The sequence below is a fragment of the Tenacibaculum bernardetii genome (assembly GCF_029125915.1).
In the GTDB taxonomy this organism is placed as follows: Bacteria; Bacteroidota; Bacteroidia; order Flavobacteriales; family Flavobacteriaceae; genus Polaribacter; species Polaribacter bernardetii.
Map to the genome: position 1 here is coordinate 115,343 of NZ_JAQJCU010000005.1, position 94,647 is coordinate 209,989.

83 protein-coding genes (1 of these 83 running past the window's edge) are annotated in these 94,647 nt (G+C 30.4%); 50 read left to right on the forward strand and 33 right to left on the reverse strand.

The annotated features are described in order from the left end of the window. The 5 genes from P2G10_RS05810 to P2G10_RS05830 form a co-directional block, all read left to right on the forward strand. On the forward strand, positions 1–265 hold the 3' portion of the coding sequence (locus P2G10_RS05810) for a DUF1272 domain-containing protein (RefSeq protein WP_275315616.1). The gene continues 26 nt to the left of window position 1, outside the view; the window shows 265 of its 291 coding nt (coding positions 27–291); its start codon lies beyond the left edge, outside the window; it ends in the stop codon at positions 263–265. A 3-nt stretch (positions 266–268) separates the two neighbouring features. Further along, a complete protein-coding gene (locus P2G10_RS05815) occupies positions 269–784 on the forward strand; it encodes a GNAT family N-acetyltransferase (protein ID WP_275315617.1) in 516 nt (171 codons plus the stop codon). Further along, positions 741–1,445, forward strand: coding sequence for a pyridoxamine 5'-phosphate oxidase family protein (locus P2G10_RS05820; RefSeq protein WP_275315618.1), 705 nt, complete (start codon positions 741–743; stop codon positions 1,443–1,445). Before P2G10_RS05815 ends, P2G10_RS05820 begins: the two co-directional genes overlap by 44 nt. Before the next feature lie 167 nt (positions 1,446–1,612). Next, positions 1,613–1,954 (forward strand): CAP domain-containing protein, encoded by a 342-nt coding sequence (locus tag P2G10_RS05825; RefSeq protein WP_275315699.1) that lies wholly within the window; start codon positions 1,613–1,615, stop codon positions 1,952–1,954. 77 nt (positions 1,955–2,031) lie between these two features. Next, positions 2,032–2,943, forward strand: a complete 912-nt coding sequence (locus P2G10_RS05830; protein ID WP_275315619.1) for an ATP-grasp domain-containing protein — start codon at positions 2,032–2,034, stop codon at positions 2,941–2,943. A 282-nt stretch (positions 2,944–3,225) separates the two neighbouring features. Here P2G10_RS05830 and P2G10_RS05835 read toward each other — a convergent pair whose 3' ends face one another. Next, positions 3,226–4,134 carry an outer membrane beta-barrel protein gene (locus tag P2G10_RS05835; protein WP_275315621.1) on the reverse strand — a complete coding sequence of 303 codons (909 nt, stop codon included), beginning with the start codon at positions 4,132–4,134 and terminating at the stop codon, positions 3,226–3,228. A gap of 112 nt (positions 4,135–4,246) precedes the next feature. Between P2G10_RS05835 and P2G10_RS05840 the strand changes: the two genes are divergently transcribed. From P2G10_RS05840 to P2G10_RS05865, 6 genes are all read left to right on the forward strand, one after another. Then, on the forward strand, positions 4,247–5,428 hold the full coding sequence (locus P2G10_RS05840; RefSeq protein ID WP_275315622.1) for a THUMP-like domain-containing protein: 1,182 nt from the start codon (positions 4,247–4,249) through the stop codon (positions 5,426–5,428). A gap of 135 nt (positions 5,429–5,563) precedes the next feature. After that, entirely contained in the window at positions 5,564–6,364 is an 801-nt protein-coding gene (fdhD, locus tag P2G10_RS05845; RefSeq protein ID WP_275315623.1) for a formate dehydrogenase accessory sulfurtransferase FdhD, read from the forward strand. Next, complete coding sequence (locus P2G10_RS05850; RefSeq protein WP_275315625.1) at positions 6,357–8,651, forward strand: FdhF/YdeP family oxidoreductase; 2,295 nt, start codon at positions 6,357–6,359, stop codon at positions 8,649–8,651. The genes fdhD and P2G10_RS05850 overlap by 8 nt, the downstream gene beginning before the upstream one ends. Before the next feature lie 51 nt (positions 8,652–8,702). Next, a complete protein-coding gene (locus P2G10_RS05855; RefSeq protein WP_218772472.1) occupies positions 8,703–9,323 on the forward strand; it encodes an SPOR domain-containing protein in 621 nt (206 codons plus the stop codon). A 13-nt stretch (positions 9,324–9,336) separates the two neighbouring features. Then, a complete protein-coding gene (locus P2G10_RS05860) occupies positions 9,337–10,854 on the forward strand; it encodes a hypothetical protein (protein ID WP_275315627.1) in 1,518 nt (505 codons plus the stop codon). A 169-nt stretch (positions 10,855–11,023) separates the two neighbouring features. Further along, complete coding sequence (locus P2G10_RS05865; protein WP_338056307.1) at positions 11,024–12,565, forward strand: RluA family pseudouridine synthase; 1,542 nt, start codon at positions 11,024–11,026, stop codon at positions 12,563–12,565. 149 nt (positions 12,566–12,714) lie between these two features. Here P2G10_RS05865 and lon read toward each other — a convergent pair whose 3' ends face one another. Further along, the gene (lon, locus tag P2G10_RS05870) at positions 12,715–15,189 is read right to left on the reverse strand and encodes an endopeptidase La (protein ID WP_275315629.1); all 2,475 of its coding nucleotides are present in this window, start codon (positions 15,187–15,189) and stop codon (positions 12,715–12,717) included. Between the two features lie 203 nt (positions 15,190–15,392). Here lon and P2G10_RS05875 point away from each other — a divergent pair, with 203 nt between their 5' ends. The 3 genes from P2G10_RS05875 (at position 15,393) to P2G10_RS05885 (ending at position 17,228) form a co-directional block, all read left to right on the forward strand. Beyond that, positions 15,393–16,070 (forward strand): tetratricopeptide repeat protein, encoded by a 678-nt coding sequence (locus tag P2G10_RS05875; RefSeq protein ID WP_275315630.1) that lies wholly within the window; start codon positions 15,393–15,395, stop codon positions 16,068–16,070. Beyond that, positions 16,030–16,602, forward strand: coding sequence for a YfiT family bacillithiol transferase (locus tag P2G10_RS05880; protein WP_275315701.1), 573 nt, complete (start codon positions 16,030–16,032; stop codon positions 16,600–16,602). Before P2G10_RS05875 ends, P2G10_RS05880 begins: the two co-directional genes overlap by 41 nt. A gap of 74 nt (positions 16,603–16,676) precedes the next feature. Continuing rightward, positions 16,677–17,228 carry an HNH endonuclease gene (locus P2G10_RS05885; RefSeq protein WP_275315632.1) on the forward strand — a complete coding sequence of 184 codons (552 nt, stop codon included), beginning with the start codon at positions 16,677–16,679 and terminating at the stop codon, positions 17,226–17,228. Position 17,229: 1 nt separating this feature from the next. Here the strand turns inward: P2G10_RS05885 and P2G10_RS05890 are convergent, their stop codons facing one another. The 3 genes from P2G10_RS05890 to pheT all read right to left on the reverse strand — a co-directional run bounded on the left by P2G10_RS05890 (position 17,230) and on the right by pheT (position 21,493). After that, positions 17,230–17,844 carry a LysE family translocator gene (locus tag P2G10_RS05890; RefSeq protein WP_275315633.1) on the reverse strand — a complete coding sequence of 205 codons (615 nt, stop codon included), beginning with the start codon at positions 17,842–17,844 and terminating at the stop codon, positions 17,230–17,232. Positions 17,845–17,895: 51 nt separating this feature from the next. Beyond that, positions 17,896–18,945, reverse strand: a complete 1,050-nt coding sequence (locus P2G10_RS05895) for a quinone-dependent dihydroorotate dehydrogenase (RefSeq protein ID WP_275315634.1) — start codon at positions 18,943–18,945, stop codon at positions 17,896–17,898. Positions 18,946–19,066: 121 nt separating this feature from the next. Further along, positions 19,067–21,493 (reverse strand): phenylalanine--tRNA ligase subunit beta, encoded by a 2,427-nt coding sequence (gene pheT / locus P2G10_RS05900; RefSeq protein WP_275315635.1) that lies wholly within the window; start codon positions 21,491–21,493, stop codon positions 19,067–19,069. Positions 21,494–21,658: 165 nt separating this feature from the next. On the opposite strand from pheT, the gene P2G10_RS05905 reads away from it, so the two are divergent. After that, complete coding sequence (locus P2G10_RS05905) at positions 21,659–24,229, forward strand: endonuclease (RefSeq protein WP_275315636.1); 2,571 nt, start codon at positions 21,659–21,661, stop codon at positions 24,227–24,229. Positions 24,230–24,296: 67 nt separating this feature from the next. Here P2G10_RS05905 and P2G10_RS05910 read toward each other — a convergent pair whose 3' ends face one another. After that, complete coding sequence (locus P2G10_RS05910; RefSeq protein WP_218772464.1) at positions 24,297–24,590, reverse strand: hypothetical protein; 294 nt, start codon at positions 24,588–24,590, stop codon at positions 24,297–24,299. A 103-nt stretch (positions 24,591–24,693) separates the two neighbouring features. Between P2G10_RS05910 and P2G10_RS05915 the strand changes: the two genes are divergently transcribed. Genes P2G10_RS05915 through P2G10_RS05925 form a run of 3 tightly spaced genes read left to right on the forward strand, consistent with a single transcriptional unit; the run spans position 24,694 to position 27,315 of the window. Beyond that, complete coding sequence (locus P2G10_RS05915) at positions 24,694–25,323, forward strand: NUDIX hydrolase (RefSeq protein WP_275315638.1); 630 nt, start codon at positions 24,694–24,696, stop codon at positions 25,321–25,323. Positions 25,324–25,375: 52 nt separating this feature from the next. After that, positions 25,376–26,206, forward strand: coding sequence for a lysophospholipid acyltransferase family protein (locus P2G10_RS05920; RefSeq protein ID WP_218772462.1), 831 nt, complete (start codon positions 25,376–25,378; stop codon positions 26,204–26,206). A 17-nt stretch (positions 26,207–26,223) separates the two neighbouring features. Further along, positions 26,224–27,315, forward strand: coding sequence for a M42 family metallopeptidase (locus P2G10_RS05925; protein WP_275315639.1), 1,092 nt, complete (start codon positions 26,224–26,226; stop codon positions 27,313–27,315). A 153-nt stretch (positions 27,316–27,468) separates the two neighbouring features. Here the strand turns inward: P2G10_RS05925 and P2G10_RS05930 are convergent, their stop codons facing one another. The 3 genes from P2G10_RS05930 to P2G10_RS05940 form a co-directional block, all read right to left on the reverse strand. Continuing rightward, complete coding sequence (locus P2G10_RS05930) at positions 27,469–29,988, reverse strand: PIG-L family deacetylase (RefSeq protein WP_275315640.1); 2,520 nt, start codon at positions 29,986–29,988, stop codon at positions 27,469–27,471. Between the two features lie 85 nt (positions 29,989–30,073). Next, positions 30,074–30,574 carry an energy transducer TonB gene (locus P2G10_RS05935; RefSeq protein ID WP_275315642.1) on the reverse strand — a complete coding sequence of 167 codons (501 nt, stop codon included), beginning with the start codon at positions 30,572–30,574 and terminating at the stop codon, positions 30,074–30,076. Positions 30,575–30,997: 423 nt separating this feature from the next. After that, positions 30,998–32,425: an ATP-dependent DNA helicase gene (locus tag P2G10_RS05940; RefSeq protein ID WP_275315643.1), complete on the reverse strand. Its 1,428-nt coding sequence runs from the start codon at positions 32,423–32,425 to the stop codon at positions 30,998–31,000. A gap of 101 nt (positions 32,426–32,526) precedes the next feature. Between P2G10_RS05940 and P2G10_RS05945 the strand changes: the two genes are divergently transcribed. Genes P2G10_RS05945 through P2G10_RS05955 form a run of 3 tightly spaced genes read left to right on the forward strand, consistent with a single transcriptional unit; the run spans position 32,527 to position 34,614 of the window. Then, positions 32,527–33,261 (forward strand): hypothetical protein, encoded by a 735-nt coding sequence (locus P2G10_RS05945; protein ID WP_275315645.1) that lies wholly within the window; start codon positions 32,527–32,529, stop codon positions 33,259–33,261. Beyond that, positions 33,236–34,066, forward strand: a complete 831-nt coding sequence (locus P2G10_RS05950) for a DUF3822 family protein (RefSeq protein WP_275315646.1) — start codon at positions 33,236–33,238, stop codon at positions 34,064–34,066. The genes P2G10_RS05945 and P2G10_RS05950 overlap by 26 nt, the downstream gene beginning before the upstream one ends. Further along, positions 34,066–34,614 (forward strand): RsmD family RNA methyltransferase, encoded by a 549-nt coding sequence (locus tag P2G10_RS05955; RefSeq protein ID WP_218772455.1) that lies wholly within the window; start codon positions 34,066–34,068, stop codon positions 34,612–34,614. The genes P2G10_RS05950 and P2G10_RS05955 overlap by 1 nt, the downstream gene beginning before the upstream one ends. A gap of 57 nt (positions 34,615–34,671) precedes the next feature. Here P2G10_RS05955 and P2G10_RS05960 read toward each other — a convergent pair whose 3' ends face one another. Continuing rightward, entirely contained in the window at positions 34,672–36,291 is a 1,620-nt protein-coding gene (locus P2G10_RS05960; RefSeq protein WP_218772454.1) for an ABC-F family ATP-binding cassette domain-containing protein, read from the reverse strand. A gap of 180 nt (positions 36,292–36,471) precedes the next feature. On the opposite strand from P2G10_RS05960, the gene P2G10_RS05965 reads away from it, so the two are divergent. Further along, entirely contained in the window at positions 36,472–37,827 is a 1,356-nt protein-coding gene (locus tag P2G10_RS05965) for a hypothetical protein (protein ID WP_275315647.1), read from the forward strand. A gap of 172 nt (positions 37,828–37,999) precedes the next feature. After that, positions 38,000–39,853: a DEAD/DEAH box helicase gene (locus tag P2G10_RS05970; protein WP_275315650.1), complete on the forward strand. Its 1,854-nt coding sequence runs from the start codon at positions 38,000–38,002 to the stop codon at positions 39,851–39,853. A gap of 72 nt (positions 39,854–39,925) precedes the next feature. Here P2G10_RS05970 and P2G10_RS05975 read toward each other — a convergent pair whose 3' ends face one another. The 7 genes from P2G10_RS05975 to P2G10_RS06005 form a co-directional block, all read right to left on the reverse strand. Continuing rightward, positions 39,926–40,762 carry a prohibitin family protein gene (locus tag P2G10_RS05975; RefSeq protein ID WP_275315651.1) on the reverse strand — a complete coding sequence of 279 codons (837 nt, stop codon included), beginning with the start codon at positions 40,760–40,762 and terminating at the stop codon, positions 39,926–39,928. Positions 40,763–40,869: 107 nt separating this feature from the next. Further along, a complete protein-coding gene (locus P2G10_RS05980) occupies positions 40,870–41,946 on the reverse strand; it encodes a TonB-dependent receptor plug domain-containing protein (protein ID WP_338056309.1) in 1,077 nt (358 codons plus the stop codon). A gap of 27 nt (positions 41,947–41,973) precedes the next feature. Beyond that, on the reverse strand, positions 41,974–43,023 hold the full coding sequence (locus tag P2G10_RS05985) for a TonB-dependent receptor (protein ID WP_275315652.1): 1,050 nt from the start codon (positions 43,021–43,023) through the stop codon (positions 41,974–41,976). A gap of 103 nt (positions 43,024–43,126) precedes the next feature. Further along, entirely contained in the window at positions 43,127–43,429 is a 303-nt protein-coding gene (locus tag P2G10_RS05990) for a hypothetical protein (RefSeq protein ID WP_275315653.1), read from the reverse strand. Positions 43,430–43,519: 90 nt separating this feature from the next. After that, entirely contained in the window at positions 43,520–43,906 is a 387-nt protein-coding gene (locus tag P2G10_RS05995; protein ID WP_218772449.1) for an acyl-CoA thioesterase, read from the reverse strand. Positions 43,907–43,909: 3 nt separating this feature from the next. Then, entirely contained in the window at positions 43,910–44,092 is a 183-nt protein-coding gene (locus tag P2G10_RS06000) for a CPXCG motif-containing cysteine-rich protein (RefSeq protein WP_218772448.1), read from the reverse strand. Between the two features lie 127 nt (positions 44,093–44,219). Beyond that, positions 44,220–46,238: a VWA domain-containing protein gene (locus tag P2G10_RS06005; RefSeq protein ID WP_275315654.1), complete on the reverse strand. Its 2,019-nt coding sequence runs from the start codon at positions 46,236–46,238 to the stop codon at positions 44,220–44,222. A gap of 131 nt (positions 46,239–46,369) precedes the next feature. On the opposite strand from P2G10_RS06005, the gene P2G10_RS06010 reads away from it, so the two are divergent. Next, positions 46,370–46,708 (forward strand): hypothetical protein, encoded by a 339-nt coding sequence (locus P2G10_RS06010; protein ID WP_275315655.1) that lies wholly within the window; start codon positions 46,370–46,372, stop codon positions 46,706–46,708. Here the strand turns inward: P2G10_RS06010 and P2G10_RS06015 are convergent. Next, positions 46,698–47,096: a group III truncated hemoglobin gene (locus P2G10_RS06015; protein ID WP_275315657.1), complete on the reverse strand. Its 399-nt coding sequence runs from the start codon at positions 47,094–47,096 to the stop codon at positions 46,698–46,700. The two genes, P2G10_RS06010 and P2G10_RS06015, sit on opposite strands and share 11 nt — an antisense overlap. A 68-nt stretch (positions 47,097–47,164) precedes the next feature. On the opposite strand from P2G10_RS06015, the gene P2G10_RS06020 reads away from it, so the two are divergent. From P2G10_RS06020 to P2G10_RS06050, 7 genes are all read left to right on the forward strand, one after another. Beyond that, positions 47,165–47,761 (forward strand): Crp/Fnr family transcriptional regulator, encoded by a 597-nt coding sequence (locus P2G10_RS06020; protein ID WP_275315658.1) that lies wholly within the window; start codon positions 47,165–47,167, stop codon positions 47,759–47,761. Positions 47,762–47,830: 69 nt separating this feature from the next. Then, a complete protein-coding gene (gene purB / locus P2G10_RS06025) occupies positions 47,831–49,174 on the forward strand; it encodes an adenylosuccinate lyase (RefSeq protein ID WP_275315659.1) in 1,344 nt (447 codons plus the stop codon). Further along, on the forward strand, positions 49,174–49,539 hold the full coding sequence (locus tag P2G10_RS06030) for a hypothetical protein (RefSeq protein ID WP_218772443.1): 366 nt from the start codon (positions 49,174–49,176) through the stop codon (positions 49,537–49,539). Before purB ends, P2G10_RS06030 begins: the two co-directional genes overlap by 1 nt. A 5-nt stretch (positions 49,540–49,544) precedes the next feature. After that, positions 49,545–50,324, forward strand: coding sequence for a TerC family protein (locus tag P2G10_RS06035; protein ID WP_218772442.1), 780 nt, complete (start codon positions 49,545–49,547; stop codon positions 50,322–50,324). A gap of 79 nt (positions 50,325–50,403) precedes the next feature. Further along, positions 50,404–50,724 (forward strand): hypothetical protein, encoded by a 321-nt coding sequence (locus P2G10_RS06040; RefSeq protein ID WP_275315661.1) that lies wholly within the window; start codon positions 50,404–50,406, stop codon positions 50,722–50,724. Between the two features lie 42 nt (positions 50,725–50,766). Continuing rightward, positions 50,767–53,166 carry a TonB-dependent receptor gene (locus tag P2G10_RS06045; RefSeq protein WP_275315662.1) on the forward strand — a complete coding sequence of 800 codons (2,400 nt, stop codon included), beginning with the start codon at positions 50,767–50,769 and terminating at the stop codon, positions 53,164–53,166. 11 nt (positions 53,167–53,177) lie between these two features. Continuing rightward, positions 53,178–53,735: a type 1 periplasmic binding fold superfamily protein gene (locus P2G10_RS06050; protein WP_275315663.1), complete on the forward strand. Its 558-nt coding sequence runs from the start codon at positions 53,178–53,180 to the stop codon at positions 53,733–53,735. Between the two features lie 142 nt (positions 53,736–53,877). Here P2G10_RS06050 and msrA read toward each other — a convergent pair whose 3' ends face one another. Next, on the reverse strand, positions 53,878–54,519 hold the full coding sequence (msrA, locus tag P2G10_RS06055) for a peptide-methionine (S)-S-oxide reductase MsrA (protein ID WP_420833281.1): 642 nt from the start codon (positions 54,517–54,519) through the stop codon (positions 53,878–53,880). A gap of 132 nt (positions 54,520–54,651) precedes the next feature. On the opposite strand from msrA, the gene dnaX reads away from it, so the two are divergent. Beyond that, positions 54,652–56,349 (forward strand): DNA polymerase III subunit gamma/tau, encoded by a 1,698-nt coding sequence (gene dnaX / locus P2G10_RS06060; protein ID WP_275315665.1) that lies wholly within the window; start codon positions 54,652–54,654, stop codon positions 56,347–56,349. Here the strand turns inward: dnaX and P2G10_RS06065 are convergent. Further along, positions 56,338–58,161, reverse strand: coding sequence for a cation:proton antiporter (locus tag P2G10_RS06065; protein WP_218772436.1), 1,824 nt, complete (start codon positions 58,159–58,161; stop codon positions 56,338–56,340). The two genes, dnaX and P2G10_RS06065, sit on opposite strands and share 12 nt — an antisense overlap. Before the next feature lie 81 nt (positions 58,162–58,242). Here P2G10_RS06065 and P2G10_RS06070 point away from each other — a divergent pair, with 81 nt between their 5' ends. Together P2G10_RS06070 and P2G10_RS06075 are read left to right on the forward strand one after the other, a co-directional pair. Next, positions 58,243–59,070 carry a universal stress protein gene (locus P2G10_RS06070; RefSeq protein WP_275315667.1) on the forward strand — a complete coding sequence of 276 codons (828 nt, stop codon included), beginning with the start codon at positions 58,243–58,245 and terminating at the stop codon, positions 59,068–59,070. A 7-nt stretch (positions 59,071–59,077) separates the two neighbouring features. Beyond that, entirely contained in the window at positions 59,078–61,297 is a 2,220-nt protein-coding gene (locus P2G10_RS06075) for a SulP family inorganic anion transporter (protein WP_275315668.1), read from the forward strand. 88 nt (positions 61,298–61,385) lie between these two features. Here P2G10_RS06075 and pbpC read toward each other — a convergent pair whose 3' ends face one another. Continuing rightward, positions 61,386–63,734, reverse strand: coding sequence for a penicillin-binding protein 1C (gene pbpC / locus P2G10_RS06080; protein WP_275315670.1), 2,349 nt, complete (start codon positions 63,732–63,734; stop codon positions 61,386–61,388). Positions 63,735–63,819: 85 nt separating this feature from the next. On the opposite strand from pbpC, the gene P2G10_RS06085 reads away from it, so the two are divergent. Further along, complete coding sequence (locus tag P2G10_RS06085; RefSeq protein WP_275315671.1) at positions 63,820–64,767, forward strand: tRNA dihydrouridine synthase; 948 nt, start codon at positions 63,820–63,822, stop codon at positions 64,765–64,767. 52 nt (positions 64,768–64,819) lie between these two features. On the opposite strand, the gene P2G10_RS06090 is transcribed toward P2G10_RS06085, so the two are convergent. The 5 genes from P2G10_RS06090 to P2G10_RS06110 form a co-directional block, all read right to left on the reverse strand. After that, the gene (locus tag P2G10_RS06090; RefSeq protein ID WP_275315672.1) at positions 64,820–66,133 is read right to left on the reverse strand and encodes a DEAD/DEAH box helicase; all 1,314 of its coding nucleotides are present in this window, start codon (positions 66,131–66,133) and stop codon (positions 64,820–64,822) included. A gap of 155 nt (positions 66,134–66,288) precedes the next feature. After that, positions 66,289–66,924 (reverse strand): response regulator transcription factor, encoded by a 636-nt coding sequence (locus P2G10_RS06095; RefSeq protein ID WP_218772431.1) that lies wholly within the window; start codon positions 66,922–66,924, stop codon positions 66,289–66,291. Continuing rightward, positions 66,925–67,701 carry a sensor histidine kinase gene (locus tag P2G10_RS06100; protein WP_275315673.1) on the reverse strand — a complete coding sequence of 259 codons (777 nt, stop codon included), beginning with the start codon at positions 67,699–67,701 and terminating at the stop codon, positions 66,925–66,927. Next, entirely contained in the window at positions 67,680–68,312 is a 633-nt protein-coding gene (locus P2G10_RS06105; protein ID WP_218772429.1) for a hypothetical protein, read from the reverse strand. The genes P2G10_RS06100 and P2G10_RS06105 overlap by 22 nt, the downstream gene beginning before the upstream one ends. A 24-nt stretch (positions 68,313–68,336) precedes the next feature. Continuing rightward, complete coding sequence (locus P2G10_RS06110; RefSeq protein WP_218772428.1) at positions 68,337–69,008, reverse strand: hypothetical protein; 672 nt, start codon at positions 69,006–69,008, stop codon at positions 68,337–68,339. 237 nt (positions 69,009–69,245) lie between these two features. On the opposite strand from P2G10_RS06110, the gene P2G10_RS06115 reads away from it, so the two are divergent. The 11 genes from P2G10_RS06115 to P2G10_RS06165 all read left to right on the forward strand — a co-directional run bounded on the left by P2G10_RS06115 (position 69,246) and on the right by P2G10_RS06165 (position 80,224). Further along, the gene (locus P2G10_RS06115; RefSeq protein WP_218772427.1) at positions 69,246–70,304 is read left to right on the forward strand and encodes a hypothetical protein; all 1,059 of its coding nucleotides are present in this window, start codon (positions 69,246–69,248) and stop codon (positions 70,302–70,304) included. 3 nt (positions 70,305–70,307) lie between these two features. Next, entirely contained in the window at positions 70,308–70,853 is a 546-nt protein-coding gene (locus P2G10_RS06120; protein WP_275315674.1) for a hypothetical protein, read from the forward strand. Positions 70,854–70,872: 19 nt separating this feature from the next. Next, positions 70,873–72,651, forward strand: a complete 1,779-nt coding sequence (locus P2G10_RS06125; RefSeq protein ID WP_218772425.1) for an OmpA family protein — start codon at positions 70,873–70,875, stop codon at positions 72,649–72,651. A gap of 5 nt (positions 72,652–72,656) precedes the next feature. Continuing rightward, on the forward strand, positions 72,657–73,193 hold the full coding sequence (locus P2G10_RS06130; RefSeq protein ID WP_275315677.1) for a hypothetical protein: 537 nt from the start codon (positions 72,657–72,659) through the stop codon (positions 73,191–73,193). A gap of 11 nt (positions 73,194–73,204) precedes the next feature. Next, positions 73,205–74,146 carry a hypothetical protein gene (locus tag P2G10_RS06135; protein WP_218772423.1) on the forward strand — a complete coding sequence of 314 codons (942 nt, stop codon included), beginning with the start codon at positions 73,205–73,207 and terminating at the stop codon, positions 74,144–74,146. Positions 74,147–74,163: 17 nt separating this feature from the next. Next, entirely contained in the window at positions 74,164–74,643 is a 480-nt protein-coding gene (locus P2G10_RS06140; protein WP_218772422.1) for a hypothetical protein, read from the forward strand. Positions 74,644–74,657: 14 nt separating this feature from the next. After that, positions 74,658–76,061, forward strand: a complete 1,404-nt coding sequence (locus tag P2G10_RS06145) for a hypothetical protein (protein ID WP_218772421.1) — start codon at positions 74,658–74,660, stop codon at positions 76,059–76,061. Positions 76,062–76,073: 12 nt separating this feature from the next. Beyond that, positions 76,074–76,781: a hypothetical protein gene (locus P2G10_RS06150; RefSeq protein WP_218772420.1), complete on the forward strand. Its 708-nt coding sequence runs from the start codon at positions 76,074–76,076 to the stop codon at positions 76,779–76,781. 2 nt (positions 76,782–76,783) lie between these two features. Further along, the gene (locus tag P2G10_RS06155) at positions 76,784–78,529 is read left to right on the forward strand and encodes a PASTA domain-containing protein (RefSeq protein WP_275315680.1); all 1,746 of its coding nucleotides are present in this window, start codon (positions 76,784–76,786) and stop codon (positions 78,527–78,529) included. Positions 78,530–78,533: 4 nt separating this feature from the next. Continuing rightward, positions 78,534–79,205: a hypothetical protein gene (locus tag P2G10_RS06160; RefSeq protein ID WP_275315681.1), complete on the forward strand. Its 672-nt coding sequence runs from the start codon at positions 78,534–78,536 to the stop codon at positions 79,203–79,205. Between the two features lie 236 nt (positions 79,206–79,441). Continuing rightward, positions 79,442–80,224, forward strand: coding sequence for an alpha/beta fold hydrolase (locus tag P2G10_RS06165; RefSeq protein WP_275315682.1), 783 nt, complete (start codon positions 79,442–79,444; stop codon positions 80,222–80,224). Positions 80,225–80,283: 59 nt separating this feature from the next. Here P2G10_RS06165 and P2G10_RS06170 read toward each other — a convergent pair whose 3' ends face one another. From P2G10_RS06170 to P2G10_RS06185, 4 genes are all read right to left on the reverse strand, one after another. Further along, complete coding sequence (locus P2G10_RS06170; protein WP_275315683.1) at positions 80,284–80,508, reverse strand: hypothetical protein; 225 nt, start codon at positions 80,506–80,508, stop codon at positions 80,284–80,286. Between the two features lie 125 nt (positions 80,509–80,633). Next, entirely contained in the window at positions 80,634–82,085 is a 1,452-nt protein-coding gene (locus P2G10_RS06175) for an FAD-dependent monooxygenase (RefSeq protein ID WP_275315684.1), read from the reverse strand. After that, positions 82,086–82,301, reverse strand: a complete 216-nt coding sequence (locus P2G10_RS06180; protein ID WP_275315685.1) for an FUSC family protein — start codon at positions 82,299–82,301, stop codon at positions 82,086–82,088. It lies immediately after the preceding gene. Between the two features lie 83 nt (positions 82,302–82,384). Continuing rightward, on the reverse strand, positions 82,385–87,880 hold the full coding sequence (locus P2G10_RS06185; RefSeq protein WP_275315686.1) for an alpha-2-macroglobulin family protein: 5,496 nt from the start codon (positions 87,878–87,880) through the stop codon (positions 82,385–82,387). A 175-nt stretch (positions 87,881–88,055) separates the two neighbouring features. On the opposite strand from P2G10_RS06185, the gene P2G10_RS06190 reads away from it, so the two are divergent. From P2G10_RS06190 to P2G10_RS06205, 4 genes are all read left to right on the forward strand, one after another. Next, positions 88,056–88,637: a MiaE family protein gene (locus P2G10_RS06190; protein WP_275315687.1), complete on the forward strand. Its 582-nt coding sequence runs from the start codon at positions 88,056–88,058 to the stop codon at positions 88,635–88,637. Beyond that, positions 88,637–89,074, forward strand: a complete 438-nt coding sequence (locus P2G10_RS06195; protein WP_275315689.1) for a DUF4268 domain-containing protein — start codon at positions 88,637–88,639, stop codon at positions 89,072–89,074. Before P2G10_RS06190 ends, P2G10_RS06195 begins: the two co-directional genes overlap by 1 nt. Before the next feature lie 108 nt (positions 89,075–89,182). Beyond that, complete coding sequence (locus P2G10_RS06200; RefSeq protein WP_275315690.1) at positions 89,183–89,677, forward strand: CAP domain-containing protein; 495 nt, start codon at positions 89,183–89,185, stop codon at positions 89,675–89,677. Between the two features lie 457 nt (positions 89,678–90,134). Beyond that, positions 90,135–90,629, forward strand: coding sequence for a CAP domain-containing protein (locus P2G10_RS06205; RefSeq protein WP_275315692.1), 495 nt, complete (start codon positions 90,135–90,137; stop codon positions 90,627–90,629). Positions 90,630–90,691: 62 nt separating this feature from the next. On the opposite strand, the gene P2G10_RS06210 is transcribed toward P2G10_RS06205, so the two are convergent. From P2G10_RS06210 to P2G10_RS06220, 3 genes are all read right to left on the reverse strand, one after another. Beyond that, entirely contained in the window at positions 90,692–92,575 is a 1,884-nt protein-coding gene (locus P2G10_RS06210) for an OmpA family protein (RefSeq protein ID WP_275315694.1), read from the reverse strand. Between the two features lie 11 nt (positions 92,576–92,586). After that, on the reverse strand, positions 92,587–93,525 hold the full coding sequence (locus P2G10_RS06215) for a PorP/SprF family type IX secretion system membrane protein (protein WP_275315696.1): 939 nt from the start codon (positions 93,523–93,525) through the stop codon (positions 92,587–92,589). Positions 93,526–93,534: 9 nt separating this feature from the next. Then, positions 93,535–94,647 (reverse strand): T9SS type B sorting domain-containing protein (locus P2G10_RS06220; protein WP_275315697.1); only part of this gene is annotated, 1,113 nt, incomplete at its 5' end.

Here is a 94,647-nt window from a genome sequence, read left to right on the forward strand (position 1 = left end):
GCACTGCAACAAAGATTTACCTAGCAATTCTAGTGAAGCCATGATTTGCTCTTTCGAGTGTACTTATTGCAAAACATGCGCTATAGAGATATTCGAAAATGTGTGCCCTAGTTGTGCTGGTAATTTTGTAGAGCGTCCTATAAGAACATCAGAAATGATAGCAAAGTATCCTATTTCAACAAAAAGAATATATGATCCAAAAGATTTAGAAAAAGCGAAATTTAATGCTGATAAATTTAGAGAGATAAAACCTGAAAATAGATAATTGATGATTACGTTTAAATTAGCAACAACTTCAGATACTGAAGTTATAGCCTTATTAGGTAGAATTACTTATACAGAGTCTCATGGTCACTTTATAGACGATAAAAATGATTTATTAGCTTATTGTGCGAATGCTTTTTCTATCAAAAAAATAATAGAAGAATTAGAAGACAAAAATAATCTGTTTCATATCGCTTATGTAGATGATTTACCTGTCGGTTTTTCTAAAGTGGTATTAAATTATCCGTTTGAAGACAAAACAGCTAATAGTAGCGTAAGATTAGAAAGAATTTATATTTTAAATCAGTTTTTACCCTTAAAAATTGGGCAACCTTTTTTAGATTTTATTATTGATAAAATCAAAGAAAAAAATGCCACTGCAATATGGCTTTCTGTATATATTAAAAACGAAAGAGGTATTCGTTTTTACCATAGAAATGAGTTTAAAAAAATTGGTGAGTTAAATTTTATTGTTAATGGGAAAGAATACGAAAACTACGTTTTATCAAAAGAAATTTAAAATGGAATACGAACAATCAAAATTAAATAGAGTAAAGCGAGGAGCAAACAGAGCAACCTATGATGTAGATAAAATTAATGCTATTTTAGATGCAGGTTTTTTATGTTATGTTGGCTATATTTATGATGGTAATCCTATTACAATTCCGATGGCATACACCAGAAGAGATGATAAGATTTATATTCATGGTTCAACTGCGAACAGAATGTTATTATCGATATTAGAAAGTGGAAAAACCTCGATAACCGTTATGCATCTAGATGGACTGGTTTTAGCGCGTTCTGGCTTACATCATTCTGTAAATTATCGTTCCGTAACCCTTTTCGGAAGCTTAAATAAAGTTGAAAAAGATACTGAAAAAACGGAAATTTTAAAATGTATTGTAGATCAAATGGTTCCTAACCAATGGGGTTCTTTAAGGCCTATGCATCAAAAAGAATTAGATAGAACTTTAGTGTTAGAATTTACTATCGAAACCGCCTCAGCAAAAGTTAGAGATACTGGTGTAGTTGATGAACCTGAAGATTACGACTTACCAATTTGGGCGGGTATTGTACCTATAAAACAAGTTGCTGAATTTCCTATTTCTGACGATAAATTAAAAGAAGGTGTTGAAATTCCTAAACATGTGTTAGATTATTATCAACAAAATAAACAATAAGTTTGCTCTTTAATTTTCTAAAACCTTAATCCCCCAAAACATGTATTCAAAAAATATACTTTTTAATTTTATTTTCTTCCCTAATATTTATTTCATGTAGCGAAAGCTCTATAAATGATATTGATAGTACCGAGAACAACACAATTACTCAAGAAGTTCATAAATTAATAAATGAACACAGAAGTAGCATTGGTAAAAACACACTTATTTTTAATGATCAAATAGCAGACATAGCCTTAGAGCATACGCAATATATGATTGATAAAAACAAGATAAGTCACGATAACTTTGACACAAGGTTCATTGAAGTAAGAAATCTTGTGAATGCTATTGCCTTCGGAGAAAATGTTGCTTCGCGTCAAAGAAATGCTCAAGAAGTTGTTACAGGTTGGTTAAACAGTCCTGGTCATAGAGAAAATATTGAAGGAAATTATACTCATACAGGTATCGGAATTAAAAAAGATTCTAAGAATAATTATTATTTCACACAATTATTTTACACTAAATAAAGCACACAACACACATTACTACCTTTTTAATAATATCTATAATAAAATAACATCATAAATTATTGTAAATTTCCTACATGAAAATTTATGATGTTATAATTCTTACAGAAACTAGGTATTTAAATCCTACAAAAGTTGATTCTTACAGTAAAAATGTATTAAATGAGGACAACTATGTAAAAGTTGCTTTAGAAAAAATAGGCTTAAAAGTTGGTCGTCTTTCTTGGGATGACGCTACTTTTAATTGGTCTACAACTAAATATATTTTATTTAGAACTACCTGGGATTATTTTGATCGATATGATGAGTTTTCTAAATGGTTAAATAACGTTTCTAAACAAACCATTTTACTAAATTCAGAAGCTATAATTCGTTGGAATATTGATAAACACTATTTACAAGATTTACAAAAAAAAGAGGTCCTTATTTGTGAATCTTATTTTATAGAAACTACGGAAAAAAGAAGTTTACAAGAATTAGCCACAAAACATCAGCTTAAAGAGTTTGTACTAAAACCTTGTATTTCTGGTGGCGGAAGACATACTTACCGAATAAATCCTCAAAATATTCCTGACCATGAAGCTATTTTTAAGCAGTTAATAACTAAAGAAGCTTTAATACTACAGCCTTTTCAGCATAACATCGTTAAAAAAGGTGAAATTTCATTAATACTTATAAACGGTAAATTTACACATGCTGTTTTAAAAATTGCTAAAAAAGGAGATTTTAGAGTTCAAGATGATTTTGGAGGTTCTGTACACAACTACACTCCTACGCAACCAGAAATTAACTTTGCAGAAAAAGCCATAAAAGCATGTGATGAGCTTCCTATTTACGCCAGGGTTGATGTTTTTACAGACAACAATAACAACTTAGCACTTGCAGAATTAGAGCTGATAGAACCCGAATTATGGTTTAGAAACAATCCGAAAGCTGCCGATGAATTAGCGAAAGGAATTCAAAAATTAATCAATCAAAAAGCAGTGTAATTATAGTATCAAAAAATTATCTTAGAAAAAATAAATTCTTAAAATTATAATTTACCAATTTTAAGGAGAAATTATATTCATAAATGTAAAACTGATTTGTTTTTAAGAAAATGAACGGATTAACTACTAATTAACAAGATTGAATTACAAAAAAAAGAAACCTTCTTAGTTACATAGCGTTCAGTAGAAAAAAAAGGGAGTTTAAAAATAGAAACAAATAGTTATTATAAGCAAAAAAGAGTGACTTTTCAGTCACTCTTTTTTTTAAAGAAATACATTTTCTTATTTTCTTTTTCCGAAAATATATGTGATACCAATGTTTAATCCCCAAGAAGAATATGGCGCATTTTCTGCCAATTGCTTTCTTGCTAAAGGATTTGTTTGAGCATCTGCATACTCCGCTAAAGTTAACGAATCTTCGTAAGAAATTTTATCATTAATTAATGGAAGAAGAGTTCCAAAACTTTGTAATAAAGCAGGGTTTCCTCCTACTGTTTGTAATAACTGTGCTCTTGTAGCAGGTTGTCCTGCTATAGTAGCAGTAAAATCTCCAATCTCAGAAACATCTCTAGTTACACTAATACCTAAGTATTCAACTTCTCCAAACAACTCTAAATTTTTTGTTATTGCATGCTTATAACCTATAGCTCCAATAAACCCGATAGGAAATTTACCTTTAAAATCTCTAGTAAAATCCATATTTAAAGGTACAGTTGCTCCTGCAGGGGCAGCCGGGTTTAAGATAGCAGCAGGCAATTCTGCTCTAACTTTTCCAACTAGTTCTGTTTTACCACCAACCTTTGTTAAAATACCAGCTCTACCATAAAAGTTTTCAGTGATATTGTAAACAGTAGAAACAGATAATCCAAAAGCTCTACCTCTAGCTTTTACATCTACAAACGGCTGATTAGGAACATCAACAAGTAACATAGATTGGTCTGCTCCATTCAAATAACCTCCAGCAACTTCAATACCCCAGCTCTTATTAAAAAAATAACCTGTTCTTAATTGAAAATGTGAACCTTCACCATAACTACCATAAGTATTCTCTACACCACTAGTAGTTGTTTTAGTTCCAAATTGTACTCCTGCAGCCTCAAAAGAGTAACCATTACTTGCAGATACATAAAACTGTGCATTAACAGCAAGTGACGTTAAAAAAACGATCACAGATAAAATAATTCTATTCATATTTATTTCTATTTTAGATTATAAAAGTAAAAATAAAAATGGATACTAGGCTGTATTTACCTTATAAAATCGATAAAAATATCATAATTTTGTTATTCAAAAAACAAAGCTATTGAATACCAATATTTTAGATAAAAAGGTCCAAGAATTTATTAATATAAACTTGAATTCTGATATCACAAAGCTGATTTTGAAAGGAAGTCCGTTTGAGAATATATCAATACAGGAATTATCAAATCAAATTATTGGTAAACAAAAATCTAAGAACAAATTACCACATTGGTTTGCTACAAAGAACATCTATTATCCAGTAAAAATTAGTATTGAACAAACATCTTCTGAAGTAAGTGCTAAATATAAAGCGAGCTTAGTTTCTGGTAAAAACTTAATTGACATAACAGGAGGTTTTGGAGTTGATGCTTTTTATTTTTCTAAAATATTTGATAAAGTTACACACGCAGAAATCAATGAAGAATTATCAGAAATTGTAACTTATAACTACAATCAATTATCGATTAAAAACGTTCAAACAGTTGCTGATAACGGATTAGATTTCCTAAAAAAAACAACCGAAAAATTCGATTGTATTTATATTGATCCTTCTCGTAGAAGCGACATAAAAGGAAAGGTGTTTTTATTAAAAGATTGCTTACCTAATGTACCTGAAAATATTGATTTTCTATTTACAAAATCAGATACTATCTTAATTAAAAACTCACCAATGTTAGATATAACAGCAACATTAAATGAGTTAAAATTTGTAAAAGAAATTCATATTGTTGCTGTAAATAATGAAGTAAAAGAATTACTTTTCCTACTAAAAAAAGATACTAAAGCTAAAATAGAGATAAAAACACATAACGCACTGAAAAACAGTGTTCAGTGCTTTGATTTTAAATTCGCAAAAGAACACAAAACAACATACTCTTTACCAGCTAATTATCTATACGAACCTAATGCTGCAATTTTAAAGTCAGGCGGATTTAATGAAGTAGCAAATCAATATGATGTTAAAAAACTACATCAACATTCACATTTATATACATCCGAAGAATTAATACTTAATTTCCCTGGAAGGACATTTAAAATAGAAGAGGTTTATCCTTACAATAAAAAGAAATTGAAAAAAAAATTAACTATTTTAAAAGCAAATATCACCACACGAAACTTCCCTAAAACCGTGGCACAAATAAGAGTCGAAACAAAGCTTAAAGATGGTGGAGATTCTTATCTATTTTTCACAACAAATAGTAACAATGAGTTAATTGTAGTCAATTGCACTAAAACTTCGTAAAATAAAGCCTCTCTCCTTAAATATTCGTTTTTATTAGATGGCTTTTATCTTATAGTATTGAAGAATATCTTTAAAATTTTTGCTATTCACTAAGGCTTTTCAGTTCATTTACTTTTAAGTACTTTTGTTTATAACATGAAACAAGCAAGCACATATCAATCTATAAAATTATCAGAAAACTCCTCTTTAAAGGTGGATGATAATTTGGTGATTGAAGCACCACTTCAGATCAACATAAACAATGAGTCTTATACTGTAGTTATGAGAACTCCAGGAGACGATAACGAGCTTATAAGAGGACTTTTGTACGCAGAAGACATTTATAAAAGCAATGATGAATTAAAGATAGATATTATTGAAATAAATAATGATTTTTCGGCCATCTTAAATGTTAGTATTCCAAAGGAAAAATTAAGAAAAGGCTACCTTAATAAACGAACACTTTTATCAGTTTCATCTTGTGGAATTTGCGGAAAAAAAGAGTTAAAAGATCTAAAAACAAGTGATGAGCCTCTTAATAATAAACATAATGAATCAATTGATGTAACATTTGATATGTTTTTAAAAATGAATGATTTACAGTTTTTATTTAAAAACACAGGAGGAAGTCATGCTTGTGCTTTATTCGATAAAAAAAAGGAACTCTTAACTATCAAAGAAGATATTGGTCGTCATAACGCAGTTGATAAATGTATTGGCGATTTAATTAATAAAAATAAAATAAAAGAAGTAAGCTATATGCTAGTAAGCGGTCGCGTTTCGTACGAGATTGTTTCGAAGGCTTTTTTTGCTAAAATCCCTATTATTATAGCTGTTTCTGCCTGCTCTTCTTTAGCCGTTGATTTTGCGAAAGAATTTGGCATTTGCCTAATAGGTTTTAGTAGAAATAACAGAATGACGGTTTACGCTAATCCTCAATATATAAATTATGAGTGATAAAAAAATACAAGAACAACCTCCTGAGAAATTAACTGGTATTGAACTTATAGATATTCCTAAAAAGGCAGTAGGTACAAAAGCTATACAATCAGCTTTAAGTCATGTTTTTTCAGAAACAGGTGTAGTAAAAGGAATTAGCCTTCTTAAAAACATCAATCAAATTAATGGTTTTGATTGTCCGGGTTGTGCCTGGCCAGATCCAGATCAGAAAAGAGCTTTTTTAGCGGAATATTGCGAAAACGGTGCAAAAGCAGTTGCTGAAGAAGCTACAACGAATAGAGTATCTCCTTTATTTTTCGCAACACATTCTGTGCAAGAAATGTCTGAATGGTCTGATTACGAAATTGGTAAAAGTGGACGAATCACTCATCCAATGATTTTGAAAGAAGGCGCTGATAATTATGAAGAAATTTCTTGGCAAGCGGCTTTTAATCTTATTGGGAGTGAGTTAAACAACTTAAATTCTCCTGATGAAGCCATCTTTTACACTTCAGGAAGAACAAGTAATGAAGCTGCTTTTTTATATCAGCTATTTGTACGTCAGTTTGGTACCAATAACTTACCAGATTGCTCTAATATGTGTCACGAAAGTAGCGGTAGCGGACTTTCAGAAACACTAGGAATTGGTAAAGGCTCTGTTACTTTAGATGACTTTAATCATGCTGATTTAGTGATTGTTATAGGTCAGAATCCAGGAACAAATCACCCTAGAATGCTAACCGCATTAAAAGATACTAAAAAGAATGGCGGAAAAATAATGACTATAAATCCGTTGCCTGAAGTTGGATTAATGAATTATGTAGATCCGCAAAATCCTTTAAAATGGTTTGGAGCTGGTGATAAGTTAACTGACTTGTTTTTACAAGTAAAAATTAACGGAGATGTTGCCTTGTTAAAAATCATCTTAAAGATGATGAAAACTGAGGAGGAAAAATCGGGAGATGTTTTTAACCATCAATTTATAAAGGAAAAAACACACGGCTTAGAAGAATTTTTAGTTGATTTAGATAAGTATTCAATAGACGAATTATTACCCCAAACAGGCCTACCTTTAGAAGTAATTAAAGAGGCTGCAGATATGATTATCAGTAATGATAAAATTATTATTTGTTGGGCAATGGGGTTAACACAACATAAAAATGCAGTAGATAATATTCGTGAAGTTGTTAATTTACTATTATTAAAAGGAAGCATCGGTAAAAAAGGTGCTGGTACTTGCCCTGTAAGAGGTCACTCGAATGTGCAAGGCGACCGAACCATGGGGATATGGGAAAAGCCTAAAGATGATTTTTTAGATAATTTAGAAAAAGAATTTCAGTTTAACGCACCACGTAAACATGGATATGATGTTGTGGCAGCGATTGAGGCCATGCATCAGAAAAAAGCAAGTGTTTTTATAGGAATGGGAGGTAATTTTATCTCTGCAACTCCAGATACAGTATATACTGCTGAAGCTTTAAAAAACTGTGATTTAACAGTACAAATATCAACAAAATTAAATCGTAGTCACTTAATTCATGGTAAACAAGCATTAATTCTTCCTTGTTTAGGTCGTTCCGAAAAGGATAATCAAAAAAGCGGAGAACAGTTTATTACTGTAGAAAATTCGATGGGCGTTGTACATCAGTCAAACGGACATTTAACGCCTGCTTCTAAACATTTATTAAGTGAGCCCGCTATTGTTGCAGGCATTGCTAACGCTACATTGAAGAATAATAAGGTTCAATGGAGTAAATTAATTACCAATTACGATTTAATTCGCACTAAAATAGAAGCCACCATAGACGGTTTTGATAGCTACAATGAAAGAGTTCGTGTAAAAGGAGGTTTTTACTTACCCAATAATGCACGCGAAAACAACTTCTCTCCTACTTTAACTGGAAAAGCAAATTTTTCTACAAATTCACCTTCGGATATTGCTCTAGATGAAAATCAATTTATGATGATGACCATTCGTACACACGATCAATACAATACTACTATTTATGGTTTGAATGATCGTTACCGCGGAATTTTAAATGAACGAAGAGTTATTTTTATGAATCCTGATGATATGAAAAATCAAGGTCTAAAAAAATTAGACAAAGTAGATTTAACTAGTCATTTTAAAGGAGAAGAAAGAAAGGCAAACGGATTTTTAGTAATTCCGTACAGCATACCTAAACAATGTACTGCAACTTATTTTCCTGAAGCAAACGTATTAGTTCCTCTAAAAAGTAAAGCGAGAATTAGCCATACACCGGCATCAAAAACTGTGATTATAACCGTTAAAAAACAAGACTAAAAAAAGATTTGTACTTTAGTAAAATATTTTAACAAAAATCAACCTACAATTATGCCTTTTATAGAAGAAGATAAGTTTCAATTAATGCAAGAAGACTTAGATAATGCTAAGCTTAAAAGAGAAGAAGCAGAAAGCGAATTAGAAGAAACAAAAGAAGCACTTACTTCCGCTAAAAAAGGATCTATGATATTGCCTATTATATTAGGTCTAATGCTTGGAGCTGCCTTAGGAGCTACTTATTATTTTTACACCAATAATGGCGGAGTTTCTTATACTTCATCTGAAGATGAAACTGCTATAAGAAAAAGTGAAAATATAAGAGTGTTAGACAGTATTGTTAGAGCAAATGCTAGAGCCGCGAGAAACAACAGTTCTACTACTGATGAAAATAATTTAAATGAAACTATCGATTCTGTTATAGATAATACAAGCGACAAAACAATTTATTCTGTTCAAATTGGTGTTTTCTCTAAAAAGAAGCACGCTTTAATTTCTACTTCAACAATACCTTCAACCGTTACTATAAATGATGGATACTTTAAATATTCTATAGGTTTATTTGATTCTTTAAGCGAAGCTAAATCGTTAAGAAAAGAATTAATAAAAATAGGCTTCAAAGATGCTTTTGTTGCTTCATATATTAATGGAGAACGCCAAAAAATACACCCTTAAAAACAATATATAAATGCTATTTAAAATTAGTAAAAAAGCACTCATGGTATGTTTTACCTTGAGTGTTTACTTTTTATACGCTCAAACTGAAATTCCTCAGCAAGAAACTCAAATTGGCTTCGGACAACTAGATTTTTTATCTATTAAAATGCCCGATAATGAGAAAAATATGGATTTCACAGGAGTTCATTATAATTTAAAACCCAATAAGTGGAGTTATGTTGGTGTAGGTATTTATGGTGCTGTTGGCGGAATTCGTGGTGGTTTTTTTACTTTAGGAATCAATGCTGGTATTCAACATAAAATAACCGATAAACTATTTATAGATGCCGGATTTCATTTTGGCGGCGGTGGCGGAGCTGCAGCTCCTGACGGTGGTGGTGCTTTTATTTTACCTCATTTTAACTTAGGATATGATTTTAAACATTTCTCTACAACTGCAGGTTATAGTTATGTCGATTTTTTTGATGGAGGAACCATTAATAGCAGTCAATTTAATGTAGCTATTCAAATTCCTTTATCTTTTAAAACAACAAGTTTTAAAGAGCGTGAAAATTCTTTCACATATGACTTGTTAAAAAGTAGCTCTTGGGATACTCCTGCTAACAAAATTTCTTTACTCGTACATTTAAATAATTTATCTGTAACAAAAGGTTCTTATAAAGGTAAAACAATACGTTTAGCTGGTTTTGAATTAAACTCATATCTTAATAAAAACATCTTCTTTTTTGTAAAAGCTGACGGTGCCTACCACGGAATTAGAGCTGGATATATGGATGTTCTTTTAGGAGGTGGATATCATTTATCAATGAATAAAAACCGTACAAACATCTTAGCTAAGTTTGGTGTTGGTGCTGGCGGTGGCGGTGGTGTTGATACTAAAGGTGGATTTTTAATTTATCCTGATATTTCTATCGAACAAAAATTATTTGATAATATTTATGCTTCAATTAACAAAGGATATTTAATGTCGCCTGATTCACATTTTAAAGCATCTACTTTAGGCTTTGGTTTAAAATATTATATAGATAAAGATGGTGTTTCTGGAAATGACAAATATAAAAGTGGAAAATTTAAAGGTTTAGAAACAATTATAAAACAAGATTTGTATTTAAGTGCTGCAAGAGATAATAATGGTGGATTTACTCAGAACATGCATCAAATTTCTTTGCAAATAAACTTTTTCTTTAATAAGTATATTTATGGAGCCGGACAAACATCATTCGCTAATTTTGGTGATGCTGGTGCTTATGCTGAAGGTATTGTTGGTTTAGGAGTACAATCAAATACTTTTTTTAACAATACAACTTCAATCTTTGGCCAACTTTTAGGTGGAGCTGCCGGTGGTGGTGGAATTAGTACAGGACAGGGTTTAATTGTAAAACCAAGTATGGGACTAAATTACAAACTAACAAATAAATTAAATGTACGTGGTGGATTAGGATATGTTAAAGCACGAGGTGGTAAATTAAGTAGTACTTATTTAAACTTTGGTATTAGTTATAACTTTTCTTTTTTAAGCGTTAAATAATTACACCAAAACCTAACTATTACTTTTACCTATTTTGCAAACATATTTTCAATATTTTTCGACTTCTATAACCGAAATAAAGCTTCCTAAAAAGTTTACTTTTCCGTTTTATTACGAACCTCATTCGTTGTGCAAGTTAGCTTCAAAAGAAGTGCAAAATTATTTGAGTGTGCAAACAGATTTCGAACATAATTTCGGGTTAGACAACTCCAAAAAAGGAGCTATTTCAGGAAAAATGTTTGGAGTTTTAGTCGTACAAAATCAACAAAATGAAATCGGCTACATAACTGCTGTTTCTGGTAAGTTAGGCGAAAAAAACAAGCACAAAAAGTTCGTTCCACCTGTTTACGATATGCTTACTAAAGATTCGTTTTTCTTAAAAGAAAAAGAAACTTTAAGGAATATAAGTATTGAATTAGATCGTTTAGAGAATACTGCTGAGTATTTAAAATTACGTACTCTTTACGAACAAGAAACTAACAAGGCGGCTGATGATATTACAGAAAAAAAAGAAGCTTTAAAAAAAGCTAAAATTGCTCGTAAATTAAAAAGAGAAAAAGCATTTACCGAGTTATCAACAGAAGATTATGAAACTTTAATAAATATTTTAAGTAAAGAGAGTTTAGATGCCAAACATTACCTAAATAATGTAACTCGCTTTTGGGAACATACTTTGAAACCTATTAAAGAAAAACTATTGATTTTTACCAATCAAATAACGTTACTAAAAGAAAAACGTAAAACTAAATCCACAGCTTTACAGATTTATATATCAAAACAATATCAATTTTTAAATTCAAAAAAAGAGGTTAAAAATTTAGGGGAGTTATTTACGAATGTTTCTATACAAAATATTCCAGCAGGAACTGGTGAATGCGCTGCTCCAAAATTATTACAATATGCTTTTTTACACGACTTAAAACCTATTGCAATGGCAGAATTTTGGTGGGGGAAACCGCCAAATAAAGAAGTAAGGAAACACCAACAATTTTATCCGGCTTGCCAAGGAAAATGCAAACCTATTTTAACACATATGCTAGACGGAATTGAAATGGATACGAATCCGTTATTAGAAAATCCTGCTGTTGGAAAGAAACTAGAAATTGTTTTTGAAGATGATGAGTTAATCATTATTTATAAGCCTAATGACTTTTTATCGGTTCCTGGAATTCATATTCAAGATTCGGTTTATTCTCGCATTAAACAACAGATTAAAGGTGTTTCGGGTCCCATTATTGTACATCGTTTAGATATGGCTACTTCGGGTTTATTAGTTTTAGCTAAGAACAAAAATGCTCATAAAATTATACAAAGTCAGTTTATTAATAAAACGGTTAAAAAAAGATACACGGCTTTATTAGATGGAATTATTACCGAAAATAAAGGGATAATTAATTTACCACTTCGTGTAGATTTAGATGACAGACCAAGACAATTGGTATGTTATGAACATGGAAAACCTGCTGAAACTAAATGGGAAGTTATTGAAAGGAAAAACGGAAAAACAAAGGTGCACTTCTACCCTATTTCTGGTCGAACACATCAATTACGAATGCATGCTTCTCATAGTTTAGGACTAAACACACCAATTATAGGTGATGACTTGTATGGAAAAAAATCTGACCGTTTGTATTTACATTCAGATACTTTAGAGTTTGCACATCCTATTACTAAGGAGAAAATGAAATTTCATAAAAAAGCGGATTTTTAAGCTTTCACTAAAACTTTATAAAATAGTTTAGCCCAGATTGTAGCATTTGTTTGAGCTCCTCGCAGAGAGCGAGTGCGGAAAGCTGGAATTAGCTTCTGACAGAATTAAGAATAAAAAAAGCCTCTCGATTTACTGAGAGGCTTTTGAATTTACACTAATTTCTTAGCGTCTTTTACTTTTTGCTTGGTAAGCGCAATATCGATTACCTCGCTCATTTCGTTTACGTAATGGAATGTTAATCCTTTTAAGTAACTTTCTTTTATTTCTTCGATGTCTCTTTTATTCTCGACACACAAAATAAGCTCTTTAATATTGGCGCGTTTTGCTGCTAATATTTTTTCTTTAATTCCACCTACTGGCAACACTTTTCCACGTAGTGTAATTTCACCTGTCATGGCTAGTTTATTTTTCACTTTACGCTGTGTATATACCGACATTAATGAAGTTAACATAGTAATACCTGCACTTGGCCCATCTTTTGGTGTTGCACCTTCTGGCACGTGAATATGTACATCGTACTTTTCTAAAATTTCTTGTTTAATTCCGAATTTTTCAGCATTTGCTTTGATGTATTTCATCGCAATTGTAGCAGACTCCTTCATTACTTTACCTAAATTACCTGTAATAGAAAGGTTTCCTTTACCTTTAGATAAAATAGATTCTATAAATAAAATATCACCACCAACACTTGTCCACGCTAAACCAGTAACTACACCTGCAACATCATTATTTTCGTACTTACCTCTTTCTAGACGAGCAGGACCTAAAATAGTTTCGATATCTAAGTCTGATAAAGCAATGCTATACTCCTCTTCCATCGCTATTGATTTCGCCGCAAAACGAACTATTTTAGCAACTTGTTTTTCTAAACCACGCACACCTGATTCACGTGTATAACCTGCAACAATCTTTTCTAATTGTTTTTTTCCAGCCGTTAAATGTTCCGGTGTTAACCCATGCTCTTTTAACTGTTTTGGAAGTAAATATTTTTTAGCAATTTCAATTTTTTCTTCAATCGTATAACCCGTAACATTGATAATCTCCATACGATCACGTAATGCCCATGGAATTTGACCTAAGTTATTAGCCGTTGCAATAAATAGCACTTTAGAAAGATCGTAACCTACTTCTAGATAATTATCATAAAACTCGGTGTTTTGCTCAGGGTCTAAAACTTCTAACATAGCAGAAGAAGGGTCTCCTTGACTACTTTGACTTAATTTATCTATTTCATCTAAAACAAATACAGGGTTTGATGTTCCAGATTTTTTAATATTCTGAATTAAACGTCCTGGCATGGCTCCAATATATGTTTTACGGTGCCCGCGAATCTCTGCTTCATCACGTAAACCACCTAAAGACATACGCACGTATTTTCTACCTAAGGCTTCCGCTACCGATTTACCTAAAGATGTTTTACCTACTCCAGGAGGACCGTACAAACAAATAATAGGAGACTTCATATCTCCACGTAATTTTAAAACAGCTAAATGTTCTATAATACGTTCTTTTACTTTTTCTAAACCAAAATGATCTCGATCTAATATTTTTTGCCCTCTTTTTAAATCAAATTTATCTTTAGAATATTCTCCCCAAGGTAAATCTAACATCAACTCTAAATAATTACGTTGAACTCCGTATTCCGCCATTTGAGGATTCATTCGCTTTAAGCGATTCAATTCCTTTTCAAATGTCTCAGCAACCTCTTTATTCCATTTTTTTGTTTTAGCCTTTATTCTCATTTGATCTAATTCCTGATCATGAGAAACACCACCTAATTCATCTTGAATGGTTTTTAACTGCTGATGTAAATAATATTCACGCTGTTGCTGATCTAAATCAGAACGTGTTTTAGACTGAATATCATTACGCAATTGTAATTTCTGAAGTTCTTTGTCTAAATTTTTTAAAGTTAATAAAGCGCGTTCTTTTAAGTTATCTTTTTCAAGTAATACTTGTTTCTTAGCAACACTTAAATCCATGTTTGATGAAATAAAGTTCACCAAAAACGAGTTAGATTTTATGTTTTTAATAGCAAAAGAAGCTTCAGAAGGTAACATTGGGTTTTCTTTAATAACCTCTAATGCTAATTCTTTTATAGATTCTATAATTGCCTCAAACTCTTTTTCGTCATCAACTTCTTTATCATCTACTGCTTCCTTAACTCTTGCTTTTAAGTATGGTTCTTCTTGCGTAATTTCATCAATCTCAAAACGTTTTTTTCCTTGAATGATAACTGTTGTGTTACCATCAGGCATTTTAAGAACACGTAAAATCTGTGCTACAACTCCGGTTTTATGAATATCATTTAAACCAGGGTTTTCTACATCGCCATCTTTCTGAGCAACAACACCAATTACTTTATCTCCTTTGTTTGCATCTTTTATTAACTGAATAGATTTATCTCTACCCGCTGTAATAGGAATTACAACACCAGGAAATAACACCGTATTTCTTAACGGTAAAATTGGCAGTTCTTCAGGTACTTTTTCTTTATTTATTATTTCTTCATCTTCAGGAGTTAATAAAGGAATCAATTCTGAATCTTCATTAAAAGCTTCTTGAAGCGACAAATTGTCTAAATGTATAATTTTTGATTTACTCATATCTTGTATATATGTCATAGTGACATTTATATATTGTTAGCAACAATACCAAACGCACTTTTTAACTTTTAATTATTTGATAAACAGCACACTATAAACATATGCACTATTTCGCTCGATTATATAAGTCAATTGTTATGCCAAGTAAAACTTATATTACTTGTAACTAATTACAAGCTGAGTCGTCATATTAATATATTTTTACAAAAACTAACCAAAAAATGAAAACTAAACTAATTTTTATTGCTTTTATTTTACTAATAACAAGCTGTACAACGAATAAAAACTCAGATAAATTTATTAAAAATGCTACGGGCCGTTATTTTTTTAATGCTGATGAAATTATAGAGGTTAACTTTAAAGAAGGTGAATTACTTTTAACATGGCGTAATCAGCAATTGGTTCCTTTAAAAATTAACGATAGTACTTTTTATGCAAGCGAATTAAATGAAAAATTAATTTTTCATACAGATAAAGATAATATTGAATTAGCGAAAAAACGAGAACATAATGATAATGTATATGTTTTTAACAAATTAAATGATGGTGAAAAAACACCTAAAGAACATTTTGCACAAGGAGATTATAACGCTGCATTAGTTGGTTATAAAAAAATTAAAGAAAAAGACAGTTTAAATCCTATAATTAGAGAACATACTTTTAATAATTTAGGCTATCAATATTTAAGAGAAGATAAATATGAGCAAGCAATTGAAATTTTTAAAATTAACATTGCTTTATACCCTACTAGTTCTAATACTTACGACAGTACAGGTGATGCTTATTTAAAAAAATCAGATACTATTAAAGCAATTGAGTTTTATAAAAAAGCGTTGGATATAAACCCTGAAAATGGCAATGCAAAAAGGGCGTATAAAAAACTTACTAAAACTAACTAATTTGGAAAGACTAAAATATCCGATCGGAAAACCTGATATTCCACCTGAAATTTCTTCAGAAAAAATTAACGAATGGATTATTATTTTAGAAGAATTTCCTGCAAAATTAGAGCTTCTTGTTAAGAATTTATCCGAAGAACAATTAAATACTTTATACAGAGATGGTGGTTGGTCTGTTAGGCAAGTTATTCATCATTGTGCAGACAGTCATCATAATTCATACACTCGTTTTAAATGGGCGTTAACAGAAGAAGAACCTGTTATTAAAACGTATTATGAAGCGCGTTGGGCAGAATTATTCGATTCTAAAACTGCCCCTATTCAGTTATCTTTAAATTCATTAAAAGCTTTACACGCTAAATGGGTGTATCTTTTAAAAGGATTAACTGATGATGATTTAAATAAGTGTTTCATTCATCCTGATGGAAATGAAAAAGTAAGTTTAAAAGAAAATATAGGTATTTATGCATGGCATTGCAACCATCATTACCAACACATAAATCAGTTATTACTTATAAAAAAGTGGTTGTAAAACAAATTATGTATTTTTACACAAAATAATAAAGTGCTATTTATTATTTAAGTTCAGATAAAATATTAAAAAATATGATACGAAGCTACAGAAATGAAAGGTGGAAAGAAATAGTATTTGATAATAAAATCTCTGAAAAAGAAAAATTTAAAATCTCTAATTACGGTAGAATTATCAACTGTAAAAAAGAAGAAGAGTTCCTTGTAAACGAATATTTTATAAACGGTTACCAGAACTTACCATTAAAACAACGAGTAAATGGAAAAAACACCAGTAGGTATGTTCATAAACTCGTAGCAGAATGTTTTTTACCTCGTAAAGAGGATGAATTGTATGTGATTCATTTAAATTATGATAAAAAAGATAATAGGATTGAAAACCTTAAATGGGCTACAAAAAGGGAAAAAGAGGTACATCAATATACCAATCCCGAATATGTAAATAAAGTTCATAAACCCAGAACTGCAAAACTTACTGAAACTAGAGTTAAATTACTTAAACGTAAGCTAAACGACCCAAACAGAAAGACTCGTTTAAAAATGATTGCGAAACAATTTGGCGTTTCAGAAATGCAATTACATAGAATTAAAACTGGTGAAAATTGGGGATACGTTACTGAAGATTAACTTATAATAAAATTAAGATAGCAATAGTTATAAAAACTACAATTTGCGCCCATTTTAGGAACACTCCTATTTGGGCGTTCTTTTTTATTGATGTTGATATTGTTCCTGCCAAAATAGCAATTGTAGAAAATATTACAAAAGAAGTAAGTATAAATAAGCCGCCTAAGACATAAAACTGAATTACCGTAGAAATCGTTTTTGAAAACAAAAACTGAGGAAAAAATGCCAAAAAGAAAATAGTAACTTTCGGGTTTAAAACATTCATCCAAAAACCCTTTTTAAACAATTCGAAAGTAGATTTCTTAACTACATTATCTGTTGAAAACGCAATTTTAGCATCACTTTTATAAACTTGATATGCAATATACAGCAAATACAAGGCTCCGAATAATTTGATAATAAAAAACAAATTCGGATTTTGCTTTATAACTTCCGAAACCCCAAAAGCAACCAAAGTTGTATGAATAATACAACCCGTCATTAAACCAACAACTGTTGCTAAACCATATTTTTTACCATGCACAATACTTTGTGTTAGTACAAAAATATTATCTGGCCCTGGTGAAAAAGCTAAAGTAGCCGTAGCTAAAACAAACGAAATAAGAGTTTCAATCATTAATTAAATAAATATAAAAAACTACTGAAATTAATTCAGTAAAAAGTTAATTTAAGATTGATCTAAAATAGCTTTATTGATTCGCTTTACCAAACTCGGTCCTTCATAGATAAACCCAGTATAGATTTGTACTAAATCTGCACCAGCATTTATTTTATCTAAAGCATCTTTTTCAGAATGAATACCTCCTACCCCGATTATAGGAAATGCTTTGTTAGATTTATCTGCTAGGTATTTAATTACTTTCGTACTTCTTTCTTTAACCGGTTGACCGCTAACACCACCATTACCAATTTCTAATAATCGTTCTTTAGAAACTTTTAAATTATCTCTATTTACTGATGTGTTTGAGGCAATAACTCCATTTATTTTAGTTTTAGCAACCAATTCAATTATTTCATCTAATTGTTGGTTATTTAAATCTGGAGCTATTTTTAAAAGAATAGGTCTCGACTTCGCTCGACCTGACACTGAAAGCTCCTTATTTAATTTCTGAACCTCAGTAATTAACTCATATAAGTATTCAACATCATCTAGTTTTGCATGACTCCCAACATTAGGGCAACTTACATTCAACACAAAATAATCTACATACGGATGCAGTCCTTTAAAACACTCTAAGTAATCTGTTGTATAATTTTCAGGAGCAGTATCGGTGTTTTTACCGATGTTACCTCCAATGATAATTTTACCTTTATTCTTTTTTAATTGTTCGATCGCAATGATTAATCCTTCATTATTAAATCCCATTCGGTTGATAATTCCTTGATCATCTTTTAAACGGAATAATCTTTTCTTCGGATTTCCAGCTTGCCGTTTTGGTGTTACGGTTCCTATTTCTACAAAACCAAATCCGAAGTTTGCTAATTCATTATACAAAACCGCATTTTTATCAAAACCAGCAGCTAAACCAACAGGATTTTTAAAAGTTAATCCGAATAAATTACGTTCTAATTTTTTATCATTCACCTGATATAAACTTCTGAATATTGAAGCTACAAAAGGAATTTTTGTCATGAATTTCACCAATGAAAAAGTAAAATAATGAATCTTTTCTGGATCAAAAAGAAAGAAAATCGGACGGATGATTAATTTGTACATACTTCTTATCAGGTCGAGCGCAGTCGAGACCTTAATTATAGTTTAAAAAATGACCTCTCGACTGCGCTCGAGGAGACATTTAAATTAAAAAAAAGCCCCAATAAAAATTGGAGCTTTTGAATTATCTTAATACAGCTTCTAAATTCTTTTCGAATGTTAGCTGTAATTTTTGCATTATTTTATCAATCTGTTTATCTGCCAATGTTTTGTTTTCATCTTGTAAAACAAAACTAACAGCGTATGATTTTTTACCTTCAGGTAATTTATCACCTTCATAAACATCAAATAAATCTACTTCTTTTAATAATTTCTTTTCTGATTGAAAAGCAAGGTTGTAAATTTCTTTAAACTCTATTTTATCATCTAATAATAACGCTAAATCACGCTTTACTGATGGAAACTTAGCTAAATCAGATACTTTAATTTTCTTATTACCAGCTAAGCTTAAAATGTTTTCCCAATTAAAATCAGCAAATAAAACTTCTTGTTTAATAGAAAATTCTTTTAAAACAGCTCTTTTTATAACTCCGAATTCAACTAGCTTAGTTTTTCCTAAACTTAATACTACACCTTCAGAAAACACATCTGTTTTAATAGGTGATGTTTTTAAATTATCAAGCCCTAATCTACTTAATAAGTTCGTTACAATTCCTTTTAAATAAAAGAAATCAGAAGCTTCTGTTGCTATTTTCCAACTATCTTTCGTTCTGTTACCGGTAACAAACAACGTTAAATGTTTGTCTTCCTGATAACCACTTTCGTATTTATGATATGTTTTACCAAACTCATAAAATTTTAATGCGTTATTTTTTCTGTTGATATTATAAGAAACCGATTCTAAACCACTAAACAATAATGATTGTCGCATTACCTTTAAGTCGTTACTTAACGGATTTAACATTTCTACATTATGTTCTTCCTTTAAATTCTCAGACAAAGCAATATAATCTGCTTTTGTTAAAGAATTTGCCATCGTTTCGTTAAATCCTAATGAACTTAACTGATTTGCAACAATGTTTTCTACCTTAACTTCTTTATCGTTATCAAATGAAATAGAAGTATTTAATTTATGAGAAAACTCGATGTTATTGTAACCGTAAACTCTTAAAATTTCTTCAATAATATCAGCTTCACGCTGAACATCTACTCGGTAAGAAGGTATTGTTAAACCTAAACCTCCTTCAGTTACACTGTTTATTTTAATTTCTAAAGAAGCTAAAATATTTTTAATCGTTTCTTTAGGAATTTCTTGACCTATTAATTTATACGTGTTTTCGAAAGATAAAAACACTTCGAAATCTTCTATTTTCTCTGGATAAAAATCTAAAACATCCGAAGACATTTTTCCACCAGCGTACTCTTCAATTAATAAAGCAGCACGCTTTAAAGCGTATTTTGTTGAATTGATATCGATTCCTCTTTCAAAACGGAAAGAAGCATCTGTATTTAATGCGTGACGTTTTGCTGTTTTACGTACAGAAACCGGATTAAAATAAGCGCTTTCTAAGAAAATTGCTGTAGTATGTTCTGTTACTCCAGATTTTAAACCACCGAAAACACCACCTAAACATAATGGATTATCATCTGCATCACAAATCATAATATCATCAGCATCTAACGTTCTTTCTACTTCATCTAACGTCTTAAACTTCGTTCCTGCAGCTAAGGTTTTAACAATAACTTTATTCCCTCTAATTTTATTAGCATCAAAAGCATGTAAAGGTTGCCCTAACTCATGTAAAACATAATTTGTAATATCTACAATATTGTTTTTAGGCACAATACCAATAGCTTTTAATCTATTCTGAATCCATTCTGGAGATTCTTTAACCTCAATATCGGTAATTGTAATTCCGCAATAACGAGGTACTAAATTTTTATCTTCAATTTCGATATCAATCTTGTGTGTACGTTCATCTACACGAAAATCTGATACAGAAGGTGAAATTAGCTCTAAATTTGTTCCTTGATGCATTAAACCTGCACGTAAATCACGAGCAACACCAAAGTGGCTCATTGCGTCTGCACGGTTTGGCGTTAAGCCTATTTCGAAAACATAATCTGTTTCGATATTAAAAACTTCTGAACAAGGTGTTCCTGAAGCTAAAGCGGCATCTAAAACCATAATTCCTTCATGACTGTTACCTAAACCTAACTCGTCTTCGGCACAGATCATTCCGTGGCTTTCTTCTCCTCTTATTTTACCTTTTTTTATTTTAAAGCCTTCGCCTTTTTCATCATACAAGGTTGTTCCTACCGTAGCAACAGGCACTTTCTGACCAGCAGCTACATTTGGAGCACCACAAACTATTTGTACAGGATTGCCGTCACCTAAATCTACCGTAGTAATTTTTAGTTTATCTGCGTTGGGATGCTTAACACATGTTTTTACTTGACCAACAACGATGCCCTTTAAGCTACCTTTAATACTCTCTACTTTTTCTATTCCTTCTACCTCTAGACCTAAATCTGTTAATAGTTCTCCTGTTTTTTCAGCTTTCCAGTCGGTTTGTAAAAATTGTCTTAACCAATTGTATGATATCTTCATAATCAATCTCTAATTTGAGCAGGCAAATTTAAGGAAAATAAAAGGAAAAATAACAGTCCTTCTTAACACTATTTACACCGCTGATTGTTAACTATTTGATAACATTTATTTCTCAGAATAATTGTTTTTTTGCACTCCCCCATAACTTAACACAACTCAATTTACATGAAAAAATTACTACCCTTCTTTTTACTGATTGTATCTCTTTCAGTATTTTCTCAAGTACCTAGTTATTATAACGATGTTAACTTGAACCAAAGTAGCACAGCTTTAAAAGATGCTTTAGCTACAAAAATTATTAGCACACATGCTGTTAATTTATCCTATTCACCAGGTGTTTGGGACGCTTTAAAACAATCTGATTTAGACGCTGCAAACAACAGTAATGTTGTTTTAATTTATGGTTATAATGACTCTGACGGAAACTATGTCACAGACAGAACTCGTAGCAAAGATGCTAACGGTGGTTCTGCTGGAACGCAATGGAACAGAGAGCACGTATATCCGAAATCATTAGGGAATCCTAATTTAGGAACTTCAGGGGCTGGAGCAGATGTACACCATTTAAGACCTGCGGATATTTCTTTTAACTCACAAAGAAGTAGTAAAAAATTTGCAGCAGGATCTGGTAATGCAGGTGATTCTAACGGTGGTTGGTACCCTGGTGATGAGTGGAAAGGAGATGTTGCTCGTATGATGCTGTATATGTACGTACGTTACGGAAACCAATGTTTACCTAGTAACGTTGCTATTGGTTCTGCAAGTTCTTCTGACAATAATATGATTCAATTATTATTACAATGGAATGCTGAAGACCCTGTATCTAGTTTTGAAACACAAAGAAACCCTATATTACAAGGAATACAAGGAAATAGAAATCCGTTTATCGATAATCCTGCTTTTGCAACTCAAATTTGGGGAGGTCCACAAGCAGAAGATAAATTTGGTAACGGTGGCGGTTCTTCTGACACACAAGCACCAACAACTCCTACTAACTTAACTGCTTCAAATATTACGGAAACATCAACAGATTTATCTTGGTCTATTGCTACCGACAATGTTGCTGTTACTGGTTATGACATTTATAAAGGAACTACTAAAATAGCTACAAGCACTGCTAATTCGTACAATGTAACAGGTTTAAATGCTACTACTAACTATAGTTTTTCTGTAAAAGCAAGAGATGCAGCTAGTAATGTTTCAGCATCTAGTTCTACTGTAAATATTACTACAAGTGCTGGGAACACTTCTGGAGGCTCTGCTTCTGATTTATTAATTTCTGAATACGTTGAAGGTTCTTCTAACAACAAAGCCTTAGAAATTGCGAATTTCACCGGTACAACTATTAATTTAGCTGGCTATTCTCTAAAGAAAGCTTCTAACGGTGGCGGATGGACAAACACTGTAACCTTAAGCGGACAATTAGAAAACGGAAATGTATATGTAATTGCAAACAACAATGCTTCTACAACTATTAAAAACAAAGCACAATTAACAGAAACTAGTGTTAGTTCTTTTAACGGAAACGATGCTATTGGTTTATTTAAAGGAAGCTCACTTATCGATTTAATAGGAAACCCTAATAGCTCATCAACATTTGCACAAGACAAAACATTACAGAGAAAATCAACAGTTTCTTCTCCTAATGCAAGCTATACTACATCTGAGTGGAATATCCTTTCGAAAGATACTTTTAATGGCTTAGGAAATCATACAATTGATGGAGGAACTCCACATGTTGACACTGCTGCTCCTTCTACTCCTAGTAACTTAACGGCTAGTAACATAACAGAAACCTTTGTAAACTTAAATTGGAATGCTGCTACAGACAATACTGCTGTGACAGGTTATGATGTTTATAAAGGCTCAGCTAAAATAGCTACAGTAACAACTACAAATTATTCAGTTAGTGGTTTAACAGCTGCTACGAATTACACTTTTTATGTAAAAGCTAAAGATGCTGCTGGTAATATTTCTACATCAAGTAATACTGTTGGTGTAACCACTAAAAGTGTTGTGGTTAATTACTGCGCTTCTAAAGGTAATAATTCAAGCTATGAATATATTGATAATGTTGCTATAGGCGGAATTTCAAACGCTTCTTCTTCTAATAATGGTTATGGTGATTTTACATCTCAAACAGGTAATTTACCTTACGGAAACAATACTATAATTATTAGTGCAGGTTTTTCAGGCTCTTCTTATACTGAGTTTTGGAAAGTATGGATTGATTTTAACAAAAACGGTATATTTGAAAGCAATGAAGAGGTAGTTAGTGGATCATCTTCTAGCTCAGCTAATTTATCTGCAAGTTTTACAGTACCTACTTCAGCTTTAACAGGAAAAACAAGAATGCGTGTTGCCATGAAATGGGATGCTGCTCCTACTGATTGTGAAACTTTTGGTTATGGAGAAGTTGAAGACTACTCTGTAAATATTGGAGTAAGTGCAAAAGGTGGATACAATACGAATGTAATTGCTGAAGCAAAATTAGGTAATGAAACTGCTGTTTTTAATGCTATTCTTTCTCCAAATCCAACTACTAATTATTTAAAAATTGGAATGGCAGATAATAGAGATGCTAATTATACAATTGTTAATGTTATTGGTCAAAAAGTTTTAAACGGAAAAGTAAATCATTCAACTATTAATGTTTCTAATTTAGAAAACGGAATGTATATTCTTGAAATTAATGACGGACAAAGAGCTTTTACTAAAAAGTTTATTAAAAAATAACGATATCAAATTATAAGAAAAAGGGAAGCTAAATGCTTCCCTTTTTTATGCTTAAAAAATACAGGTTCTAAATATCGATTGTACTTTTAGATTTATCAGAAGCAAATACATATGTAAACAACCACATAAGTGTAAAAGTTGGTATCACATCTAAACCTGGCATTGCTTCTTCTACCAGAGTAACACCTGCTGCAATTTTACCTTTACCTCCTTTATACATTTTAGTCATTAAATACGCAGCAATCGGCGCCCATACTACATCTAGTAATTCACCTACACCAGGTATTATATATGATACAAGTCCTATTGCATCAAACAATAAACTTAACCCTAAGTTTTTATATTTATTTTTTTTATCCATTTATAAAAAATTAATTCTGTTTGTAACAAATCAAAATTCAAGCCAAAATTTTTGATTTTTAACTCTGTAAATTAATATGTTTGCTCTAAAATACTAAAAACGAATGATTTTCTCTGATTTCATAAGTCAATTAGAAGAATTTAAGAACAAACCTTTAGGAGGCTTGGCTTCTCAACTTAAACTTGCTCCAAAGTTAAGAACACAATTTCCTCAAGAATTAATAGACAGTAAAAAGCCAAAAAGAGCTGCTGTTTTGGCATTGTTTTATCCTGATAAAAATAATGAAACACGGTTTTTATTAACACAAAGAGCAAAATATAAAGGAAAACATTCGGCTCAAATAAGTTTTCCGGGTGGTAAAACAGATAAAGATGACATCAACTTTAAAGCAACTGCTTTAAGGGAGACATTCGAAGAAGTAGGTGTTATTTCTGATGATATAAAAATTGTAAAGCAACTTTCTGATTCTTACATACCTCCTAGTAATTTTCTAGTTGCTCCGTTTATTGGCATAACCAAAAAACAACCACTTTTTACACCTAACTACGAGGTTGAAGGTATTATTGAAGTTTTAATGAGCGATTTATTAGATGAAAATAATTTAAGCTCTATTGAAATGGAAACTTCATATATGAAAAACATAGACGTACCGTGCTTTAAATTAAATAGTTATATCGTTTGGGGAGCTACAGCAATGATGCTTTCAGAAATTAAAGATTTATTTAAACAGTAATGTTTTCTATTTCTTTTGTAATTTAGCTCTTACACTAAAAAAATAATCACAAATGCCTTTATTTAAAAGGAATCCATTCGGACATATTTTATTCATAAAACGCTTTCTAATACAAGTTTTAGGCGTTATTTCTCATGGTCGTTATCGTAAATTTAATAATTTACAAATTGAGGGTATGGATATTCTTCGGAATCTTCCTGACAAAAATGTATTATTCATTTCTAACCATCAAACTTACTTTGCGGATGTAGCTTCTATGTTTCATGTATTTAATGCTGCTTTAAAAGGGCGTGATGATAATATTAGAAACGTAGGTTATTTATGGAACCCTAAATTAAACTTATATTATGTTGCTGCAGGTGAAACTATGAGATCAGGTATACTTCCTAAAATATTTGCATATGTAGGTTCAGTTTCTGTAGAAAGAACCTGGAGAAGTGAAGGGAAAGATGTTAAGAGACAGGTAAAAATGTCTGATATTTCAAACATAGGTAAAGCCTTAGACGATGGTTGGGTTATTACTTTTCCGCAAGGAACAACAACGCCTTTTAAACCTATTAGACGCGGTACAGCTCATATTATAAAAACGTACAACCCAATTGTTGTTCCTATTGTAATAGATGGTTTTAGACGTTCTTTTGATAAAAAAGGATTGTTAATTAAAAAACGAAATGTTTTACAATCAATGGTTATAAAAGAGCCTTTAAAGTTTGATCATGAAACTGAAGATGTAGCTAGTATTGTTGAAAAAATAGAATATGCTATAGAACAGCATCCATCATTTTTAAAAGTACTAACTCCAGAACAAATTAAACAAGAGCAAGAATACCGTGAAAAACGACGTTTTTGGGGAGCTGACTCTTACAAAGAAGAAGAGGAATAATTATAACATTACAATTTATGACTAAAAATAAATCAATCTTAAATGAGAAGTCAATCGATTTCTTAACTAAATATTTAAATAATGCTGCTCCAACTGGATATGAATGGGAAGGACAGAAAATTTGGATGGATTACCTTAAGCCTTATGTTGATGAATTTATTACAGATACTTACGGGTCGGCTGTTGGAGTAATTAATCCAGATGCTAAATACAAAGTAGTTATTGAAGGACATGCTGATGAAATCTCATGGTATGTAAACTATATTTCTGATGACGGATTAATTTACGTGATTCGTAACGGTGGTTCAGATCATCAAATAGCACCAAGTAAAATTGTTAATATTCATACTAAAAACGGCATCGTAAAAGGTGTTTTTGGATGGCCAGCAATTCATACTCGTAATAAAGCAAATGAAGAAGCTCCAAAGCCTGACAATATTTTTATAGATACAGGTTGTGCTACTAAAAAAGAAGTTGAAAAATTAGGAGTGCATGTTGGTTGTGTAATTACGTATCCAGATGAATTTCATATTTTAAATGGAGACAAATTTGTGTGTCGTGCTTTAGATAACAGAATGGGTGGATTCATGATTGCTGAAGTTGCTCGTTTATTAAAAGAAAACAAAAAGGAATTACCTTTCGGATTATACATTACAAACTCTGTACAAGAAGAAATAGGTTTACGTGGTGCTGAAATGATTGCTCAAACAATCAAGCCAAATGTAGCAATCGTTACTGATGTTACCCACGATACGACTACACCTATGATCGAGGAAAAGAAAGCGGGACTTTTAGAAATAGGAAAAGGACCGGTAATTGCTTATGCTCCTGCTGTGCAACAAAAGTTACGTGATTTGATTATTGATGCTGCTGAGGCTAACAATATTCCTTTTCAACGTTCTGCATTATCAAGAGCTACCGGCACAGATACCGATGCTTTTGCATACAGTAACGGTGGTGTCGCTTCTGCGTTAATTTCTTTACCATTACGTTATATGCATACAACGGTTGAAATGGTTCATAGAGATGATGTTGAAAATGTAATTAAAATGATTTACGAAAGTTTATTAAAAATTGAAGACGGAGAAGATTTTTCATATTTTAAATAAGCTATAAGTTTTATTGCGAACGTAGCGAAGCAATCTCTACTTCAAAAAAGAGACTCCTTCTTCATACTTCATCGGAATGACATCTTTATATCAAAAAAAACCTCGAAAACAATATGTTTTCGAGGTTTTTTATAGTTGTATAACTATACTATTTTACAGCTTCATTTCTTTTTGTTTTACGTCATTCTCTTTGCCTACAGATAACATATTTGCAAATAATTTATACGCTCCTGAAACTCCTACAGGTAATTCTCTAAAGAAACTTAAGCCGGTGTATATATAATTTCCTTTTCCGTATTTAGCAATTAATAAACTACCTTCTTTAGCTGTTTCCCCTTTATCATTCATTAATAATATCGGAGTGTACTCTTTACTCCATTGATTCGGAAAATACAATCCACGTTCTTGAACCCAACCTTTAAAATCAGCTTCAGTAACTTTATTCGGGTAATTTAAAATAGAATGTTCTTTGGCTAATAAAGTAACTTTTGCATTTTCATCTGTTACCCTATCTCTCGATAATTTCAACTCAAAAGGTGCCTTTACATCTACCCTTCTATTCGTGTTATACTGTACAATCATATTTCCTCCGTTCTTTACAAATTCTAGCAAATATTTTTGCTTAAACTGTAATTCTGGCAAGGTATTATATGCACGAATTCCTACAACAATAGCATCAAAATCTTGTAAATTTTTATCATTTATATCTTTAGGATTTATTTCTGTTACCTCATACCCTATTTGACGTAAACTCTCTGGAATTGCATCTCCTGAGCCTTGAATATAGCCTATTTTATCTCCTCTTTTTTTAATGTTTAAACGAACAAGCTTTGCTTGTGATGGTAATAAAATAGATTGTTTAGGAATGTGATCGTAATTAATTTCGGTTAACTCTTTACTATATGTTTCGTTACCAATTGTTGCTATTGCCTTTAAAACTCCTTCTGATTGATTTTTTGGTGGCGTAACTTTAAAATCTACTATTTGTTTATCTCCTTTTTGTTCGATATTAAAATTAGCCATTTTAGGAGAAACCTGCCACCCATTAGGAACCTGTAAAGAAACACTTCCTATTACATTTTTATCTCCAGAACGAACCTCTAAAGACACTTTTTGAGAAACATCATCAGAAAAAATAATAACCTTACTTTTTAATTTAGTCGTTACTTTAGGCAACACCTCAAAAGGTTCATAAATTTCGCCTTTATCGCTTTTAGAATACCTGTAAACAACCGGAATTTTAAATGATATCGGTTCATTTTCAATAATCAAATTATAAACGATGTTAATAGGTCTTTCGCTTTCCGGATTTCCTATTAGTTTTTTGTTATCAACAGTATACATTCCTAAATCCCATGGTTTTGTTAACCAATAAGGAGATGAATAACCAATGTTTTTAATCGCAATATTTTCTTTAAAATTTTGCTTTACATTGGGTGCTAATGCTAAATTTTTAGCAATTATATTTTCGTTAGGTAATGTTTTAATAGATACTAATTCTATTGAATTAACACTTCTATTTAACGCTTCAAAATTAACTTCAAAATTACTATTTGATGTGGTGCTAGATTTGTTTGCAGAAGCTTCTAAATACAAACCTGCACTAGCTTTAATTACCTCTTGTAATTCTGTTGTTTTTATGTTTTTCCAATGTGCATCTTTTAAGTTCTGAACCAACTTATAAGCTTTCATTAATTCAGGTAAATGCTTTGAAGGATTTACAAAATCGAAATTCTTTTCAATTTCATATAAAATATCACCAATTTCGCCTCCGCCTTCTACTCTGTTCCACGTAGTATTTATACCAGAAAAAATATCTTTTTTATCCTTTGGAAAATCACCTTTTAAAAATTCAACATATTCGGTTTGACTTCCACGAGTTGTTAAACGGCCAAAACCTTGACATAAGTGTTGGCTACTAGCCATAGATGCCAATTCGTTGTTTGACAAGCCTTTTAACGGATAATAAGCACCAATATCAAAACTTAGCATCTTGCTTTTATCTGCTTTATCGAACTTTTCTTGACTACCATAAAACCACCAAGAAGTGTTAAAAAATAAGCGTTGTGGTTGCCAAATACTGGTATTTTTAAGCTGACTAGCATATTTTGTTTTATCATTTGCTAAATCAAAAGCTTCCATACTTAACATTGCCGATGAAGTATGATGACCATGTGTGGTACCTGGAGTTCTGTGATTAAAACGATTTATAATTACATCTGGCTTAAAAGTTCTGATAGCCCAAACTACATCTGCTAAGACTTCCTCTTTATTCCAAATTTTTAAAGTTTCATCTGGATGTTTAGAATACCCAAAATCGTTTGCTCTTGAAAAACGCTGTTCTCCACCATCTACTCTTCTAGCTGCTAATAATTCTTGCGTACGAATTACTCCTAATAATTCTCTCATTTCTGAGCCAATTAAATTCTGACCTCCATCACCACGAGTTAATGATAAATAAGCTGTTCTTGCTTTTTCATGGTTTGATAAATAAGCGATTAAACGGGTATTTTCATCATCTGGATGCGCTGCAATATATAATGCAGAACCTAAAAAGTTTAATTTTTGAATTTTCTCAAAAATCTGATTAGAATTTAATTTTTGAGGTTTTTGAGCATTTATTGTCGTTGAAATACAAAAAATACCAATAATAGAAAGTGCTCTTTTAAACATTATAAAGATTTAATTGAACAACAAATGTACTTTTTTTAGTACTAAAAAAATTTATAATATGTTAATTGTATGCAAAAATTATAATTTAATAGTCCATTGAAAAAAGTATAGGAAATCCATAAGAAACATTCACTTTTTTACCATTATGTTTTCCTGGAATAAACTTTGGAAGGGTTTTTATGATCCTGATAGCTTCTTTTTCTAAAATATTATTATTTATTTCATTACTTGAAGCTTTAATGTTTATTACTTCTCCGCTAGTATTAATTACAAAATTAACTAGAACAGAGCCTTCAATATTATTTACTAATGCTTGTTCTGGGTATTTTAATTGAACTTTAATATGTTCAGCCATTCTTTGATTAAAAGAAATATTATTATTTGGCATTGAAAATGAAGGCACATTTGATACTTCCGCAAAAGAAACTGTTCTTATAAAATTAGTTAAGTTAATACCTTCTTTAACTTTCAATTCTGATTGAATTAACTCGTTATTAACTTTATTCGCAACTAAAGCTATACTTTTCACACTGTTTCTAATTAACTTTTCTTTATTAGAAATAACTTTAGGCTCATTAATTAGCATTGCAAGATTTTCTATTTCACTTTTAGCTACCTTAAGTATTGTTTTATTTAATGGATTTTTTACCCTATTACTAGATCTTCTTTTCTTTAAATATCTTTTGCTAAATGTTTTTGATGTTGTTTCTGAGTTTTGAATAACAGCTCTAGATGATTTGTTTTCACATTTTTTTACAGATATACTATTTAAATCTACGTAGTTCGACTCAACTTCATCTTCACAAACTTACTGAGCGACAACTACTTGAGTAAGAAACATTAATAATGCTAATGTTATATTTTTCATGTTAAAAAATTTACATTCATATATTATAAATGTATCAATAACATAAGCATCTTCAGTTTGTTTTTCGATAAACGACCTTATATGTATAGATGAAACCCTTTTTAAGTGATTTAAAGCGTATTTTATTAAAAGAATAACTATTTACTCTAAAAAGCAATCATCTTTAAAGCCTATTAAATATAATTTATCTTGCGCTCTGGTAACTGCAGTATATAACCAACGTAAATACTCAACACTTGGTCCGTCAGGCAAATAAGGCTGCTCAATAAAAACGGTATTCCATTGTCCACCTTGTGATTTATGACAAGTCATCGCGTAAGAAAATTTTACCTGAAGTGCATTAAAGTATTTATTATTTTTTACGCCCATAAACTGCTTATATTTCGATTTTTCATCAGCAAAATCTTCTTTTACAGCTTGATATAACTTATTTGATTCTTCATAGCTTAAAGAAGGACTTTCACTAGAAAGCGTATCTAAAAGCAATACTGTTTCAAAAGGACTCATATCAGGATAATCAATCATACGAACCTCTACTTCAGCAAATTTAAATCCGTATAATTCTTTTATATCAGTAATTCGCATCACTTCACAGATATCACCATTTGCTATAAAACCTGCGGAAGAAGAGTCTTTTAACCAAAAGTAATTGTTCTTAACAATCATTACATAATCTCCTGTAGAAATCTCATTTTCTTGACCACGGATTTTAGTTCTAATTTGGTCGTTGTATTGATTAGCTCTTTTATTTGATCGTACAATAAAAGCGGTATCTTCTACCCCAATATCACCATCGTACGCCTGTGTAATAGCATCCTGTATGTCGTAACTGTCTTCTAGCCTGATGATATCTAGATAATTTATATCAAACTTAAAGTCGGTAACATTATTTTGTATTAATAAGCGTAAATCAGTTGCATTAGCTAAAATACCTGAATTTTGTTGCTGACGCACTACTTCATCTAACTCAATTTCGGTAACATCTTTATTAAAATCAAAAGAAAGTTTATCTGCCTCTAAAGCAGGACTCATTGTTAATTTAACCGGTGGCAACTGTGCTGTATCTCCTATAAAAACAATTTTACAGTTTTTACCCGAGTACACAAAAGATATTAAATCATCTAATAAAGAGCCGTTTTCAAACAGTTTAGAGTTTTGACGAGCATCTGATATCATTGAAGCTTCATCAACTATAAAAACCGTGTTAATATGCTTATTAGGTTGCATCACAAAGCTAACACCCCCATTACCTTCTTTTTTAGGAAAGTAAATTTTTTTGTGTATTGTAAAGGCTTGCTTTTTAGAATAACCAGAAATTACTTTTGCTGCCCTACCTGTAGGTGCTAAAAGAACAGCCTTTTTACCGGCTTTCCATAAATTATTAACTACGGTACTAATTATCGTTGTTTTACCCGTACCGGCATATCCTTTTAATAAAAACAAAGCGTTGCTATTAGTGTCAAACAAAAAGTCTGTTAACTTATCTAATAACTCATTTTGCTTCTGAGTGGGTTGGTACGGAAATTTCTCGAGAATTTCTTTATAAAACTTAGGTGCTGATTCTATCATATTTTAAATAATAGCCAAAGATAAATGTATTTATAGATAAAAATTTTCATGATTGAAAAAAAATTGTAGATTTGCGTATATCATATATTAAAACAAAAAAAATGAATTTATTATTAATGATTTTAGCAGCTGTTGTAGTTGCAATTCTTTTAGCTGTAATTATAGTTAAGTTTGTGCCATTGAAAATGAGATGGTTAGTCTCTATTTTATTATTAGCAGCTACTGTTCTCTTAGTGGTTAAAATTTATGGAGGTATCATAGAACCTATTCATTTTGCTAAAGAAAAAGAAGTACGTTTTGCTAAGGTTATTAAGAATTTAAAATTAATTCGTGATGCTGAAGTTAAATATAAAGAGGTTTATAGAACTTATACTAACAGTAAAGATTCTTTAATTAACTTTATTGAAAACGGTCAATTAGCTTTAATTGAAACTAAAAACATCGAAGAGAAAGTTGATAGAGGTGGTGGTATTTTTATTACTGTTTCTAAAAAACAAGTTGATACTATAGGGTACGAACCTGTAGCAAAATATTTTGAAGGTGAAGACTATAAAGGTATGTTTAATGTTCCTGGAACAGACAAGCAGTTTGAAATAGCTACTGGTGAAGTTGAAAAAGTTGCCGGATTATTAGTTCCTGTTTTTGAAGTTAAAGCAGATAAAACAGCTATCTTAAAAGGTATGAGTACTTCTTTAGTGAAACAAGAATTAGAAGCTTTAGAAACGGATCAAATTAAAGGAACTTATGTTTCTGTTGGTTCTTTAGACGAAGTAACTACTGGTGGTAACTGGCCTCCTTCTTACGATAAAGGTGAAGCCGTTGTTAAAGAAGACTAAAAAAACTAGCGTAATAACGCAAAATAAAAATCTATCCATCCAATTTAGTTTGGATGGATTTTCTTTTTGTATCTCTAATTCAGATACAAGAGAAACAATTTTATTTACCGAATATATATTTGAGGCTTCATTGACTTCTCCTGAATATTTATTAGATAAAGTTATTAGTATTTTTGCTACTGATAAAGATTTACAGCAAGACTTTAAAAGTGTATTTGCTATTCATCAAAATAACTTAGCAACACTTGTACCCAACGAATATTTTGATAGAAGCTGTTTAGAATCTTATTTAAAATACACCGTTAAAACCTTAACAACAGATTTTATTACATATGATGCTTTAGATATGATGGAAGCCAATACGGTATACATTCCTTATGTAAACATCAATAATTATCTGTTTCAAAATTTCGGAGAATTCGAATACAAACATCACTCAACTATTTTAATAGATAAGTTATTAAACTACTCTAAAGAAGATTCTGAAAAACAATTTTTCGTACACGTATCTCCTAATCAATTAGATATTGTTGTTTGCCAGCAAGGCATTTTAATTTTACATAATTCATTTTCTTACGCTACAAAAGAAGATTTTTTATATTACATTTTATTTGTAGCAGAACAATTACAAATGGATCCTGATAAATTTCAATTAACTTTCTTAGGTAATATTGAAAAACAGTCTGACCTTTATACGATTACCTTTAATTACGTACGTAATATTCATTTTTTAAAACCTATCTTAAACTTTTTTACAGATAGTGAAGAGTTTTCTAATCATTCTAATTTCATCTTAGTACACTAATGAGAATTATATCAGGAAAGTATAAAAGCAGACGACTTTCTGCTCCGAAAAAATTACCTGTTCGTCCTACGACCGACATGGCTAAAGAATCGTTATTTAACATCTTAAACAACAATTATTATTTTGATAGTATCGCTGTATTAGATCTTTTTGCAGGTACTGGTAATATCAGTTATGAGTTTGCTTCTCGCGGAACCTTAACAATACACGCTGTTGATGCTCATTTTGGCTGTATAAAATTCATTAACGAAACCGCTAAAGAGTTAGATTTTGATATAAGCACCTACAAAAGCGATGTATATAAGTTTTTAGAAAAAACAACTATAAAATCGGATGTTATTTTTGCAGATCCTCCATATGACTTTGAAGAAGAGCAGTTTTTAAAAATTGCTGATCTTGTTTTTGATCGTCAACTTTTAAGTGAAGAAGGAACTTTAATTATAGAACACTCTAAACACACCGATTTAACAAAACATCCAAAACATAGTTACGACAAACGTTACGGTGGTAATGTTTTTAGTTTTTTTGAAACAGAAACAGAAGAGTAAACATAAAAAAAGGAAGCTAATTAATTAGCTTCCTTTTTTTATGTGATAATATATCTATTAAGAATACATTTTCTTTCTTAATTCCTTAACCTTAGGATCAGATAAATAATCATCGAAAGTTGCGTATTTATCAATCACTCCTTTTGGTGTTATTTCAATAACTCGGTTTGCTACTGTTTGTGCAAACTCGTGATCATGAGTAGAAAACAATATGGTTCCTTTAAAGTTAATTAAAGAGTTGTTTAATGATTGAATAGATTCTAAATCTAAGTGGTTTGTTGGTTCATCTAATAAAAGAATATTAGCTCTTGTCATCATCATACGAGACAACATACAACGAACTTTTTCTCCTCCAGAAAGCACATTACTTTTCTTTAATGCTTCCTCTCCTGAAAAAATCATTTTACCTAAAAACCCTCTTAAAAACACTTCTTCTCTTTCCTCTTCTGTCTGTGCATACTGACGTAACCAATCTACTAAATCTAATTCGCCGTTTTGAAAAAATGATGAATTATCTGCAGGCAAATAAGATTGTGTCGTTGTTACTCCCCAATTATACTTTCCTGAGTCTGCTTCTTCATTTCCTGAAATAATTTCATAAAAAGTAGATACTGCTTTAGAATTCTTTGAAATAATTGCAACTTTATCTCCTTTGTTTAAGTTAATGTCAACATTGGCAAATAATGGACTTCCTTCAAAGTTTTTAGTTAATCCTTCTATATTTAATATCTGATCTCCTGCCTCTCTATCTCTATCAAATATAATAGCTGGGTAGCGACGACTAGAAGGTTTAATTTCATCAACATTTAACTTATCTATCATCTTCTTACGAGAAGTAGCTTGTTTAGATTTTGCCATGTTTGCAGAAAAACGACGAATAAATTCTTCTAATTCCTTCTTCTTATCTTCTGCCTTTTTATTTTGTTGTGCTCTTTGTTTCGCTGCTAATTGACTAGATTCATACCAGAAAGTATAGTTACCTGAAAAGTGATTTATTTTTGCAAAATCGATATCAGAAATATGTGTACAAACAGCATCTAAAAAGTGACGGTCATGCGATACAACGATTACCGTATTATCAAAATTAGCTAAAAAATTTTCTAACCAAGCAATTGTTTCAAAATCTAAATCGTTGGTAGGTTCATCCATTATCAGCACATCCGGGTTACCAAATAATGCTTGAGCTAATAAGATACGTACTTTCTTTTTAGATTCTAAATCTGCCAATAAAGTATAATGATCTTCTTCTTTAATACCTAAATTCGATAATAAAGTTGCAGCAGCAGCATCGGCATTCCAACCATCCATTTCTTCAAAACGAACTTGTAACTCCCCTATTTTTTCTGCATTTTCATCAGTATAATCTGCATATAAAGCATCTATTTCTGTCTTAATTTTATGCAACTCTTTATTCCCCATTAAAACAGCTTCTAAAGTAGTATACTCATCAAAAGCATAGTGATCTTGAGTTAAAACCGACATTCTTTTACCTGATTCTAAATGAACCTGACCAGATGTTGGTTCTTGCACTCCTGATATTATCTTTAAAAAAGTAGATTTCCCTGCTCCGTTTGCTCCGATAACACCGTAGCAATTTCCTTGAGTAAACTTTGTGTTTACTTCATCAAATAAAATACGCTTACCAAACTGAACTGATAAATTAGATACTGATAACATTTATGACTTTTTAAATTGGCTGCAAAAGTATAAAATATACTGACTTAAAAAGAATTTGCAAGGATAAATTTAACATCATACTTTTGGCGCTTTTAATTCTTTTAACAGCTAATTAACAACTAGATTATACAGAGATGTTTATTTTTGAGCATTATTTCTTTATAAAGAGAAAAACAAGATATGATTAAGTATTTAATACCTTTTATATTAATTTTATTCATTGGTTGTAATGAATCGGAAACCCCAAAAAACACTTATTTTGGAGGTAAGATTATAAACCCAAAATCTAGCTATGTAACTTTATCTGATAATTATGGTTTTAACGACACTATTTATTTGAAAAAAGACAATAGCTTTTTAGGCACTTTTAAAAAGTTTAAAGATGGATTATACATGTTTGGTCATGGGCCAGAACATCAATATGTATATCTAGAGGCTAATGACAGTTTGCTTTTTAGGTTAAATACTTGGAGCTTTGATGAGTCGCTTGTTTTTAGCGGTAAAAACGCAGAAAGAAATAACATCTTAATAGAATCGTTTTTGCAAACAGAAATAGATGATAAATATTTTTCTAAGCATCAAAACCTTACACAAGAAAATTTTATAAAAAAAGCAGATTCTATAAAAAGAGTTAAGGAGAATATTATTAACACTTACAAAAACAATACAGATGATGTTTCTAGTGATTTTTTAGAAATACTAAACATTACGATGCTGTATCCTATTTATACCAATTTAGAAGAATATGCTATTTATAACTATAATAATAAAAAGTCTATTCCTTTAATTGATTCTTATTTTGATTATCGCAATAACATCAACACTAAAAAAGACTCTTTAATTTTTTACGAACCATATTATAAATATATGATGGATAAGTTATACAATGATGTATATCTTAAGAAAGAAAAATCAGAAAACTTTACTGTTGACTTACTTTATAGCATAGACGCAAATATTACTTCAGAAGAAATAAAAAACAAGTTACTATATAACACCGTTATGCGTCGCTTTTTTAAAGAGCCTAGTCAAAAAAATAACGACCAAGCATTTTTTACTTTCTTTAAATTAAATACAAGTATTGATCAGAAAAAAAATGTACAACGCTTAATTAACGATCTAAAATTATTAAACACAGGTGATAAATTGCCTTCATTTAATTTAGTGAACGCTAAAGGAGAAGAAAAGAATATTTCTAAAATAGTAAGTGACAAGAATACTGTTATTTTATTTAAAGACTACAAACATGCATCTGATGAATGGATTGCTTCTCGTACTAATTACCTTATAAGAAACAACCCAGATGTTAATTTTGTTGTAGTTAATTTATGTACATCATCTAAAAGATATACCAAAAACATAGATATTAAACACCAATACACATTACCCAAAAAAAGCAGCTTGTGTGAGTTTTCTACTAGCAAGTTTCCGCGTGTTGTTTTAATTGATAGTAAAGGTATTATAACAAACGGATACACTAGTTTATCATCAAAAAGAATTAATGTAGAAGTCGGTAATTTACAAAAAAACAAATAATCTTCTATAATCTATTTAATTTATCATACCTTTGCGGGATTTTATTTTCGAAATAAAATGAAATTTAGATTATTAACTACCAGATTATTAGCCATATAATCTATTGTCCAAATTAAGAATCAGGTTTACAGATACTGGCGTCTGTGAATCTAAAAAGAACACAGACGTATATATGTCAACATTTTTAGATTTAGGTTTAAAAGAGCCTATCAACAAAGCATTAACAGATTTAGGTTACGAAAAGCCTACTGTAATTCAAGAAAAAGCAATTCCACAAATTATTTCATCTACGGCAGATTTAAAAGCATTCGCCCAAACAGGTACAGGAAAAACAGCTGCTTTTAGTTTACCAATTATCGAGCAAATAGACTACTCAGATAAAAACACACAAGCTATTATCTTATCTCCTACTCGTGAACTTGCAGTTCAGATAGGAAACAACATTAAAGAATTCGCTAAATACATACCAGATTTAAAAGTGGTTACTGTGTATGGTGGTTCTAATATCGAAGAGCAAATTAGAGGTTTAAAAAGAGGTGCACAAATAGTTGTGGGAACGCCTGGTAGGACTGTCGATTTAATAAATCGTAGAGCTTTAAGATTAGGAAACGTAAAATGGTTAGTTTTAGATGAAGCTGATGAAATGCTTAACATGGGGTTCAAAGACGAACTTGATAAAGTATTAGACGCAACTCCTGAAACAAAACAAACTTTATTATTTTCAGCAACTTTTCCTAGAGAAGTAGAAGCTATTGCTAGAAATTATATGGATAATCCTGTTGAAATTACATCAGGAGAAAAAAATCAAGGTTCAGATAACGTTACTCACGAATACTATGTAGTAAACGAAAGAACTCGATACCAAGCATTAAAAAGAATTGCAGATGTAAATACTGATATTTACGCAATTATTTTCTGTAGAACAAGAAGAGAAACACAAGAAGTAGCCAATAACTTAATAAAAGATGGTTATAGCGCAGATTCTTTACATGGAGATTTATCTCAACAACAAAGAGATAGCGTTATGGGTAAATTCCGTAAGAAAACTATCCAAATTTTAGTTGCAACTGATGTTGCTGCTCGTGGAATTGATGTTAACGATTTAACACACGTTATTAACCATAAATTACCAGACCAAATAGAAAACTACAATCACCGTAGTGGTAGAACAGGTAGAGCTGGTAGTAAAGGTATTTCTGTAGTATTAGTAAATAACAAAGAGAAAGGTAGATTACGTTCTATTGAGCGTATCATCAAAAAGAAATTTGAATCTAAAAAAGTACCTACAGGTAAAGAAATTTGCCAAAATCAATTAATGCACTTAATTGAAAAGGTTAAAGCTACTGAAGTTAATACGGAACAAATTGAAGAATTCTTACCTAGTATCTATGAAAAATTAGAAGATTTATCTAGAGAAGAATTAGTTCAGAAATTCGTTTCATTAGAATTCAATAAATTTTTATCTTACTACAACAAGTCTGACGATTTAAACGATGTATCAAACAGAGATAGTTCAAGAGCTAGATCTAATGATGAAAACATGACTCGTTTCTTTATCAACTTAGGTAGAAAAGATAAATTAAACCCTGCTGCATTAATCGGATTAATAAACGATCAAAAAATTGCAGATAAAATTGAAATCGGAGCGATTGATATTTTAGATACTTTTTCTTTCTTTGAAATTGATAAAAACTTTGAAAAAGAAACGTTAGATGCTTTTGGAGCAAATGACGCTGACTTTAACGGACGTACTGTAAACATTGAAATTACTAAATCTAATCGCGGTGGCGGTGGAGGCGGAAGAAAACCTCGCGGTGGCGGTGGTGGATTCAGCGGAAGAAGAAGAAGCGGTGGAAATGATAGAGGGCCAAGAAGTTCTGGTAGAAGAAGTGATTCTAGTAGAGGTGAATCTTCTAACAGAAGCGACTCTAGAAGACGCAGTATCGATAGTAGTTCTTCTCCTAGAAGAAGCAGTGGTGACGGTAATGCTTCTGCTGGTTTTGGTAGAAAGCGTAAAAGAGACTAAGCAAAGAATCTTATATATTAAAAAAGCAACTCATAAATGAGTTGCTTTTTTTTACTTAAGTTTTAATGAAATTTATTGATTTCCTAAAATAATTGGCATTCCGCTTTTACCTGCTCCAATCAATACCACTTTACTGTTTGTTGACTGAGATAGCTTTAAAGTAGCTTCAATACCTTTATCTTGTAAGATTTTATCCGTTAAAGAAGCACTTAAAATCTTATTTGCATCAGCTTTACCTTTTGCTTCAATAATTTGCTTTTCCGCTTCTTTTTGTGCAGTAACTAACCTAAACTCATATTCTAAAGATTCTTGTTCTTGCTTTAACTTACGCTCAATAGCTGTTTTAATTGTAGGAGGTAATGTTACATCTCTTACCAAAACTTCGTTTAATTGAATATACTGTTTGTCTAAAATCTTTTTGGTTTCTTCAAAAATTTCTGTTTGAATTACATCTCTTTTACTAGAATATAATTGTTCTGGTGTATAACGACCAACAACACTACGAGCTGCCGAACGAATAGCTGGTTGTATAACTCTAGAAATATAGTTCTCCCCTTTTTCTTGATGTAGTGAACCTATTTTCTCAGACTGAGGTTGAAACCAAGCAGAAGCTTCCAATTGAATTTCTAATCCGTTTGAAGATAATACTTGCATTTTTTCAAAAATTTCTTGCTGACGTACTTCGTAAATAAAAACTTTGTTCCAAGGTGATACAAACTGAAACCCCTCTCCCATTGCTGGTTCGTCTGTTACTACTCCACCTCCAAAAGTTCTATACAAAACACCTGCTTGACCTGATTTAATAGTTACGGTTGCTTTTGTAAAAGCAATAATTACGATTACTGCTAAAACACCTAAAAGAATACCGCCTTTTGGTAATTGTAAATCTAATTGTCTATTGTTACTCATTTCTATGATTAAAATTTATAATTATTATATTCAAATGTACAGAATTAATCACAATTACCTTAATATAGTCTGATAACTCTGTTTTTGGTAATTGTGATTCGTATTTTTTATAATTTAATTAAAATCCCTGTATTAAAAACAAATCCATCTGTAGGTGCCCAAATATCAGTAAAAGTTGGATTGTTATGTGGGGGCTTTACCATTGATTGAGAATTTTGCTGTTTGGTATCTGTAAAATTCTCAAAATTTGTATATAAACTAACTTTCCCAAAGGTACGCATTACCATAAACCCCATTGTCCAGTAATTTGGTGTAGCAGTTAAATCATTTCGTAACTGTGAACTTTTATAATACGCTTCATAACCAATTCGCCATTTATCGTGTACTTCATACATTAAAACACTACCAATACTATGTTTGGGTGTTAATGCTTTTTGTGTATCATTCAATTCTACATTATTATATGCGTAATTTGTAAACAGTATAAAATCTCTGTATTTAAACTTTAAATTAGTTTCTGCTCCATAACTATTTAACGTACTTGTAGCATTTACAAACTCATAATTAATTCCGGTTTGTTGTAATAAAAGCGAGTTTTTTAACTGAGTATAAAAAACTAATTGATTAAATGACATTGAAATATTATCATTAAATATTCTGGTTTTATAATTCACATCAGCATTAAAACCTATAGAGGTTTCTGCCTTAAGATCAATAACGTTTATTGGCATTACATTTTGATATGAACGCAACTCAGCATCTTCGGTAAAAATAGTTGGTATTTTATAACCTAATCCTCCCCCTATTCTACTTGAAACGGCATCATTATATTTTATAAATAATGATAATCGAGGTAATACAAAAGTTCCGTAGTTATTATTATAATCAGCTCTAAGACCACTTTCTAAAGTCATGTTCTCAGTAAACTTCCAATTATTTTGAGCAAAACCACCAAAGGTAAATTGATTATAACTACGATCTATATTTGTAGGTTTATCTTCTTTAAAATTTTCGGTGATAATATTACCTCCAAAAACCCAATCAGATTTATCCTTATATAAATTGTACGTTCCTTCTGTAAACGTTGCTATTTGACTTCCATCAAATTGAAATGTAGGTAAACTTAAATCACGTTTAAAATAACTTATACTATTTTTAAATGTTAGTGTTTTATCTTCAGAAATATCATTGCTATATGTTAATTGAGATGCCTAACGTTGTGTTTTATTTTCTTCAAAGAAGTTATGTTCAGGTGAAGTATTATTGTCTATAGCGTCAATATCTCCTCCGGTTCTTTTTTCAACTGATGCGTTTAAACTTAACCGTAATTGTTCTTTTTCATTTGGATAATAAAAAAAAGAAGGATTAAAGCTAACACTTCTTACTTTGGGTATATCAGTAAAATGATCATTATTTACATCCGTAGCATTTTGATGATTAGCAGAGCCGTATAATGAAAGTCCAAATTTATCAAATCGTTGACTATAAAAAGCATTTAAAGTACTTCCGTTGCGAGAAGTTTGATCGAACATTAAACTAACTTCAGGTAATAGCGTTGGTTTTTTTGACACTAAATTAACCAAACCTGCAATTGCGCCACCACCATATAATGTAGATGAACTTCCTTTTATTATTTCAACTTGTTTTAAATCTAAAGGTGGAATTTGCATAATGCTCAATCCGCTTGAAAAACCTCCAAACAGCGGAAATCCATCTTTTAACAACTGCGTAAAACGTCCATCCAGCCCCTGTATTCTTATAGATTGGTTTGCGGAGTTGGCAGAAGTTTGTTGCATTTGTATTCCTGTACTTTCACGCAGAACCATAGCTATATTTGCCGAGTTCATAATTGCTTTTTCCCCTAGTTCTTCTGATGAAATAACTTCAATACGTGTTGGTAATTCAGCAATACTTCGTTTACTTCTTGTAGACTGAATTACAACTTCCTCTAAAGACTCTTCATCTTCATGAAGTTGGATAGTTAGTTGTTTGTTTAAGGTTGGGAATTGAATTACCTTCTCTACTGTTGTAAAACTTATAAAAGATATTATAAATGTTTGTTTACCTGAGGGAATATTATTTATAGTTGCTAATCCATCTAAATTAGTTTCGTTACCTATTTTTGTGTTTTTTATAAATACTGAAGCTCCTGGCAAAGGATCTTTTTCATCTGAAGTTACTTTAATCGTAATTGAATTCTGCGCGATTATATTTATCGCAAATAACCATAGAGATATGGTTAAAACTATATTTTTTATCATTTTTAAATGATTTAATTAATTATAATTGTAGGTGTGTAGTTAGACATCTTTTTATGTAAAAAGATGTGTTTTTTTCAATAAAATTGAAAAAAAATATAATTAATTAAACTCTAGGAGGCTGAAAAAGTTGATCTAAATAGCCAGATGTGTTTAGAACTTTGTGGAAGTGATTTTTCTTTTTTACTTGAAAATATTTAATAAACCGAATTTTAAATTCCGAATTAATTATAGCACTCGATATTACTAAAGAAACACAGTGATGGTGGTGTTCTGTATTTTTTTCTTCGTCTGTATCATTTTGATGATGCTTATTTAAATGTGCTTCATCCATTATATCAACATGAACTTTTGTTGCATTATTATCATCAAAAATCACATCATCAGCATGAGCTTGCACCGGTGGCACAAACAACAATACTATTAATATAAGGATGATAATATTTTTCAAATCATAGACTTATGAAATACAAAAGTATAAAAAAAATAGACAGGTTTATTATTTTAACCTGTCTTTAGCATACTCTACTTTTGTCTTTCCATGTGCAAAAGGGTTTCCAGCATCATCTAAACTAACCATTATAATTTTGTCGATTGCTATAATTGTTTTGTGAGTAATTTTATTACGCACTTCACAGTTTAAGGTAATAGAAGAGTTACCAAATTTTTCAACTTCTATACCAATTTCGATAATATCTCCTTGTTTTGCTGAGCTTACAAAATCTATTTCTGACATAAATTTTGTTACCGTTTTAGGAATTTCTAATTGAATAATAGCATATAAAGCTACCTCTTCGTCAATCCATTGTAATAAACGGCCTCCAAATAAAGTTCCGTTAGGATTTAAATCTTCTGGCTTTATCCACTTTCTTGTATGAAATTTCATATTTTATTGTTCTATGTTAATCGCTTCAAAAGCGGTTAGGTTATTATTTTCAAAATGAATTGTTAACTGTATTGGATTACAACAAGTTTCGCAATCTTCTATATAGGTTTGAGAAGCACTTGCATCTAAAATCATAGAAATTGTTTCCCAACAATATGGGCATTGAAAAAAATGTTCTAAAGTCATTTAAAGTTCGTTTTTCATATTGTTTTCTATACGTTATCTAAAAACATTTTTAAAAAAATCTTTTTTGATAACTTTTTACAAAGTTCAGAAACTATTACTCTTTAAACGAATAAAACCTATTTGTTTTTTAAATTTTACCATAATATTTTCTGATAAACCATTCTAAAGAGAATAAAGTAATGGTTAAAAACAACACCCATTTCCAATCTATTAAATTTTGATTTTTAGTACTAGATTTCTGAACAGTATAATAAAAAGTATCTGTTGTTAATTCTTGTAGTAAATTTTCTATTTTATCAGTATAAAATAATTTTCCTTTCGTTTTTACAGCTAATGAATTTAGTTTTTTATGATTTGCATTTGTAAACTGTTCTTCTATTTGATAATCGGTTATTTTAAATTTACCAAAGCTATTTATATTCTGATTTGCTACCGAAACTTTATATGAATATTCACCTGCTAAAAGACCTTCTACCGATACTTGATATGAATTATTTATTAACGAAAACGGAATTACCTTCTTACTCTTTGTTTTAGTATTTGTTACTGTTAATTCTAACGAAGCTCTATTATCAAACTGATAATTTTTATCAACATAAAAAGCCGATATATTTATTGGCGTATTTGCGGTGTATAAATTCTCGCTTTTAACCTCTAATCTTTTTCTTTTTTTATTTGATGCTAAATACTGCACTAAATTTCCTAAAAAAGCATCAAATATTTCAAAGTTTTGTTCTTTTAAAAAACTAGCAGCTCTCCATTTCCAAATTCCTTCACCAAATAAAACAGCATGCTTTTTATCGTTTTTTTCAATCGTTGTTAATAATGGTTGTTTAGTTTCTACTCCCGCAAATTTTTGATACAGTAATGTTTGAGCATCATTTGTTAAGTCAACTGTTCCGAATTTATCTCGCAAAGGCGGAAATTCGTTAAAACCAATATCCTTTTGTAAAAAAGTTAAAAAATCGGTGTTATAAATCGCTAAATAATTTTCTGTTTGATTAATTACTTCTTTGGTAAATCCTAATTGCTGTGTATTTAAAAATCTCCAATCTGTTTTTGTTCCTGAAATCACCAAATAATTCGACGGAATTTTCTCGAATACTTTTTTAAAATAACTATTAGGTTGATAAAAAACAAAAAACTGATAATCAGCATAATTGATTTTTTTATCATTAATTAAAGCAATTGTTACTTTGCGTTGCTTATTACTTTCTATTGCTTTTTTTATAGCACCTAAATCAGGGTGTAAAAACGAGCTTAAAACCAATACTTTCGTTTGCTCATCTATAACTTCTACCGAAAAATTCTGATAATTATTTTTGGTGTTTTTCTCGTTTTCTATTTTACTAATTGCGCTACTATAATATTGAATTCCTTTTTTATCCGAAGTTAAATTTGTTAAAACCGTTTGTACAGGATTTGAAGGAGAAAATTGAAGTCTTTTTGAAAACACTTTTTTTCCGCCATTAGAAATTGAAAAAGTTGCACTTACTTTTTCCTTTCCTTCATAATAAAGCATGGCTTCTACAGGAAATTTATTTTTTATATAACTATATTTATTAACGTTTAACTGTGATATTTGTAAATCTTGATACAAAGTGGTATCACCAACTACTATTGGATATATTTTACTTTTAGCATTTATATATTCATAATCATTACCCGTAGTTTGATTTCCATCACTAATTAAAATACTTGCATTTAAAGTATTTTTATTTAATTCGTTAACCGATTTAATTGCTTGTGAAATATCTGTTTGAGTTTCTGAAAAAGACAAACTATCTAAAACAGCAATTTTAACTCCAAAAGAAAAAAGCTGAACATTAAATTTATCTTGTAATTGTTTATGTTCTTGTATTTTTTTTATAATAGATGCTACTTTTTTATCCTCTTTAAAATATTTTATAGAAAGTGAATTATCAGCCAAAACTGATAAAACAGGCTTACTACTTACATTTTCTATCGTTTCTATTTGGGGATTTATAAATAATAAAATCAATAAAAACAAACTCGTTGTTTTTAAAACAAATAGTAAGATGTTTATTTTAGAATTATTTTTCGCTTTGTAGAAATATTGAAAAAAAGCAATAGCAATGCTTAACAAAATTGCGATGATAATATAAATAAGGGTTCTAGTTTCCAACAAAATTATTTTAGATTGTGAAGATAAAAAAACTATCAAATAAAATGAATCAAACTTCTTTTTACTTTATGATTTAGGTCATAAAACAAATAACCAATTGGCATGTAACTTTGTAATAAAATAAATTAGGCATGGCAACAACAGAACAATTATTCGTAAACAACACAACTTTTAAGTTTTCTAAATTTAATTTTATAAGTGTTATAAATAGTAAAATCGCACAAGAAGAAAGCAACGCTTTTGTAATTTCAATAGTTTTATTAATGGCTAGTAGTATGATTGCTTCTTTTTCTGCAGCATTGGCTGTTCATGGAGAAGTAAATTTATTTGCTTTGGTAATTACTTGTATTTCTGCTATGGGCGCAAATGCTGTAGCTATAAGTCAGCGTTCTTTAAAAACAGTAGTTTGGTCATTCTTTTTTGCTGTTTTAGCAAATATAGCGCTGATAATTTATCAGCTTATACTTTAGGTTTCGCGTCAAACATTCTAAAAAAGAGCATCGATGCAATATTCCTTGCTCTTTCTTTTGCTTCGTTTGCTTTGGTTCCTACAAAAAGAGCATCTAAAGTTTCGAACCACAATTGTAACCATCTACCAAAATGCTCTTGAGAAATAGTATGATTAAAATTACGATCTAAATCCTTATGTGCTTTCATCGGATTTCCTTTAAATTTCCTAACAAAAAAAAGGTTTGTTTCCCAAAAATCAGTTAACTTTTGCAAGTGAGGCTCCCATTTTTCTTGGGGAATTGACTCTAAAAAAATAGGTCCTATAAAATCATCTTTTTTAATTTTATTGTAAAAAGTTGATACCAATAAATACACATCTTCTCTATTTTCTATTTCTTTTTTATCCATCTAAAAAACATTTTTATTCACAGCAAAAGTATATCTTTATACACTTGCAATTTATGACTTAAATCATAATGATACCAGAAGAACTTTTACGCAATTTTAACGCACATTATAAAGACTATAAAAAAGGAGAGGTTATTTTTACTGAGAATAACACAGCCTTTAATTATTATCAAATTAGTAGTGGCATTGTAAAAATGAACAATTATAATGATGCCGGAAAAGAATTTATTCAAGGTGTTTTTTATAAAGGCCAAAGTTTTGGTGAACCACCTTTATTTATTGATGTAAAATATCCTGCTAGTGCAGAAGCTATTTCCGAAAGTAAAATATTAGTTATTTCTAAAGAACAATTATTTAAATTACTGCAAGAAAACCCTTTAATTCACTTAAAGATAACGCAAAGCTTAGCTAAAAGATTGTATTACAAAGCAATTATAGCATCAGAAATTTCTAGTCAAGAACCTGCACATAGAGTACTTCGTTTTATAGATTATTTAAAAGATGATGTTTATAAAACAACAGGTGATTTTACTTTTAAAGTTGACTATACACGCCAACAAATAGCAGATATTTTAGGTTTGCGAGTAGAAACTGTAATTCGAGTAATTAAATCATTAGAGAAGGATAAACAACTTAAAATAGTAAAACGAAAAGTTTATCGTTAAAATTCCTCTAGCAATAGCCGTAAATAAAATAAGTATTCTCTATTTTTGTAGCTTACAACACAACACAACATGAACTTAACACAATTAAATGCCATCTCTCCTATTGATGGTAGATACCGTAATAAAGTTGCCAATTTAGCCAACTATTTTTCTGAAGAAGCTTTAATAAAATATCGAGTAAAAGTAGAAATAGAGTATTTTATTGCTTTATGTGAAATTCCTTTACCACAATTAGCTGACTTTAATAATGAGTTATATGCTGATTTGCGTAAGATATATGAAGATTTCTCTACCGAAGATGCTTTAAAAATAAAAGATATTGAAGCGGTTACAAATCATGATGTAAAAGCGGTTGAATATTTTATTAAAGAAAAATTTGATGCTTTAGATTTACAGAAATACAAAGAATTTATCCACTTTGGATTAACCTCTCAGGATATTAATAACACTGCTATTCCGTTATCCATTAAAGATGCAATGGAAGAAGTGTATTATCCTGCTTTAGATGGTTTAGTATCTAAATTAGCAGATTTAGCCGAAGAATGGGATCATATCCCTATGCTAGCACGTACACATGGGCAACCGGCTTCTCCTACTCGTTTAGGAAAAGAGTTTTTTGTTTTTGTAGAGCGTATTAACAACCAAGCAATACACATACAACATACACCTCATGCCGCTAAATTTGGTGGAGCTACAGGTAATTTTAATGCACACAAAGTTGCATATAAAGATATCGACTGGAAAAACTTTGGAACCCATTTTGTGGAAGATATTTTAGGTTTGCATCATTCTTTTCCAACAACTCAAATAGAGCATTATGATCATATGGCTGCTTTATATGATGGTTTAAAACGTGTAAATACTATTTTAATTGATTTAGATCGTGATATTTGGACATACGTTTCTAACGATTATTTTAAACAAAAAATAAAAGAAGGCGAAGTTGGTTCATCAGCAATGCCACACAAAGTAAATCCGATTGATTTTGAAAATTCTGAAGGAAACTTAGGAATTGCAAATGCTATTTTCGAACATTTATCAGCAAAACTTCCAATATCTAGATTACAACGAGATTTAACAGACAGTACGGTTTTACGTAACGTAGGTGTTCCTTTTGGTCATACATTAATTGCCTTTGGTGCTACTTTAAAAGGATTGAATAAATTATTATTAAATGAAGCTAAGTTTGCTGAAGATTTAGAAAATAATTGGGCTGTTGTAGCCGAAGCTATTCAAACAATATTACGTCGTGAAGCATATCCAAATCCTTATGAAGCTTTAAAAGGATTAACACGTACCAACGAAAAAATAAACAAACAATCAATTGCTAATTTTATTGATACTTTAGAAGTTTCTGTTGAAATTAAAGAAGAATTAAAAGCAATTACACCTGCTAATTACACCGGAATTTAATGAAGTATTTACTTAGTTTTTTAGTCACTTTTTTAGTGTTTTCTTGTACTCCTGAAAAAGAAGGAAATTCATTGCGTTTTAAAAAAGGAGTTTTTGAAATTAAGGCTACAGATGATTTTGTTAAAGAAACTATTATTAGAAAAGATAGTATCCAAATTAGCAAATATGGCAATGAAATAGATACTCTTTCTATAAAATGGAAGAATAACTTTTTTTATACGTTGCGTTACATCAATCCAAAAAATGATTTACAAAAAGATCCAATGTTTGTTCAAATCAATAAAGTAAGAGAAAACTCTTACGATTTTACTGTAAAAATTGGTTATTCAAATTACAAACAAAAAGGAACCATATATATAAAATAAAAAAAATGGAAATATTCTTACAACCAGACACTTGGATTGCATTATTAACCTTAACTTTTTTAGAAATTGTTTTAGGTATCGATAATATTATATTTATTTCTATAGCATCTAATAAGCTACCTGAAAGCAAACGAAAGAAAGCAACTAATATAGGGCTGATATTAGCTATGGTTTTACGAATTATATTGTTATTTGGTATTTCTTATTTAATAGCAATGAAAGCACCTTTTTTCCATATAGATTTATCATGGTTTAAAGCTGGTATTACTGGGCAAAGCTTAATTTTATTTATAGGTGGACTTTTTCTATTATACAAAAGTACACAAGAAATACATCATAAAGTTGAAGGTCATGAAGAAGATGATTTAGATGGTAAGCCCAAAAAAGGCTATACTATGAAACAAGCTATCTTACAAATAACTTTAATAAATATAGTTTTCTCTTTCGATTCTATTTTAACAGCAGTCGGAATGACAAATGGTGTTGAAGGAGCAATGCTTATTATGATTGTTTCAGTTATATTATCGATGTTAATTATGATGTTGTTTGCAAATCCTGTTGGTAAATTTGTAAATCAACATCCAACAATACAAATGTTAGGTTTAGCCTTTTTAATTTTAATAGCTTTTATGCTAATTGCAGAAGGAGCACATTTATCACACGCCGAAATTTTCGGCCAAACGGTAGGTATTATTCCTAAAGGATATTTGTATTTTGCTATTGCTTTTTCTTTAGGTGTAGAAATGCTTAACATGCGAATAAGAGGCGGGAAAAAGAAGTCTTAACAAAAAATTAAGAATTTAAGTAGATAGCTGATAGTATTAATACTATCAGCTATCTATTTTTTTTATACATTTGCGTCGAATGTTTAAATTTAGAACATACATATCTACTATTTTCTTGTTTGCCCTGTTATTACCATCAGCAATACAAGTCCTTCATGCTTTTGAAGAGCATGAGCACATAGCCTGTACTTCTAATATTAATCAACATTTACATGAGTTAGATAAAGATTGTGGTGAATTACATTTACAATTAAAGGTTTTTTATTATGAATTGTACAGTCCAAGTACTTTATTAAACAATAAAGCTTTTGCTAAAAATACGCTTCATAAACCACAGCAATTAAAAACTTATTACTTCTCTAATAAATCATCTAGAGGGCCTCCTATTGTAATAATTTAATTAAAATTATACATAATTATAAAATTACAATTAAACTCTTAGATGAATCTTAAAAGTATTATTTTAATACTTTTACTAAGCTGTTATGTTTCTTTAGTAAACGGTCAAAATTGTAGTTATACATTTTCTGGTATTGTAGAAGATTTTCATGATAAATCTGCGATTGTAAACGCTACAATTTATATTAAAAACCAAAATAAGTATACTACAAGTAATTTAGACGGAGAGTTTACTATCGATAATGTATGTGCTGGTAAAATTATTGTCGAAATTTCTCATGTATCTTGTGATAAACAAATCTTAGAATTAAATGTTTCAAAAAACATTTATAAAATTATAGATTTAGAGCATCACATAGAAGAATTAAATGAAGTTAATGTTAGGAGTACAACTGGTTTAAAAACCAAAACAGCTCAAGAAACGTTATTAAAAACTAAAACTCTAGATAACTATAGCGCAGCATCATTAGGCGATGCTATTAAAAACATCTCGGGTGTTTCTTCTATAAATACAGGTAGTACTATTGTAAAACCAATTATTAATGGCTTACATAGTAGTAGAGTATTAACTTCTTTTAATGGTGTTCGATTACAAGATCAAGAATGGGGAATAGAACATGCTCCAAATATTGATATAAACGCAGCTGGAAGTGTTTCTGTAATTAAAGGAGCAAATGCTTTACAATATGGTGGTGATGCTATTGGCGGGGTTATTATTGTTAATCCTTCAACTGTAATAACTAAAGACACCTTGTTTGGTAAAACAATTACATCACAACAGAGTAATGGTAGACTATTTTCTGTTTCATCAAGCTTAAATAAAAGTTACAACAGCGGTTGGTTTATTAATGGACAGGCTTCTTATAAAAGAGCTGGTGATTTTGAATCACCTAGTTATAACCTTACCAATACTGGTTTAAATTCTAGGGCTTTTACTATTCGTAGTGGGTTTAAAAAATTTAATAAAGGGTTTGAGCTTTTTTATAGCAATACATCTAATGAAACAGGCATTTTAAGAGCATCGCACATAGGTAATATTTCAGATTTAGTAAGAGCTATAAATAGTAATTTACCACTTGTTATAGATGAGTACAGCTATGCTATTAATAATCCAAAACAAGATGTTACACATCAACTATTTAAGGCTAAGTTTTATAAGCGATTAAAGGGTATTGGTAAATTATCTTTTCAATACGACTATCAACAAAACAAAAGATTAGAGTTTGATGTTAGAAGGGGAGATAAAAAATTTGTTGCAGCAACAAATTTATTGCTAAGAACACATTCTTTTAAAAGCGATTTAGACATAGATGCTAATAAAGAAAATACTTATAAATTTGGTTTAAGCGGTGCTTATCAAAATAATTTTTCAGATCCAAAATCAGGAGTTAAGAGAATTATACCCGATTATAATAAGTTTAACCTAAACGGATATGCTATTACTAGCTTTAAATTTGACGATATTTATTTAAATGCTGGAATTAGATATGATTTTGAACAAGTTAACGCAAAGAAATTTTACGATAAATCAAGATGGAATTCTTTAAACTACCAACAAGAATTTGGTAGTCTTATTATTGAAGATTCGTCTACACAGTATTTAGTAAACCCAGTTTTTACTTATCATAATATTTCTGCTTCATTAGGCGGTTCTTATAGTCTTAACGATAATAGCACATTATTGGCTAGTTATGGTTTATCTAACAGAGCGCCAAATGTTTCTGAATTATTTAGTGACGGTTTGCATCATTCTGCTGCAAGAATAGAAATTGGTGATTTACGAATGCAAGCTGAAACATCTAATAGATTTTCTACAACGTATAAATTTAATAACAACAAATTTGATATCGTTTTAGAAGGATTTTATAATTATGTAACCGATTTTATTTACATAGAACCTACAGGAGTAGAAACTACTTTAAGAGGTGCATTTCCTGTTTGGTCATACAAGCAAACAAATGCCCATTTATTTGGTTTAGATTCTAATGTTAGCTATAATGTAAACACAAATTTTAGTATTACCAATAAGATGTCGCTCATTAAAGGACGTGACTTAACAAACAAAAGAGCTTTAATAGATATACCTCCTTTTAAAACCACAACAACTTTATTTTTTAAGAAAGAGAATTGGAAAAATTTTTATGCCTCTTTAGAAAGTGAGTTTAATGCGGAACAAAACGAGTATCCTAATAACAATTTCATGGCTTTTATTCCAGATACAAACACCAATGAACTTGTAGATATTAGCACTCCACCAAAGGCTTATCATTTATTAAATTTCTCTTCTGGATTCGAATTAAACATGTCTAAAACAAAAATTAATCTTAGTTTTTCAATAGATAATGTTTTAAATCAATCATACAGAAATTACTTAAACAGGTTGCGTTTATATGCAGATGATTTAGGGAGAAACTTTCAAATTCAAATTCAAATTAATTATTAAAAATTAAAAACATGAAAAATTTCAAAATTATAGCATTATTATTTATTTCTTCAATTATATCAATATCTTGTTCTGATGACAATCCAGAGATTATAAATGGTGAAGAAGTAATTACAACAATTAAAGTCGTGTTAACTCCAAAATCAGGAACAACTGTTACTTTAGAAAGTAAGGATTTAGATGGTGACGGACCAAATGCACCTGTGATAACAGGAGGAACATTAGCAGCAAATACTTCTTATAGCGCCGTTATTACTTTATTAAACGAAACAGAAAGCCCTGCTGAAGATATTACTTTAGAGGTTGCAGAAGAAGCTGATGAACACCAGTTTTTTTACAATGCTACTAATTTAAACTCGACTTTTAGTTATGCCGGTGAAAATGATTCTAACGGAAACCCTGTAGGAATTAACTTTACAGTATTAAGTGGTGATGCAGCTTCAGGTAGTTTTACTTTTACATTAAGACACGAACCTAGTAAATCTGCTGAAGATGTTGCTTCTGGTGATATTACAAATGCAGGAGGAGAAACAGATATTGAAGTAACAATACCTGTTACAGTTGAATAAACTTAAATAAAATCTCTAAAAAAACCTCAAACTATTAAATAGTTTTGGGTTTTTTATTAACTAAAAATCTCCCTAATATAAATATTAAGGAGACACATATATAAACAAACTTCAACCTAACAATTTTTACCTCTAATTTTGTTTATTTAATCAATTCAGGAAACCTCTTTTTAAATCTGTTTAACCTTGGTACAGATATATTTTGAATATATGGGTGTCGAGGGTGTAATTTTTCGAAATTTTGATGATATGCTTCCGCTACATAAAACGCATCTATTTTTTTAACCTCTGTTACTATTTTTCCATTATAAACTTCGCTATTTAGTTTATCAATTTTTTTATTGATAATTTCCTTTTCAGCAGCATCAGCATAAAAAGCTATAGATCTATATTGAGAACCATAATCTGGATATTGTCCATTTTTTGTAGTAGGATTATGTGAGCCAAAATAAACATCAACCAATGTTTTAAAACTTATTTTCTTAGGATTATAATATACAGCAACTGCTTCTGCATGACCTGTTCTGCCGGTATTACTACTTTCATACGTCGGGTTTTTAGTAAAACCTCCTGCATAGCCAGAAACAACATCCTCTACTCCTCTTACACTTTCAAAAATTGCTTCTACACACCAAAAACAACCGCTTGCAAAATAAGCTACTTTGGTAGTATTTACGGTTTTTGTATTTAAATCAAACTTATTGGTAGTAAAATTAGTAAAAATAAACAATGATAAAAGTGCAATAACTAAAGCTGTACGATTTGTAAATTTCATGATTTTCATCTCTTATATGCAGTTGGTCGGATAAAAAAACAACTTTTTACAATTGTTTACAACTTTAGGTTTTCATTAAGAAAATAGTTTGTGAATTGTAAGCTGTTTTTCTATTTTTGTTAGCATAAAAAGTAAAGATTAATGGAGCATTTTATAGTATCGGCACGTAAATATCGTCCTCAAGTTTTTGAAGACGTAGTTGGGCAACAAGCCATAACAAATACGTTAGAAAATGCTATAAAAAATGACCATTTAGCACAAGCACTACTTTTTACTGGACCTCGTGGAGTTGGTAAAACATCGTGCGCACGTATATTGGCTAAACGTATTAACCAAGAAGATGCGACTACTGATGATGAAGATTTTGCTTTTAATATTTTCGAATTAGATGCGGCTTCAAATAACTCAGTTGATGATATTCGTAATTTAACCGATCAAGTCCGTATTCCGCCACAAACAGGAAAGTATAAAGTATATATTATTGATGAAGTTCACATGCTTTCTCAAGCTGCCTTTAATGCTTTTTTAAAGACTTTAGAAGAGCCACCGGCACATGCTATTTTTATTTTAGCAACTACCGAAAAACATAAAATTATACCCACGATATTATCTCGTTGTCAGATTTTTGATTTTAAGCGTATTGGTGTTTTAGATGCAAAAGAGTATTTAAAAACAATTTGTGTTAAAGAAAATATTACTGCAGATGATGATGCTTTGCATGTAATTGCTCAAAAAGCAGACGGAGCAATGCGAGATGCTTTATCTATTTTCGATAGAGTTGTTAGTTTCTCGGGAAGTAATTTAACTCGTGAAGCAGTTACTCAAAACTTAAATGTATTAGATTATGATGTGTATTTTAACATCACTGATTTATTATTAGAAAATAAAATTCCGCAAGTCTTAATGGCTTTTAACCAAGTTTTAGGTAAAGGCTTTGAAGGACATCATTTTATAAACGGATTAGCATCTCACTTTAGAGATTTATTAGTTGCTAAAGATGTTGCTACTATACCTTTATTAGAAGTTGGCGATACTACTAAAAAGAAATATTTAGAGCAAGCTAAAAAAGCGAATATGCAGTTCTTAATGCCAGCTATTGACAAAGCTAACGATTGCGATTTAAAATATAGAGCTAGTAAAAACCAACGACTGCTGGTAGAATTAACTTTAATGCAAATAGCCTCTATCAATTTTGATGGAGCAAAAAAAAAATCTAACAACTACATAATACCGGCTACCTTTTTTACTTCTTTATCACCTGTTGTGAAGAAAACCAAAGTAGCACCAACGGCTAAAGTTCTTAATAAAGTTGAAGTAGAAAAAGTTGTTGTTAAAGCAACAGCTCAACTACCAAAAAAACCTATTTTAAAGAATATTAAGCGTAGGGCTTCAGCTTTATCTTTAAAAAGTATTCATCAGAAAAAGGAAATTAAAGTTGTTTCAGATGATGATGAAAGCTATGAAAACCATCCAAGAACACCTTTTACTCATGAAGAGTTAAAAGATGCTTGGAAAAAATATTATTTCAAACTACAAGAGCTTGGTGAACGCAGTATCGCTGCTATATTAGCTTCTGGTGAGCCGCAATTAGGAAAACCTTTTACAATTATATTTTCTTTACCTAACGACTTAATGAAAACCCAATTAGAACGTGGTAAATCTAAACTAACACGGTTTTTACGTGAAAAATTAAATAATTACGGTATTCAAATAGATGTTATCGTCAATGAAACTGTTGAGAAAAAATTCGCTTACACTCCTCAAGAAAAATATGAGAAGTTAAAAGAAAAAAATCCGTTTATAGAAAAACTAAAGACCACCTTTGGGTTAGATCTTTAAGTCTTTACCTATATAAACTAGTTTCCAATCTTCTATTACCGTTACATTTTTCTCAAATTCAGCAATTAATAAAATTTCGTTGCTATTGTTTTTAACAAAAACCGGTATTGATTTTACCTCTGAGTAAATTTCAGTAATCTTCTCCTTATATTCCTCTATAGAATTAATTTGTGTTTCATGAATTTCAGGAAACTCTCTTACCGCTTCCATTAAACTTAAATAATCATCTTTAATAGTAAATAACTGATCTTTATCCTCATATTCATTTGTAAGCACTTCTTGAGAACTTACTAAACGATAAGCACCTTGCTCTCCAAAAATTGGTGAAAAATTAGATATTGCATATTTATTTATAGAATCACTACCTGTTATAGCTAATAAATATCCAACATCATTTAACTCTATATTATTACTTAATGCATCATCATAAACATTAACTTCAAAAGATTCTAAGCCTTGTTTTTTAGCTTTATCTATATTGTCCTTATTAGAGTCAATCAAAACAACCCTTCTATTATTATTCTTTAAATAAACACCTATAAGGCGTGCTAAATCTGATGCTCCTATAATTATAATTGCATTAGATCGCTTTAAGAAAACACCTATTACTTTCGCAAATAATCTTGCCGTAGTTGCATTTAATAATACGGTTCCTAAAACAACCATAAAAACAAGTGGCGTTATGTATTCGGCTCCTTCAACACCTAATTTAATCAATTTACTACCAAATAAAGAAGCGATTCCTGCTGCAACAATACCTCTTGGACCAACCCAACTTATAAAAAGTTTCTCGTTGGTTTTTAAATTCGATTTATAAGTACTTATAAATACAGCTAATGGTCTTATAACGAAAACTATTAATGTAAAAAGAAGGGCTGTTTCCCATCTATATAATAACATTAACTCTTTAATGTCCATATTAGCAGCTAAAAGAATAAATAGCATTGAAATTAATAAAACACTTAATGATTCTTTAAAGTATAGTATATCTTTTAAGTTTTTTAATTTACTATTACCTAAAACCATACCCATAACTACAACAGCTAAAAGACCTGATTCATGAGCAAACAACTCAGATAATACAAATACTAAAAGAACTGTTGATAAAGAAACTACATTTAATAAGTAATGTGGTACCCATTTTTTGTTGAAAATAAATATTAAGGCATGTGCAAAGGTAAATCCGAAGGTAGAACCAAATAAAATAATCTTTAAAAACTCTAACAAAGCTGTTTGTGTAAAGCCTGCTCCACCACCAACACTTATAAACTCAAAAACCAATACAGCTACTAAAGCTCCAATTGGGTCTATTAAAATCCCTTCCCATTTTAAAACTGCTGATACGTCTTTTTTTAACGGTATATTTCTTAAAATAGGCGTAATTACAGTCGGGCCTGTTACAATTATTAATCCTGAAAACAGAAAAGATAGTTCCCAACTCAAGTTAAAAAGATAATGCGCTATAATACCCGCTCCGAAAAAAGTGATACTAGATCCTAATGTTATTAACTTGGTAATTACGGGACCAATATTTTTAATTTCATCTCTACGAAGCGTTAAACCTCCTTCAAAAAGAATAATACTTATGGCTAAAGAAACAAAGTAATACAGTGCTTCGCCTGGAAAAAGTCCTTTTGTACCATTCCAAATAGGCTCAATCCACTTACTTCCATCTTCATTAAAAAATTCGGCAGCAATTGGCCCTACAAATAGCCCTATTAATATTAAAGGTAATATAGCCGGAATTTTAAATTTCCAAGCAAACCATTGCGCTAAAATCCCTAGTATTACAATTCCTGCTAATTCTATCATCTAATATTCTGTTTTGTGTAAAAGTAATATTTTTTAAACAACAAGAAAATTATATCTTCGAGCGTTTTAAATTTTTATACTTTGATAAAAAATATACTTATTGGTATTGCTTTCTCTCCAAATTTAAAAGCAAACTTATTTGAAACAATTCGTTTATCAAATATGTTTAATGCTCAGTTAATTGGAGTTCATGTTGGTCAAAAAACTAACGAAAAAGAAAAGCAATTGCATGAATTATTAAAAGATGCTCCTGAATTAAAATTTCCATTAAAAGTAATTTGGCAAGAAGGTAAACCTGTTGATGTTATTTTAGAAATAACAAAACAAGAGTGTGTTAACTTATTAATATTGGGGGCACTACAAAAAGAAAAACTCTATAAATATTATGTAGGTTCTATTGCGAGAAAATTAACTCGTAAAGCACCTTGCTCGGTATTATTACTAATAAAACCATCAACAGAGAGAGTTCCTTGTAAACACATTGTTGTTAGTGGCTTACAAGATGAAAAAACAGAAGAAACAATTAAAGCTGCTTTTAATTTATCTAAAAACTTAGACTGCAAAAGAGTAACTATTGTTGAAGAAATTAGTCAGGCTGAGTTAAATGTAAAAGTAAATGATGATGTTTCGCTGCGTAAAGCAACTGACTTAAAAGAACAAATACAAAAAAGCGAAGATGCACGTGTTAATAAAATGCTACAATGCATCGACACGAGTGACATAACTGTAAAAACGCAAAGCATTTTTGGTCGTAGAGGATATTCTATTGGTCATTATGCAAAAGTAAAAAGAGCCGATGTACTAGTTATGAGCGCTCCTAAAAAAACAGGGGTTCTAGACAGAGTTTTTCCGCATGATTTAGAATATATTTTATCAGAATTACCAACCGATGTTTTAATTGTTAAGTAAAAAGTAGATGAGAAAAGGTTTTAAAACATTTTTAAGTGAAGTGCCGCAAAATATATTTGCTGGTTTTGTAGTATCATTAATTGCCTTGCCATTAGGCTTTGGATTAGCGCTAGCTTCTGGTGCACCACCAATTTCTGGTGCTATTGCTGCAATTGTAGGTGGCGTTGTTGTTGCGATTTTAGGAGGTGCAAATGTAACTATTACTGGGCCTGGTAATGGTTTAGTAGTTGTCGTATTAGGTGCTATAACCACATTAGGTGCTGGCGATATGCAACAAGGTTATCTATATACCTTGGCTGCCATTGTTATTTCGGGTATAATTATGGTAATTCTTGGATTTCTTAGAATGGGATCACTGGGTGACTTCTTCCCTTCTTCAGCAATTCAAGGAATGTTAGCTGCTATTGGTATTGGTATTTTTGCCAAACAAATACATGTAATGCTTGGTAATTTAGATGCAAAAGGAAGTATTGTAGACTTACTGATACAAATGCCAAAAGGAATCATAAACTTAATTCAGACTGACAGTACTAGTGTTTTTTACGCCGGATCTGTAGGGGTTATTAGTTTACTAATTATGATTTTTTATAGTAAAATACGTAATAAATATTTTCAGTTAATTCCGGCTCCAATGTGGATTGTTGTTTTAAGTGTTGGTATGTATTATTACTATGATTTGGTATCATCATCTGCATATCCGATAGATAAAAGTCTCTTAATTAATTTACCTGAAGATGTTTTATCTAATTTTGCTTTTCCTGACTTTAGCAAAGCGTATAGTTTCGAATTTATAAACGCAGTAATTGCAATTACTTTAATTGCTAGTATAGAAAGTTTATTAAGTATTAAAGCTGTTGATAAATTAGACACTTTAAAACGACGTTCTAACGTAAACAAAGACATCCGTGCCTTAGGATTGGCTACTGTAATTAGTGGTTTTTTAGGAGGGTTAAATGTTGTTACAGTAATAGCTCGTAGCTCGGTAAACGTAAATAATAAAGGAAGCAATCGTTCTGCTAACTTTTTTCACGCAGCCTTTTTGATTATTTTTATTTTACTTTTTGCTACAGAATTACGTAAAATCCCTTTACCTGCATTAGCTGCTATTTTAGTGTATACTGGTTATAAACTAGCTTCACCAGAAAACATTAAAAAAGTATTTAAAATAGGTAAAGAACAATTAATTATATTTTTAGTAACCTTATTAACTACTATCACAACAAGTTTAATTACGGGTATTTTAGCAGGTATCTTTATAACATTTGTTATTCATGTTATCATTAATAAAAACCTAATGTTTTTCATTAAAAACGTATTAAAACCAAATGTTTTAATGTTTAAGGAAGATGACAAATACTATGTTTCTGTCGAGAATTTTTCTAGTTTTTTAAATTTCACAAAACTAAAAGCTAAACTAGATCAAATACCAGAAAATGAAGATGCTATTATCGATTTTTCTTTGTGTGACTTTATAGATCATTCTGTTATGGAGAATCTTAATAATTATGCTGAAAGCTTTAACAGAAAAGGCGGGCATTTTGAGGTAATTGGTTTAGATGGATATAAAACAGGAAGTGAACACCCGTTTGCTTTACGTAAAAATAATCCTATTCAAGTGGAAGAAAACACCAAGTCTAATACTTTAACAAAAAGACAAAAATCTTTACAAAATATTTGCACAGAACTAGGCTGGAAATACGAAGCCACTCCTGAAGAAGAAGTTACTAAAATTCCGCATTTTGGGTACTTTAAAACCCGAAAAATAAGTAAAGTATCAAATATATTATCAAATGAAAACTGTTCTTTATTTGATGTTGAATTCTCTGAAGGTGAACTTATTGCCAAACAAGTAATTAAGGTAACCATGATGTATATTGATATTGAAAAATACACACCTGAATTTACGTTAGATAAAGAAGGTATTTTCGAATATATATACCATTTTGCAGGTTTTAAAGATATTAACATCGCTAATCACCCTGATTTTTCTAAACGATTTTATCTCTCTGGAAAGAATGCTACTGAAATAAAGAAGTTTTTTACAGATGAACTTGTACTGTTTTTTGAAAGCAATAAATACTATCACATTGAAGGAAATAAAAAAGGCTTATTAATTATTGGTAGAGAACGATTGGCTGGAATTAAAGAAATTAAGACACTGGCTGATTTTGGAGTTCGATTGAAAAAAACGGTTTGTGATAAAAAAATAGCACTTTCTATATATTAATAAAATTCCTAGCCCCGATTGCAGCAATTGTTTGAGCTCCTCGCAGAGAGCGAGTGCGTAAAGCGGGAAATAGCTTATGATAATTAATTTATAATATTTCTAAAAATCGGGTTTTCTCGTTTCCTAAATTATCAATCACAATAATTTTGTGATTACCACTTTTCGGAGTTATCGCTTGTTCGTGATATTGAGAAGTTTCACCTATAAAAACATCGTTTAAATACCAATACAAAACAGCATCTGCATTGGCATGAGTAACTTTTAATATTACAGGATTTACTTTATTATTTAATCCTTTGGTTAACGATATTTTAGATCGATATTTTGTTGGAAATACAAAATCCATGGTATTATTTTGTTCCTTATTACAATCATTTCGATAGTTTGGTAATACACTATAACTTGCGTTTTTTTGTTGGTAATAATGTGCCATTAAAGGAGGCAATACAAACCATGTTTTCGTTTTCATATTTGTAATCGACTCACAATTAGAATTCACCTGAAATTTTTCAGATGCATCCAAAGTAATTTGTTGGTGATACGGACACGGCCTTGCTCTCACTCCGTTTTTGGGTATTCTTTTTTTAACAGATTTACAAATAGGCAATGCCAAATAGCCGCTTTTTTCACAAATACTTTCTTCTACCAAAGCCTCATAAGGCTCTAAAAACCAATCTGATTTTGGTAACACATCAAATACATTAAACATCAAGGGTGCCGCACTACCAACACCTGTTAAATCGGGTCTTCCTTCTCCGTCTGAATTGCCTATCCAAACTCCAACGACATATTTAGGAGTCGCACCAATTGCCCAAGCATCTTTATTACCAAAACTCGTACCTGTTTTCCATCCTATTTTTTGCGACGAATCAAAATATTTCCAAGCCTGATCTGTAAATGGCCTGTTAACTTCAGTTAGCGTGTTTAAGGTTGTAAAAGCTACTCCAGCATCTATATGAGTTTCATTTTCTTGAACGTTTCCAAAAGTTATTTTATCAGATTGTATATAACTAGGTTCTGTAAATTCATTCGAATAATACTTATGTTTTGTTTCTTCATAATGATTTATAACTCCGGCATAACTTGCAAAAGTTTTACATAAATCCCACAAGCTAGCTTCTGCACCACCTAAAATTAATGACAATCCATAGTAATCGGCTGATTTATTAATATCTCGAATCGAATATTCTTTTAAATCTGCTCTAAATTTCTCTAATCCGTATGATTGTAACATTCGAACCGCAGGAATATTTAACGATCGTGTTAAAGCCTGATTAGTCGGCACAGCTCCATCAAAAGTTAAATCGAAATTTTTAGGTGTGTATCCTGCTATTTCGGTAGGTACATCTGCCACTAATTGTGTTGGTAAAATTGCTCCCGTTTGTAACATTTGTGCATATAAAAATGGCTTTAAAGTACTTCCTGTACTTCTTGCAGAAACCACGTTATTTACATCTTTTTGATGCGCTTTATCTGTTGGTGAATTTCCTACATAGCTTAGTACTTTTCTGGTTTTAACATCTAAAACTAAAACCGCCATGTTAAAAACTTCGTTTTGTTTTTGACGTAAATAATGTTGTTTTACTAAGTTATTTACTTGTGTTTGTAAATGAATATCAATAGAACTTTGTAGGTGTTTTCCTTCGTGTTTATTTGCTACTTCTTGTACAAAATGTGTTGCTAAAGTTGGTAAAGCATATGGTTTTTGTGGGAGTTCTTCTAATAATGATAGCTCAAAAGTAATTTTATCAATAATGGTTTCTTGATATAATTTTTTAAGTAATCGGTTACGCTTTTCTTTTAGTTTTTGTTGATTTTTACCCGGGTAAATTAACGAAGGAGCGTTTGGTAAAACTGCTAAGGTTGCTGTTTCTGCCCATGATAATTGATGTGGTTGCAAACCGAAATACCGCCAAGATGCCATTTCTAAGCCTACCACATTACCACCAAAAGGAGCGTGAGAAGCATATAAGTTTAAAATTGATTTCTTTGATAATCGAAATTCTAATCGCGTTGCCAAAACCAATTCTATTATTTTCTCTTGATAAGAGCGTCCTTTATTTTTGCGTGATAATCGAATTACTTGTTGCGTAAGTGTACTTCCGCCACGAATCACCTTTTTAGCTTTTATGTTTTCTAGAAACGCTTTTCCTATGGATATTGGATTAAATCCGAAGTGTTTATAAAAGTGTGCATCTTCAAACTGTAAAATACATTGTTCGAATTTTGTTGGAACGGAATCTAATTCAGGAAAACGCCATTGCCCATCCTTAGCAATCACAGCACCTAACAACTCGTTATTTTTTGCAGTAACAACAGTAGCTGTTGGAGTTACAAATAGTTTTTCAGGCAAACAATAATAGTATGCAATCATTAAAAAAAATATAATGATTGCCTTTATTTTATGCTTTTTTAAGAAGTTTAAAACACTTTTCATTAACAATTTATCTATTTCAAAAGTATAAAGTTTAACTTTAAAATATGAAGGATAAGTAAGTTATATTTGCAGCTTATTACATACTATGAGTTTTACTTTACTTTCATCACCTTTACAAGGCTTTACCGATTTTCGTTTTAGAAATGCACAGCATAAATACTTTGGAGGTATTGATACTTATTACGCGCCATATATCCGTTTAAACGGAAAAATGAAGATTAAATCGAGTTATGAACGTGATTTATTACCCGAAAACAATCATACCTTAACTGTAATACCGCAAGTAATTACAAACGATCCTGATGAGTTTTTGTTTGTTGCAAAGTACGTGCAAAGTTTAGGTTATAAAGAATTGAATTGGAACTTAGGTTGTCCATACCCAATGGTTACAAAATCGGGAATGGGATCTGGTTTGATTTGTAATCCTGCTAGAATTGATGAAGTTTTACATAAAGCCCATAACGAAACCGACATTTTGGTTTCTATGAAAATGCGAATGGGTTATGAAAACAGCGAAGAAATATTACATTCCTTCCCTATTTTAGAGAAATATCCGCTTAAAAATGTTGCTATTCATGCTCGAATAGGAAAACAATTATACAAAGGTGGCGTTGATTTAGACGCTTTTCAGAAATGTATCGACGTATCTAAACATCAATTATATTACAACGGAGATATTACTTCTGTGGCCGGATTTAAAGCGATGCAAGAACGTTTTCCGAGTATTACGCACTTTATGATTGGTCGTGGTTTAATTGGCGATCCGTTTTTACCACAAATGATTAAAGATAACACAACCGAATATCCGAAAGATAGATGGCAACGTTTTGGTGAGTTTCATGATGAAATTTATCATCAATATGATGCTGCTTTATCTGGGCCAACACCTATAAAAATGAAAATGTTAGGGTTTTGGGAATACTTTTCTAAGTCTTTTTCAGATCCTCACAAAACATATAAGAAAATTAAAAAAGCTACCAATCCTAAAAAATATCAAGCTGCTGTTAAAGAAATTTTGAGTAGTGAAAAATAATAAAAAGGGTATTTACAAATTGTAAATACCCTTTTTATTTTATCTATTTAGACTAAGCTAAAGTAATACGCACTTTTTTATTCTTTAAACGAGTATTATTTAGTTCTTCAATTAACTTTTTTGCTTCGCTTACAGGCACTGCTATAAAAGCGCAATCTTGTTTTAATTCGATTACACCTAATTGTTCTTTTGTTAAATTTCCTTTTTTAAAGAATAAACCTGCAATATCTCCTTTTGATATTTTATCTTTTCTACCTCCAGAAATAAATAAAGTTTCCCAATAATGCGCTTTCAATTTTTCTTTCTGAGAAATATCTGTATTTGGAATATTAGCAAGAAATTCTGGCAAACTTTCTTTTTGCCATTTTAAAATATATGCCGTTCCTTTTGCATTTACTCTTGCCGTTCTACCATTTCTATGTGTAAACTCCTCTATTCTTTCTGGTAATTCATAATGAATAATATATTTCATTTCAGGAATGTCAATTCCTCTTGCAGCCAAATCGGTTGCAATTAAAACTTGACTTGTACCATTTCTGAATTTAATTAATGAACGTTCACGATCTCTTTGTTCCATCCCTCCAGAAAAACAACTATGTGCTATTTTATTTTTTGTTAAGAATTCACTTACGTGACTGATACTATCTTTTAAATTACAAAAAATAATCCCTTGATGATTTCCTATATGTTGTAACAAATTAACCAATGTTTGGTTTTTGTTTTTGATAGGAGAAACAACTGTTTTTAAAGTTAATTGCCTAGATTTTTTTCCTGTCAAGTAATTTAATACTGTAGGTTTATGTAAACCTACAAATGCAGGAATTTCAGTTTCTTGCGTTGCTGATGTTAAAATACGTTTTTTAAGATTTGGTAATTGATTTATAATACCTCTCATTTCAGATTCAAAACCTACTTCTAACGATTTATCAAACTCATCTAAAATTAAAGTTTTTATACTGTCTTTAGAAAAGCGTTCATTTGCAAAATGATCTAAAATTCTTCCTGGTGTACCAATTAAAATACTTGGTATATGTTTTAATTCGGTTTTATCTTTCGTCATCGAACGACCACCATACACTGCGTTTACTTTTAACCCAGTTCCCATTTCACGAATTACCTGTTCTATTTGAATTGCTAATTCTCTTGATGGTACTAAAATTAAAGTTTGAATTTCTTTATTTTCAAAATCTATTAATTTTAACGCAGGTAATAAAAAACCTAAGGTTTTTCCTGTCCCTGTTGGTGAAAGTATAACCGTATTTGCATTCGTATCAATTACCGAAATAGCTTTTTGTTGCATTTCATTTAACTCATAAATATTTAATTTTGCTAAAATATCTTCTTGTGTTTTCATTGTCATTGTCATAATATTTAAATATCTATGAAGTTTTTATCGACTGCAAAGATAAGTAGTCTTTTACAGCTTTTAAAAATAATAGAGCTAATCTATAAAAAGATATTTCAGCTTCATCAACTGAATTAAAACTATATATAACACATTATAAAAACAACACATATCAATCACTCGGTAAATCCATTTTTTAAAGCATAGACCGCTAAACCCACTCTCGATTTTAATTCTAATTTTTCAAATAAGCTATCTCTGTAATTTTCGACAGTTCTTGGGCTGCAAAACATCTTTTCTGAAATTTCTCTATAGTTCATCTCAGTAACTGAATATTTCAAAAATTCTATCTCACGATCAGACAATTTTATTTTTTCATTGTTAGAGTCATTGCCAATACTCGCAAATATTTTGCTAGAAGCCCATTCAGGAAAAAAACGTCCTTTTTCAATCAACCCTTTCAACGCTTTTTCCAAATCAGTAGGATATACATTTTTCAAGAGGTATCCTTTTGCGCCATTTTTAATCATTTTAATTAAGCTCGACTCATCATCTTGCATACTCAAAGCCATAATTAAAATAGTAGCATGTGTTTCTTTAATCCACTTCGCAGTTTCAAAACCATCCATAATAGGCATACTTATATCTAATAAAACGATGTCAGGAATCCCTTTTGTTTTTATTTTATTTTGAAAATCTACACCATTTTCACATACATATAGTACTTCAAATCCTTCAAAATTTGAAATAATATTACTCAATGCTTTGGCTATTAAAACATGATCGTCAACAATAACAATTGTCTTTTTCATTTAAATGGGGATTTCTATAATTAATTTCGTTCCTTTATTTTCTTGACTTTCTAATTTCATTTTTCCACCTACTAATTCTGTTCTCTTTTTTATATTTTTAAGACCGATACCATCAGGTTTTATCGTTTCAGAATTAAAACCAATACCATCATCTTCTAGAGTGAACTTGATAGCGTTATTAGTTGTATCTAAAGAAACTAAAATGTTTTCACAGGCAGCATGCTTCATACTATTTTGAAGGAATTCTTGGGTAATTCTAAACAGAATACTTTTAATTTGATACGATTGTAATTCCGTTTCAATAGTACTTGAAAAATGAACATTCCATTTTTTTAAATCATTAATTTTTTCACATTCCTTTTCAATTAAATATAAAAGAGTATTGTTTTTAATAGAATCGTCTGTCAACGATTTTGATAACTGTCTAAGTTCTTGTAAAGACTGATTTATAATATCATTAATCCCTTCAATAGTTTCGTTTACTTGAGGAGCCTTATTTTCAAAAATTAGCTGTTGCGTATATATACTAGCTAATGTTAATTTCTGACCAATATTATCATGAATTTCTTGTCCAATATATTGCATGGTCTGAGTTTGAATTTCAAGTTGAGTTTCTAGTAATTCTTCTTTATGCGTTTCGTCAATAGTAGAAATTTGATGTAAATGCGCTTTCTTTTTTATACGGTATTCACGAATAAAGATTCCTATCCCTACTAAAAAAGCAATAAAAATTATATTAAATAAAACTATTATTATTACGATTGATGTTTCCCCCATATAAAAGATGCTGCAAATAATAAATACATAATACTACTAGATATTAATAAATATAAATAGTAAGCATTCCATATATCTAGATATTGTATTTTTATTAATTCATTGTAAAAAGCAATAAAAGGATAAGTGCCTATATAAAATAATGTGACCCCAATATTTATATAAAACATTTTATTTTCCTTAAACTTTAAAATATTATCATTTTTTATTTGTTTTAAGAATTCTAAAATTATTAGAATAATCAATAAGACACTTCCTGTCGTTAAATTCAAAGAATATAGTGTTCTGACTTTATCTTTATAAATTTCCAAAGGAATAAAAGATATTAAATAAATAAAACAACAAAAGATAAATAACTTAACATTTTTTTGAGATCTATAAGCGTATAACCAATAAAAAAAAAAATATTGAATTGGGATACCAAAAAAAGCATAATAATCTTGTTTTCTTATTGATAAAAAGACGTGAAAAAAATTACCATACAGTTCTTGTATAAAAATAAATATTAAATAAATAGAAAACCATTTCCAATAATTATATTTAACTTTTTTATAGTAGAAAAAAGCAACTAGAGCAGATAAAAATTCTGCTACTAGTAATACTTTATTCATATATGGATATAACTCATGCATATATTAAAAACCTTCACCTCCTCCATCTACTGGAGGTATTAATCCTCCATGATTTTGAGAACCTATGCTATTAGAAGAACCTCCTGAATTTCTACCTCCACCTAATGCTGCAGTTCTAGTTTGAGAACCATTGTTTAGATATGCTTCGTTTTTCTTTAAACTTGTAGTATACGTTTTTTCGTCTAAAGGATTAAAATCGAAATCTGTTTCTCCCCTACGTATTGTTGGTATCATTACTAAAGTATGTAACTTCTCGTATTTTTCAGTGGTAGAGTTACCTAAAAAATCAGATAAATCAGTATACGGTCTTTTCCATGTTTCTTTTTCAGGATAACGAGAATAGTAGATACGTAAGCCTAAATCTTTACTTGATATCTTATGCTTTTTAGCATTCATTTCTGTGTGGTAGATAAATGCTTTCAAAGTTTCTAGCTCAAATCTTATAGAATGGGCATCGTCCATATTTAAACTACTATTAATCTTTGCCAGTTGATTGTTTTTGTAGCCATTTACCATTTCGTGAACTAAAGGCACACTGAGTTGGTTCATTGGTTCCGCAGAATAATCTAAACAAATGCTGTTTTTAGATGTGTCTGTTGGTTTTGTTGGTGGAAACTTATAAATATAAATTCCGAAAGCAATAACTGTAATTGCTAATAATAAAGGTGTAATCATGGTTCGTTAGTTTTAAGCGTTAAATATACTTTATTCAGCTACAAAGAAACAATTTTCTTCAAATTCCCTTCAAAATTATACAACCTAAGTTAAGAAGGTTAAACAACCCTAAAATCTCAGGTTGGTTTATATGGCTATTTACGTTAATCACACGTCTAAAAACCATGTATATATTTTAAAATTTGTAAACACAACAGTACATAACTGTCGTATAAATAGTAACCAAAAACATAATACATGGAAAATACTGTAATTATCAACTCTATAGGAACCGCTAATCCGAGTGTTTCAAAATTATTAGCCGACTCTTTTAAAATGCCACAAGAGTTCATTTTAAAAATGCTCTACAATGCTCCTGCTGTTTTATTTCAAAAAATAGATTTAGACTTAGCTGAAAAAGCAGCTTTAACATTATCTAAACTTGGTTTAGAGGTGCAAATTACTGATGAAAAAGAAAAAATAAATCTAGCTAAAGAACAAGTAGAAATCAGTATTTATTTTGAAGATATTTTAAAACTACCTAAAGTAATTAATCAACTGTCAGAATTTTTAGGTTGCAAACCATCAGAATCATTAAACATGTTATTGGCACAACCAGGTATTGTATTAGGTGGTGTTTCTGAAGCTACCGCAATTGCACTTCAAGGGCGTATAGATGCTTTAGTATGTTATTCTAATCCTAGAAAAGATGTGTTTACAATATATATTAACAATGATTTTCCTAAAAGTGATTTAAAAAGACTTATAGCTAAAATTAAGCAACCAATACAAACTTTAAAAGACGGAACAGTTATTATAAAAAATCTTAGTTATGCCGAAAGCAGTACTATTTGGAGAGAACATCAATCTAAAAAAACAATCCGTGTTATCAACCAAACACATCAGTTAATAAACATTCATTTAACTTCATTTGATATCAATAATAAAGAGCATACTTCTTTTTTAACTGAAAAAATTGGAATGCCTGATGCTATTCTTCCAGAGTTAAAGGAACATTTACCTATCACACTTTTTGAACGTATAAGTCATGAATCAGCAAAAGATATCATAGAAAATTGTGAAGGATTGGGACTTCAATTTTCTGTAGAACACAACTTTAAGGCAACTAGAAAATTAGCGATAAAGAAAATTAAAGAACATGCTGCCGTTAAAAACGTATTAGCACAATTTATAGAGGTAAGCTCTTTTAAAGAAAACACTAGTGAGTGGGAAAGTAGTACTGAAATTCCTGATTTAATTGCCAATTACTTATATGCACAGTTAATACTATTAAACTGCGAACCAACAATCATTTAAATTATGGAAAATAAAAAAATGTTGCATTTCAGAATTGCTGAACGTGGTAAAATGCATGCGCTAGACAAAAACTATAAAGAGGCTTTACGACACTATAAAGAAGCTTTACGCTTAACTCAAACACAAAAAGAGAGCGAATTATTTTTTCAACATTATAGCCAATGTGTTATGGAATCATTAGAGCAATTAGGTTCGTATGACGAGGTAATTTCTTTTTGCGAAAACTACAGAGCTTTTTTAAATGATAAAGAAACTAATGTGTTGGTAAAAAAACACAATGCTTTTGTTAGCGAACGACAAGCCATTCAGCATATACTTAAAGAAGAGCAAGAAGAAGCCAAAGCATTACTAACAAGTGTACAAAAAGAAATAGGAAAAGGCAAACATCCTATAACTGATGAATTGTTAAACTGGATTTTAAGAGGTTATAAGATCAATAAAGATCAAGTTACCCGATTACAGAAAAAACACAATTATTTTATAGTGAGAAAAGAATCTGTAAATCCAAAAATAGCCATGGATTTACCAGATGGAATTTCTCCTTTTTAACCATTAAAAACAATTAAATATGGCAGACATTAAAACACTTGACCAAGGCGCCAAAATACTTCAAAACGTAGACGTTGGAAGTATTGTAACAGGGCTAGCACTTGGTATTGCAGACGCTCAAGAGCGTTTAGACACCAACTCCGTTAAACAAATCACGAGACTTTCTGAAGTAGAAGTTGGTGGTAAATCATTATTAGAACTCGGGTTTCAACCTGCATTTTATGCCTTTGAATATGCAGATGTTTCTGCTTCTATCAATTTAAAAATGACAGTTCAAGAAGAACTAGAAATTGATTTTAGCTTAGAATATGACTCTACTAAAAAGAAAGGATATACTGATGTAAGCATTCAAGAAGTTGAAAACAATTATCAGGAAGAAAAGTACAAGGAATTTAAAAGTAGCCGAAAATATTGGACAACAGCATCTAATGAGCATACACTAAAGGTAAACCAAAGTACTGTAAATACAAGTAAAAAAACAGGCAGTATTGATAGATTAGAGGAAACTGCTGAAAACTTATCTTCTGACTCTGAAGTACAACGTGTAGATTCTAAAATAATTGAAACAAAAGATATTGTTAGTACAGACAGTACGAATGAGGTAAAAACGCATAACTATAATGGGTTTGGAATGTTGTCTTTACTAGATTATTATAAAGAAGATACTGGTATTCTTAAATTTAAAAACTATACCAATGTTAGTATTAAAATTAAAGGTACGAATACCGCTTCTACTATCTTATTAGATAAATCGAACCTCGCAGATAATTTGAATGTTATTACTAACAGCACTTTTAAATTTGGATTAAAAGACAGCGATAAATTAAATATATACTTTGATTTTTCAAAACACCACTCGTTAGATTTTAGTTATAACAAAGGAACAAGTCCTAATAATACAGAGTTACTTAAAGACAAATTAAGAGCTTTAGCCTTTATTCTGGTTCATGATACCGATGTAACAATTAAAATTATTGGTCATACAGATAGTGTTAGTGGTGATAAATTTAACGAAGATCTTGGTTTAAAAAGGGCCAACACTATTAAGAATTACTTAATCACTTTAGGTGTTAATGAATCTCAAATAATCGAAATTAATTCTGAAGGAGAGCTAAGTGCTAAAACGAATGTTGGTGATAATCAAAATAATCCTGATTATAGAAAAGCAGTAATTAATATTGATACCAACGGAAACGAATACATTTTTGTAGAAGGTGGCGATTTTAGTAATACGCAATCTGTTGCAATTGTAGCAGATTGGTCTATAACCAATTCAGGAATATTACAAAAACACGCAAAAACAACTGTTAGTATTACCAAAAAACTTAGTATCGAATCTGGCAGTGATACCTCTTTAAATGAAACAGTAAAGAGCCTATCCGAAATAAAAACAAAACTTGATAATAGTACAAAATTCTATTCTCAAATTTCTGGCGATGTTGTTTATCTTTTAAGAAAAGATGCAAAGATAGAGTACACGTTATTTTCTAATAATAATGAAGAAACGACTATAGAAGATAAATCTTCAAATACGCAAAACACATCTAATAATAACGATACTTTAAATATACATAAAGTAATTAACAGTAAATACTTTGCAAAATCAGACTTAAAAAGTATTAAAGATCCAAAAGTATCTGCTTGGAGCGGTTCTTTAGATGTGCGTTATGCCCGTCAGTTTGGTGTATCTGTAGAAGGAAATGCTTCTGTTTCTGCGCGTATGATTTCTGTGCCACCACCAACTGGTTTAGAAAACTATATTCAATCTTTAACTGGTAACACAACTTCTGGAAGCTAGAAATTATGAGCGCAGTACCACAAGTTATACAACAAATTACCAATGCTCCTCTACCATTTATGTTAGAGAAACTAGGCGCTTCTATTGCGAATGCACAAGCTGCTTTAGATGCCAATTCTATTCGCTTAGCAAATGAAATGGCAACGATTAAAATAGCTGTAGGTGATGAAGATTATAATTTAATTAGCCTTGGGTTTGCTCCTACTTTTTATGCTTTTACAGAAGCTTCTTTTGAAGTAAAAATGGAGTTTTCTGTTGCAGAATCTGAAAGTTATGGCGGTTCATTAAGTTTAAATTATGGGAACAGCTCTAGTTCAAATAATGCAACAAGTGGAAGTGCTAGTAATGCTAATAATAATTTTAGTGCGAATAATGATAATACAGAAACCCAAATGTTTGGTATTGCTATTTCTGCTCATTATGCACGTAAATTTTCTGTTTCTGCAGAAGCATCTTCATCTATAGCTGCAAAAATTGTATCACTACCTGCACCAGATATTTATTATGAAATTTTAAAATCAACAATAACAAAAGACAAATAAAAACAAAAAATATGTTTAGAAAAAATCCTAGTATAGGACAAGAATTATTGGACGTTCCGATGGGCGACATGATTCGACAAATGGCTTTTTCTATAGCCGAAGCACAAATGGCATTAGACTCTAACTCTATTGAGGTTGCTGAAATGATGGGCGGACTTAAAGCTGTAAAAGAAGAATTGAATGGAGAAGAATTTATAAATTTTAAAGATAGTCGTGTATTCTTTGGTAAAGAAAAGGTACAATTAAGAGATGCTGTAGAATTGTATAACTCTAATACTGACCAAGCATATAGAGCAGCTATCGATGCTAAACTTGGTAATGACACCGAAGCTGGTTACGACAAAGAAGTTGTAGATGTAAATAAGCTTCCTGCTGTATCCGATAAAACCGTAATATTTACGCCTGATGACCAAAGAAACACAGAAGTATATTATAGAGATCAAACCAATATTAATTCTATTAAATGGTATAAGTATATTGGCGAGGTATATACTTTATTAGACGGTGTACCAGCGACTTCAACTGCTCCTCCAACACCAGTTCCTGGTAGAAAAATGGTTAAACCAGGTTTAGGTACACGTGAAGTAATGTTACCACAACGTTTATCTATGTTAGAATTAGGATTTTCTCCTACATTTTATCAGTTTGTAGATACGATGATACGTGTTAGTATTTCTATCAAATTTACCAGAGAAGGATCTTCTTCTTTTTCGGTTGATAGTAAATCAGAAAGTAAAGATAGAAGTATCGGTTTTAGTTGGCGTAAAGGATTAAAAGCAAATAAAACAGTAACAACTACACAGGTAAATGCTGGTTTTTCTCAAAAATATAGTTATTCAGCAGAAGGTTCTAGCATACTGCAAACAAAATTAGTTCCTATTCCACCACCAGCAATTTTAGAAGAACGTATCCAACAACAAATGGAAATTGCGCGACAAGAAGCTGAATCTTAAATTAATACCACATTAAAATGGGAAGTATTACTAGAGAAATTTTAAATGCACCTTTACCAGAAATGGTAAAAACACTTGGTGTCGGAATCGCTCAAGCACAACGCGCCTTAGATAAAGTATCTATGGAGTTGGCGAAAGAGTTGGTAGATACAAAAGTGGATATGGGAGGCGAAGAATATAGTTTGCTTTCCCTTGGTTTTACACCTACATTTTATCAATATGTAGATACTGTTCTAGAGATGAAAATGTCTGTTTCTATGAGTCAAACCAAAGAGTTTGGTGCTTCAGTTTCTGTAAGTGCTGGTGCTAGTGTTGGTTTTGTTGCAGTGAGTGCTTCTGTTTCTGCTAGTTATTCACAAAAATATCAATACTCAGCAGAAGGTAGTTCCATGCTACGAACAAAGCTAGTAGCTGTACCAAATCCGCCTGTATTTGAACAACGTTTACGTGCGATGATAGCAGCTGAACTAGAAGACAAAAGAAATGATTTAATTTAAAAAAACTCCTTAAAATGGCTAAACATTGGAAACAGCTTTTAAAACAAGAGGTTACTACTAAAAAACAAGTAAAGGAAGAAGAAAACGAAGACTTCTCTCTATCTGATTTAATACAACCTAATGTTACTAATGATGAACAATCATTAGACGATATTGCTGCATCTAATATTAATTTAAAAAGCTTATTAGAGGAGCAAAAAGAACTAGAACAAAATATGAATGCTCTTACTGGTAAAACAGCAGAGCATTCTTCTTCCAAGAAACAATATGATAGTGAGATAAAATCTGTTTATCAAAAAAGAAAAGACGCTAAAAAAGAAGAAGAAAAGAAAAATAAACTTCTTAAAAAAAGAAAAAGTAGCACTCAAGAAAACATCAATTGGAATAAAAAAGGGAAAAACTTTTTTAGTGTAGATACTACTAGAAAAACACAAAATAAAATTCCTAGTTTACTTCCTAAAAAGAAAAATATAGAAAAACAGTTTATCAAAAAACAACAACCCAAAACTGTTCTTAAAAATTTTGAAAAAGCAAAAAAAATAGCTAAAAATATAACGACACTTCCTGAAAAATTTTTACAAATAAACAGCAAGAAAACAAAAACGTCAAAAGAGTTAAAAAAAATAAACAACATATTAAATACTACTTCTAAAATAAGTAAAGAAGTAGATAAAAACATCACAAAATTCTCTGATGAGCTTGTTCAAATTAACAAAAGAAAAACAAAAGTATCCGAAGGAATAAAAAAAACAACGAACACAATAGATACTGCCTCTAAAACAATTAAAAAAGTAATTACTATAACTCATGATGCTTCTCAAGGCTTACATAAAATAAGTAGTTTGCTTTCTGATACTCTTGATAAAAAAGAAAAAACAACTGGTAATAAAAAAGATGTTTTAGAAAATAAAACTTTTTCTACCATCACTGAAACAGCTAGTAAAATTATTAAAACTGCTAAAAAGACACAAGTTACTTTTAATAAAATAGATTCAAAAAGAACAGCATTTATTAAAACTATAGCGCAACAAAAAGAAAACGGATTTAAAAACACATTACCAACAATAAAAAGTGATATCAAAGACACAAATGCTTTGAGTGAAAACTTAAATAAAGTAAACAACTTTTACAACAACACGAAAAAACATTTAGAAAAAACAAACAAAACAGTTAAAACCGTTGACAACTTACTTACTAAAACAAATCAATTAAAAAAACCTGAAAAGAAACAAGATGTTTTAATGACTTTAAATTCTTTAGATAAAATTTTCACAAAAAAGGAAGAAAAAGAATCTAAAGGCTTTGATACTATCAATGTCTCAGAAATTTTTTCTGCTGCAAAAAAAATCAAAGAATTTGCAGATGAACTTCCTACTAAAAAGAAATCAGCATCAAAAAAAGATCCATTTTCATTATAATTTACATACCAAATGAGCACACAAAACACATCCATCACCTTAAAAGAAATATTACTCGGAATATCAGAGAGTTTAAATGAAGCGCAACATCAACTTCGTAATGCTGCTCCTTATGATGAATATGGTCGTCCGAATACATTATATACCTTACCTTATTTAGATTTCACCTTACAAGTAGAAACCGAATTAGAGACTTCTTCAACAACAGGCGGAACTTACGACCAAAGTAGTGGTTATGGAAAATATGCAATGGCAGAAATGCCATACTCTCCTGCTCCAATGATGACGTATCGTCCGGTAAGTAAAACAAGTAGCACAGCTGAAACTGATAAAATAACAAGTAGTATTTCTGGTCGTTTTGTAGCCGTTATGCCTAATGACGGTTTACCTCAATTAATTATTGAGGCAATTCCTAAACAAACCAATATTTCAAATATTTATGATATTGAAGTGGCTGTTTTTAATTCTGCTGGTGAAAAAATTCCAGGTGCTTTAGTAGAGTTTAATTATAATAGAGATAAAACTATTTTATTAAATACAAACAGTGTTTTAAACCACAATACCAACTTTGTAAAACAAGGAGAGGTTACTACCGATGTTAACGGACTTGCAATAAATACAATTCAAATAGATACTACAGATTATGATGCTAAAAACACCATACAAATAGATATCAATATAGGTACAGTTTTTACTAAAATTTCAATTCAAAAACACTAATTATGGCTACTAAATACCGCTCTTTACTTTTTAAATGTGACTTATTAGCTGCTAATAATACCTCTTTAAAATCCTATTCAATAGATATTGAATTTTTAGATATTAAAAACAGAAAATGGGAAAAACTTGTGATGGGAATTGAAACCAAAAAAGGACTACTATCGCATGCTTATGAAATTCCAGTAAGACTTGCTAAAGAAGAAGTTATTACCCGACTTGTACGTGATTGTATGAGTGAAGGTAGTTTACCTATGTTTAGAATTGTAAAATCTAATGAGCAAGAAACACTAATTCTTTCAGAAGCACCATCTTTATTTTTTGATGAAGAAAATTTAGAAATAGTAATTGACTTTAATAAATTATGGCTTTTGGATGATTCTTTAATCACTAAAAGAGGTGCGAGTACTATTATTGCTTCTCCTATTTACTTACATCATTTTCAAAAAGAGTTTTTTAAGTTACAAGAAGAAAATAAAAGCCTTACTTCATTAACCAAGCTACAAGAAATTAATTTTAAAAAAATCAATGAAAAATTTAGTATTCAACTTAAAGAATTTAATGCGCATTTAAATGAACATGAAGAAACAGAAGCTTTATTAAAACAATCTTTAGAAAATAGTCTTAATGAAATTACTAATTTAAAAGAACAGTTGAATTACTCTTCTAAAGATGATAATTCAGAAGAATTTAACCAACTTTTAAAAAAATTGGAAGATAAAACCAATGAAATTGAACAATTATTAGAAAAACTAAACAAGCAAGACGAACAGGTTTCAATTTTACAAGAACAATTAGAAATTTTAAAATCTTCTTCAATAATAAATGATGAATTAACTGTTCGTATTGCAGAATTAAAAAAATCAGTAACGGAATATGAAGAAAAAACAATTGTTCTTCAGCAGTATTTAGAAGAGAAAAATCAAGAAATAAACCTTCTTAAAGAAGCGTTATCTAAATTAAAAAATGACTCTATTGAAATTAATAAACTTAAAGAGTTTTTATTAGAAAAAACAAACGAAGTTAAAAATTTACAACAAACAAAAAACAAACTTGAACAAGAAAATAAAGCAATTATTTTTGAAGTTGAAAAAACAAAAAACGCCTTACAAACACAGCAAAATTCTATTGATGATTTAGTTGAAAAAGTAAAAACATCACAACAAATTGTTTCTGAAAAAAACAGTGAAATTGTCGCACTTGCTCAAAACACTTCCGTAAAAGAAAGTGAAATCACAAAACTACAAACTAAAGTAACAGAAATACAAAGTTTTGTTGATGCTGAAAACCCGAATAAATTAGATGCTAAAAAAGTATATAGTAGTATTATAAATGACATTGCTGTAGCGGATGCGGAAATGGATACGTCCAGATTTAAAATGGCAAACATTTCTTTAAACTTAAAGGCTACTATAGAAAAAGGTCCAGAAGGAACATTATTTGGTTTGGTTGATTTTGAATCTGCTAAAGATATAAATGCCGCTGCAATTAGCAATATTAGTATTGATGTTGTTCCGAATACAACAAGTGTAAAATATCAAAATAATGTTCCAAATATTATTGGTCTTACAGAAACAGCTGCTAGAAAAATCATTACAAATTACGGATTAAAATTAGACGTTATTTACCAGCCAACTGATAATCCAAATTTTATAGAAGGACAAGCAATTAAACAAATACCAGCAGCAGAATCAGAATTAATTCAAGGACAAGAAGTGATTGTAATTTTTGCAAAACCATTAAAAAACTAAAACCATGTCAAACAATTCAAATGATTATTTAAAAGATGCTTTTGCTGCACCTTTAGGAGATTTTATTGCTTCAATTGGCGAAGGCGTTGGCGAAGCACAAGCAGCATTAGATAAAGGTTCTTTAAGACAAACCTTAGAAATTTACAATACAAATCCAGATAATTCTGAAGCTTCTTTAAAATTATTGCGTGAAATAGGTTATCAACCTACATTTTACACGATTCCAAAAACCACTGCAAAAGCTAAAATATCTTTATCCTTATCACAACAATCGTCTAGTATTTTAAATGGCGGACAAGCTTTTCGTACTAAAATGTATGCTACTCCTGTAAATGCAACAAATACGAATAAATACAATATGAATTTAAATGCAAGTGCAGAAATTCAATTTGATATTGTTCCTGTTCCTCCTACTGATACTCAAATTATTCGTTTTTTACCTAACCTAATAGAAAAAACGATTACAGACAACGAAGGGAAAACAACAAATGAAAAGAGAACTTTTGGTGAAATAAAAACTCTATTAAGTGAATACAATTTAAATTATGCTTTTGGTGAAAACACAAAAGAAAGTGAGTTAAAAAATGAATCGACTTTTTCTGAACAAAAGCCTACTTATATTCCTGGTAGTACTCAAGTAATACATGCCGAGGATGTTATTGTTTTGAGTATATAAGAATTGTATATAATAGGTATAAAAAATAAAATATTTTTTATACCTATTATTTCATATTTTAAAAATAATTATATTTAGTTGCGCTAATTAATTTAAGCCTAAAACCCTACTTATTAGTTATTAATATTTTAAAATTGTACATCTTTTTATTCATTTTTATTAATTAGTTAAAAATTTTAACAAATAAAGTTGATAAATTAAATTATTTTTGCTCGGATTAAAAAAAAATTAAAGGTTTGTTAAACTACTATTCTTACGAACATGCTGTTTCTACTCAATGGGTTACATTTATACATGGTGCTGGTGGTAGTAGTGCTATTTGGTACAAACAAGTTCGTGATTTTAAAAAACACTTTAATGTTTTAATTTTAGATTTACGTGGTCATGGAGATAGTAAATCTGTTATAAAATCTACTTTTAATAAAAAATATACTTTTGATGCTATTACAGAAGATATTTTAGAAGTTATTGATTATCTAAAAATAAAAAAATCGCATTTTGTAGGTATTTCTTTGGGTACAATTTTAATACGAAATTTAGCTGAAAAGAAACCTAGTTTAGTGAGTAGTATGATTATGGGAGGCGCAATTATTAAATTTAATTTACGCTCTCGTTTTTTAATTTTTGTAGGTAATTTATTTAAATCAATTGTACCATATATGTTGTTATATAAGCTTTTTGCTTTTATAATAATGCCTAAAAAAAATCACAAAAATTCTCGCTTATTATTCGTTAACGAAGCAAAAAAACTATATCAAAAAGAGTTTTTACGTTGGTTTAAATTAACATCCGAAATTAATCCGTTATTGCGATTATTTAGAATGAAAGATCTAAAAATACCTACGCTGTATATTATGGGGGACGAAGATCATTTATTTTTACCTTCTATAAAAAATGTGGTTGAAAAACATGTAAATGCTTCTTTGGTTATTTTAAAAGAATGTGGTCATGTGGTTAATGTAGAACGTGCTGCAGTTTTTAATAAAAAAACGATCACATATATAAATTCGATATCTTAAAAGTTATTCAAACTGGTAGTTAAAAATGAATTGAAGACCTTTTCGACTTGTACAACAGTTTAATCTAAAATTTCGTAATCTATATTTAGTTTTCGTAAAATTCTTAAAGCAGAACCTGAATTTTTATCTTCAATTTCAATATCAACTGCATCTCCTTCTAAAAGAATACTTGTAAGTTCATTTGCTAAAGACGCATCAATATTAAATGATACCTCAGCAATACAATTAGCTATTGTTCTTTTATCTGGCCTTTGAGCATCACAAGACAATAAATTTAATTTCATAATAATAGTTTATGAATGCAATATAGTTGAATAGAATTACCTCGTATCGTTCTTCTTCTTTTATTTAGTGAGGATTACTTTTAACTCAAAAACTAAAAACCTCTTTAATCACAATAATACTTGTGTTACTTTCTATTTAAAGGACGACCTCTCGGTTCATTTGCTTCTTGAAGTACAGCATCTGAATGTAAAAATTTTACAGCCTCTGCAGACCCTTTTACTTTTGGTGCACTACGCGCCAACATTTCTGTTTCAAAAGCTGTTAATACGCTTTCTCTAATTCCAATTTTTCTCCATTCTGATAAAGGCCTACATCCTTTAGATATTCCTCTAGCCAATGCCAAGGCATCTAATAAAGCCTGATTCGCTCCTTGTCCTTTAAACGGACTCATAGGATGTGCTGCATCACCAATTAGTGTTACTTTTTTTTCTTCGGATAATAAATCTGGTTTTAATAATTCTCTATCATACACCGGATATCCCGAAATATTATTTTCATCAGTAGCTTCTAAAATTTGTGGAATAGGATTGTGCCACGGAGTTCTGCGACAAGCTTCTTCTTTAAGTGCTTTGGGTCCTTTTTTGCTTAATTGTTTTGCAGCTTCTTCTGACATCGGAAAACTAAGTTGCCACATAATAGCATCTGATGTAAATGGCATCATATAAATTCGTTCATTACCATTCACTGTTTGAAATACAGTAGCAGAATCTAACAAAGAGCTATCAATATTCTTAATATCTTTTAAAGGACAAATACCTAATATTACAATACAACCTAAGTAACGCAGCGGCGTAATATCATCACCTATTAAAAGCTTACGAACCGAACTACGAATTCCGTCAGCACCAACTACTAAATCTGCCTTTGCTTTTTTTATTTTTCCATCAACCTGAAAGTTCAATTCAATAAATTCATTATCAGAATCATTAAAATTAATTAATTGATGTCCCCATTTTACAGATTTATGATCTCCTAATTGCTCTAATAATTGGAGCCGTAAAGATTGTCGTGCGATATGTACATTTGTTCGTTTCTGGGAAGTTTTAGCATCAGAATTCATCCACTTTCTCATACCCCATTCTCCGATTACTTTTCCTTCTGAATTGTGAACTACATGCTTTGTTGAAACAACTCCTTCATTCAACTTAAAAATACCCAAGCCTTTAATTGCATTACTTGCTTGTTGCAATGTGAGCCCGTAACCTTGTGATCTCGAATTAAAACTATCATCACGTTCATAAAGTGTAAACGGAATTTGACGATGTAAACACGCCACAGCAAGAGCTACACCTCCAATACCTCCGCCAATTATAGCTAAGTGAGGATAATTTTCTGTATCCGCTATAGGGTATTTATCGGCTTCTAATAATCCTGAGCCTTTACATTTTAAACAAGAATATTGCACAGCCTTAGGTCGAACAGGCGCAGCTCCTTGCTTATCTGTTTTTTCATAAGCAGCTGATGCTGCTTGATAACGAAGTTTTACATTTTTACGTATTCTTTTGTTTTTTTTACCTAATCCTTGGCATTCTTTACAAACTGTAAAACTTGATGTTTCGTTTTTATCTGTGTTCAATTATTTTTTATTTTTCTGGGAATTCTTAATTAATTTATAAGCTAAGAATAACGGAATTAACATTAAAAAACCTACGCTATTTTTTATTACGCTATAAATTATTATACCTATTAAAAAACCAATAAGTGCAGCATTGATTATTAAATTATATTTTAACTTCTTACCTGCTTCTAAGAATTCTTTAGCGGTGAATTCTGATGGCTCTTTTTCTTTCATATTTTGAGTATTTTAATTTGTATAGAAGCCTTAATTATACTTCTATGCTCTATCTGTTTCATTTCTCAAATTATATATAATCTCTACTTCACTACTTTAATCCATTCGCCTTTTGTTCTGGCTATATAATCATTATCATACATAGCCTCTACTTGCACGCCTGGTAAATAATAGGTTCCTAAATACGATGCATTTAACAGCACTCTAAACGTTTTACTCTCATACTTTTTAAGTGTAAAATAGTTACTAATACTAGCATCACGAATATCTGTAAAATCTACTTGAGAGGATGTTGTGTTGTTTCCGAAGTCAGTAAAACGAGTATTTATAATTTCCCAACCTGAAGGAATAAACTGTGTTAATGCTACGTTTTCTACGTTATCATTCGTAGTATTTTTCACTGTAACTTCTGCTACAAAATTTTTTCCTTGCGATAAATTATCAGGCCTTATACGATTACCATCCTTTGTTTTATAAATAATTGTTGTTTCTAAATTATTCTGAAATACTTTTTCTTCTCCGACAGGTAAAATTCCTTTATTAAAAATACGTACATAAAGTACTCCGCTATTTTTATTCGTTACTTTAAAAGTGTTTTCTTTATTAATATCTTCAATATCCTCAGCATACAATGCTTTTGATATTTCAATATTTTTTGAGTTTTCATTTAAAGTATAACTCGCATTAACCCCTGTACTTCCTCCATTTTGAAGCGCATATTTACTCATCGCTAATAAACTATAAGCAGTTGTTTGTGTACTCATCCATTTATTGCTAGATAAAGTTTCAGCGATTTTTTTTGCCAATTTAATAGCTTTTGTTTCCTCTTTTAACAATGTATAAGTAGCTAATGCCATGGCTTTATTACGAGTTTCAGATCCGTAATTAGAATAGCGTCTTTTATTATAATCATTCGCTGTTAAACCATTCAAAATTCCTTTGGCTATCGACTGTTTACCAATTAATGCATAGGCACTTGCCAATCGCATTTTTGCTTCATTAGAAATTCCTTTTGTTTCTCGTAAACGATTCATTGAAGCAATATCGGCACTGTTTGCCAAACTTAATGTATACAATCTATATGCTTGTGATAAGGCATTGTTATAATAGGTTGAATTATTTCGCCAATTACGTGCTTGTTGTTTTTGGTAACCTATCCATTTCGATTTAAACCCTATTGGTAAAGCATATCCTTTTTTAGCTGCTTCAATCATAAAATGACCTGCATATGAAGTTCCCCAACTGTTTGCACTACCGTTTCCTTGCCAATACGACAATCCGCCGCTTGATACCTGAAAATCAGATAAACGCTGAATTGTAGCTTTTATATTTCGCTCTATATCTTGTTTTTTTTCTTCGGATAATTCAAAAATTTCTGCTAAATATAACTGTGGAAAAGCACTAGAAGTAGTTTGCTCTACACAACCATGTGGATATTGAATTAAATATTCCATACGTTTGGTAAAATTCATTGGAGGTAATGTAGATAATTCGATACTTGCTGTATTAGTACCTTTTGTGCCAAAGGTGGTAAAATTAAGCTCCTTTTTTTCGTTTGATTTTAACACTAAATCTTTTACTTCTGTGGTTACAGGATTCGGATTTAAAACATCTATTTCTACTTCGTAGGATGCTTTTTCGCGACCAGAAACGGCATCTATCTTTACTTTTCCTATTCCTTTAAAATTATTTACTTTTAATGTAAAATACGCCATCTTTTCATCTGGTTCATTGAATGATAAAGTTTGAGTCTTATCACCTACAATTGTAAACGATTCGTTAGGTTGCACTGTAATTTTCACCTTTTTTACAGAAGGTAACATTGCAAAAACAGTTACAGGTAAAGTTACGGTTTCTTGTGGTGTAATTTTACGTGGTAATGATGCTAAAATCATTACGGGTTTACGAACAAAAGCTGTTTTTTCATCACTTCCGTACGCGTCATTTTTAGCATCTGTAGCAACGACCATCGCACGTACCGAACCTACATATTTAGGTATTTTAATTTCGTGCTCTTTTGTAGCTCCTTTTGCTAAGTTAAACGGTCCTAAATAGGTTACCATCGGTTTAAAACGATTGGCTTTTTTATTTTTACTTCCAGCTTCGGCTTCATCACCACCAATACTTAATATTTGGTTTACTTTTCCGCCATAGGCGCCAATTACATCATCAAAAACATCCCACGTTTTTACACCTAATGACTGACGTGCATAAAAGGTGTTCCAAGGATTAGGAGTTTTAAAACGTGTTAAATCTAACAATCCATCATCAACCAAAGCAATTGTATAGGTCATTGCTTTTCCGTTTTTCTCTTTTACTTTAATATTAGCGATTGATTCAGGTCTTAACTCGTCTGCTAACTGAATTTCAGGTGCTAATTTCGTTGCAGGATCGTTTACCAACATGGGTATAGAACCATACATACGAATTGGTAAATCGTTTGCTGTTTGACTGTGTTTTTGTAATAACGAAATATTTACAAATACGTTGGGTGTATAATTGGCCAGTACTGGGAATTTAAATTCCGTTTGTTTTGCTGTTGTTGTTACCCAAAAGTGATTTAATACTTCGGTTCCGTTTTCAATTGTAATTAAAGCTCTTGCTCCTTCAGAAGAAGGGAATTTTACCGTAGCTGTTTCATTTACTTCATACGATTCTTTATCTGTAGTAAAAACCAACATCGTGGCATTCGTTTTATCTTGACTTCCTTTTTTCTTTCCGTACCAAGATGGCCAATCGAAATAAGCAATATTAGAAGTAATGTGTTTACTTTTCTTATCGGTTACTTTTATAAGGTAACGTCCCCAATCATTTTCACTTATTTTTAAATCGAACGAACCTTTACCACTAGCGTTTGTTTTTACTTGTAGTGTTTTATACGTTTGATGATGGCGCGTACCATCGTAATTAGAAAGTCCGTTATCGGCTGTACTCCACCACCAACGCCATGATAATTTATATACTTTTACTTCTAAATCATTTGCTACTCCTACTCCGTTTTCAGTAACTGTTGCTACATTAAACGTGTATTTCTCATCTGTAAACAAATAATTTTTAGATTGTTGTTCAGCTGCATTTAATAACCCTACATAAGTTTTATATGGAGATACTTTTTTAGAAAAAACATCGGTACTAAAATCGCCACCATTTTCATAAACTTTGGTTATGAAACTAGCTTTTAGCATTCCAGGAGCTTTTTTATCTAACCTTGGTTTTACAGAGAAACTTGTTTTTCCTTCGTTATTTAAAGTTCCTTTTAATACTTTAAATTCTTCTGTACCAAACCTACGCGTAACATCATCAAAATTATAGTTTTTGAATTTTGAAAATTCTGTTTTCGATTGCGTAAATTTCCCATTAATGTCTAATTTCAAATCTCTAGCAATTGCTCCGTGTAACCACTTTACATCCACATCTCCTTCAATTGGTGTATCGGCTTTTATAAAGTCTGCTGCTGTTTTTAATTTTATCTTTAAACGGTTTGGTTTTATTGTTTCTATTTTAAGTGTTTTATTAAAAACGGCGCCACCAACGCTTACTCTTAATTTCCAATTTCCGGTAATTGCATCTTGATTCGTTTTTGGAGCATATGCATACACATTATTCGTATTCTTAAAAAGTACTTTTCTTTCTATAATTTTTCCCTGCGGATTTAACAACTCAAATTTAATAGGGTGGTTTTCTGGTATCGGATTCGCATTATCATTCAACACAAAAGTTAAAAATAATTGATCGCCTGGTCTCCAAACACCACGTTCGCCATAAATATATCCTTTAATTCCTTTTTGTAATTTTGTTCCAGAAACATCAAACTTACTCATAGAAAGTGCGTTTCCATCATTCAATTTAATGTAAGTTGTGTTTTTATCTTTGATAACTACGGCAAAAAAAGCATTTTTAATTCCTTCGAAATTAGCAATTCCATCTTTATCTGTTTTTACATTTACAATAGGTTGTTGTTGTAAATTATATAGCGTTACGTTAGCATCAGAAACCGCTTCGGTTGTTACTAAATTAGTTACCGCAATAAAAGTTGTGTTGTTATTCCCTTTTTTTACAATTGCTCCTAAATTTGTAGCTAAAATATTGGTGCTTTTATTTTTATTATAATAGTAAGAAGTTGAGCATGGATTATCTCTTTCATTCCATCGATAACTATAATAGTCGTTATTATAGTAATTAGGATTGTCGTACTGTTTGGTATCTATTTCTTTTTTACCATAAACTATTGTACTATTATTAGTAGTTTCATCACATGAATAATTAGAATATTTTTGGTTGAAAGAAAAATCAACTCGATACATTGCTCCGTCTTCAATTGTTAAAACTTCAGCCAAATCTATCGCAAAAGCGTTTTCTTTAGTTAAATCCACTCCCTGATTAGTAAGATTTACCGTGTATTTAGCTTTAGGACGCCCAACATAGCGCAAATTACCTTGGTTACCTAAATTATTGTTTTGCAAAAACTGCAATACATTTTCCTTATATATTTTAAATACTGTTACATCAATAGCTTTTAAATTAACTGCATTAAAATTAATTTTAAGATTTTTTGAATTTGGCAATATCGTTCCGCTTTTAATAAAGCTTACCGAAGGTTTTAATTGCTGAAAATGTAATGTTTTATTATATGATTTTTTTAAAACATAGTTTTCGGCATTTTTTATTCCTTTAAATATTTCGATATTTACCTTATCCTTAAAAGATGATTGCGGATAAATAGTTACTATATTGTTGGTGATTTTATAGGTGAATTTTCTTTTTTGAGTATCTGCAAACTGAATTAAACCTTTTAAATCTTGTGATTTTTTTATTGGGTCAGAAAAACTAATTTCTATTCGTTGTTTATCGGTATTGGCTACTTCTACATTTAAAACTTTAAAATTATTTTTTCCTGTAATTGTTATCTCTCGCTCTCCTTTTGAAGTAGATTTTATAGCATCACCAATCCAAGATACTTTTAAGTTTTCATCTTTAACAAATCGTTGTAAACTATCTATTTTAAAATATACTTTAGAAGCTAATTTCTCGAAGGTTTGAAACTTTACTTTTGCTTTGCTCCCTTTATAATTTATCTTTACTATTTCTGATAATTTTTCTTTTTCAACAACATCACTTGCCGTTAAAACTCCTTCTACAAAATACCAATCTTTACTATATACTGTTGGCGATTGTAAAGCCACATTAAAAAACAACTCTTTTGTTTTTACTTCGACGCTAAAATCTTTTAAAGCAACATCAATATCATCATATAACTTTGATAAATGAAGTGTTATTTTATATTCTTTATTGCTTTCTAATTTTTCATTCGGCACAAAGGAAACCACATTATTATTTAATGTTACCGATCCTTTAATATTTGGTGTAATTGTAATTAAATCATTAGTAACCCTGGCATCTTTTATATGCTTTTTTAAAAGAAAATCGAGTTTTGGAGTAACAGAAATTAGTTTTTCTGGAAAAACAGTAACATACTCATTGTAAGCGTTTACATCGCTTTCTTTATTTGTGTTTTTCTTACAAGCATTACCAATAAACACCAGTAAAACTAAAATAATTAGTTTTATATTTTTTTTCATAGCAAAATATTTTTGAAATCCCTCAAAGTTAACATTTTTATATATTTCTATTCCTTTTTTAATAATCAAATACCTAAATAATAAAACAGTACTTATTTTAAGTAAAAAAAAGAGTACTAATACTTTCTTAAATTTAATAATCGTTAGTTTTGCAAACGAAAAATGAATTTAGATTATGTTAGGATTACAATTCGAAACTAAAACCTCTTGGGCTGATATTGCTAAAGATAACTTACAGCAAATATTAACAGATCATGCTTTTTTAGAGCAAAAAGCGGCTTCAAACGCTGTTTCTATAATTATAAATTATTCTGAAGAAACCGAACTTGTACAAAGTATGAGTGAAATTGCTATTGAAGAAATGGAACATTTTAAAATGGTTCATGATTTTATGGTAAAACGCGGAATGGTTTTAGGAAGAGAGCAAAAAAACGATTATGCTATTCAACTACAAAAATTCTTTACAAAAACAAAAGACAGAACCAACGCACTTGTACAACGCTTATTAATTGCCGCTTTAATTGAAGCAAGAAGCTGTGAGCGTTTTAAAGTTTTTTCTGAAAATATGGAAGATGAAGAGTTGGCTAAGTTCTACAAAGAATTAATGATTTCTGAAGCCAATCATTATACTGTTTTTTTAGGTTTTGCGCGTAAATATCAAGACAGAAAAATTGTTGATGAAAAATGGGAAACTTTGGTTGCTTTTGAAGCTGAAATGATGAGAAATCGCGGTAATAGCGCTAAAATACACGGGTAATGTTTAGTAAAGAAGAATCAGCACAATTACGTAAAGAATTTTGGACAAGCTTCGGAAAATCATTCCCAAGAAAATGGCTGTTATACAACACTAAAATAAAAGGATTTGTTTTTAAATTTCAGGCAGATCGAAAAAAAGCGTCTGTTTGTTTAGATTTTGAACATTTAGATGAAGTTGCTAACGAGTTATTATACGATCAATTATTATCGTTAAAAACCATTTTAGAAACAGAATATTTACCAGAAGTAATTTATCACGATAATTTCGAATTAGATAATCGAAAAATTATCCGTCGTATATATGTTCCTTTTGATAAAAAATTTAGCATACACAATAAAGATACTTGGAGAGATTGTTTTGAGTTTTATGTAGAAAAAATGAATCAATTTGAATTATTTTTTTATGAATACGAAGACTTTATAAGACAAGCTATTTAACATAGGAAAAACACCCTTTACACTCATAATCAGTAATTTAAATTTTTATTTTTATTGATTTAGTGTACATTTGCAGTGTTTATATTAAACCCCTAAACCCCCTAAGTAATGTATAACCACCCCCTAAGGTTATTAATAGTGTTATGTTCACTAATTATAACTTCTTGTTCTTCAAACAACGAAATCGAACTAGCTGAAAACAATTCTGAAACAGCTATCACTTTTACTGAAAAAACTATCGAATTAAATATCTTAAACCTTGTTAATGATTATAGGGTTGCAAATGGTTACTCACTTTTAAATAAGTTAGAAGTAATTAAAACCCAAACAAGTAGTCATACTAATTATATGATAGATAATGATAAGATCTCTCATGATCTTTTTTATCAACGTAAAGATTTTTTAAACAAAAATACCAATGCTACAAGTGTTGGTGAAAATGTTGCTTATGGATATTCTTCTGCCGAATCTGTAGTTAACGCATGGTTAAAGAGCGATGGTCACAAAAAAAATATAGAAGGCGATTATACACACTTTGAGGTTACCGCAGAGAAAAATACTGATGGAAAATGGTATTTTACTAACATTTTCGTGAAAAAATAATTTGTTTGTATATTAATTATTAATCCCTAAGTTTTAATTTTTAAACTTAGGGATTATTTTTTTTATTTAAAGTTGTTTAATATGATGAACTTCGAACCTCTGTTTTCTGAATGTTCTTCTTCCGAACATTCTACATCACTCATACACTTATTTACTAATTATTCTTAAGTAACTTTTACTTCAATTAACTTATCACTATAGTTTTACATTAGATAATATAAAAATTATTATACTTCTAAATGTCTGAACCAAAAACACCTTCATTAAATTTTTCTTTAGACCTTTAATTAGAAAACAAGATTATTCATTTTTTTACGAATAAGAATATTTAACATAACAGCCTACTCAACTCAGGAAAAACACCCTTTATACTTATAATCAGATATTTAACTTTTAGTTTTCAATAATTTTAATTAATTTAGAGAAGTATTTATTAACCCTCTAACCCCCCTGAGAAATGAATAACAACCCCCTAAAGTTATTAATAGTGTTTTGTGCACTTTTTTTAACATCATGTACTTCAAACAATGAAATCGAACAATTAGAAAACAATTCTGAAATACCTATCTCTTTTGTCGAAAAACCAATTGAATTAGATATTTTAAACCTAATTAATGACTACAGAGTTTTAAATGGTTACTCTCTTTTAAGTAAATTAAAGATTATTAAAAGTCAAACTACTGACCATACTAATTATATGGTAGATAATAATGAGATTTCACATAAATTTTTTCAAAAACGCATGAATTTTTTAATTCAAAATACTGATGCAAAAGGTGTAGGTGAAAATGTTGCTTATGGATACTGTTATGCTGAATCTGTAGTAAAAGCCTGGCTAGATAGTGAAAGTCACAAAAAAAATATAGAAGGCGATTATACACACTTTGAGGTTACCGCAGAGAAAAATACTGATGGAAAATGGTATTTTACTAACATTTTCGTGAAAAAATAATTTGTTTGTATATTAATTAATAATCCCTAAGTTTTAATTTTTAAACTTAGGGATTATTTTTTTTATTTAAAGTTGTTTAATATGATAAACTTCGAGCGTCTGTTCTCTTGATGTTCCTCTTCTGTACAAGTTACGCCATTTTTACATTTATTAACTATCTTTTTTTCTCCGTAACCAATAGCGCTTTGTATTCTATTAGAAGTAATGGCTCGCGAAATAATATGATCTCTTGCTGCTTTTGCGCGTTTATCAGATAATACTTCATTATATCTATCACTACCTCTACTATCTGTATGTGCTTCTATTTTTATAACCATTTTTGGATGATTGTTTAATACTTTTACAACAAACTCTAACTCATAAGCTGCATCAGGCCTGATATCAGATTTATTAAAATCAAAAAATATAGGGTTTATTACAATTTCATTGTCTACTATTAACGGTGTTAAATACAAGTCTTGTAATACTTCTTTTCCTCTAACTTCAGTGCTTTTTACATTTTTAAAATCATCTTTATAATCTAATTTTGTGGCCCTTATTGTAAACTCTTTTTCACAATCTACTTCAAAACTATATGTAGCGTCTTCTTGTGTTACAAATCGCTGTACTACTTCTCCGTCTTTATTTATCAATTCAACCAAAGTATTTGGTAATATTTCTTTAGTTCTATCGTCATACGTTTTACCTTTTATATTTTGAAAACACGTAAGTGTTTTAAAAGCATAAATATCATCTTTTCCTTTTCCTTGAGACCTATTAGAAGAGAAATACCCTGTTTTACCATCTTTATTATAAAAAAAAGCAAAATCATCATAACCACTGTTAAAAGGAGCTCCTATATTTATTACTTCTGATATGTTATTTTTAAACAATTCTGTTTTATAAATATCTAATAATCCTAAATTTTTATAACCATCTGAAGAAAAATACAATGTGTAGTCTTTAGCTACAAAAGGAAACATTTCTTTTCCTACTGTATTAATTTTTGCTCCTAAATTTTCTGGCTTACCTAACGATCCATCACCTAAAATTGCAACTTTATAAATATCTGTTTCACCATAACCTCCTGGTCTATTTGAAACAAAATAAAGTGTTTTTTCATCAGGACTTAATGCTGGATGACCATTTGAATGTACTTTATCATTAATTGATAATTCCTTAATATTCGACCAAACACCATCAATTAATGATGCCTTATATATTTTTAACTGCGATGTTCCTTCTTTATCATATTCTAATTTATTTTTAACATTTAAGTTATTTCTAGTAAAATATAATGTTTTTCCATCGTTTGTTATTGTAATACTTGATTCATGAAAGGCTGTATTTATTTTTGTAGATATTATAGGCGCAATATCTTCTATAACATGTTCGTTTTCTTTTTTTGTTATTCTTGCTTGATAAACATCTAAATATGGTTGATTATTCCACTCATAAATCTCTCCTTTTTCATTTTTAGCAGAAGAAAAATACAATTTATTACCGTGTACAAAAGAACCAAAATCTGAATGTTTTGTGTTTATATGTAAGTTGGTTACTTGTACAGAATCTTTATTTAAAATTTTTAGTTTGTTATAATCTACATTCGCTATTCTAGATATACTGTCTGGTAATTTTTTTAACCAAACTTCAGCTTTTTCATATTCACCAACACTTCTAAGAGATTGCGCATATTTAAAAATACTTCTATTATCTAAACCTTCTTTACGTTGTGCTGCTAAACTATACCAATATGCCGCTTGCTTAGAATTTGAATTATTATAAAAACAATCTGCTAATCTTGTAAATATTTCAACTCCGTTATCTCCTTTATCGATAGCTTTTCTGTAAAACTCAGCCGCTTTTATATATGAATAATTTTTATAAAATTCATCGGCTACTTTTTGTTGAGAAAAAGCTTCTATTGATAAAAATAATACTAGTAAAAATGTAATTGTTGTTTTCATAGTTATATGTTTTAAAAATATCTTGGAGATTTTGCTCTATATGATTTCTTATTCAGCTCAAACATTAATAATATCTCATGAGTACCGTTTGAATATTGACTAATATCTGATAAAGGATGTTCGTAAGCATAGCCAATTCTAAATTGCTTAGATACCTGAAAATCCACCAAAGCACCTAATGCTGCTGTATACTCGTTAAAACGGTAAGATCCTCCTAGCCAAAATTTTTCATTAAAAAGAAAATTTGCAGTTATATCGTATGATAAAGGAGCTCCATTAGTCGCTTTAATTAAAGTTGCTGGTTTAAACTTTACGTTGGTGCTTAGATCAAAAACATATCCACCAGTTAAATAATAACTTACTTTATCTACAACACCATAATTTATACCTCCTATAGTTAAATCATTATGATCTATATTTAATAATCTTGGTGCTGAAAATCCGACATACCATTTATCGGTATGCATAAACATTCCGGCTCCTATATTTGGTTCCCATCGATTTCTAATACCACTAATCCCTGGATCTAAACCTTCAGCCGTTATTAATTCATCATCTAAATTATACTGCGTAAATCCTGCTTTTAACCCAAAAGCTAATCTTACTTGATCATTCAGATTAATTGTGTAAGACACATCTCCGTATAAGTAAGTAAACTTCTCATACCCTAACTTATCATTTATAAATGATATTCCTACACCTATTTTATCATTTTTAAGTGGTGAATGAATAGAAATTGTTTGTGTTTCTGGACCATTACCAAAACCTGCCCACTGACTTCTATGCAAACCAACAACACTAAAAACCTGTCTGCTACCTGCATATGCAGGGTTAACAGATATGGTATTATACATATATTGAGTAAATTGAGGTAATTGTTGTGCTTCAGTATTAAAAGCCACTGTAAAAAATAATACAATAATTGTATATAGTTTGTAATTCTGTTTCATCGCTATATGTTATTTGGTTCCTAAATAAATTGCTCCAGTAATTGGTTTTAACCCACTATTTTCTAATACTACAATATAATAATATGTACCTGCTGGTAGTCTTTTTGCGCCACCAAGAGTTGAGCCATCTGAAATACCACTCCAATTATTAGCGTAGTTATTAGATTTAAAAACTCTTGCTCCCCATCGGTTGAATATTTTTACATTAACTATAAATCCACAGGCATCAACTCCTTTTACTTCAAAAAATTCATTCCAAGAATCACCGTTTGGTGTTACTGCTTTTGATATTACAACATCTTCTTGACCACATGGTAAAACAATACAATCATCATTAATATTTATAGTAACTACTCTTGATACCAAACAACCATTACCAGAAGCTGTATATGTAAATACATAATCACCCAATGCTATATTTGAAGGATCGAAAGTTGCATCTGAAGATAACGATACATCTCCTGTTGTAACCTCCCATTCACCATCTGTTTCTATATTATCGGTTAAATAATCATTTAAATCAATCTCACCGTCATCAATACATTTTGAATCGGCGATTTGAGTTGCAGTTGTTTTTACAGTTACACTTATAGTTTGCGTAAAATCAGCAACATTTCCACATACATCACTAACCGTCCAGGTTCTTATAACTTTGTAGTCATTATCAGTTCCGTCAAAAGTATTCTCTTCATTAAAGTTTATTTGCGTTACTGTGTCTGAACAATTATCTGTAAACTCTAAAGTTGGAACTTCTGGGATCGCATCACACTCTATATCAATGTCATTTAATTCTGTAACTAATTCCGGTGCCTCATTATCTTCAATCGTGATTTCCTGTACATAAACTGTTTCATTTCCTGCACAGTCTGATACTTTCCAAGTTCTTGTAATTAGATATTCTGATGCGCAATCGTCATCTTGTCCTGTAAACGCTTCTGAATAATTAACTACTAAATCTTCTGATGCACTACAATTATCAGTTGCGGTTAAAACTGTTGCAGTCGGAATAGCATCACAACTTACCGTTGTGTTTTCTGGTAAATTCTCTACGAAAACTGGTGCAGCTGTATCTTCAATCGTGATTTCCTGTACATAAACTGTTTCATTTCCTGCACAGTCTGA

Excerpts from the sequence above, each read along its gene's own strand:
- P2G10_RS05815 (WP_275315617.1), top strand. The coding sequence starts at position 269 with ATGATTACGTTTAAATTAGCAACAACTTCAGATACTGAAGTTATAGCC.
- P2G10_RS05820 (WP_275315618.1), top strand. The coding sequence starts at position 741 with ATGGGAAAGAATACGAAAACTACGTTTTATCAAAAGAAATTTAAAATG.
- P2G10_RS05830 (WP_275315619.1), top strand. The coding sequence starts at position 2,032 with ATGAAAATTTATGATGTTATAATTCTTACAGAAACTAGGTATTTAAAT.
- P2G10_RS05835 (WP_275315621.1), bottom strand. The coding sequence starts at position 4,134 with ATGAATAGAATTATTTTATCTGTGATCGTTTTTTTAACGTCACTTGCT.
- fdhD (WP_275315623.1), top strand. The coding sequence starts at position 5,564 with ATGAAACAAGCAAGCACATATCAATCTATAAAATTATCAGAAAACTCC.
- P2G10_RS05850 (WP_275315625.1), top strand. The coding sequence starts at position 6,357 with ATGAGTGATAAAAAAATACAAGAACAACCTCCTGAGAAATTAACTGGT.
- P2G10_RS05855 (WP_218772472.1), top strand. The coding sequence starts at position 8,703 with ATGCCTTTTATAGAAGAAGATAAGTTTCAATTAATGCAAGAAGACTTA.
- P2G10_RS05860 (WP_275315627.1), top strand. The coding sequence starts at position 9,337 with ATGCTATTTAAAATTAGTAAAAAAGCACTCATGGTATGTTTTACCTTG.
- lon (WP_275315629.1), bottom strand. The coding sequence starts at position 15,189 with ATGACATATATACAAGATATGAGTAAATCAAAAATTATACATTTAGAC.
- P2G10_RS05875 (WP_275315630.1), top strand. The coding sequence starts at position 15,393 with ATGAAAACTAAACTAATTTTTATTGCTTTTATTTTACTAATAACAAGC.
- P2G10_RS05880 (WP_275315701.1), top strand. The coding sequence starts at position 16,030 with ATGCAAAAAGGGCGTATAAAAAACTTACTAAAACTAACTAATTTGGAA.
- P2G10_RS05885 (WP_275315632.1), top strand. The coding sequence starts at position 16,677 with ATGATACGAAGCTACAGAAATGAAAGGTGGAAAGAAATAGTATTTGAT.
- P2G10_RS05890 (WP_275315633.1), bottom strand. The coding sequence starts at position 17,844 with ATGATTGAAACTCTTATTTCGTTTGTTTTAGCTACGGCTACTTTAGCT.
- P2G10_RS05895 (WP_275315634.1), bottom strand. The coding sequence starts at position 18,945 with ATGTACAAATTAATCATCCGTCCGATTTTCTTTCTTTTTGATCCAGAA.
- pheT (WP_275315635.1), bottom strand. The coding sequence starts at position 21,493 with ATGAAGATATCATACAATTGGTTAAGACAATTTTTACAAACCGACTGG.
- P2G10_RS05905 (WP_275315636.1), top strand. The coding sequence starts at position 21,659 with ATGAAAAAATTACTACCCTTCTTTTTACTGATTGTATCTCTTTCAGTA.
- P2G10_RS05910 (WP_218772464.1), bottom strand. The coding sequence starts at position 24,590 with ATGGATAAAAAAAATAAATATAAAAACTTAGGGTTAAGTTTATTGTTT.
- P2G10_RS05915 (WP_275315638.1), top strand. The coding sequence starts at position 24,694 with ATGATTTTCTCTGATTTCATAAGTCAATTAGAAGAATTTAAGAACAAA.
- P2G10_RS05920 (WP_218772462.1), top strand. The coding sequence starts at position 25,376 with ATGCCTTTATTTAAAAGGAATCCATTCGGACATATTTTATTCATAAAA.
- P2G10_RS05925 (WP_275315639.1), top strand. The coding sequence starts at position 26,224 with ATGACTAAAAATAAATCAATCTTAAATGAGAAGTCAATCGATTTCTTA.
- P2G10_RS05930 (WP_275315640.1), bottom strand. The coding sequence starts at position 29,988 with ATGTTTAAAAGAGCACTTTCTATTATTGGTATTTTTTGTATTTCAACG.
- P2G10_RS05935 (WP_275315642.1), bottom strand. The coding sequence starts at position 30,574 with ATGCTAATTAATGAGCCTAAAGTTATTTCTAATAAAGAAAAGTTAATT.
- P2G10_RS05940 (WP_275315643.1), bottom strand. The coding sequence starts at position 32,425 with ATGATAGAATCAGCACCTAAGTTTTATAAAGAAATTCTCGAGAAATTT.
- P2G10_RS05945 (WP_275315645.1), top strand. The coding sequence starts at position 32,527 with ATGAATTTATTATTAATGATTTTAGCAGCTGTTGTAGTTGCAATTCTT.
- P2G10_RS05955 (WP_218772455.1), top strand. The coding sequence starts at position 34,066 with ATGAGAATTATATCAGGAAAGTATAAAAGCAGACGACTTTCTGCTCCG.
- P2G10_RS05960 (WP_218772454.1), bottom strand. The coding sequence starts at position 36,291 with ATGTTATCAGTATCTAATTTATCAGTTCAGTTTGGTAAGCGTATTTTA.
- P2G10_RS05965 (WP_275315647.1), top strand. The coding sequence starts at position 36,472 with ATGATTAAGTATTTAATACCTTTTATATTAATTTTATTCATTGGTTGT.
- P2G10_RS05970 (WP_275315650.1), top strand. The coding sequence starts at position 38,000 with ATGTCAACATTTTTAGATTTAGGTTTAAAAGAGCCTATCAACAAAGCA.
- P2G10_RS05975 (WP_275315651.1), bottom strand. The coding sequence starts at position 40,762 with ATGAGTAACAATAGACAATTAGATTTACAATTACCAAAAGGCGGTATT.
- P2G10_RS05985 (WP_275315652.1), bottom strand. The coding sequence starts at position 43,023 with ATGATAAAAAATATAGTTTTAACCATATCTCTATGGTTATTTGCGATA.
- P2G10_RS05995 (WP_218772449.1), bottom strand. The coding sequence starts at position 43,906 with ATGAAATTTCATACAAGAAAGTGGATAAAGCCAGAAGATTTAAATCCT.
- P2G10_RS06000 (WP_218772448.1), bottom strand. The coding sequence starts at position 44,092 with ATGACTTTAGAACATTTTTTTCAATGCCCATATTGTTGGGAAACAATT.
- P2G10_RS06010 (WP_275315655.1), top strand. The coding sequence starts at position 46,370 with ATGGCAACAACAGAACAATTATTCGTAAACAACACAACTTTTAAGTTT.
- P2G10_RS06015 (WP_275315657.1), bottom strand. The coding sequence starts at position 47,096 with ATGGATAAAAAAGAAATAGAAAATAGAGAAGATGTGTATTTATTGGTA.
- P2G10_RS06020 (WP_275315658.1), top strand. The coding sequence starts at position 47,165 with ATGATACCAGAAGAACTTTTACGCAATTTTAACGCACATTATAAAGAC.
- purB (WP_275315659.1), top strand. The coding sequence starts at position 47,831 with ATGAACTTAACACAATTAAATGCCATCTCTCCTATTGATGGTAGATAC.
- P2G10_RS06030 (WP_218772443.1), top strand. The coding sequence starts at position 49,174 with ATGAAGTATTTACTTAGTTTTTTAGTCACTTTTTTAGTGTTTTCTTGT.
- P2G10_RS06035 (WP_218772442.1), top strand. The coding sequence starts at position 49,545 with ATGGAAATATTCTTACAACCAGACACTTGGATTGCATTATTAACCTTA.
- P2G10_RS06040 (WP_275315661.1), top strand. The coding sequence starts at position 50,404 with ATGTTTAAATTTAGAACATACATATCTACTATTTTCTTGTTTGCCCTG.
- P2G10_RS06045 (WP_275315662.1), top strand. The coding sequence starts at position 50,767 with ATGAATCTTAAAAGTATTATTTTAATACTTTTACTAAGCTGTTATGTT.
- P2G10_RS06050 (WP_275315663.1), top strand. The coding sequence starts at position 53,178 with ATGAAAAATTTCAAAATTATAGCATTATTATTTATTTCTTCAATTATA.
- msrA (WP_420833281.1), bottom strand. The coding sequence starts at position 54,519 with ATGAAAATCATGAAATTTACAAATCGTACAGCTTTAGTTATTGCACTT.
- dnaX (WP_275315665.1), top strand. The coding sequence starts at position 54,652 with ATGGAGCATTTTATAGTATCGGCACGTAAATATCGTCCTCAAGTTTTT.
- P2G10_RS06065 (WP_218772436.1), bottom strand. The coding sequence starts at position 58,161 with ATGATAGAATTAGCAGGAATTGTAATACTAGGGATTTTAGCGCAATGG.
- P2G10_RS06075 (WP_275315668.1), top strand. The coding sequence starts at position 59,078 with ATGAGAAAAGGTTTTAAAACATTTTTAAGTGAAGTGCCGCAAAATATA.
- pbpC (WP_275315670.1), bottom strand. The coding sequence starts at position 63,734 with ATGAAAAGTGTTTTAAACTTCTTAAAAAAGCATAAAATAAAGGCAATC.
- P2G10_RS06085 (WP_275315671.1), top strand. The coding sequence starts at position 63,820 with ATGAGTTTTACTTTACTTTCATCACCTTTACAAGGCTTTACCGATTTT.
- P2G10_RS06090 (WP_275315672.1), bottom strand. The coding sequence starts at position 66,133 with ATGACAATGACAATGAAAACACAAGAAGATATTTTAGCAAAATTAAAT.
- P2G10_RS06095 (WP_218772431.1), bottom strand. The coding sequence starts at position 66,924 with ATGAAAAAGACAATTGTTATTGTTGACGATCATGTTTTAATAGCCAAA.
- P2G10_RS06100 (WP_275315673.1), bottom strand. The coding sequence starts at position 67,701 with ATGGGGGAAACATCAATCGTAATAATAATAGTTTTATTTAATATAATT.
- P2G10_RS06105 (WP_218772429.1), bottom strand. The coding sequence starts at position 68,312 with ATGAATAAAGTATTACTAGTAGCAGAATTTTTATCTGCTCTAGTTGCT.
- P2G10_RS06110 (WP_218772428.1), bottom strand. The coding sequence starts at position 69,008 with ATGATTACACCTTTATTATTAGCAATTACAGTTATTGCTTTCGGAATT.
- P2G10_RS06115 (WP_218772427.1), top strand. The coding sequence starts at position 69,246 with ATGGAAAATACTGTAATTATCAACTCTATAGGAACCGCTAATCCGAGT.
- P2G10_RS06120 (WP_275315674.1), top strand. The coding sequence starts at position 70,308 with ATGGAAAATAAAAAAATGTTGCATTTCAGAATTGCTGAACGTGGTAAA.
- P2G10_RS06125 (WP_218772425.1), top strand. The coding sequence starts at position 70,873 with ATGGCAGACATTAAAACACTTGACCAAGGCGCCAAAATACTTCAAAAC.
- P2G10_RS06130 (WP_275315677.1), top strand. The coding sequence starts at position 72,657 with ATGAGCGCAGTACCACAAGTTATACAACAAATTACCAATGCTCCTCTA.
- P2G10_RS06135 (WP_218772423.1), top strand. The coding sequence starts at position 73,205 with ATGTTTAGAAAAAATCCTAGTATAGGACAAGAATTATTGGACGTTCCG.
- P2G10_RS06140 (WP_218772422.1), top strand. The coding sequence starts at position 74,164 with ATGGGAAGTATTACTAGAGAAATTTTAAATGCACCTTTACCAGAAATG.
- P2G10_RS06145 (WP_218772421.1), top strand. The coding sequence starts at position 74,658 with ATGGCTAAACATTGGAAACAGCTTTTAAAACAAGAGGTTACTACTAAA.
- P2G10_RS06150 (WP_218772420.1), top strand. The coding sequence starts at position 76,074 with ATGAGCACACAAAACACATCCATCACCTTAAAAGAAATATTACTCGGA.
- P2G10_RS06155 (WP_275315680.1), top strand. The coding sequence starts at position 76,784 with ATGGCTACTAAATACCGCTCTTTACTTTTTAAATGTGACTTATTAGCT.
- P2G10_RS06160 (WP_275315681.1), top strand. The coding sequence starts at position 78,534 with ATGTCAAACAATTCAAATGATTATTTAAAAGATGCTTTTGCTGCACCT.
- P2G10_RS06170 (WP_275315683.1), bottom strand. The coding sequence starts at position 80,508 with ATGAAATTAAATTTATTGTCTTGTGATGCTCAAAGGCCAGATAAAAGA.
- P2G10_RS06180 (WP_275315685.1), bottom strand. The coding sequence starts at position 82,301 with ATGAAAGAAAAAGAGCCATCAGAATTCACCGCTAAAGAATTCTTAGAA.
- P2G10_RS06185 (WP_275315686.1), bottom strand. The coding sequence starts at position 87,880 with ATGAAAAAAAATATAAAACTAATTATTTTAGTTTTACTGGTGTTTATT.
- P2G10_RS06190 (WP_275315687.1), top strand. The coding sequence starts at position 88,056 with ATGTTAGGATTACAATTCGAAACTAAAACCTCTTGGGCTGATATTGCT.
- P2G10_RS06195 (WP_275315689.1), top strand. The coding sequence starts at position 88,637 with ATGTTTAGTAAAGAAGAATCAGCACAATTACGTAAAGAATTTTGGACA.
- P2G10_RS06200 (WP_275315690.1), top strand. The coding sequence starts at position 89,183 with ATGTATAACCACCCCCTAAGGTTATTAATAGTGTTATGTTCACTAATT.
- P2G10_RS06205 (WP_275315692.1), top strand. The coding sequence starts at position 90,135 with ATGAATAACAACCCCCTAAAGTTATTAATAGTGTTTTGTGCACTTTTT.
- P2G10_RS06210 (WP_275315694.1), bottom strand. The coding sequence starts at position 92,575 with ATGAAAACAACAATTACATTTTTACTAGTATTATTTTTATCAATAGAA.
- P2G10_RS06215 (WP_275315696.1), bottom strand. The coding sequence starts at position 93,525 with ATGAAACAGAATTACAAACTATATACAATTATTGTATTATTTTTTACA.